The organism is Streptomyces sp. NPDC090442, assembly GCF_044769405.1.
Lineage (GTDB): Bacteria > Actinomycetota > Actinomycetes > Streptomycetales > Streptomycetaceae > Streptomyces.
In genome coordinates, this window is sequence record NZ_JBIVXW010000019.1 from 1 (window position 1) to 112,708 (window position 112,708).

Below are 112,708 nucleotides of genomic sequence, written 5' to 3' on the forward strand. Positions count from 1 at the left end.
CCCCATAGCTCCGCTATGAAGACATCCCGGCGCCTTGCGATCGCACGCACCAGACGCCGCTCCTTCCTCCACGGAGATCCGTCAGAAGCGCCCTAAGTCCCGGCCGGCGCCGGTGGGTTGGCCCGGACCTCATGGGTGATCCAGACGCAGGGTTCCCAGTACGCGCCGCGGTCGCGGGCGTGGTCGATGTCGAGCGGGGCGAGGCCGCCGGGGAAGACGTAGCGGCCGTCGTCGGGGAAGGACATCCCGGTCCACGCCTCCCACTCGGCGAGGGTGCCGGTGATGCGGGACGACTCGGCCACCGCCGCGGCGACGGTGCCGCCCTGGCGCACCTGGGCGCGGATCCACGGGTCGAACGGGGCGCCGTCGGCACGGGACCAGGTGGCGTAGCGGTCGATGGGGACGAGCGGGTAGCGGTCCTTCCAGGTGGGGCGGACCGGGACGATCACATGGGAGAGGCCGGCCGCGCGGGCCATGTCGGCCATGTGCGCCAGGAGCCGGGCGGAGTGCCCGCGGCCCTGGTGGGCGGGGGCGATCTCGATGCCCAGCGCGCACAGGGCGTCGGGCGCGGCCCCGGCGTCGTGGTCGCGGAAGGCCGCCTCGATGGAGGCGTCGAGGCCGGTGCCCAGCCCCTCGGGGGTGCCGTCCCAGGTGCGGGGCAGGGTGCGGCCGGTGCCCAGGACGGTGTCCGCGGCGGTGTCGTGGAGCAGGAACTGGTGGTCGGGGAAGTCGCTGAACAGCCGCTCCCAGAAACCGGCGTTGATGTCGCCGTGCAGGTTGTATTCGGGGACCACCCCGGCGAATTCCCCGGTGATCCGGTCCCACAGTTCCGGGCGCTCGGAATGGTGCACGAAACGCAGGGTCATACGGCGCTCCCCCGGTCGGTTCCGGCGGGCTTCTCGACGTCCCAGACGACCACCAAGGGCATTCCGCCCCAGGCCGCCCGGGCGGCGTCCGCGATGGACTCCTCGTAACCACCGGGCGCCAAACGGCCGTTGAAGACCGGTTCGCGGCATTGCCGCACGGTCAGCCCGGCGGCACGGAATCCGTCGAGATAACTGCCGGGCAGATGGACGTGATTGCGGACGAACGCCAGCCGCTCGCTGCCGTCGACGAACACGCATTGTCCCTGGAGGGCGATGACGAACGGGTGCAGGTCGGAGACGATGATCCGGCCGCCCGGTCGCACCACCCGGGCCAGTTCGGCAATCCCGCGGGAGACGTCCGGCAGATGGGTCAGGGCCAGCGAGCAGAGCGCCAGATCGACGCTTTCGTCGTCGAGCGGGAGGCTTTCCAGGCGGCCGCGCCGGAATTCCGCCCCGGGCACCTTGTCGGCGGCCCGGGCCAGCATTTCCGGCGACTGGTCGACGCCGACGGTGCGGTACCCGCGGGCGGCCAGCGCGCCGCTCTGCCGCCCGGTGCCGCAGGCCGCGTCCAGCGCGGTGCCCACCGGGCCGCGGTCCAACAGCCCGTGCACGATCGGCTCTTCGACCTCGATGTACGCGCTGGGCAGCGAGTCGTAGCGGGCCGCCCAGGAGGCGTAGCCGGCCGCCGGATCCAGCTCACCGACCGCCGTCCCGCCGTCCGGCAGGGAAATCCCCTCGCCGGTCACGAGGGCCGTGATCTCCTCCAAGCGGGCCTTGAGGAAATCCTCGTCGGCGTCCAGCGCATGGCGCAGCAGCGCCAATCCCTCGACGCCCAGCATGAGTTCGCGCACCCGGAATTCCCTGTCCATCTTTTCCCCTCTTCCGTGGCCACGCGGCCGGCGGCTGCGCGGCTATGTGGTTACCCGGCTACTTCCCTGCTCGGCTCCCTGCCCCCTTGGCCTCCTCGTCTCGTGGCCGGAAGATCGGTTGTCGGGTCCTCGTTCCGCTGCCTAGCCTGGCGCGGTGATCGAGGGATATCTGGATCGTGAGAGCGTGACAGCCGGTCGGCGCCTGACCTTTCATGTGTCGACGGACGCCGCGGAATTCCGGGTCCGTTTCTACCGTTTGGGACGGGAACTGTCGTTCATGGCGGAGACCGGCCCCTATCCGGGGGAACGGGCCGCCGCGCCACCGCACCCGGACGGCGTCCCGGACCATGCCTCCCCGGCCGTGGACTGGAGTTGGCCGCCCCACCACCACACCCTGCCCGACGACTGGCCGCCGGGAATCTACCTCGCCCATTTCGTCGAGGGCGACGGTCGGCACGTCCCCCTGCTGGACGACTCCGAAATCGAGGGTTTCGAGCGGGAGTTCTTCGTCGTCCGACCGGCCCGCCCGGGCGCGACCGGGGCCCGCATCCTCTACAAGAAGTCGACCTACACCCGGCACGCCTACAACCGCGCCGACCGAGCCGACGTCCAACGGGCCGGCAGTCTCTACGACAACCCCGTCTACCAGCAGGCCGGCCCCCAGGGCCCGCGCGGCCACCGCCTCAGCCTGCACCGCCCGGGCGGCGTCATCGACCTCGCCTACTGGGACGCCCCCTTCATCGCCTGGCTGGAACGCAGCGGCTACCACGTCGACTACTGCACCGACCTCGACCTCCACGAGGACCCCGAACTCCTCGCCCCCTACCGGCTGTTGCTCAGCGTCGGGCACGACGAATACTGGAGCGCGGCGATGCGCGACCACGTCGCCGAGTTCGTCGCCGGCGGCGGCAACGTGGCGTTCCTCAGCGCCAACACCTGCTGGTGGCGCGTCCACCCGGTGGACGGCAACGCCGCGTTCGTCTCCGACACCGACCACCACGTCGGCGCGGAGTACCCGCACCTCCCGGCGACCGACCAGTGGTGGCCCGCGCCGCCCGACGGCGTCGGGGAGCCCGAGAACGCCCTCACCGGCGTCAGCTTCCGCAACGGCGGCATGTGGCCGGGCGATTGGCCCGGCGACCGGCCGCGCGACGGCTACCGCGTCCAGCACGCCGACCACTGGGTGTACGAGGGCACCGGGCTGCGCGACGGCAGCGACGGCGGGCCGGCCGAAGCCCTGGGGGCCGGCACGCCGCTGATCGGCTACGAGTGCGATGGCGCGGCCTTCGCCCGGGACGCATCCGGCATGGCGCACGCCACCGGCGCGGACGGCACGCCGGAGTCCTTCCTCATCCTGGGGATCTACCTCCTCGATCCGGTGCACGACGACTTCCACCACCTGAAATGGGGGCACTGGAACTGCCCGGCGCGCGAGGCGGCGCTCACCAGCCCGCGCGCGGCGACCATGGGGCTCTACACCGCCGGCGGCACGGTCTTCACGGCCGGGACCACCGACTGGCCGGTGATCTGCGGCCGGGAACTGGACGCCGGCGTCGTCCGCGTCACCCGCAACGTCCTGGACCGGCTCTCCGCCGCCGGCCCCGTCGCCCCCGCTCCCGTCACAGCAGCTCGCTGAGCGCGGCCAGCGAGGGGACGCGCGCGGCCCCGTCCGGCAACGGCGGGGCCGCGCCCACCACGACCCGGTCCGGCCGCCACAGGTGCACCGCGCGCATCCCGTGGGCCAGCGGCCCCGCCACGTCCGGTTCCCACATGTCGCCGACGAACAGGGCCTGTTCGGGGCGGAGCCCGCAGCGTTCCAACACCGTCCGGTAGATCAGGGGGTGTGGTTTGCGGGCGCCGGCCCGGGCCGAGGTGACCGCGACGTCGACCAGCCCGGCCAGTCCGACGTCCGCGAGGGCGCGGTCCAGGTCCCAGTACCAGTTGGAACAGACCGCCACCGTCAGGCCCCGGGCGCGCAGCCCGGCCAGCGCCGCCGGGACGTCCCCGAACGGCGCCAGGCGCAGGTCCTTCATCGCCCGGTCCAGTTCGACGGCGAGCGGGCCGGCCTCGGACGCGGGGACGCCGCAGGACAGCGCCCGGCGCCGCAACCGGTCCAACTCCCAGGCATGATAGGTGTGTTGGCTGACGGAGTGGGCGGCGTGCTCCTCGCCCTCCCGGGGGCCGACGGCCCACTGGTCGCCCCACTTGTCGGCGGCCTCGGCCAGGCCCCGCCGGAGGAACAGCGACCGGTGACTGGGCGGCAGCGGTTCGATCAGCCGCACCAGCGTCCCGTAGAAGTCGAGGATCACACCCCGGACGGCGCTCCGCCCGGGGGGAGCCGGAGCCGGCACCGGGCCTCAGTACCGTCCGTGGCGGTGCGGGAAGTAGTCCTCCAGTTTCCCGTCCCGTTCGATGTCGAAGGTGGCGCAGTGCAGTCCGCCGCCGAACGGGCCCACCGCGCGGAACGGCACCGGCACGATCTCGAAGCCGTAGCCGGCCAGTTGGTCGGCGAGCGCGACCTCCTTCTCCTCGATGCACAGGGTGTTCTGGTCGAGGTTGAGCATGTTGCCGGCCAGCCACGGGCTGCAGAACGACAGCTTCGGCGGGTGGTCCCAACTGGCCGGCTGCACCGCCTCGATGATCTCCCAGTCGTTGCGCCGGAAGAACTCCATCAGCTCGGGGTCCGCGAGCCGCTCGCCGCAGTGCAGCACCAGCCCGGGACGGAGCGGGACCCAGGTGGCGTCGATGTGCAGCGGATGGGTGTTGGTGGAGGTCACCGCGTGCACCCGGTGGTCGGGGAAGTGGCGCCGGAGCCACTGGTAGCCGCTGCGGTTGGTGACGAACGACAGTTGGACGAAGAGGTCCTTGCCGAAGCGCGCGATGTCGGCCGCGTCGAACAGCGGCTCCTCCTCGGTCAGCACCAGGTCGTAGTCGCGCACCCGGGCCAACTGCACCTCGGTGGGCAGGGTGTTGTAGGTGTCCCAGAACCCGGCGTGGTAGGAGGCGTCGGTCAGCCGGGGCTTGGGGGCGGCCTCCCAGCGCATCCGCGGGTCGGCACGGAAGAGCTCCTGGAGGAGGGGCCGGTAGCAGAGGTACTCGAACCAGCGGCTGCGGTAGGACATGGTGGCTTCGAGGATCTCGTTGCCGACGGTCAGCAGCAGGTCCCGGGGCGGCATGCAGCCGGACATGGTCTCCTGGGTCCAGTCCGGGGTGCTCACGCGCTGGTTGAAGTCGACGGGTGCGGGCCGGTCCACGCGGATGCCGCGGCGCCGCAACAGCGCGGCGAAGCCGTCGAGTTGCTCGTTGGCCTCGGCGGTCATGTCGGCCGGCATCGGTCCGTAGGTGCCGAGCGGGAAGCCGTCCTCGGGGAAGTCCCGCCGGATCGCGGGCTCGGGAGCCTGCACCACCGCGCTGTCGGCGCGTCCGACGACGACGTGCCGCAGCGGATCCCAGCCGTTCCAGGAATTGACCTTCACCGGGCGGGTGGCCTGATCTGCGGTCGTCGTGCCGTACTCAGTCACGTGCAAACCCTTCGATAGGGGACGTGGGAGACACCCGAGCAAAACTGAGGCAGTGGGGGCGGCACCGTCAAGAGCCGATCATTGGCGGAGCGCGCCTTTTGCGTCAAACCGGCGACGGCTTTGCCGACGCCTAGTCAAGATCGGTATATGGTCCGGCCTGCCGGGTGGTCGTTCGCGGATTCCGCCATGACTCACTTCCGGCCGCCGGATTTTCTGGCCGGAAAGGATCCCCGGGGTGAAAGCCGAGGTGCCCCGGGTAGATACAGCCGGTTCCGACAACCCGACGGAGGAGATCATGGCCGAACGCATCTCCCGGATAACGGCGGGCCTGGGGGCGATAGCCGTGCTCGGCGCGGTGGCCGGCTGCGGCGCCGGCAAACCGGTCGCGGCCGCGAACCGGACGGGCGAGCTCACGGTCTGGCTGACCGTGGACGCCCAGGAGAGCTGGCCGGATCTGGTGTCCGAGGTCAACGCCCGCTTCCGGAAGACCTATCCGAAGATCAAGGTCACCGTGCAGTACCAGCAGTGGACGACCAAGAACCAGAAGATCGACGCCGCGCTGGCCGGCCGGAAAGTGCCCGATGTGGTCGAAATGGGCAACAGTGAGACCACCAATTACATTGTCAACGGGGCCTTCGGCACTGTGGATCCGGCGAAATTCGACCATTCCAAGGAATGGCTCCCGGCTCTCCGTGACGCCTGCCAGGACGGCGGGAAAACGTACTGCGTGCCCTATTACGTGGGCGCCCGCGTCGGAATCTACCGCACCGACCTCCTCGCTCAGGTCGGCGTGCACCAACCACCGCGCAGCTATCCCGAACTCCGCACCGACCTCGATAAATTGAAGGCCAAGTTCGGCAGCGCCGACAAGAATTTCTCCGCCTTCTACATGCCGGGCCGCTACTGGTACGCGGCGATGGCCTTCGTCAAGGACGCCGGCGGCGACATCGCGGTGCGCGGGGACGGCCGCTGGCACGGCGCGCTCTCCGACCCCCGCTCCGTCGCCGGGCTGACGCAGTGGAAGGACCTCCTGGACGCCTACTACACGGGCGACCGCTCCAAGGACAACGGCGACGAGCCGGCCGTCGTCGGCCAGGGCAAGGTCGGCATGTTCTACGGCAACACCTGGGAGGCCAAGGCCGCCACCGACAGCACCTCGGGCGGAAACCCCGCGCTGCGCGGGAAGTTCGCCACGTTCGCCTTCCCCGGCCCCTCCGGCAAACCGCTGCCGCCGTTCCTGGGCGGCTCCACCCTGGCCATCCCCGCCAAATCCGGCAACCAGGACCTGGCCCAGGAGTGGATCAGGCTCTTCACCGACCGCACCTCGCAGCGCCGCCTGATCGCCGCCGACACCCTGCCCAACAACACCGCCCAGCTCCACGAGGTGGCCGCCGGCGGCATCAACGGCCCGGCCGCACGGGCCGCCGAGCGCGGCTGGGTGACCCCAACCGCCCCCGGCTGGGGCGCCGTTGAGAAGTCCAACGTGCTGCCGGAGATGCTCCAGGACATCGCCACCGGCAAGCAGTCGGTGGCGGACGCCGCGCGGGCCGCGGACCGCCGCATCGACGCCGTGATCAACGAGCACTGACCGCCGTGCCGTCCGTGCAGAATGCGGGCCCACCGCGGCGCGGCCGGGCCGACCGGGCACCCCGCGCGCGGCGTGCCCTCCGGCGGCGGGCGCTGCCGTACCTGCTGATCGCCCCGACCGTGCTGGCCCTCGCCGCGGTCCTCGGCTACCCGCTCGTCGACCTGGTGCTGCTGTCCTTCCGGGACATGACCCGCCGCGAGCTGTTCTCCGGGGCCGCACCCCCCTGGGCCGGGCTCGCCAACTACCGCTCGATCCTCTCCGACGGCTTCTTCTGGACCGTCGTCGGCCGCACCGCCCTGTTCACCGTCGCCTGCGTGACCGCCACCATGGCGCTGTCGCTGCTGGTGGCGCTCCTGATGCGGCGGGTGGCGCCCTGGGTGCGGACGACGATGACCGGCGTCCTGGTGGCCGTGTGGGCGATGCCCGTCATGGTGGCCGCGTCCATCTTCCGCTGGCTGTCGGACGCCGACTACGGCGTCGTCAACTGGTTGCTCAGCCTGGTGCCGGGGCTGGACTTCAGCAAGCACAACTGGTTCGACGACCCCTGGCAGGGCTTCGCGGTGATCACCGGCGTGGTGGTGTGGGGCGCCGTCCCGTTCGCCGCCCTCACCCTGCACGCCGCGCTCAGCCAGGTCCCCGCCGAACTGGAGGAGGCGGCACTGGTCGACGGCGCCCGCCCCGGCCAGCTCTTCCGCCACGTCACCTGGCCGGTGATCAAACCGACCGCCGTCCTGGTCACCTCGCTCAGCGCCATCTGGGACTTCGGGGTCTTCAACCAGATCTGGCTGATGCGCGGCGGCCAACCCGAGAAGGACTACTACCTGTTGGGCGTCTACTCGTTCATCGAGTCCTTCGCCGTCAACCGCTACAGCGTCGGCGCCGCCATCGCCGTCCTCACCGTCCTGATGCTGCTGGTCGGTGCCGTCGTCTACGTCCGCCAACTCCTCCACCTGGGAGCGGCCGAATGACCAGGGCCCCCGGCACCGGGACCCCGCGCCGCCGCCGCGCGGCCGCCAACGCCCTCGGGCTCGTCGTCAGCGCACTGCTGGCCTTCCCGCTCTACTGGATGCTGCTCACCGCCTTCCGCCCGGCCACCGAGATCCACGCCGACCCCCCGCACTTCTGGCCCGACCACCTCACCCTCGAACACTTCCGCCGGGCCCTGGCCACCCCCACGTTCTGGGCCAACGTCCGCGCCAGCGTGCTGATCGGCGCCGGTACCGTGCTGATCTCCCTGCTCATCGGCACGCTCGCGGCGTTCGCGCTGGCCCGCTTCGCCTTCGCCGGCCGCAAGGCCCTGGTCCTGGTCATCCTCGGCGTCCAGATGATCCCGCTGGCCGGCCTGATCATCCCCGTCTACCTGCTGCTCAGCGACGCCGGCCTCACCGACAGCCTGGCCGGCGTGATCCTCACCTACCTCGTCTTCACGCTGCCGTTCACGGTCTGGCTGCTGCGCGGCTTCATCGCCGCCGTCCCGGCCGAGTTGGAGGAGGCCGCGATGACCGACGGCTGCACCCGCCTGGGCGCCTTCCGCCGGGTCGTGCTGCCGCTGCTCGCGCCCGGACTGGTGGCGACCTCCATCTACGCGCTGGTCCAGGCGTGGAACGAGTACGTCCTGGCCTACGTCCTGCTGTCCAGCAACGACAAACAGACCCTCAGCATCTGGCTGATGTCCTTCCAGACCAGCTTCGGCACGGACTACGGGGGCCTGATGGCCGGCGCCACCCTCACCGCGCTCCCGGTGGCGGTCTTCTTCGCCCTCGTCCAACGGCGCATCGCCGCCGGCCTGACCACCGGCGCGGTCAAGGGGTGAGCCGCCGAAGACCGGCGGCCGGCCGCCGCTGAGGCGCGCCCGGCCGCCGCCCGATCCCCCCTCCACGGGCCCGCCGCCCACAGCCACGTCGCACGCGCTCGACCCGCGGACCGACGTCCCGCGGGGATACGGAACCTCCGACCAAGCAGGAGAACACGTGACGTTCGACCGTCTCGACCTGGTGTCCAAGCTGTACCAGCCGTCCGGCTGGCCCCGGATCCTCGAAGCCGCCACCGGCACCCGCTCCAGCGGCCCCCTGGTCGTCGACCTGGACCCGACCACCTTCTGCGATCTGGCCTGCCCCGAGTGCATCAGCGGAAAGCTGCTCAACCAGGGCCGCTTCACCCCGGAACGGCTCGCCGAACTCGCCGCCGAACTGGTGGAGATGGAGGTCCGGGCGGTGGTCCTGATAGGCGGCGGGGAACCGCTCGCCCACCGGGGCACCCGCCAGGTCCTCCGCATCCTCGGCGAGGCCGGCATCGCGATCGGCGTGGTCACCAACGGCACCCTGATCAAGCAGAACCTGGCCGAACTCGCCGCCTACGCCTCCTGGGTACGGGTCTCCGTGGACGCCGGCACCAGCGCCACGTACCGCCGCTTCCGCCCCGACCGCAAGGGCCGCAGCGTCTTCGACAAGGTCATCGGCAACATGCGGCTGCTGGCCGAGGCCAAGCGCGGCGCGCTGGGCTACTCGTTCCTCGTCATGACCCGCCAGGAGCCGGACGGTACCGTCGTCAGCAACCACCACGAGGTCCTGCGGGCCGCCGAACTCGCCCACGACATCGGCTGCGACTACTTCGAGACCAAGGCGATGTTCGACGACGGACACCACGTCATCCAGGTGCCGGACGACCTCCTCGCCTCCGTGGAGGAGCAGCTCGGCCAGGCCGCCGCGCTCGCCGGCGACGGCTTCGAGATCGTCAACTCCTCGACGCTGACGTCCCTGCGCAACCGCGTCGGGCCCGTCCAGGAGAAGGACTACCACCGCTGCCGGGTCGCCGAGCTGCGCACCCTGGTGACCCCGTCGGGCGTGTACGTCTGCTCGTACCACCGGGGCAACGCCGGGGCCCGGATCGGCGACGCGGTGACCGAGCGCCTCCCGGAGATCTGGCGCACCTCCGACCGCGGCATCGTGGACCCGAGCCGGGACTGCCGCTTCCACTGCGCCCGCCACCGCTCCAACCTCGAACTCGACGGCATCGGGGCCGGAGCGGCGGCGGGCACCGTGTCCGCACCGGAGCCCGGCACGGACTACGACCCGTTCATCTAGGCGCGGGGGCGGGCCTCTTGGGGGTCGGTGCCGCGGCGAGCGCAGGAGCCAGGCCCGCCGCGGCCCGGGTCCCGATCACCCGGGCCCCGGGGTGCACCGGGCTGAGCGCCCGCCGCAACCGCGCGACCACCTCGGCCCGCTCGCCGGCCGCACAGACGCCGACCAGCGCCCCGCCCCCGCCGGCCCCGCTCAACTTCAGCGGCAGGCCGGCGGAGCGCAGCGCCAGCGACCGCAGCTCCTCCAACAGCGGCGTGGACATCCGCTGCAGATCCCGCATCGCGCTGTGCGCCTCGCTCATCGCCGCGCCGAGGGCGGCCAGGTCCCGGCCCCGCACCGCCTCCCACACGGCGCCGGACGCGGCGTCGGTCCGCTCCCGGTACGCGGCCAGGCGGGCGTCCCCGGCGGCGAGTTGGGCGCGAACGGACCGGATGTGGTCGCCGGTGTCCTTCCGGGTGCCCGAGTCGAGCACCACGACGGACCACTCCTCGGGGAAGTCGACCCGGTGCCGGATCTCCGGCAGGCCGGTGGTCCGCCCGTCGAGCAGCAGCAACCCGCCCGCGAGGACCGCGAGATGGTCCATGCCCCCGCCGTTGAAGATCGCGAACTCGAACTCGTACGCCCACTGCGCCAGCGTCCGCGGCGGGACCGGCCAGCCGCCGCCGTCCCCGCCGGCCGGCAGCGCGGCCTGGGTGAACGCCCGGAACAGCGCCACGATCAGCGCCGTCGACGAGGACAGGCCGCTGGCCGCCGGCGCCCGGCTGTCCGTGGACACCGTCGGCGGCTGAGAGCCCAGCCCGGGCAGCCGGCGGCGCAGGAACGCCCACACCTCGCCCGCCCAGTCCCCGGCACCGCCGCCGCCCGGCACGGCGGCGCCGGGCGGGCGGACACCGGGCGGGTGGACCGTCACCGACGTCGGCAGGTCCAGCGCGAGGCTGACCGACCGGCCGCCCAACCAGTCCAGGTCCTCCCCGGACAGACAGGCCCGGCACGGCACCACCGCCCGCCCCGCGGCCGGCGCCGCCGTGCCCTGTGCCCCCGACACCCTCGTCGCTCCGTTCATCGGGCCTGGAACCTTCCGGTCGAGCTGAACTCCCGGAACATCTCCAGGACCACAGCGGTGGGCGGATGCAGCGGCCGCGGCGGATCGCCGAGCGCCCGGAACCGCACCTCGGACACCTCGTCGCGGCCCGGCGAGAGCTCACCGGACCAGCGACGGGCCACGAAACACAGCGCGAAGCAGTGGGTCACGTCCCCGTTGGGATAGGTCAGGGTGTGCACCCCGGGGTCCGACAGCGAGCCGAACGCCTCCAGGGCGTCCCGGTCCACCCGCAACCCGGTCTCCTCCGCCACCTCCCGCCGCGCCGTCCCGACGAAGTCGTCGCCCTCCTCGCAGGCCCCGGCCGGCAGTTCCCACACCCCGGTGTCCGCGCGCCGCTGGAACAGCCCCCGGCCGGCCGCATCGAGCAGCAGCACCTGGGCACCGGGCACCAGCAACCGGCGGCTGCCCACCGTCCGCCGCACCTCCCAGAGGTACGAGCCGACATGACTCACCGGCACGTCACCCTTCGCTCAGCCAACCCGGCACCGCGTGCGGGGTCCTCGTCAGCCAGCGCACGTACCGCTCCACGCCCGCCCGCACGTCGATCCCCGGCGCCCAGCGCAGCAGTTCGCGGCACTGCCCGGTGTCCGCGTAGCCGCCCAGCGGGTCGCCCTCCGGCAGCGGAGTGGTGAGGAAGTGCACCCGTGGGAAGTGCCGGGCGATCAACTGCCCGACCTCGCGGACCGAAGTCGGCACGCCCGTACCGACGTTGACGGTCGCCCCCGCCATCCCCTCCTCCACCAGGGCCAGCGCGGTGGCCGTCGCCACGTCCTCGACGTGGACCAGGTCCCGCACCTGCACCCCGCCGCCGTTGAGCCGCATCGGACGCCCCAGCCGGGCCTGCATCGACAGCCAGGCGACCATCCACGAGTGGCTGCCCGGCTTGGGCACCTGCGGATCGCCGTAGACGGAGAAGTACCGCAACACCGCGTACTCCGGGGAGCCCGCGCCGCTCAGCAGCAACCGGGTCTGGTGCTCCGCCCACAGCTTGGAGTTGGCGTACACCGACACCGGCAGCAGCCGCTGGTCCTCCCGGAACACCTGCGGCCCCCGTACACCGGGATCGCCGTTCCCGTACACCGCCGCCGACGAGATCAGTACCAGCCGCCGCACGTCGGAGGCCGCGACCTCCTCCAACACCACCTGGGTGCCCTCGACGTTCGCCCGGAAGGCGATGTCGGGCCGGCGGGTGCAGGCGGCGACATCGGCATAGGCCGCGGCGTGCACCACGTAGTCGGCGCCGGTCAGCACCCGGCGCACCGCGGCGCGGTCGCAGATGTCCCCGACCACCAGATCCGCCCCGAGGCCGTCGACCCCGAACAGCGTGGCGTGCACGTCGTCCGGATAGGCGTCCAGCCGGTCCAGTATCGTCACCTCGGCCTCCGCCCGGCGCAACAGTCGCACCAGCCGGCTGCCGACGAGCCCGGCGCCGCCGGTCACCACCACCCGGGAATCCCGGAGTTTCTCCAGCCGCGCCGATACCGATTCCGTCAACACCCCGGGCACCGGACTCCCCGCGCCGGCATCTGCATTACCGCCCGCATTGCCGTTCCCCCCGACGTTCCTGTTTCCGTTCAGCGTTCCGGGCATCGATCCCTCTCTTCGCATAACGGAGCACGAGCCGACCGCACATGGGCCGGCGGTCAGCATGTCCGGCGCCAATCGGCATGGCCAGAGCGCCATTTCGGCAGTCTTGCGGGCCGTGTGCGGGCCGCCGTACTGTCCGGATTCACGTGGCCGGATCGACCGGCTGCGGCGTAAAAGACCGACGGGCCGGAAAAGCGGAGAACCGGAGGAATTGATGACGCGATATCGGCTGAGCGGGGCCGTGATGACCCATCCCAAACGCCGCGCGGCCGCGGAACGGCTCGCCCGTTCCGCCCCACCGGGCGCCCTGCGCGTCGTCATGGACCCCGACCCGGCCGGCAGGCCGTCCGTGTTGCGGACCGCGTTGTGCGCGTGGGAGGCGATCGAGGAGGGCGCCACCCACCAACTCGTCGTCCAGGACGACATGATCCTCTCGGACACCTTCTTCGCCCGCGCCCGGCAGGCGATTTCCGCGATGCCCGACGCCGCCCTCGCGCTCTTCGCGCTCTGGGACTCCCGGAACGGCGCCGCGGTGCGATTCGGCGCCATGGCCGGGGCCCGGTGGGTCGGCGCGGTCAATGAGTACTTTCCCTGTGTGGCCATCATTCTTCCCAGGGAAGTCGCCGCCGGATTCGCCGCTTTCGGCCGCCGTCATCTCGACGGCTGGCCCGACGACATCCTGATGAACCGCTACTTGCGGGCACAGAAAATCCCGGCGTACGTTTCGGTGCCCAGCCTCGCCGAACACGAGGACCACGGCAGCATCTCCGGCAATGCCTTCCGCGGGCCGCGCCGTTCGGTGTGCTTTCTGCCGCACGACGCCCCCGGCCGCGAGGCCGCCCGACTCACCGGGCTGAGGGTCCTCCCGTTCTTCAAGCAGGGCGTGGCGCAGTGCGCGGTACGCGCCGACGACCCGCCCAACGGGGCCGCGCCCCAAGGGACTCAGGGGGCCGGTTCCGGCCACTGGCTCCACCTCGACTGCGCGCAGTACCTGGAGGGCTCCGGCGTCCGTTGGGAAAGACGGCAACCGGCCATCGTGCGAATGGCCGAAGCCACCACCCCCGAGGCGGCCGAGGGCGCCTGGCTCACCGCCTTCACGATGGGCCTCGTCCACCGCAGGGACGGCCTCCGCTGCGATCCGGCCCCCGGGGACGACGCAGCCCCCGACCTCGCGCCGGACCCCACCGTGCTCGCCGAGGCGCTCGCCACCGTCGGCCCCGGAGGCATCAGTTACGCCCAAAGCGAGGACCGGATCGCCGCACAGCGGGACGAGTTGGCCCGGATCACCACGGCCGGGCTGGAGGCGGGCCACGAGGCGGCCGCACGCCTCCGCCGGCCCCGCCGGCCCGCCGCGCCCGCCACCGACCACCCCCACGTCGCCGTCCTGGGCGCCGACACCCCGCTCGGCGCACACCTGGTCCGCGGCCTGCGGGACGCCGGCCACCCCGTCACCCTCCTCGCCCACCTCCCGCCCGACCGCCCCACCACCGCCCTCCTGGACCTGACCGCCCTCGACCAACCCGCCACCCTCACCCTGCAACTCCCGGACAGTGCAACGGAGTTCACCCTCCGCCTGGGCGACCTCTACGGCCCCGGCTGCCCGCCCGACTCGCGCATCGGCCGCCTGGTCTGGGACGCCCTGCGCAGCCACCCGCTGACCCTCGACGACCCCACCGGGACGCTGCGCCCCCTGCACACCCGCGACCTGGTCACCGCCCTGTCCACGCTGCTCCGCACCCCGCCCACGGAGCCGGTGACCGGACTGGCGGACGCCCCCCTCACCGCCGCCGAACTGGCCGAGGCGGTCCGCACCGCCGTCCGCCCGGTCCCCCTCACCCCACCGGAACCGACCACCCCCCGCACCACGCCCGACCCCCTCGACTGGCCCGCGCCCCCGCCCGGTTGGAAACCCACCGTCGACCTCCGCTACGGGCTGCACACCCACGCCCAATGGCTCGCTTACGAGGGCATCCACTCCGCCCTGGAGGTGTGAAAGGCCGGGGCCGGTCCGGCGGCCGGCCCCGACCGCTCAGTCGAACGTCACCTCGCCGGTCGCGTGGCTCGCCTCGCGGTGGCTGGCGATACGCAGGCCGGCCCGCCCGCCCGAGGCGGTGCCGGCGGCCAGCAGGCGCTCGCCCGCGAACACCGGGCGCCGCAGCCGGTACGCCAGCGTGCGCACCCGGCGTTCGGGGGCGTTGCGGCGGACGAGTTCGAGCATCAGCAGGGCCAGCAGCGGGCCGTGCACGACCAGACCCGGATACCCCTCCGCGGCGCGGCAGTAGGGCGCGTCGTAGTGGATGCGATGGGTGTTGGCGGTCAGCGCGCTGAAGCGGAACAGCAGCGTCGGGTCGGGCTGGAGGGGAAGTTGCCAGGGGTCCTCGGCCGTGGGGACGGCCCGCTCGTCGAGCGTGGTGGGGAGCGCCGGGTCGGCGGTGCGGCCCGAGCGGTAGACGTAGTCCTGCTCCTCGACCAGGCAACGGCGCCCGTCCTGGTGGTACTCCCGGCGCTCGGTGACGAACAGCATCTCGCCGGTGCGGCCCCGCTTGGGCGCCACCGCGCCCAGACTGCCGACGCAGGTGGCGGGCCGGCCCAGGCGCAGCGGCTCGACGAACTCGCAGCGCCCGCCGGCGAACATCCGCTGCCGGTCCGGGACGGGCGGCAGGAAACGCTCGTCGTGCGGGTGCCCGTCGGCACTGAGCGCACGCTGGGCGGGCCAGTGCAGGAAGTAGAACCACTGCCACAGCGGCGGCAGCGGACCGCCGGTGGCGGCGGCCGGTTCGGGCAGGTCGAGGAGTGCCGACACGGCGTCGACCGGCCCGGGCGGCAGCGGGTCCCCGGTGGTGACGGGCTCCGGTCGCCAGGCGTCGAGGGCGGGGCCGAACGGGGACTGGGCAGTGGGCATCGTTGCGTCCTTCCACGGGGCACGGCACGCTGGTGATCAACCGGACGGGGCGGACCACCGACCCGACCACCACCCACCCTCCACCATCCGCCCCGTGCCCGGCGACGCCCCACCCGCCCCGTCCCCAACACCCGTTGCCCACCGCCCGTTGACGAGGAGCACCCCATGAGCACGCTCGACGCACTCCCCGAGGAGGAGCGGTCCGTCGTCCGCACGGTGCGCGACTTCGTCACCAAGGACGTCAGGCCCGTCGTCCGGCAACTGGAGCACGCCAACACCTACCCCGAGGCCCTGATCGAGCGGATGAAGCGGCTCGGCGCCTTCGGCCTGGCCATCCCCGAGGAGTACGGCGGCACCCGGGTCTCCACCCCCTGCTACGTCCTGGTCACTGAGGAACTCGCCCGCGGATGGATGAGTTTGGCCGGCGCGATGGGCGGCCACACCGTGGTCGCCAAGCTGCTGCTGCACCACGGCACCGAGCGGCAACGGCGGCACTATCTGCCGCGGATGGCCACCGGCGAGATCCGCGCGACCATGGCCCTGACCGAACCGGGCGGCGGCTCCGACCTCCAGGCCCTGCGCACCGTCGCCCGCAGGGACGGCGACGACTACCTGGTCAACGGAGTCAAGACCTGGATCACCAACTCCCGGCACTCCCAACTCATCGCCCTGCTCTGCAAGACCGACCCGCACGCCGAGCCCGCACACCGCGGCATCTCCGTCCTCCTCGTCGAACCCGGCCCCGGTCTCACCGTCTCCCGCGACCTGCCCAAACTGGGCTACAAGGGGGTGGAGAGCTGCGAGCTGGCCTTCGAGGACCACCGGGCGCCGGCCGACGCCGTGTTGGGCGGCGTCGAGGGGGAGGGGTTCGGACAGATGATGAAGGGCCTGGAGACCGGCCGGCTCCAGGTCGCCGCCCGCGCGCTCGGCGTCGGCCGGGCGGCCCTGGAGGACGCCCTCGCCTACGCCCAGCAGCGGGAGTCGTTCGGCAAGCCGATCTGGCAGCACCAGTCCATCGGCAACTACCTCGCCGACATGGCCACTTCGCTGACCGCCGCCCGCCAGCTCACCCTGTACGCGGCCCGCGAGGCCGATGCCGGCCGGCGGGTGGACATGGAGGCCGGGATGGCCAAGCTGTTCGCCTCCGAAACGGCCCTGGAGATCGCAGTCAACGCGGTGCGCATCCACGGAGGTTACGGCTACTCCACCGAGTTCGACGTGGAGCGCTACTTCCGCGACGCCCCCCTGATGATCGTGGGCGAGGGCACCAACGAGATCCAACGCAACGTCATCGCCCGCCAGTTGGTCCGCCGCGGCGGCCTGGACACCTGACCGCCGCGGCGGACCGCGTATCGACCTGCGACGGTCACCGAGGAAGTGGATGCGCTCTGCCGCGGACCGTGCTCGGCGTGGACGCGGACGCCTGACCGCACCGCACCGAACCCTCTAGGATCGCCAGGGCGTCGGAGCGCCGGCGCCGGACCGGGGAGAGGAGCCTGGGATGTCGTCGGCGATCGAAGCGCCTGCCGAGGTGTGGGTGTTGGTACGCGAGCACCCGGTGCCTTTGATGAAGGCCACCAGCGTGCTGGCCGCGGCGTTGGAGCAGGCGCACGGCCCGCGCTTCGCCGTCTGGCACTCCGACGAACTCCTCTTCGGCGTGCGGGACGGCCGGTTGGTGCTCCAGAACCTGGCGGGCCAGGACGTTCCGCCGCCCAAGGTCGTCCTGGTGCGACAGACACCGGGCACCATGACGCAGCACCGCGAGTTCACCCTGCTCCGGCACCTGGAACGGATGGGCGCGGTGCTGGCCAACTCGGCCGACTCCCACCAGCGGTGCGGCAACAAGATGTGGCAGTTGCAGGAACTGGCCGCGGCCGGACTGCCGGTGCCCGACTCGCTGTCGTACGCCACGGCGCCGTTCGCCGGCGTGGTGCGCAGCCCCGAGGTGGCGGCGCCGTGCGTGGTGAAGTCGGTCAACGGGCGCAACGGAAGAGGGGTGTTCCTGGCCCCGGACACCGCTCTGCTCCGGGCGGTGGCGGGCAGCCTGGCCGAGGAGGTGCCGCTGATCCTCCAGGAATACGTCGCCCCCTCCCACGGGCGGGACCTACGGGTGTTCGTCGTGGACGGCGAGCCGGTCGCGGCCCAGATCCGCAGCTCGCGCGACGGCTCCCTGGCCGCCAACCTCGCGCGGGGCGCCGCCGCGGAACTCTGCCTGGGCCGCTACCCGGAGGCGGAGGCCCTGGCGGTCCGCGCCGCCGCGGCGCTCGGCCTGAGCATCGCCGGGGTCGACCTGCTCTTCACCGCCGACGGCGGCCACACCCTCTGCGAGGTCAACGCCGTCCCGGGCTGGCGCCCCCGCATGACCACGGTGCTGCCCGCCCTCACCGCCTACGTCGACAGGCTGCTGACCGGCATCAACACCGGGGCGTAGGGCGGCGGCTCAGCAGCCTGGGACACCCGCGGCGGCACTCGGGCCGCCCGCCGCCCGCACCCTCACCGACGCCACACGTACCGCCCCAGGGCCCGCTTGAGCGGCGGTGGGGTGAAGGAGAGCAGCGCGCTGACGAGTTTGTAGGGGAACCCGGGCACACAGCGCCGACTGCCGGCCGCGACGGCCTTCAGGCCGGCGGCGGCGACCTGGTCCGCGCCCAACCACAGGAATTTCGGCACCGGCGCGGGCCTGAAGTCGTTCGAGGTGAAGTAGTCGGTCCTGGTCAGGCCCGGCACCAGCGCGGTGACATGGACCCCCGAGCCGCGGTTCTCGATGGCGAGGTCCTGCGAGAAGTGGGTGAGGAACGCCTTGGTCGCGGCGTGGGTGGCGAGCGAGGGCGAGGGCAACTGGCCGGTCATGGACGAGACGTTGAGGATGCCGCCGCGGCCCGCCATGCGCAGGCGTGGCAGGACGGCCCGGGTGAGCCGCACCGGAGCCTGGCTGTTGAGCCGCACCGTGGCCTCCTCGCCGTCGACCGGGAGGCCGGCGAAGACCCCGGCCGCGCCGGAACCGGCGTTGTTGACCAGGAGTTCGATCGGTTTGTCCGAGTCGGTGAGGCGGGCCTCCACCCGTTGGAGCTGCTTGTGGTCGGTCAGGTCCGCGGGCAACGCCTCCACTTCGACGCCGTGCGCGCGGTGCAGCTCCTCCGCGAGCTCCCGCAGACGCTCCGCCCGCCGGGCGACCAGCACCAGGGAGACGCCCTGGGCCGCCAGACGCCGGGCCAGGGCAGCGCCGATGCCGCTGGAAGCGCCGGTGATCAGCGCGGTCCGGTACGGATAGGGTCGGTCAGCCAAGGTGATCTCCCCTCATCTCCCCGTAGAAAACGCACAGTTGGTCGCCGCGGTCCGCCCCGCGACCCGTGTCGAGACCTGCGCGCGGCTCGGGCACACGGATCCGCCGCCCTCCTGGGACGGACTCCGGAGACGGAACTCCTGCGACCCCGCGAGTTGCCGTGCGTAACGGAACGTACCCGCCGCGCCGGCGCCCCTAAACGGGGCGCATGGACTCACAAGCCACCACCACCGTGCGCCCCACGACGAATCCGGAGGGCCTCCACCGTCCCCTCGGGCCCGTTGACTTAGGGTGACGCACGCTCGCTCGTGCGGGAGGGGTGACGGGGCAGGTCGGTCTCGGGGGCGGGGGAGTCGGTTGGTGGGGGTGTGGCTAGCCCCACCTCGGATGTGCCGGCTGGCCGGATGGGGCGGCGGGGCCGTGGCGGGGAGTCTGGGAGGGTCCGGATTTCCGCTGTGGTTGCCGCGCGCGCCAGGAGGGTTTGCCATGACCGAGCGTTCTCATCGGGCCGTGCGCCGTGGAGTTGCGCCCGTAACAGGGTGTCGGCTGGGGGTGATGGTCGCGGTGCTGGCCGCCTCTCTGGCCGTGAGTGCCGTGCGGCCCGCGACCGCGGTGCAGGAGCACGGCACCGGCGATGCCGTGCGGCAGGGGCTCCAACGCCTGGTGCACGACGACCGGTTCCCCGCCGCGCTGGCCGCCGGCACGGACCGGGACGGGCGTACCCACCACTACGCCGCCGGCGTCGCCGACCTGCGGACCGGGGCGAGGGTGCCCCTCGGCGGGCAGGTGCGGGTGGGCAGCAACACCAAGCCGTTCACCGCCACGGTCGTGCTCCAACTCGTCGGCGAGGGCAAGGTCGCACTGGACGCGCCCGTCGAGCGCTATCTGCCGGGACTGGTACGGGGCAAGGGCAACGACGGGCGCCGTATCACCGTGCGCCAGCTGCTCCAACACACCAGTGGACTGCCCGACTACGTCGAATTCCTGGGCGACTTCCCCGCCTACCGCCACCGCTACGTCCAACCCCGGGCGCTGCTCGACCTGGCACTGGCGCACAAGCCGCTCTTCGACCCCGGGACCGACTGGTCGTACAGCAACACCAACTACGTGCTGGCCGGCCTGCTCGTCGAGAGGGTCACCGGCCGCCCGCTGGCCGAGCAGATCACCCGGCGGGTCATCGACCGCATCGGGCTGCACCACACCTACTTCCCGGGCGTCGGAGACGAGCGGCTCCGCGCGCCCCATCCCGAGGGCTACTTCCCGGCCCGGCCCGGCGGGCCGTTGACGGACGTCACGGAGCTGGACCCCGGCTGGGCATGGGCCGCCGGGCAACTCGTCTCCACCCCGGGCGACTTGAACCGGTTCTTCCGCGCGCTGTTCGGCGGCGAACTGCTGGCTCCCGCGCAGCTCGCCCAGATGCGCACCACGGTCCCGGCCGCCTCCGGCCTGTGGCCCGGCGCCCGGTACGGACTCGGCGTGATCAGCACGCCGCTGAACTGCGGCGGCCGGATGTGGGGCCACGGCGGCGACATCCCCGGCTACCGCACCCGCTCGGGCGTCACCGACGACGGCCGCGCCCTCACCGTCGCGGTCACCGCCGACCCCACACCCACCGAGGACGCCCCCGACCACGCCCAGGCACTCCTGGACACCGCCTTGTGCCGGTGAGCTAGGGCGCGCCGGCGCCCTCGTCGTCGGACGCGTCGGGTGCGTCGGATGCGTCGGCCTCGGGCGGCAGCGGCTGTTCGGCCCAGATGACCTTGCCCTGGGGGGTGTAGCGGGTGCCCCAGCGCTCGGTGAGCTGGGCCACCAGGAACAGGCCGCGGCCGCCCTCGTCGGTGATCGCCGCGTAGCGCAGGTGCGGCGAGGTGTTGCTGCCGTCGGCCACCTCGCAGACCAGGCTGCGGTCCCGCAGCAGCCGCGCCGTCACCGGCGGCGAGCCGTAGCGGATCGCGTTGGTGATCAGTTCGCTGACCACCAACTCCATGGCGAAGACGGCCTCGGCGAGGTCCCACTCGGCCAGCTTGTCCGAGATGCGGGAGCGCATCTCCGCGACCGCCGCGGGGTCGAACGGCACCTCCCAGGCGGCGACCCGGTCCGGACCGAGGACCCGGGTGCGGGCGATCAGCAGCGCCACGTCGTCCCGCGGGCGGTGCGGGAGCAGACGGGCCAGCACCGCCCGGCAGTTCTCCTCCGGCGACCGGCCGGGGTGGGACAGCGCCCCGCGCAGCAGCTCCATCCCCTCGTCGAAGTCCCGGCTGCGCTCCTCGACCAGCCCGTCGGTGTAGAGCACGATCTGGGTGCCCTCGGGCAGCCGCAGCTCCGTGGTCTCGAAGGGCACGCCGCCCAGCCCCAGGGGCGGGCAGGCCGGCAGGTCCGGGAACTCCACGGTGCCGTCGGGGTGGACGAGCGCCGGCGGCGGGTGCCCGGCCCGGGCCATGTCGCAGCGCCGGGTGACCGGATCGTAGATCGCGTACAGGCAGGTGGCGCCGGTGATCCCGGTGTCGCCGCCGGTGTCCGCCTCCTCCTGGTCGATCTGCTCGACGAGGTCGTTGACGTGGCCCAGCAGCTCGTCCGGGGTGAGGTCGAGGGTGGAGAAGGTGTGCACCGCCGTGCGCAGCCGGCCCATGGTGGCCGCGGCGTGCAACCCGTGGCCGACGACATCGCCGACCACCAGCGCCACCCGGCTCCCGGACAGCGGGATCAGATCGAACCAGTCACCGCTCACCCCCGACTGGGCGGGCAGATAGCGGTGCGCCACCTCCATCGCACTCTGCTCGGGCAGGGTGCGCGGCAGCAGACTGCGTTGCAGGGTCACCGCCAGCGCGTGCTCCCTGGTGTACCGCCGGGCGTTGTCGATGCTCAGCGCGGCCCGCGCGACCAGCTCCTCGGCCAGCGACCGGTCCTCGTCGTCGAACGGCTCCGGCCGTTCCGAGCGCCAGAAATTGGCCACGCCCAGGATGTTGCCGCGGGCCTTGAGCGGCGTGGCGATCAGCGAGTGGACGCCGTACGCCACGATGCGGTCGCCCTGTTCCGGGTCCTGCAGATGCCAGTCGCGGGCCGGCGACAGGTCGGGCACGACCTCGGAGCGCCCGCCGACCATGCCGCGCGCCTGTGGGGTGCCGCCCACCAACGTGATCAGGGTGCCGGAGGGGAGGAAGGGGTGGTCCGCGCGGATGCCGTGCGTCGCGGCGCGGAGCATCTGGTGGGCGCCGCCGGCGGCCGGCTCCTCGCCGTGCAGGACGGGCGCCGCCAGGTCGACGGTGACGAAGTCGGCGAACCCCGGCACCGCGACCTCCGCCAGCTCCTCGGCGGTGCGCGCGACGTCCAGGGTGGTGCCGACGCTCACCCCGGCCTCGTACAGCAGCCGCAGCCGCTCGTGGGCGCTCTCGGCCCGGCCCGAGAGCAGCCGCAGCTCCGTGGAGTCGCGGATGGTGGCGACCGTCCCCGTGCCCGCGGCGTACCGGTCGGTGGGCCGCTGGTTCACCGCCAGGAGCCGGCCGCCGGCCTGGTGGATCTCGTCGGTGGCCGCCCGGCCCGAGGACAGCAGCTCGGCCAGCCCCGGGGCGAGGCCCGGCAGCCGTGCCACCTCCCGCCCCTCGGCGTCCTCGGGCAGCGCCAGCAGCCGTCTGGCCTCGTCGTTCGCCAGCAGCAGCCGCCCTTCTCCGCTGACGATGACCACGCCCTCCCGGACGGCGTGCAGCACCGCCTCGTGATGCTCGTACATGCGGCCCATCTCGACGGACCCCAGCCCACGGGTCTGGCGTCGCAGCCTGGTGGTGATCACCGTGGTGGCGACGGTGGCGAGCACCAGCGCCGCGGCGCTGATGCCGAAGATCGTCGGGAGGTGGGCGGCGATGGCGCGGCTGACGCTCGCCACCTTCATGCCCGCGGACACCAGCCCCACCACCGAGCCGTGGGCGTCGGTCACCGGGACCACGGCCTGCACCTCGTGCCCGAGCGGGCCGTTCACGCTCTCGACCGCCACCTTGCCGGCCAGCGAGGGCTTGATGTCGCCGACGAAGCGCTTGCCGATCTGCGCGGGGTCGGGGTGGGTGTAGCGGATGCCGTGGGTGTTCATCACGACGATGAAGTCGACCCCCGCGCGGTTCCGGGCGGTCTCGGTGAGGGGTTGCAGGGTCTTCGTCGGGTCGGGGGAGCGGAGCACGGCCGGCAACCCGGGGGAGTGCGCGAAGGTCTCCGCGACGGCCACCGAGCGGTTGCGCGCCTCCTGCTCGGCGTCGTGCCGCGAGGTCAGCAGCAGCGCCGCCAGCGCGCCCAGGACGATCAGGAGGCCGACGGTGAGTTGGAGCAGGAAGACCTGCCCCGCGACGCTCTGCGGGCGTCGTTCGGTCAGTGACCGTACCGTTGCGCGCCGATATCGGCCGGACCCTGCGGCCATGCTGCTATTTCTAACACTCCCGGGGCGGGGCTGCCCATGGATGCGCGGCGGTCTGTTACGGAACGTGATCGAGGGGCGGCTCGCGCACCTCACTCCTCGGTGCTGGTGCGGGGTGACCCCTCGGCCCAGGGCGCGGGTCCGGGCGGTCCGGCCTGAGGGGTGGGAGTCGCGGGAGGCACCGGCGGGGGTTGGTGCCTGGTTGGCACGGTCGAGGGCCCCGCCTGGGGCTTCCCGGTCGCGGAGTCCGAGGTGTGTCGTTCAACTCGGCCCGATCGGCGCGTGGTTGTCCCGCTCGTCACCCCAACCGCTGGGTGGTGGCGCCGGATTCGCCGACGTGTCCGCCGTCAAGGTTCGGTCAAGTAGTTGCGTCAATGTGCAAGTAGACCGGTATGCTGCTGGACGTTCGAGAAAATCGAAGGCACCTCGTTCGGTGAGGCGTCTGCACGGACACAGGCCACTGACCCCACGACGTCGAGAGACGCCCAGGTTCAGGACAGGTCTCCCCGGATTAAGGGGTGACCCCAAGTGGCTGCCCCGGCAAGGGGATTACGCCGTGGAGTGCCAAAGCTCTGACGAGTAGGGGTGAGCCGGCCCGCGCGCCGGTCCGCTCCTTGCCGTGTCCGTCATGGCGCCCCGGGCGCCCCGGCCGGGAGGAGGCGAGAGACATGGACGGCCATTGCAGTAGTCCGGGCCACAGTTGGCCCCGCATCCGTATGTCCTCGTTGACCTCCGGCACGCGGTAACACCCCTCGTCTCCACGCCCGCTTCCGCCCGCCCGCGGCCCCACCGGTACGGCTTCCCCGCCGTCCCGGTACCCGGGCTGCCCACCCGCGGAACGGTGCCGCCGCGTGCCCCCGAACCTCCCCCGGACGGGGGACCGGGAGGCCGTCATGACCGAACTGTCCACCACCGCACCGCCCACCCCGACGCCGTCCTCCGCGGTCCTCGACGAGGCGCACACCGGCGACATCCGGGGCGCGCTCGGCACCATCCGGCAGGGCGACACCGCCCCGCGCCGGGGCCTGTCGGCCAAGCTCAAGACGCTGTTGGCGATCGTCGGTCCGGGCCTGATCGTGATGGTCGGCGACAACGACGCCGGCGCCTTCGGCACCTACACGCAGGCCGGCCAGAACTACGGCACCAGCCTGCTGTGGACCCTGCTGCTGCTCGTCCCCGTGCTCTACGTCAACCAGGAGATGGTGCTCCGGCTCGGCGCCGTCACCGGGGTCGGGCACGCCCGGCTGATCCTGGAGCGGTTCGGGAAGTTCTGGGGCGCGTTCTCGGTCATCGACCTCTTCCTGCTCAACGCCCTCACCATCGTCACCGAGTTCATCGGCATCACCCTCGCGGTCGGCTACCTCGGGCTGCCGAAGGTGCCGAGCGTGCTGGTGGCGGCGGCGATCGTGGTGATGGCCGCCTCGACGGGCTCGTTCCGCCGGTTCGAGCGCACCGCGATAGCCCTGTGCGCGGGGTCGCTGCTGCTGGTGCCGATCTACTTCATCGTGCACCCGCCGGCGGCGCAGATGGCGCACGACTTCGTCGTCCCGGGCCTGCCGCACCACTCCCAACTGTCGGACGTGATGCTGCTGATCATCGCCATCGTGGGGACCACCGTCGCCCCCTGGCAGCTCTTCTTCCAGCAGTCCTACGTCATCGACAAGCGCATCACCCCGCGCTTCATGCGCTACGAGAAGGCCGACCTGTGGATCGGTATCGCCGTGGTGGTCGTCGGCGCCGCCGCGATGATGGGGTTCTGCGCCGCCGCGTTCGCAGGGCACGGCGAGTTCGGCAACTTCACCGACGCCGAGGACGTGGCCGCCGGCCTGACGAAGTACGCCGGTCGGACCGCCGGTGTGCTGTTCGCCATCGCCCTGCTGGACGCCTCCATCATCGGTGCCTCGGCCGTCTCGCTCTCCACCGCCTACGCCATCGGCGACGTGCTGGGCCTGAAGCACTCGCTGCACCGCGGCGTGCGCAGCGCCAAGGGCTTCTACGCGGTCTTCGCCGGGCTCATTCTGGCCGCCGCGATCATCGTGGTCATCCCCGGCTCCCCGCTCGGGCTGCTCACCGAGGGCGTGCAGACCCTCGCCGGGGTGCTGCTGCCCTCCGCCTCGGTCTTCCTGCTGCTGCTCTGCAACGACAAGGCCGTGCTCGGGCCGTGGGTCAACGGCCGGGCGATGAACGTCTTCACGTCCTTCGTCGTCGCCGTCCTGGTCACCCTCTCCATCATCCTGACCGCCGCCGTGCTGTTCCCACACATCAGCTCGGCCGCGATCCTCGACATCACGGGTGTCTGCGGCGTCGCCGGCGTCCTCGCCCTCGGCTACGCCGAGGCCCGCCGGCGCCGCAAGGGTTGGGCGCTGGCCGCGCGGGTGGACCGCACGGGCAAGGAGGACTGGCGGATGCCGCCGCTCGACCGGTTGCCCACGCCGATCATCTCCACCGGCCGCAAGGTGGGCCTCACCGCCCTGCGCACCTACCTGCTGGCCGCGATGGTCCTGGTCGCCGTCCGCATCGTGCAACTCGCCCTGGGGCACTGAGCGTTGTCACCCGGGTAGTCCGGGGTGGCGTGCCTGACGTCCGCCGCCCCGGAGGCCGGCCGGTCAGTCGCACCCGTACCGGCCGGCAAGTCCACACCTCCACCGAACAGTAGAGAGGGGAGGGCAGCAGTCATGCGCCTCCTGAACAACCAACGGAACCCGCTCCCGCGTCCCCGTACCGGTTCCGACCGGTGTCGCGATCGGCACGCCGTCCCCAGCCACCGCTGCCCGCGGGTCCGACTGGCCCTGCACGACGGGACCGAGCGCACCTACCTGTTGGAAACGCCGGACAACTGCACCGACTGCCCGGGTCCGCAGACGTCCTACGAGCCCCGGGTCCACCTGGCCTACCTCCTCGCCCGGCAGGGCCACGACGCCCACTGGCTGGCCGACTTCGCCGATCTTCCGCTCCCGGCGGCCGATCGCCTCACCGAGGCGGCGGCCACGCCGCGGGCGCGCGGCTGACGTTGCGGGAACCCGGGGCTGATCCCTGAGCCGGCCCCCGCGGGCTCGACTCACCGCTCCGGTCAACTCCCGTACGGCTTACCCGACTTGCCCCCTCCCCCTCCTCCTTCCCCTTCTCCTTTCCCTTCTCTTTCTCCTTCTCCGCCATCCGCACGGAGGTGAGTGCGCCATGTCCGTTCTGTCCGTGATCCACATCCGTCCGCCGCGATCGCCCGCGGCCCCGACCGCCCCGTCTGCCCCCGCCGTCAGGACCGTCCTGCGCGGTGTCGTCGAACGGCTCGCCCGGGGCGCCGTCGACAGCCCCGTCCTGCACGCGCTGGAGCCGCCGGCCACCCGGCGGCCGTCGGTGGACCGCACCCGCCGACGCCCGCGCGCCCACTGGCGCTCCGTCGTCGACCCGGACGGCCGGCGTCGACTGGAAGCCCACTGGCGGCCCGAGGCGTGAACGCGACCCGCCAGACACCCCCTCCCCAACCGCCGCCCGGAAGGTCAGGAACCGCCATGTCCCTGCGCTACGCACGCCTCCACCACGCCCACGGGAACCGCAGATTCGGGATACCGGACACCGTGCCCCCGCACGCCCCGCACGCCCCGCACGCCCCGCACGCCCCGCACGCCCCGGACCGCGGGTCCGCCACCGGCGACGCGGGGCCCGCCCCCAGCGGGCCGCGCCACCGGGTGGCCGGCCTGATGGTGGACACCGAACAGCGCACCGCCCGCGCGGGCGAGCGCGATCTCGTCCTGACCTTCATGGAGTTCGAGCTGCTGGCCCATCTCGTCGCGCACCCCCGCCGGGTGCACTCCCGGCGTCATCTGCTGACGACGCTGTGGGGTCACACGGCCGTCAGCGGCACCCGCACCGTCGACGTCCACGTGGCCCGGTTGCGGCGCAAGCTGGGGCCCGGCTACCAGGCGATCATCAGGACCGTGCGGCAGGTCGGCTACGCCCTCGACCCGGCGGCGATCGCCGCCACCCGCGGGGAAGTGCTCGGCCCGGGCGGCGCGGCATGAGGCTGCTGTCCGGGCGCCCGGTGCCCGCGCCCGGCCCGGAACGGCCCGGGCCGGCGCCGGGCCGCGCCCCCACCCCGGAACGCCCCGGTGGCCCGGCGGAGTTGCGCGGCCCGCTTCGGCCGGTGCGGGGCGCATTCGGTTCGTGCCGTCCGGCGCCGCCAGTCGTTAGACTCCCTTCATGGATGCGCAAGCCCCACCCGATGCCGACCCGAGATTCGAGCAGGCCGTTGCCGTGTTGAAGGCGGTGGCCGACACCACGCGTTTCCAGGTGCTCTGGGCGTTGACGCAACGCGAGCACGCCGTGGGGCAGTTGGCCGAGCTGGTCGGCGCGCACGTCGCGGCGGTGTCGCAGCATCTGGCGCGGTTGCGGGCGGCGGGGCTGGTGGTGTCGCGCCGGGAGGGCACCAGGATCTTCTACCGCGTCGCGGGCGACCATGTGCGCACGCTGCTGGAGGGCGCCGTGGTGGCGTCCCAGGCACCGCCGGCCGGCGCGACGGACCAGGCTCCGGCGGCGACGGGTGCCGTGGCGGCCGGTGAGGCGGTGGCGCGCGGCGCGGCGCGCGGCCGGCTCCGCCCACGGCCGGCGCCGGGAGCCTGAGGGCGCCGGTCAGCCGGTGGGTGTGTAGGTCCCGGGCGACCGGATGTCGAGGTCGGCGCCGCCCTCGTCGAGGGTGTACTGCTCCGGGCCGGCGTCGTAGCCGAACAGCGCGGCGTAGCGGCCCCAGTCGGTGGCGGTCTCCAACTGCCGGGTGATCTGCTCTCCGGTGAAGTGGTGGGCGAGCAGGTCGCGGAAGAACCCGGCGCGCAGGGTGCCGTCCCGGCGCTGGAGGCTGGTGACGATCAGCCGGACCAGGGGCGCCGAGTCGAGCACCGCGCGGGCGAAGATCTTCTTGGAGTCCTGGACGTCCGCGTCGGCGAAAGTGCTGCCCTCGGGGGTGAGTTGGAGCTCGCCGCCGTGGACGACGGCGAAGCCGAGCAGGTCCAGGGCGTCGACCATGGGCAGCAAGTCATCGACCTCCAGCCCGAGTTCGTCGGCGAGGTCGGCCAGATCGCAGCGGTCGCCGCGCCGGGCCAGGATCTCGGCGAGGCCGGCCAGCCCGTCGACACTGGCCTGCGGCAGCGGGGTGTTGGCCGGGGTGCGGCGCCCGGGGTCGCACGTCTCGGGCCGGCCGAGTCGGGCCGGCCCCGGTTCCTTGTCGCGGCCGGTCATCACCCGGTACAGCCGGTCGACCAGGGCGTCGAACTCGGGGGCGCCGCGGTCACGGGGGCGCGCCAGCGGTATGTCGAAGGCGGCCTTGAGGGTGCCGGGCCGGGCGTCGAGGACGACCACCCGGTCGGCCATCAGCACCGCCTCCTCGATGTTGTGGGTGACCAGCACGACGGCGCGGGTGGGGAACTGGCCCGACTCCCACAGCTCCAGCAGCTCGCCGCGGAGGTTCTCGGCGGTGAGCACGTCGAGGGCGGAGAACGGCTCGTCCATCATCAGCACATCCGGCTCGACGACCAGCGCGCGGGCGAAGCCGACCCGCTGCCGCATCCCGCCGGACAGCTCCTTGGGGTAGGCGGACGCGAAGCCGTCCAGCCCGATGAGGTCGATCGCCTGGAGGGCCGCTGCGGTCCGTTCGGCGCGCCGCAACCCCCGTGCCTCCAGGCCGAGTTCGACGTTCTGTTGCACCGTCAGCCAGGGCAGCAGCGCGAACGTCTGGAAGACCATGGCGCTGCCCGGGTTGGCGCCGGCCAGCGGCTCGCCCCGGTAGACCACACTGCCGGAGCTGGGCGGGATCAGGCCGGCCAGGCAGCGCAGCAGGGTCGACTTGCCGGAGCCGGAGCGGCCGAGCAGGGCGACGATCTCGCCGGTGCGGATCTGAAGGTCGATGCCGGCCAGGACGGGGAGTTCGCCGCCGGCGCCGGCGTAGGACTTGGTGAGGGCGCGGGCGGCGAGGAGGACCTCGTCGTCGGCCGGGCGGACGGGTGCGTCCCGGAGGGCGTTGGGGTCCACGGCGCGGCTCCTTTCGTCGGGCGGGTGTCGCGTAGGGCGGGGGTCAGAGCGCGTAGCGGGTCTCGGCGAGGCGGTAGAGCCTGTGCCACAGCAGCCGGTTGAGGGCGACGACATAGGCGGCCATCACCGCGACGCCGGCGAGCAGATGCGGGTAGTTGCCCTCGGCGGTGGCCCGGAAGACGTAGGCGCCCAGGCCGGTGGCGGAGAGCGAGGTGCCGCCGAAGGTGACGACCTCGGAGACGATCGAGGCGTTCCAGGCGCCGCCGGAGGCGGTGAGCGCGCCGGTGACGTACGAGGGGAAGATGCCCGGGATGATCAGGCGGCGCCAGCGCTGCCAGCCGCGGACGCCGAGGTCGTCCATGGCCTCGCGGAGGTCGGCGGGGATGGCGGCGGCGCCCGCGATGGTGTTGAAGAGGATGTACCACTGGGCGCCCAGCGCCATCAGCAGCACGCCGCCGACGTTCAGGGACAGCCCGGTCCGCAGGAAGAACCAGGTCGCCAGCGGGAAGAGGAAGTTGGCGGGGAAGCTGGCCAGGAGTTGCACCAGCGGCTGGGCGATCCGGGCCAGCCGTGGCGAGAAGCCGATCTTCACGCCGATCGGCACCCACACCACCGTGGCCACCGCGACCAGCAGCACCACGCGGGCCAGCGTGGCCAGCCCCAGCAACAGGGGCTCGACGAAGACGCCGAGGCCGGTGCGGTGGTGGAGGTAGCCCAGCAGATCGGCCAGCCCCCAGACGATCAGCCCGCCGGCGACCACCGCGAAGACCAGGTCGCCGGTGCGCCGTTGGGCCCGGCCGCCCGCCAGCGGCGGATCGTCGGTGCCCAGGATCCGCCCCGCCCGGCCCAGCAACTCGCCCAACGGGCGCAGCAGTCGGCCGCACCGGCGCGGCCAGGGCGAGCGGCGCAGCAAGTCCAGCACCAGCGAGCGGTGCACGTCGGTGGCCTCGGACTGCTCGTTCTTGAACCGCTCGGCCCAGGCGGTCAGCGGGCGCCAGAAGACGAAGTTCACCCCCGTCACCATGACCGCCATGGTGGCCACCGCCCAGCCGACCCTGCCCAGGTCCCCGTCGGCGATGGCGGTGCCGGCGAACGAGCCCACGCCGGGCAGCGGATAGCTGTGGCCGGCGACGCTGATGGCCTCGGAGGCGACCAGGAAGAACCAGCCGCCACCGAAGCTCATCATGCCGTTCCACACCAGGCCGATCGCGCCGGCCGGCAGCTCGATCCGCCAGAACCGCATCCAGCGGGTGAAGCGGAGCGAGCGGGAGACCTCGTCCAACTCACGCGGCAGCGTGATCAGCGCGTGGTAGAAGCCGAAGGCCATGTTCCACGCCTGCGACGTGAAGATCGCGAAGACCGAGGCGCACTCCAGGCCGAGGGTCGAGCCCGGGAAGAGCGAGACGAATCCGGTGACCGCCACCGTGAGGAAGCCGAGCACCGGTATGGACTGGAGGATGTCCAACGCCGGGATCAGCACCCGCTCCAGCCGCCGGCTGCGCGCCGCGGCATAGGCGTAGCCCACGGCGAAGGTGACCGCGGCCGCCAGCGCGGCGAACATCCGCACCAGGCTCCGCGCCGCGTAGTACGGCAGCTTCGCGGGATCGGTGTCCACCGCGACGACATGGGACGGGGCGAACGACACCGGCGTCCCCGTGCCGCCGGCCCGCAGCAGCAGGTACATCCCGACCAGCACCGCCGCGGCCACCGCCACGTCCATCCACGGCATGCGGACCAGCCGCCCGGCCACCCGGGCGGGCAACGAGGCGCGGGACACGGCGGACAACGACGGAAACGTCACGGGACACCCCCCGGTGCACGACGGTCTGCGGACCGACGATGGCACAGCCGGGCCACGGCGGAACGGTCACCGGCGCGCGCGAGCACGTCGGCACCGGCTGCGAGGACGAAGAGTTGGGGAAGGGGACAGGGAGGTCAGGCGCTGCCCGGAAGACAGCCGGGACTATGAGGTTCGCCGCTCACGGCCGCCTCCCTTCCTCGTGTGCGTGCCGCGGAAATACCGCGCAAAGTCTGCCGCTTGTTGCATTCGTATGCAAATAAACGCAGGGAGTTACCGGGAAACCAGCGGGGAGTCACCGTCGGGCGCCGCTCCGTGCACGCGGCGCCGGCCCGGCGTCGAGAGGTCTCGCGCCGGGCCCGGACACCTCGCAAGATGGAGGGGGAGGCGTCGTGGTGTGCCGTTGACGCGACGGCGGCGACGCCGGCCCGACCGCACCCCAGGGCAGGGCAGAACCATGGCCGTCAGCCCCCTTTCCCCCAGGCCGCCCGCCGAGCAACGGTCGGCGCCGCTGCGCCTCTCCGCGCTGGTGCGGCGCCCCGTCGCCGACCGTCAGGGGCGGACGCTCGGGCGGCTGGCCGATGTCATCGTGCGGCTGCGCGGCACGGACTACCCGGAGGTGACCGGGCTGGTGGTCCGGGTCGGCCGCCGCGAGCTGTTCGTCCCCGTCGAGCAGTTGACGTCGTTCGACGGGGACGGCCAGGTCCTGCTGGAGAGCGCCAAGTTGGACCTGCGGCCGTTCCGCCGCCGCGAGGGGGAGGTGTTGCTGCGCGCCGACGTGCTCGGCCACCGGCTGATCGACGTGGCCAAGGCCCGGCTGGTGCGTGCCTCGGACGTCGAACTGGCCCGCCGCAACGGCCGTTGGCTGCTCTCCGGGCTCGACACCCGCCGCCCCCGCGGCCCGTTGCGGCGGCTGGCCGGCCACCGCCGCGAACACCGCTGTCGGGACTGGAAGGGCTTCGAGCCGCTGATCGGACACCGCGGCAGCGTCCTGGTCCGCCGCCCGACGACGCGGATCCGCGGCCTGCGTCCCGCGGAGATCGCCGATCTGCTCGAAGACGCCTCCAAGGACGAGGAGCGCGAGATCCTCGGCCGCGTCCACCAGGACCCGGAGCTGGAGGCGGACGTCTTCGAGGAGTTGGAGGAGGAGCGCGCCACCCGGCTCCTCGGCACCCGCAGCGACCAGGAGATCGCCGCGGTGCTCGGCCGGATGCGGGCCGATGACGCCGCCGACGCGCTGGAGGACCTGCCGCAGCCCCGCCGGCGCCGCGTGTTGGACCTGCTGCCGCCGGCCCAGCGCACCAAGGTCAGGACCCTGCTCGGCTTCAACCCCGACACCGCGGGCGGGCTGATGGCGATGGACTTCCTGGCGCTGCCCGCCGACACCCGCGTCGCCGCGGCCGTCACCGCGCTGCGCAACTCCCGCCACCTCCAACCCGAGGCCCTCAGCAGTGCCTACGCGACCGACGACGAGGGGCGGCTGGTCGCCGCGGTGCGCCTGGTGGAGCTGCTCCAGGCCGATCCGCAGGCGGCGTTGGGCGAGGTGAGCGAGCCGGACCCGGTCCGGGTGCGGCCCGACACCGACCTGGTGGACGTCGCGCTGCTGATGGCCGACTACAACCTGACCACCCTGCCCGTCGTGGACGAGGACGAGGTCCTGCTGGGCCTGATCACCGTCGACGACGTACTGGAAGCGATGCTGCCGGAGGACTGGCGGCGTCGGGAGCCGGCGCCGGCCGTGCACCGCACCGCGATCGCGCCCCAGCAGCGGGAACGGCCGTGACGGGCGGAGCGCCGCGGCGGCCCGAGCGGCCACCGCGCCCCACGGGACCGGTCCCACGGCCCGGACCGCACACAACGCCCGAACCACCCCCGCCCCCCAAGCCGCAGGCCGCACCGCCCGAACGCGGCGCCGGCCCCGCCACCCCACCCCCGGGCCCGCCTCCCGGCCGCCCCACTCCCACTCCCGCGCCCGGCTCCTGCCCACCGCCGACCCGGACCAGGGCCGACGCGTCCCGACGACCGCGCCCGCCCACCGCCCCCGCGCCCGCCCGCGCCCCGCGCACCACCCGCGACGACGACATCGAAGGCGCCCTCGGTCGCATCCGCGTCGACGACGCCGACCTCGGGCGCAGCCTCAAGCGCCGCCTGCTCACCTTCCTGGCGATCGTCGGCCCCGGACTGGTGGTGATGGTCGGCGACAACGACGCGGGCGGCGTCGCCACCTACGCCCAGGCCGGCCAGAACCACGGGTACAGCCTGCTGTGGGTCCTGCTGCTGCTCGTCCCCGTGCTGATCGTCAACCAGGAGATGGTGGTGCGGCTCGGCGCCGTCACCGGGGTAGGTCACGCGCGGCTGATCCTGGAGCGGTTCGGCAGGTTCTGGGGCTGGTTCAGCGTCGTCGACCTGTTCGTGCTGAACGTCCTCACCATCGTCACCGAGTTCATCGGAGTCTCCCTGGCCCTCGGCTACTTCGGCATCAGCAAGTACGTCGCGGTGCCGGTCTCCGCCTGCCTCCTGGTCGGGATCACCGCGACCGGCAGCTTCCGCCGCTGGGAACGGGCCATGCTGGCCTTCGTCGCCGTCAGCCTGCTGCTGGTACCGCTGGCCCTGCTGTCCCACCCGCGCTACGGGGACGCCGCCTACCACCTGGTGGTGCCCGGCGTCCAAGGCGGCTTCACCCCGCTCGCGGTCCTGTTGATCATCGCGATCGTCGGCACCACGGTCGCCCCCTGGCAACTGTTCTTCCAGCAGTCCAACATCATCGACAAGCGCATCACGCCGCGGTTCATCGGCCACGAGCGCGCCGACACGGTCCTCGGCTCCCTCTTCGTGGTCGGCGGCGCCATCGCCATCGTCATCGTCGCCGACTACGCGGTCCGCGGCACCGGCGCGGCCGGCCACTTCACCGACGCGCTCGGCGTCGCCAACGCCCTGGGCGCGCACAGCCGCGTCCTGGGCGCGCTGTTCGCCGTCGTGCTGCTCGACGCCTCGATCATCGGCGCGGCCGCCGTCACGCTGGCCACCAGCTACGCCTTCGGCGACGTCTTCAACCGCAGCCACTCCCTGCACCGCAGCTTCCGCGAGGCCAAGGCGTTCTACGCCAGCTACACCGGCATGGTGCTGGTCGCCGCAGCCGTCGTGCTGCTGCCCGGCGCCCCCCTGGGACTGATCACCACCGCCGTCCAGGCCCTGGCCGGACTGCTGCTGCCCTCGGCCAGCACCTTCCTGCTGCTGCTCTGCAACGACCGCGCCGTGCTGGGCCCGTGGACCAACCCGCGCTGGCTCAACGCGGTGGCCGCCCTGATCATCGTGGTGCTGCTGGCGCTCTCCGGCATCCTCGTCGCCACCACCCTCTTCCCGTCCCTGAACGCCCTGGAGGTCGGCCTGTGGGCGACCGGCGCCCTGGTCGCCGGGCTCCTCGGCGCCACCGTCTGGCTCCGCCTCACCCGCGGGGGGCGGCCGCCCGCCGTCACGGTCTCCCGCGCCGACCGCGAGAGTTGGCGGATGCCGCCGCTCGCCCTCCTCGAACCCGTCGTCTGGTCGCCGGGCCTGAAGCTGGGCATGGGACTGCTCCGCGGCTATCTGGTGATCGCCGCCCTGCTGCTGTTGGTCAAGGCGATTCAGATCGGATGAGCGACATGCCCGCACCCCACCTCCGCCACCGCCCCGGCCACGCCGAGGGACAGCACCCCGCGCGTACCCCGCCGAACCAGCGGGAGGCGCCGCGCCGTTGGAGCCCCGAGCTCACCGCGGTGCTGGTCGTCATCGCCGGCGGAGCGGCCGTGGTCACCGTGCTGCGCGTGGCGCCGCCCCATGTGCAACCGGCCCTCAGCGGCGCGCTTGTCGCCGTCGTGGTCGGGGTGCTCGTGCTGTTCCGGGTGGTGTGGCAGCGGCGGCACGCCCCCCGCCACGAGGTCCACCACCCCGCGCCCCCGAGGGCGGGGCCCGAGGGCTGGTTCGACGCGAAGGCCCTGGAGGGCTTCCCGCTCCGGGAACTCCGCCCCCTGCTCGCCGCCCCCGGCGCCCCCGATCTGGAGCAACTGCACACCGCCTGGATCCTGTTGGGCCACGGCCGCGACCCCGCCTGGGTCGGCCACCACCTGGGCCTTCCCCCGGCCGTCCTCCGGACCCTCACCGAGGCCGCCCAACGGCGCGACGCCTGAGCCGGCGAACGGGCCCCGGGCGCAGGCCGGCTGGGCGCTCGCGCACCGAGGCCGTCGGGCGCCGCCTGCGACGTCGACGGTGCCGGTGCGCCTCGCGGCCGCTAGCCGGAGACCGTCGCGGCCCGTCCCGGGCGACCGCCCGCCAGCACCTCCGCCGCGGCGACGCCGGAGGCGGCCGTCGCGCCGTGCGTGAGGACCTGCACCGCCCCGGGAAGCGAGTCGCCCGGCAGGCCCATCTCGACCACGACGGCATCCGGGCGGGCCGCGGTGAGCTCGGCCAGCGCGCGGCCCATCCAGGCGTGCCGGGTGGCGTCCCGGACGACGACGACCAGCGGGCGCCCGGCGGCGGGCGCCAGCGCGTGGTCGGCCAACACCGCGGGCCGCTCGGCGAGTTGCTGATGCGGCACCCGGACGAAGGTGGTGCCGGGCAGCCGTTCCCGCAGCGGCGCGGCGACGCCCCAGGGCGTCTCCTTGCCGATGGCGAGGTTGGTCGAGGGCACCAGCTCCACCACGTGCGGGGGAGCGGCCAGGGGGAGGGTGGCGTCCGCGGCGCCGCGCAGCCGGACGGCGCGGCGGGCGGCGACGAAGCCGATGTCCCGGTTGACCGGATCCACCGGGGCCCCGCGGCCCAGCGCCCGGGACCACGCGGCGAACGCCCGGACCCGTTCGGCGGCCTCTTCGAGGCGCTCCGCGGCGCGTTCGTCGTCGGACGCGGCGGTGGTGAGCGCCTCGACCAGGCGGGCCACGGTGGCCTCGTCGGCGTTCTCCCCGCCGACGCAGACCGCATCGGCGCCGGCGGCGACGGCCCGGACCGCGGCGCCGCCGATGCCGTAGCGGTCCGCGACGGCGCCCATCTCGATGGCGTCGGTGACGATCAGCCCCTCGAAGCCGAGCTCCTTGCGGAGCAGGTCGTTGAGGAGTCGGGGGCTCAGGGTGGCCGGGAGGTGCGGGTCGTGGGCGGGCACCAGGAGGTGGCCGCTCATCACCGCACCCACGCCCGCCGCCACCGCCGCCCGGAAGGGCGGCAGCGCCTGCGCGGCGATCTCGTCCGGGCTCGCGTCGTAACTGGGCAGGCCGTGGTGGGAGTCGACGGCGACGTCCCCGTGCCCGGGGAAGTGCTTGGCGCAGGCGGCCACGCCGGCCGACTGCAGGCCCCGGATCCAGGCCGTGGCGTGGCGGGAGACCCGCGCGGGATCGGCGCCGAACGAGCGGACGCCGATGATGGGGTTGTCCGGGTTGGAGTTGACGTCGACGCTGGGCGCGTAGTCCAGGCTCACGCCGGCGGCGCGCAGTTGGTGCCCCAGGTCGCGGGCGACGGCCTCGGTCAGTTCCGGGTCGTCCACGGTGCCGAGGGCGAAGTTGCCGGGCCGGGTGGCGCCGGTCGCGGATTCCAGCCGGGTGACGTCCCCGGCCTCCTCGTCGATGGCGATGATCAATGCCGGGTTCTCGGCGCGGAGTTGGGCGGCCAGTCGGGCCACCTGCTCGACCGAGGCGATGTTCCGGGAGAAGAGCACGACGGACGACAGTCCGTCACCGATGGCGCGCAGGACCCAGTCCGGTGCCTCGGTGCCCACGAAGCCCGGTTGGAGGACGGAGAGAGCGAGTCGTCGCAACTCCTTGCTGTGCGGGGTGGAGGACATCGACGGGGCCTTCCGTTGTGGGGCGAGGCATCGATCAGGGGTTGTTGGTACAGACCAGCGGATATTGGCCTAGTCCAATCCGCACTGTCAAGGGATCGGGCAATCGCCCCCGACTCCTCGGCCATGAGCCCCGGTTGACGCGGAGGGCGTCGGTGGGGCGGGCGAGGGGTGCTCTGCGGCCGACCCCGCCCCCTCCCGAGTCCGCCGCGGCGGCACCCTCCTCAACTCCGCTATTGACAGCGCAAGTTGGTCTAGTCCACTTTGTTGGTGAGCGAGTGAAGCAAGGGACGTAAGTTGCGTACGGGGCGGGTCTGATCGCCCCCGGCGGACGAGCGAGCCCGCCGGCCCCTGCTGCGCACCCCGCTCACCTTCGGCAACGACATCCACCGCCGAGCGGATCGCCCTCCCCGCGACGTCCCGAGCAGCCCGACGGCCCAACGACGCGCCTCCCACGGCCCGGTGCCCCGTCCGAGAGGGATCCGCACGGCCCGCCAGTCATCGAAACCTTGGAGCGCTGCATGCCGGCGACCGACGCATACCTGTACCGAGCCGCCTCCGACGTCCCCTACTTCAGCGCGGACGGCGAGACCTACCTGGCCCGCACCGCGCTGCACGAACTGCGCAAGACGCACGGGCTGCGGGTGCTGTCCGAGGCGGACTTCGCCTTCTGGCAGACCTACGGCTTCGTCGTGGTCAAGGAGGCGATCGCGCCCTCCGCCGCCCGGCGCCTGCTGGACTTCGCCTGGGACTTCCAGGGCCTCGACCCGGCCCGCCCCGACACCTGGTACGAAGACCGGCCGTTCCGCTCGGACCTCGACCGGGAACTGCACGTCTACGGATTCGTGGAGGCGTACCACCACCAGTACCTCTGGGACAGCCGCCAGGCACAACGGGTCTACGACGCGTTCGTCGACGTCTGGGACTGCCCGGAACTGTGGGTCACCCTGGACCGGCTCAACCTCAACCCGCCCAACATCCACAACCGCGACCGCGCGCTCATCGCGCCGACCGCGCGCGGCTTCGACATCGAACTCCACTGGGACATCGACACCACGCTCGGCGTGCTGCCGCAGCGCGTCCAGGGCATCATCGCGCTGGACGACACCCGGCCGGACTGCGGCGGATTCCAGTGCGCGCCCGAACTGTTCCGCCGGTTCGACCAGTGGAAGGCGCGTCAACCGGCCGACCGGGACCCGCTCCGCCCCGCCTTCGACCGCGACGAACTCCCCGTCATCCGCCCTGAGTTGGCCGCCGGCGACCTGCTGATCTGGAACGGCCTGCTGGCGCACGGCGTCGCCGCCAACACCTCCCGGGACGGCGTGCGCGCCGTCCAGTACCTCTCCATGATGCCGGCCCTCGAAGAACACCACGCCCTGCGCGCCTCCCGGGTCGACTCCTGGCGGCACCGGCGGACGCCGGACTGGAACGCCACCCTGGTCGGCGACGCCCGGCGCCACGAATCGCTCCGCTACGGCCCGGCGGTCCTCGACGAACTGGGCGCCAGGCTCCTCGGCCTCGACTCCTGGACCGGGCAGGACGCCGCCGAACCCACGGGAGCGGGCGCATGCGCACAATCTGCCTGACCCTGCCCACCAACCGGCCCTGCGCCCCGGCGATCAGGGCCCTCGGCGAGGAGGCCGCGTACGCCGCCGAGCACTTCGACGTCGTGGTCCACCTGCTGGTCCTGGACTCCTGCGACGGCGCGGCGTTCGCCGCACACGCCCGGGCCGTGCGGGAGACCCCCCGCCCGCCGAACGTCATCGCGCACCACCTCGACGAACGCGCCCAACGCGGCTTCCTGCGGCGGGTGATCCGGGACTCCGGCGTCGCCAAGCCCGACCTGATGCTGGACCTCATGCTCCCGACGGAGCCCTCCTACGGTGCCTGCACCAACCGGGCGTTCCTGATCGCCGCCGCCCTCGGCTGCCAGTCCGTCCACCGCCGGGACTCGGACAGCCGCTACCAGAGCGGCAACGGCACCCCGGTCTTCCCCATCCACCACGAGCTCCGCTCCCTCGGCCGGCCCGCCGGCGACGCGGCGCGCCACGTCACCGAGACCACCCTGGACCCGCGGCACGCGTCCAAACCCGTGACGATGGTGGGCAGTTCCTTCATCGGCGAACTCTCCGTGGACATCGCCGAGATCCACCGCCTGGACCCGGACGTCTACGCCGACGTGGTCGGCCTGTGGGCACCCGGTCACTGGTCGGAGCAGGCCAAGCGGGAACTCGCCGCCGAGTCGTTCCGGGGCGCCGGCACGGAACCGTTCACCCGCGACCACTCGGTCCTGGGCCTGGTCGACCCCATGCGGGTGGACATGTGCAACATCAGCTTCCACCGCGTGCACGAGCGCGTCCCGCTGCCGCCCGCCACCAACACCATCGGCAGCGACTACTTCCTCATCCACCTGGTGCACGACGCCGGCCTGCCGGGCGTCCTGCACAACCGCAACATCGTGAACTTCTACACCGGCGAACGCCGCACCGGCCCCGGATTCCCCGCCTACCAGACCCGGTTCACCAAGTTCTTCCTCTCCATGCTCTACCTCAACTTCCTCTACGACCGGATGGCCGCCGAGGGCGACGCCCTCCTCGACGACCACCACCAGGTACGCGCCCCCGCCGTCGCCGCGCTGGTCCGCGAGAGCACCGCACTGGACCGGACCGAGAACGTCCGACGACTGGACGTCCTCGACGCCTCCTACCGCCAACTCGGCGGAAAGTACGCGACGTTCGCCGACACCCTTGCCCCACGCCGGGAGCACCTGCTCCACGAGGCCGGGCAGGACATGGCGGACTTCGCCCTGCTCATCGAGGCATGGGCGGCGCTGGTCGACGCGAGCCGCGCCACCGGCCCGCACCCGTTCCCCCAACAGCCGGACCGGTACCGCCGATGACCACCGACAACCCCGCCCTGCGCGCCGCCCTGGCAACCGCCGACCACGACCGGATCGTCTACGACCTGGCCGGCATCGCCGAGCACCACGCCACCCTGCAACGCGAACTGCCCGGCGCCGCCGTCCGCTTCGCCGTGAAGTCCTGCCCGATGGACGCCGTCCTCGGCTGCCTGGCCGGGCGGGGCGCGGGCGCCGACGCGGCCAGTCCCCGCGAGATCGCCCAGGCACTCCGCGCCGGCATCCCGCTCGACAGGATCCACTACGGCAACACCGTCAAGTCCGACCGGGACATCGCCGAGGCACACCGGCTCGGCGTGCGGGACTTCGCCACGGACAGCCTGGAGGACGTCGCGGCCCTCGCCGCCCACGCCCCCGGCGCCCGGGTGTTCTGCCGCCTGGCCACCGACGGCGCCGGCGCGCTGTGGGGACTGACCCACAAGCACGGCTGCTCCTCCGCCGACGCGGTCCGCGTGCTGGCCGCGGCCCGGGACGCCGGACTGACCCCGTCCGGGCTCTCCTTCCACGTCGGTTCCCAACAGATGACGGCCGATGCCTGGCGCCGCGCCCTCGACCTCGCCGCCGGGACCCTGGCCGCCCTGCACCGGCGCGGCATCCGCGTGGACCACGTCAACCTCGGCGGCGGCCTGCCGGCCCTCGGCTACGCCGACGCGCGCGGCGGCCCCCTCGACCCACCCGTGGACAAGATCTTCGCCGTCATCCGGGAGGGCATGGCGCGCCTCACCGACGCCTGCGGACACCCCCTGGACTTCCGCATCGAACCGGGTCGCTACCTCGTCGCGGACCACGGAGCCATCCGGGCCCACGTGACCCGCCTCACCACCCGCCGCCAACCCGACGGCGAGCGACAACGCTGGCTGTACCTCAGCATCGGCAAGTTCAACGGCCTCTACGAAATGGACCAGTTGACGTACCGGATGGTCTTCCCCACGCACCCCGCCGGCCCGACCCTCCCCGCCTTCGTGGCGGGCCCCACCTGCGACAGCGACGACGCCTTCGGGCCCGAACGCGGCCCCGTCCAGGTGCCCGCGGGCCTCGCCTCCGGCGACCCGGTCTGGGTGCTCTCCTGCGGCGCCTACGCCCTCAGCTATCTGACCCAGGGCTTCAACGGCTTCCGCCCGCCCCCGTACACCTGGATCCACGGCCCGGGCACCGGAGACCACGCGCCACCCCACCGCCAACGCCCGCAACCGGTCGCGGAGGTGTGCTGCGGATGTCGATGAATCGCGAGACCACCGAAGCCACCGACACCACCGACGCCGTCGACACCCCACGCATCCGCCCCGTCGCGTCGGACGACTGGGATGCCATCACCGCGCTGGAGTCCCGCGCCTACGCCGCCCTCGGACTGTCCGAGGAGCCGGCCGCCCTCGCCTCCCGCGCCCACGCCTCACCAGGCACCTGCTTCGCCCTCGACCTCCACCGGCGGCTGGCGGGCTACCTGTTGGCCCTGCCCTACCCGGCGTTCCACTACCCGGACCTGACCCGCCCGGAACGCCCCCCGCTCCCCTCCCGCAACCTCCACCTGCACGACCTGGTCATCGCCGAGCCGCTCCGCCGCCGGGGACTGGCCAGGCACCTCCTGCGCCACCTCACGACCACGGCGACGCTCACCGGCTACGAGCGGATCTCCCTGATCGCCGTCGCCGGCAGCGACCCCTTCTGGACGGCCAACGGATTCCACGCCCACCCCGGAGTGGTCGCCCCGGACGAGTACGGCCCGCACGCCGTCTACATGTCCCGACCGCTGCCGACACCAACAGCACCACACCGCAGACGCGTCAACGCGTTCGACGACGACAGACACGGCCACGAGGCCAACCTCCGAGAAGGGGCATGATGCTGGCGTTCCGCATACCCGATCCGTTCCCACGGGCGCTGCTGGCGATCGCGGCCCTGTTCTTCACCCTGGGATTCCAGTACGCCACCTGGGCGTCCCGGATCCCCGCCGTCAAGGCCCAACTCGGCCTGTCCGCGGCGGAAGTGGGCGTGCTGCTGATGGCCACCGGCGTCGGCGCGGCGGCCTCGTTCCCCCTGGTGACGCTGTTGATGAACCGGCTGGGCGCCAGGCGCCTGGCGCTGTGGTCCGCGCTCTGCCTGACCCTGCTGCTGTTCGCGCTGGCCGCGGCGCCCAACTACCCGACCGCGCTGGTGGTGATGTGCGTCGACGGCCTGCTGGTGGGCTGTCTGAACGTCGCCATGAACGCCCAGGGCGCCGCCCTGGAGTCCAGGCACAAGCGCAACGCCATGTCCAAGCTGCACGCGACGTTCAGCGCCGGGTCCCTGGCCGCGGCCGTGTTGGCCTCCGGCGTGACCGCGCTGACCGCGAGCGTCGTCGTGCACTTCGCGGCGGCCGCCGCGGTGCTGCTGCTGTTGCTCGGCTGCGCCCGGCCCGGCCTGCTCACCGACGAGCGACCCGCGACGAGTCGCGAACGGCAACGCACCGGCCGCCGCTGGGCGTTGCCCTCGCGCCTGACGCTGTGGATGTGCTGCGCCATGGCGTTCGGCACGGTGACCGAAGGCGCCATGAACGACTGGTCGGCCCTCTACCTCAGGGACGTTGCCAAGGCGTCCGCGGAACTGGCGCCCATGGGTATCGCCGTCGTCTCCGGCGTGATGGTGCTGTCCCGCCTGTTCGCCGACGGTTGGCGGAGCCGTTGGGGCGACGGGAGGATCGTCCGCGCCGGCAGCGCGCTGGCCGGAGTCGGCCTGGCGCTCGCCCTGTTGAGCGGTGGCGCGCTGCCGGCCCTGATCGGCTTCGCCTGCGTCGGCCTGGGCGTCGCGGCCGTCACCCCCTGCGTCTACGTGGCCGCGGCCGGGCAGGGCCCCCAGGCGCTCACGCTGGTCGCCGCCATGGGCACCACCGGCCTGCTCGCCGGTCCGCCCTTCATCGGCTTCATCGCCAACGCCACCGGACTGGTCTGGGGCATGGCCGCCGTCGCCGCCTCGGCGCTGGTGGTCTCGCTGTGCGCCACCCGCATCCGCTGGACACCACCGGCGGCCCCCGCCGGCGCCGACCAACCAGCGCACGACGGGGCCCGGACCGCGCCATAGGGACCGCCGGCACCACCGTCGCGGCCGCACACCCCCGGGCGTGCGGCCGCGACGGTCACCGGGAGGCCGTCGGCCCTACGGTCCCGCCGCCGGTGAACGGCGCGAAGACATGGGTGAAGTCCCAGGTCTGCTGCGGGATGCTGGAGCAGTTGTCGGCCGAAGCGCCGCCGGGGCAGCTCCCGTTGTCCCGTTGGAGGGCCCAGAACGACAGGGTGTTGATGCCCTTGTCCACCGCCCACTTGTAGACCTGGTGGGCGTTGTCGAGGCTGAACGTCTCGGCCGGCCCGAAGTCGTCGACGCCGGGCATCTCGATGATGCCGACCATCGCCCACAACTGGGCCGGCGTCTTGTCCGGGTAGAGCTGCTTGAGCTGGTCGTACAGCCCCTGGGCCGCGGTCTGGGTGTCGTTGGCCATGTTGTGGGTGGCGTTGTCGTAGTAGTCGAACGTCATGATGTTGACGACGTCCACCCGCGCGCCGTTGCTGACCGCGTTCTGCAACAGGGCGGTTCCGTTGTCGGCCGGGCCCTGCGTCGTCGTCGGGAGGGTGTAGGAGATCTCCACCTTCCGCCCGTTGGCCCCCGCCCAGTCCTCGACCAGCTTGATGGCCTTGTTCCGCCGGTCGACCGCGGCCGAGTCGTCCAGCGAGTCCGCCTCGATGTCCATGTCGAGCCGCGACACGTCGTAGGTCGTGATCACCTGCTCGTACGCGGCGGCGATCTTCTGGACGTCGGTACAACTGTCCGCGATCTCGGTGCCGGTGGTGTCCGCGGTGTAGCCGCCGAAGGAGGGGATGACGTCGCCCCCCTTGCCCTGGATGGTCTTGATGTCGTCGCCGAAGGAGGACGAGGAGACCGGGGTATGGGTACTCCCGTTCCAATAGGGCGTGCAGGAGCCCTTGGACTCGGTCTGCAGGAACGCCATCGTCAGGTGCTTGGCCCCGGACTGGGCGGAGAGCGCGGCGGGGCTGTCGCCCGTCCACGACTCGAAGTAGGGCGCGAACACCTGGGCCGGAAGCGGGGTCGCCGCGTGGGCGGCGCCACCGCCCAGGGCGGTCAGACCGGCCGTGGCGACGGCGGTGACGGTAGCGGTGAGGGCGGTGCGGAGGGAGCGCCTGCGTCTCATGTCAGTCCCAGATGTCGGAGGTGGACCGCCAATTCCCCTTGTACGCAGCGGTATTGACTCTGGGATAACCCTGATGTCAGGGGCATGTCAATGGACTGGACCAAGTCAGGACTAGACCAATTCGCGGTGCGGTCGACCATGCTGCTGTCCAGCGCGCCCGCGGCGCGATGGACCACTCGCCCGCCCTCCGGCGCGCCCGCCCGCGATCCGGGCCCCGACGCACTGTGGTGCCCGGACCGCTCGCCTGTCCGCGCGTCAGGACTTCTTGTCGCCCAGCTTCTCGACGAAGCCCTGGGCCTTGTCGACGGCGGTGTCGATCTTGTCGCTGTGCTTGTGCTCGGTCCGGTCGTCGATGAACCCGCCGACCTTCTCCAGCCCGTCGGAGATCTTGTCGCCGTGTGCCTCGGCGATCTCCTCGGCCTTCTCCTTGAGGTTCTTCAGGGCGTCAAACATCCGGGCTCGTCTCCTTCGGTGCCATGCCTTGCGGTGAAATCGCCTGGTCAGGACATGATCCCACGGACGACGAGGCGGCGGCGACGGCCTGTGGACGCGCACCCGACACACGGAACGCCACCGGCGCGCGCAACGGGGGCACTGGGAGCGGGGAGTGCGCCGCCGGCCGATGACGGGCGGCGGGCCACCCCCTCCCGACGCCCACGACGCAGGCCCTGGTTCACTCGACTGACCGCGGCCAATCCCGACGGCGCCGAACCGCACGTCGTAAAACTGACGGCATGTCACCCAACGCATGGTCCTACGGCCTGAGCGCACCGCCGTCACCGCCGTCACCGCGGCCACACCGGACTCCGCGCCCCACCACGCCACCCGCCCGGCACACGGACGGTGGCGCGTGAGGCGCCCGGTCGACCGGCCCACGGGCCGGACGGTACGGATGCCGCGCGCCGCGGCGGCGGCCGGCGTCGTCTCCGCGCTGCTGCTGGGCGCCGCCATCCTGCTGGTGCACCTGGCGGTACCCGAGCACCCCCAGGACGCCGTCGACTGGACCCGACAGACGTCCCAGCGCCACGCGCTGCAGGCGGCGCTGGCCCTGCTGCCGTTCGCCGGGATCTTCTTCCTGTGGTTCATGGGCGCCGTCCGGGACTACGTCGGCACGGCCGAGGACCGGTTCTTCGCCACGCTCTTCCTCGGCAGCGGGGTGCTCTTCGTGGCGATGCTGTTCGTCCTGGCGGCAACGGCCGGCAGCCTGCTGGCCGTTACGGACGTGACCGCCGCCGCCTCCGCGGGACAACGGGCGCTCTGGCAGTTCGGCCGCCATCTGGTCCTGGAGCTGCTGACCAACTACGCCACGCGGATGGCCGCGGTGTTCGTGGTGTCGACCACCACCATCGGGCGCCGGCTGGGTGTCTTCCCGCGCTGGCTGGCCTGGCTCGGCTATCTGGTGGGACTGGTACTGCTGTTCGCGGTCGGCTCCACGAGCCATCTCGAACTCGTCTTCCCGCTCTGGATGTTGGCCGTCAGCAGCCATGTCTTCGTGGTCACCCTGCGCCGCCGCGCGGACGAGGGGCAGAGCGGGACCGTGGGGGCGAGCCCCTGATCCGGCCCGCGGTGCCCGGAGGTGACGGGTACAGGTACGGATTCGGGTCCGGGATCGGATTCGGGTTCGGGTTCGGGTTCGGGTGAGAGCGTGCCTGTCCTCCTGCGTCGGTCGCATCTCCGCATCGCCACCGACCGGCGCGGACGAACGTACCCGTCAACTCCGGTCACCAGGGCCGACGGTGCCGCCGATGGTGGCCACGGTGCCCGCCGGAAGGCGGCCGAGGTGGACGAACGTGATGAGCGAATGGACGGCCAGCGCGACCACCACCGAGGGGACGAGCGTCCAGGACACCAGGCCGGCGATCGTCAACGCGGAGAGGATGACAAGTGCCGGCACGAGGGTGGGCAGGGCGGCGGACAGGGCGATGCGGAGCCGGACGGCGCGGGGCATGACGGGTCCTCGGGAAGGGGCGGAAGGAAACGGTGGAAACGGAGGGAAACGGTAGGACGGGTACGGGCGTTGGTCATGAGGAGGCGGCGCGGGCGCGGTCGAGGAAGGCGGCCAGGCCCTGCCAGGCGTCGGCCGGGGCGCCGGACATCGCGGCCGGCTCCTGCTGCCAGGCACTCTTGACCGCGGCCGAGAGGGTCTCCTCGCCGCCGCTGAACAGCGCACCGAGCTCGTCCATGCGGGCCACGATCCGCCGCACCTGCGGTGCACCCGGATCCGTCCCGGCCGCGCGGAGCGCCTCGGCACGGCGGTACAGCTCCGGCCACTCGATCTCCAACAGATAGTGGGCGGCGGGCCCGAGGGCCCGTGCCCGGTCCTCCAGGGCCCGGAGTTGGTCGTCGTCGACATGGCGGCGCAGGGCCTGGTCGGCGGCCGGACCGGTGCCCCGCATCGCCCGCAGCACGCAGATCAACGTGCCGGCCTCCGGCGCCCGGGCCGCGGTGAGTTCCCCGTGGATATGGGTCAACCGCTGCCGCAGCACATCCAGGGAAGCGAGGGCGGCCTCGACGTCGGACAGTTGCTCGGCCACCAACCGCACCGGATCCACGCCGACGTCCAGACAGGTGGCGATGGTCTCCAACGCCAACCCCAGGCGGCGCAGGGCGAGCACCTGGTAGAGGCGGACCACGTCCTGCTCGGTGTACTCGCGGTGCCCGGAGGCCGTACGGCGGGACGGGCTCAGCAGCCCGATCCGGTCCCAGTGGTGCAGGGTGCGGACGGTTACCCCGCTCGCCGAGGCGAGCGCCCCGACCTTCCAGGTCTGTTCGAAACTCATGTCCCCGCGATGCCCCCTGACGCCGCGTGAGGTTCAAGTCCGTCGGCCAGGGCCGCGCGCCGGCCGATCTCCGAGGATGCCGCTACCCGGCGGCCCGGACAGTCCCCAAATTTCCTTGCGCGCGGCGTACTGGCCGGGCCAAGGTCTGGACCCATGGGAATGATCTCTGTGCGACCCTTCGAAACCGGTGACTGGGCCCTCTACCGTGCCGTTCGCCTGGCGGCCCTGGCCGATGCGCCCGAGGCGTTCGGCTCCACACTGGAGCGGGAGCAGGTCTTCACGGAGGAGAAGTGGCGGGAACGCCTGGCCGAGCGCAACCAGTTCCTCGCCGAGGACGGCGGCCAGGCATGCGGACTGATCGGCATCGTCCCGACCGGCCCCCGCACCGCCGACCTGGTGTCCATGTGGGTCGCCCCCGCCGCCCGCGGCCGCGGGGCCGCTGACCTGCTGGTGGTGCGGGCCCTGCGGTGGGCGGACGCCGGCGGCATCGCCTACGTGGAACTCTGGGTCACCGAGGGCAACGACCGCGCGGAGCGCCTCTACGCCCGACACGGCTTCCACCGCACCGGACGCGTGCAACCCGTACGGGAGGGCGAGAGCAGACTGGAATTCGCCATGAAGCGCCGCGCACCCACGGACGGGAGCAAGGCAACAGCACAACTCCCCAACTGACTAACGCAATTGGGCGCCCCTCACCCCGCTTACCCGGCAGGTAATCGCCTCCGACCTCCTCGCCTGCCAGGATCACCGGCGTACGGGGAACTTCCTCTCTTCCCCCCGATCGACCGGAAGGGTGCGCCCATGCCCGCCTACGCCATAGCCCATCTCCGGGATGCCGCCCCGCACCCGGAGATCGCCGAGTACATCGAGCGCATCACCGGCACCTTCGAGCCCTACGGCGGCCGCTTCCTCGTCCACGCCACGCAACACGAGGTGAAGGAGGGCAGTTGGCCCGGGAACGTCGTGGTGATCGGCTTCCCCGACATCGCCCGGGCACGCACCTGGTGGGACTCGCCCGAGTACCAGAAGATCGCCCCGCTGCGCTCGCGCCACATTGCCGGCGACATCATCCTGGTGGCCGGCGTCCCCGACGCCTACGACCCGACCACCACCGCCCGCACCCTCCGCGCCGCCCTCCCCACCGAACAGGCCGACGACACCCCATCCGCCGAGGAACACGCACGACGAGCCCCCCGCGCCCGATGCCGGCGCACCGCGGCACGATTGGCGCAGCGCGGAGAGCAGTAACGCCGCCTCCCCGTACGCGAGGTGTCGGCGAAGATGGTGGTGCATTCCGCGACCGCGCACCGATGGAGCCGATGCATGCCGCGACCGGTCAGGTGCAGCGCGGTCCCGACCGAAATCAGCGCGAACAACACGGCCCCGAAGGGCTGTTGATCGTCGCGGTAGTGAAGGTGCCAGCCGTCGCAGGAGTGGGCGGTCAGTCGTGGATGGGAGGTGGCGGCCGCCAGCATCCGGTTGACCAACGCGACACGTTCGGCCCCGTCGGTGGCATCGACGACCGCCTCCCAGGCATCCAGGGCAACCAGCGCGCGGTCCACGTCATGCGAGGTGACCGGGCCCTCCAGTGCCAGCCCGGCGGCCGCGCACCGTTCCGCGAGCTCGTCGGCGCTCGTCGGGCGCCGGTTGGCCAGGTCCGCGGCCAGGTTCACGGCGTCCTCGCCGTAAGGGTTGAGGTGCATAAGGTCATTACAGCAGGGTGACCGGGGCGACAGCCAGAGTCTCTATCGGCGCCAACTAGGCCTACAGAGGCAGTAGTTGAGCCGAACCTGGCCGTCGACCACGTTGACCCCATTTCCCCTCCCACGACGGAGCGAGGACGCCATGCCTCACCTGCTGCCGGACAGCCGACCTCAACGCACCCTCGCCGCCGCCAACTTCGTCTACACGGTCGGCAGCGGCCTCTATCTCACCGCCGGGGTGCTGTACTTCACCCAGGCGGTGCACCTCCCGGCGGGCCAGGTCGGGCTCGGGCTCGGCGCGGCCGGACTGGTCTCGCTGGTCCTGGGCATCGCCGTCGGCCATCTCGCGGACAGACACGGTGCACGCGGCGTCTACGCCACCACTCTCATCGTCCAGGCGTTGGCGACGGCCGGATTCGTACTGGCGAACAGCTTCTTGCCGTTCGTGCTGGCGGTCTGTGCCGCCACCGGGGCCAAGGCGGCCGGAGTGGCCGCGCGCAGCCCGTTGATCCGGCGCTACGGAGGGGACCGGCCCCAGGCGTTCCGCGCCTACCTCCGCGCCGTGACCAACATCGGCATCTCTCTCGGCGCCCTACTGGCGGGGTGGGCCGTCCAGGCCGGCACCCTCACCGCCTACCACCTGATGATCGCCGGCAACGCCCTCGCCTTCGTCGCCTCCGCGGCGATCCTGGCCGTCCTGCCGCCGGTCCCGTCCGGCCCCACCCCTGAGGGCCCGCGCTGGATCGCCCTGCGCGACCGGCCCTACCTCCTGCTCACCACTCTCGACGGCCTCATGGCCATCCAGTTCAAGGTGCTCACCGTGGCCCTACCGCTCTGGTTGGTGCAAGTCACCACGGCACCACGTTGGTTGGTTTCGGGCACCATGCTTCTCAACACCGTCATCGTCATCGGGTGCCAAGTGCGCGTCAGCCGCGCCGTCGACTCCCCGGCCGCCGACGGAGTCGCCTACCGCCGCTCGGGCCTGGCCTTCCTCCTCTCCTGCGGGCTGCTCTCGCTGTCCGCCGGGATTCCGACATGGGCAGCCGCGATGCTGCTGCTGTCCGCCGTGGTCGTCCACACCATCGGTGAGTTGTGGCACTCCGCCGCCGGCTTCGAGGTGTCCTTCGGCCTCGCGCCGGCCCACGCCACCGGCCAGTACCTCGGAGTGTTCGGCCTCGGCGCCGGCCTGGCAGAAGCCTTCGGGCCCGGCCTGCTCATCGCCCTCTGCATCACCTGGGGCAGCCCCGGCTGGTACGTCGTCGGGGCGCTCTTCCTGCTGACAGGGCTGGCCGCACCACCGGCCGTTCGCCGGGCGCAACGCCAACAACAGCGCGCCGCCCGCCCCGTTCGCCCGCGCAAGCCCGTCAGTCCAACCACTGCACCACCTCCTGTCGGTCGGCGTTGTGGAGGACGCGTGCGTGGGCCCCGTTGACCAGGGGGAGGTGTGGGGGGACGTGGCCGCACTCGACGTCGGCGAGGAGGGGGACGCCGAGGGGGGCGAGGGCGTCGAGCACGGCCTCGTGCTGCGTCAGGGAGTCCCGGTCGGGCGCGGTGGTGCGGCCGACGAGTACGGCCTTGGCGGCGTCGAAGAAGCCGGCCAGGCGCATCCCGTGCAGATTGCGGCAGATGGTGAACGCGTTGTCCTCGCATGCCTCGACGTAGACGAGCAGCCCCTCGGGGGCGTGCGTGCGGGCGAAGGTCGCGACATCGCCGTAGGGCGTTCCCGCCACGTTGCAGAGCGTTTCGATGCAGCCGCCGATCAGGCGTCCCTCGACGTCCACGTCGCCGTCGGCATCCAGGCGGGTCCAGGTGCCGACACCGTCCAACTCGTAGGTGGTGACGTCCGGGAAGGTGCGGAAGTCGGCCCAGCCGCCGGCCCGATGGCGGCCCGGCGAGGTCTGGGCGAATCGGCTCCCCTCCGGCATGCCCACCACGTCCAGCCACGACAACAGGCCCTCGGGCACCTGGTAGGGCGTGTCCATCAGGTTGGTGCCGTGCAGGGTCGCGAGGCCCGTCAGGAGGGTGAGTGGGGTGAGGAGCGTGGACATGTCGGAGTACCCCACCAGCCAGGTCGGTTCGGCGGTGCGGAGCCGGTCCCAGTCGAGCAGCGGCAGCAGGTCGACGGCGGTCTCCCCGCCCCACGGCGGCACGATCGCCTTGACGGCGGGGTCCGTCAGCATCGCCGTCAGCTCGGCCGCGCGCTCCGCCGCGGGGGCGCTGAGGTGTCCCGTCCCGTCCATGCAACGACCGACCACCACCTCGTAGCCGCGGGCCCGCACCGACTCGATCGCCACTTCCAGGCGCGCTCGCATCTCCGGGCCGACGCCGCTCGAAGGGGATGTGACGGCCACGCGGTCACCCGGACGCAGGGGTTGCGGATAGCGGATCGGCATGGGGCGAGTGTGGCATGGGGTGAGGGCCAATGTCCCTGGAATTATGGCGTGTTGGGTGTTGTTGGGTGGTTGTGCGAGGGGGAGTGGAGGTCGGTGGACGGAGGATGGTCTTCGTGCAGCGTTCTGTGGTGGGTGTCCGGGCGCAGGGTCGCCAGGGCCAGGGCGCCCAGGCCGCAGGTGACCATGACGTAGTAGGCGGGGACATCCGGGTCGCCGGTGCGGCGGATCAACTCCGTGACGAGCAGGCCCGCGCAGCCGGAGAAGACCGCGTTCGCCAGCGCGTAGGCCAGGCCCAGGCCGGTGTGGCGCACCGCCGTGGGGAACATCTCGGCCAGCATCGCCGGCCCCGGGCCGGCCAACAGGCCCACCAGGGCACCCGCGAGCGCCACCGAGCCGTACGCCAACCACACCGGGGAGTGCCGGTCCTGCACCACGTGGAGCAGGGGCAGCGCGGACACCGCGATCAGGATCGCCCCGGTGACCATCACCGTTCGCCGGCCCAGCCGGTCGCTGAGCGCGCCGGCGGGAAGGATGGTGGCGGCGAAGCCCAGGTTGGCGATGACCGTGGCGAGCAGTGCCTGTTGCGGGCTGGCACCCACCGTGCTCTGGAGGTAGGACGGCAGGACCACGAGGAAGGTGTAGCCGGCCGCCGCCCAGGCCATCAGCCGTCCGCACCCGACGATGACGGCCCATGGTGTCTGTGTCTGTGGCTGCGCCGGTGTCCGTGGTTGCCTGGTCGTCGGCGGAGGCGGTGCGGCGTCCTTGCCTGGGGTGGCGGGCTCCTGTCGCCGTGGCTGCTGCGAGCGGCGGAACGCCGGGGACTCCTCCAGGCGTAGGCGTAGCCACAGGGCGGTCGCGCCCATGGGGAGCGCGGCCAGGAAGGGCAACCGCCAGCCCCATGAGGTGACGTGAGGTGTCGTCAGGAGGGTCGTCACCAGGGTTGCCGCGGCGGCACCGGCGAGCAGTCCGAAGGCCACGGTGAGAGACTGCCAGGCGCCGTACCGTCCCCGCTTGCCGGGCGGTGCGCTCTCCGTCATCAGGGCGACCGCACCGCCGAACTCCCCACCGGCGGACAGGCCCTGCACGATCCGCAGCGCCGTGAGCAACCACGGTGCGGCGGCACCCACCATGGCGTACGTCGGCAACACACCGATCAGCGCCGTCGCGCAACTCATCGTCGTCACCGCGGCCAACAACACCGGCCGCCGCCCGAAGCGGTCGCCCGCCCGGCCGAGGAGGAACGCGCCCACGGGTCGGAAGAAGAAGGCCAACGCGAACGACGCATACGTCTTGACCAGCGCCTCCGCGGCGCCGCCGCCGTGCGGGGTGAAGAAGTCGGCGGCGATGACGGTGGCGAAGTAGGCGTAGACGCCGAACTCGTACCACTCGATGAAGTTGCCGATCGCGCCCGCGGCCAGGGCCCGGGGCACGGAAGGGCGTCGGCGCGCGGCCTGGCGCGACTCGTCAGTGGAGGACGTCATGCCACTCAGCATTTCCCCGATCGCGCCCCGCGGAACGGCGTTTGAGGACCGTCATGCGCCCCACCCGGCATGCGCCGGTCCGGCCTCGGCGGGCGGCCTGCCGGGCCCCGGGGGCGAGGCGCCGTACGGCCGCAGGCAGGCGAAGTTGTGTCCGTACGACAGGCCGTGCAGCGGTATGCCGGAGGTCAGGCGGATGGGTTGGTACACCCGGTGCGCCAGGTCACCGTCCGGTCCCGGGAGCCAGAGGCCCCGGCCGTCGCCGTCGCCCTCGAAACGGATCGCCCGGCCCCTGCCCTGGAGTGCGCGACGGACCGGTCCCGTAGAGGCGTCCCACAACTCCGGGTATGCCTCGACCTCTTCCAGGAGGGCGGCGTGCTCGGCGTGCAGTCGATCGCGGTGCCGCAGCAGCGTGGCCCCGAATTCGACCATCCACGGAATCATCCACTCCTCGTACCAACCGGCGAGGGTTTCCCTGGCGTCCGGATGGAACATCACGTAGCGGAACCCGTTGGTGGTCGGGTGGTTGGGATCCGATTCCGGGAGATGGCCGAAGAGCCGTCGATATGCGTTGTTGCAGGCGATGACGTCCCAGGCGCCGTCCATGAGGGCGAGGGGCGACGGCTGCCGTCGATCGTCGACGTGTTCCCGCACCCATCGCCGGGAACGGGCGGCGATCGCCGGACCGCCTCGAATGCCGGAAGTCGGCGGATCGCCCTTGGTGATGAGGAAATGCAGGAGGCCCTTCACCGCATCGGGCATGTGCAGCGCGTCCGCCAGGGCCGGGAGGTATTTCTTGCGCGGCAGGCTCCGCCCGGTTTCCCAGTCCCGGTAGGTGCGCGGCGATACCGGAAAGGCCGGTCGGCGGGAGAGGACCTCCTGGGAAATACCGAGGCGGGACCGGTAGCGGAACAGTAGATCGCCGACGGTTTGGACGCGTTCCGCCGCCGGTTGGATGGCTTCCTCGACGGCGGTCGTCGGACCGGTGGCGCCGGGCGAACGGGGCGGTGGGGGTGTGTCGGCTGTGAAGTGTCCCCCGGAGGGCGGGTGACGCTCCTCCAGTTGCTGCGGCTCTCCGTGCCGATGGCGATGCCGATGCCGTAACTCTTCGTTGTGCACCGGGGTCAGGGAAGAGCTCCGCCCACGCGTCGTTGAAACGGACGGCGTTCCAGCCGCCGTCCAGCAATACCGCGGGGGCGTCCTGGACGGCGAGGTGGGAATCGCACCAGCTCGCGGTGGTGGGGTCCACGCCCGATGAGACGTTCAGGCCCTTGAGGGACGGCGCGTCGCCGGTCACCAGTCGAAAGAACTGCGCCCGCGCCTGCGGCCCCATCTGGAGGGCGTCCCGAAGGGCACGCATATGGCTCAGGCTGATCCTCCCGCCGTTCTCCATTTCGTTGTACGCGCGGATCGAGAAGCCGTGTCGGAGGGCGAACACCTCCTGGGTGTGGCCGAGGAGTTCACGGTGGTGACGCAGGAGGTCGGACGTCGTGATCGGCGCCGTGGCACTCCGACGTTCCGCGTCATGGGGTGCGGTCATGAGCCCCTTCGCTTTCTGTCATGACTGGCGGACTGTGAAATGCCCGGGCTGCTCGGGGAGAAGGAAATTGCGGCCCTTTGCCCCGTCGGAAGGTTGCTGAACCGTCGCTACCATGACCTTCGAGTCGTCGAGTGAAGTGAGCGTGGGTGCCGATGAGTTCGGCCGAAAAGGACCGCAGGAAGGCGTGCCGGTCCCTCTTTTCGACGCTACGGAAGTCGGTTGACGTCCGGCAGCTCAGCGCTCGGCGGCACGAGCTGAGGGACGGCCTTTGGACGGACTTCCTGCACGCCAAGAAGACCCTGAGCCAGTCCGACATGGCGTATCTGCTCGGCGTTTCGAGCGGTACCTACGAAGGGGTCGAACGGGGCCTGAAAGCACCGTCGACGGAGTTATTGCTGACGTTCGGGAAAATATGTGGCATTCGCGATGATGCCACCCTGGACCGGTTGTGGAAGGTCAGTCTGGGGCGCCCCTTTCCGCGCGTCTCGGACTTGGTCGGCCTGTGCCTCCCGGACGAGTTGCGCGCCCTCGCCCTCGCCGACGGGGGAGGGGGCGAATCGCCGGATGCGGTCCCCGGGGTGCAGGCCGCCGCGCTGCGCGCGATCAACGCCCTCCTGGCGGGCGACCCCGCCGCGGACGCCAATCCGCACACGGTCCGGCTCACCGCGCGCTGCCTGGCGTCGGCCTTCTCCGCCGTGTCCGTGGGGGCCGGAGCCGAGGAGATGGTGCGCGCGCTGAGCACGGTCGAGGCGGGACTGCGGGCACCCTGCCGGGACTGGTTGGTCTGGGAGCTCCGGCGACTGGGCCGTGCCGGGAGCGCGCGCCGGCTCGTCGAGCGGGGGCTCGGGGTAGATGACGGTACGTAGGGGATGGATAGCGATCCGTGAGGTGGCGAGGGGTCAAGTCGTGGCCGAGCGGGGAATGTTGGCGGCCCGCCCGGCCCGCCCGGCCCGCCCCGCCCGCCCCCTCGCGCCGGGTCGCCAACAGCACCGGCGGCGCCCCCCATCGCACGCCGGGCGCTCGCCGGTTCGACCGAAACCGGCGAGCTCACCTCCGCCCCCCGTCCGTCAGTGATCGTCCGTCAGCGACCGCACGTCAGCATCCGTGCGTCAGGGCGCCGCGATGCCCCCCAACGCGCCGCCGTCGACCGTGAGGACCGTGCCGTTGACGAAGCTGGCGTCCGACGAGCGGAGGAAGGCGACCGCGCCGGCGATCTCCTCGGGGGTTCCGGCGCGGCCGAGCGGCACCTTCGAGACCACGGCCGCGCGCTGTTCCTCGCTCAGCTCGTAGAACATGTCGGTGTGGATCGGGCCGGGCATCACGGCGTTGGCGCGGATGCCCCGGTCGGCGAACTCCCGCATCAGCGACCTGGTGAGCGAGACCAACGCGCCCTTGGAGGCCGCGTAGTTGGCCTGGCCGAAGGCGCCGAAGGGGGCGATGGCCGAGGAGATCACGATGATGGAGCCGTCGTTGGGCATGGTCCGGTGGGCCCGGCGCGCCGCCGCGAAGGCGCCGAAGACGTTGGTGTCCATGACCTGACGGAACTGATCGTCGGTCATGTCCAGCAGCAGGTTGTCGCTGGTCGTACCGGCGTTGGCGATCAGGACCTCGACCGGACCGAACTCCCGCTCCACCTCGTCGAAGGCCGCGTCGACCTGGTGACTGTCTGTCACATCGCACTGCACGGCGTAGGCGCCGGGTATCTCCGGGTCGTTCTTGCGGAAGGTGATCGCGACGCGGTCGCCCTCCTTCATCAGGCGTTCGGCTATGGCTCTGCCGATGCCTCGGTTCCCGCCGGTCACCAGAACGGTTCGGGACATGGGTGCGCTCCTTGGTGTGGATGTCTCAGTGGTGGTGCGGCCGGCGTGCGTCGCCGGTTGCCTGGCGGCACGACCGCTCGTGGTGCCGCCTGTTCGTGGCTGCCGACTGACTCGCGGGTCCCCGCCGTTGCGGCAACGTGACGGTGCGGACGGCGGCCCGTCGGCGGCGGTCACGGTAGATACTTTCAGGCCAACTATGGCGGATGCGTCGCGGGGCTGATTGTTCCCCGGATGCGGGGGAGGAGCGGGGGAAGGAATGAGTAAGGCGAGCGTGTGAGGGGTGGGGCCCCGGATGGGGCGCTGAGGCGAGGGGAGCGGGGCAACGGGAGGGTGGCTGGCCGGTTTTCCCCGGCCGTGCCTGGTCCTCGGCCATCGACCGGTGCGTGTCGCGTGGTGGCGCGGGTGCGGCGTGGGGCTGCGCCGTGCCCTTCGTCCTCCTCCTGTGCGTGGGCGTCCGGTGGCCTGCACGGCAAACCGACATACCCGATATCTCCGACACCGGGAGCCGCGAAGCCATCGGGCGGACAGCGCGGACGGATGGACAGCGCGGACGGATGGGCGGACGGACGTGCGCAGTGCACGGATGTGGAGGAGCGACAGATGACGGGTGTGCACCGGCCGGCCTTTGCACTCGATCCCACCGGGGCGGACCACCACGGGGAGGACGCCAGGCTGCGGGCCGCCGGGCCCGTCGTCCGGGTCCAACTCCCCGACGGCGTCGTCGGCTGGGTCGTCACCCACCAGGACCTCGTCACCGACCTCCTGGTCAACCAGGCCCAACAGCTCAGCAAGGACCCGGCGGACTGGCGGGTCGAACTCCCCGAAGGCTGGCCGCTGCGGGGCATGGTGGAGGTCACCAACATGGTGACGGCGGACGGCCCGGAGCATCAACGCCTGCGCCGCCCGGTCACGCGCTTCCTCACGCCGGGGCGCGTGCTGCGGATGCGGCCGCGCATCGTCGCGATCGTCGGCGCGTTGTTGGACGACCTGCCCGCGCACGCGGACTCCGCCGGCGCGGTCGATCTGCGGGCGCACCTGGCCGGCCCGCTGCCGCTCCGGGTGATCTGTGAACTGGTCGGCGCGCCCGAGGCGTTGCGCGGCCGCCTGACGGAGATGACCGGCAGCATCTTCGACCACACGGCGACGCCCGACGAGGTGCGGGCCACCCAGGACGCCATAGGTCCGCTGATGGGGGCCCTGGTCGCGCACCGCCGTGCCCACCCCGGCGAGGACCTCACCACCGCCCTGATCCACCGGCACCGGTGCGGGGAGCTCACCGAGGACGAGCTGCGGCACACCCTGTGGCTGCTGCTCACCGCGGGCTTCGAGACCACCTGCGGCCTGCTCGTCAACGCGGTCGGGGCGCTGCTCACGCACGACGCCCAACGCGCGCTGGCGGTCGGCGGCGACGCGGCGACCTGGCGGGCGGTGGTGGAGGAGACGCTGCGGTGGGACTCGCCGGTCGCGAAGTTCCTGGCGCGCTACGCCCGCACCGACCTGGTGATCGCGGGCACCACGGTCCCCGCCGGCGACGCCATCATCGTCCCCTACACCGCCCTGGGCCGATGCCCGTCCGCGCACGGTCCCGACGCCGGGCGGTTCGACATCGGGCGTACCACGCCCCACCGGTCCTTCGGGGCGGGACCGCATGCCTGTCCGGGGGCCGCGCTGGCGCGTCTACAGGCGTCCGTCGCGCTGCCCGCGCTGTTCCGCCGCTACCCCCGCCTGGCGCTGGCCGTGCCGGAGTCGGCGCTGCGACCCAACCCGTCCCTGGTCTCGAACTCCAAGCGTGAGCTGCCCGTCGTGCTCGGCCGCTGAGCCACCGTAAGGGCGCCTACGGCACGGCTGCCTTGGGTGGACGAGGCCGGCTGCCGCAGGCCGGGGCGCCCTGCCGATGAGCGGTTCGCCCCACCCGTAGCCCCAGCTCACCGCAGCCCCGTTCACCACCGGCGGCTCGACCTGGATACGATTCAAACTAGCCGGTATTTTTTCGGTTTCGTTCGATACGGGCTCGGTACGGAATGGGCGTATTTCGTGACCGTTTGTCCTTGTCGGCTCACGTAGCGCGACGGTTGGTAGTGAAGGGAGGTCGGCTGTGGGAGAACAAGAACGTGCGAAGCGGACCAAGTACAAGATCATTGAAGCGGCCGCCCAAGTCTTCTTCGAGCACGGCTACGACGGGGCGAAGATCGAGCAGATCCTGACGGCGGCGGGTGTCACCAAGGGCGCGCTGTACCACCACTACAAGTCCAAGCAGGAGATCGCCGACGCCCTGCTCCAACAGCACGTCGGCGACATCGCCGTCGAGACCCAGGACGTCAAGCTCCTCGAACTCGTCGTGAAGGGGCAGCGGCTGGTCGAGGGGTTGCAGCGCGACGCGGTGCAGCGCGCCGCGGCCCGCCTCACGCTGGAGGAGGGCTCCAACCAACTCGACCGCAAGCAGGCGATGTCCCTGTGGGCCGAGTACGTCGAGGCGCTGCTGGTCGAGGCCGGTCGACGGCACGAGCTGCTGGCGTCGGTCAACAACCCCGAGCGGATACGCAAGGTCGCCGAGATGTACGTCGGCGCGTTCGCCGGCATCCAGCTGCTCGCCGATGTCTCCTCGGAGGGGCACAACCGGGCAGGTTTGCAGCACCAGTTGACGGTCTTCTTCGAGCACACGCTGCCCACCATCGCGGCCCCGCACGTCCTCCCGCGCCTCCGCCTCCAGATGGCCGGCGGGTGAGGGGGCGGGGCGCCCCGTAGTGGCCGTTGAGGGGAGCGCGCGTCCGCGGTCAGGCGGCCCGGGTGAGGGCCCGGCGCGTGAGGTGGTTGCTCATGGCGCCGGCGGTCTCCGTGACCGCGCTCACAAAGCGCGCGCGCTTGCGCGGCGACCGCATCTGGGTGCGCAGCGGCATCAGTGCCACCGCGCCGGCCACCGCCGGTCCGCGCCAGACCGGGGCGGCGATCGTGTCGTACTGGTCCCCGCCGAACGCGGCGGGGCCGACGGCGTATCCGCGCTCACGGATGCGCCGCAGCTCGCCCGCCCGAGGGCCGCCCACCAGGCGGTCGTGCAGCGCCGCGGCGATCACCAGCCCCGGGCCGCCGGCGCCGAGCGGGGCGGGGCCCAGGGCCTCTTGGAGGGGGTCGTGGACGCCCCAGACCTGGTCCGTGCAGATGCGCTGCGGGGTTTCGCCGAGGTGGTAGGGCGCGTAGAGGAGCGCGATCTGTCCGGTGTGGCTGCCGAGCCCGACCAGGCGCGCCCGAACCCACGGCGAGGGGACGGTCGGCCGGCGGTCCGCCGGTGTGGGCGGCCGGTCCAGCCAGTAGGTACCGCGCGGACCGTCCGACGGCCGGCCCACGATGCCGGTCTTCTCCAGGGGCTGTAGAGAGCGACAGGCGGTGGCACTGGCCAGGCCGGTCTCCGCGGCGACCTCCCGCAGGTACACCGGGCGCCCCAACTCGCCCTGCAACCGCTCCAACGCCCGCAGCACGTCGACGACGCGACGCACGACCTTGCCGCTTTTGTCCGACGCTACGTCAGGACTGTTGTCGAGCACGTGGATCCCCCTTGAGGTTGCCGGACGGGCGCTCCCGCAGCGCTGCGCGTCCGGGCTCCGATTCTCGTGCGAAGGTCGGGCGATGACCATGCAGAGAAATTTCCCCTCGGGTATTTGGGGATGCGAAACGCATCGCTTACATTCGTCCGCGGCCAGTCGTCCAGCCCGCAGGGAAAGCCGTTCGCCATGGACCACAGAGACCGGATTGACCGCTCGGACCCGACGGAGCAGATAGACCGAAAGTCGTTGCTCAAGTCCCTACTTCGGGCCCATCGCGCGCGCGGGGACCGCACGGAATTCGGCTGGCGGCCGCAGGAGCGGAGCGACGGGAGAGGGCGACCCGTCACCGGGATCGACCAGGGGACCATGGCGCGACTCTTCGGTCGGGAGAGCCTGTGGTACCGGCAGCGCGAGAACGGGGTAAAACCCTTCACCACAGGCGAACTTGACCGCATAGCGGATCGGCTCGGAATGACCTGGCGGGCCCGTGTGGCCCTCTTCCGGCGGGCCTCGGGGTGCGACCCGCACCCCCTTGCCCGTCCGGTGTCCACCAACTCGCCCCGTACGGACGCCTGGTGGGCGAAGACGTTGAAGCCGCACGCCGCGTGTCTCACCGAAGCCGCGTTCAACCTCCTCGACCACAATGCGGAATTGGCCACGATGCTCGGTTCATTGACGGACCATCAGTCGTCCCGTGCGAACTTGATGCGACGGCTGCTGCTCGACGATTCCGTGCCAACCGGCCGCCCGGCCACGGAGGTATGGCGCGCTCCCCTGGCCGCGGAACTCATCGAGGCCGTCGCCCTGCACGCGAACGATCCCGACCTCCGGCAACTGCACGCGGACGCGCTGCGGAACCCGACCATCGGCCCCCTCTACCGCGGCTCCGCCTCCTATACATTTCCGGACCAAAACAGCAGAATCCTGGTCACCACCCTCCACCCCGGCGTCCGGCAGGTCGCGTTCCTCCGCTCCGGCGACGCTTCCTCCGGCTGAAGCGGGCGGCTCGCGCATTCCACCCTGCGAAACGCCCGGGGGCGCCATTCCGCGCTGTGCAATCCGCCTGATCCCCAGGCCGGTTCGGGGTTGCCTCGGACTGGTTCCTGGGCTGCACTTCCGTCGTCGGTGCGACGCACCCCGAGCGGAGCGCCGACCCGGACCGGGCCGGCAGCGTGCAACCGGAGCCCGGGTTCGAGCGGGGTACGACGGAGTGCCTCGCGGCTGACCGGGTGTGGGCATCCCCTTTTGCGGCACCCGGTCGGCGCTTTTTCGGCCAATCCGCGCCCGCTCCGACTCAACACAACCCCGAGAACGAAAAGGAACATTCGAGCACGGCAAGGAGCAACCGGGAACATACTGATCTCCTTCGTAGTTGTGTCAGCCGCGCGCGGCGCCGTGAGGATGCCGCTGTCGGAAACGGCAAAACGGCGAAACGGAGAGGGAAACGACGAAACGGTGATGCGTGTCGTTGCCCGGATGTCCGTGAGGATTCGATGGAGCGATGTGTGAGGGAGTGACGTGTGACGGAGTGGCATGTGACAGACGGATATGTGGTGGGGCGACTTGTGAGAGACGTCCGAATCCGCGGCCGGCGGCGAGTCCTGCAGCATATGTCGAGCGAGGGGTTCCGCCGCTCTCACGTGGATCTCAACGTGTGCCTGACAGAAGGGCGTTCGGGTGGACATTCGCCCCCCCCTCCGTCGAGGCGGGCGAGGCGCGGTCGCGGCGTCCCCTCCGACACGCTTCGCCCCGCTGTCGGAAATGGGCGGGTTCTTGCCCCCTTTCGCTCTAACGTCACGAGGAACTCACCCGCGTTCGGTAAATTCATCATTCAACTGCTCTGATTCGGGCCGTCGCAGCCCGCAGAGCACCGTCAACGTGGAACTGCTGGCGAGCAAGAAGGAAGCCACACCGGATGACACAGCTCAAGCAAGACCGTGCACGAAAAACCCGTCAGCAGGTCCTCGAAGCGGCTGCCGCGGCGTTCGACGAACGCGGCTACTCGGCCTCCATCGACGACGTCGTCAGCAAGTCACAACTCACCAAGGGCGGCGTCTACTACCACTTCGAGAACAAAGACGCACTTGTGCAAGGAGTTCTCGATGCGACCAAACCGGGCCTCACCGGGGCGGTCGAGCCCCAGGAGTTGAAGCTGCAGGAGTGGATCGACACCGGCATGGTCCTCGCCTACCGGTTACCCCGTGACACGCTGCTGCGCGCGGCGCTGCGCCTCTCCATGGAGCCCGTGGTGCAGCAGAGCCTCAGGACCCCCTGGCCGGCCTGGATCCAGCACACCACGCGACAACTGGCCGCCGCCCGTGCCCGGAAGGAACTCCTCCCCGGCGTCAAGATCGAGGACTACGGCAGAATGGTCGCCCAGGCATGGGCCGGCATCGCGGCGCTCAGCCCGGCACTGGACGAGGGCCACCCCCGCGACGGCGGCCGCGCCGACGACGAGAGCCAGGCCAACATGGAACGATGGACGGCGCACATGTACGCCTCCTGGCTGCCCTCGCTCGCCATCAGCGGCATCATCCCCCTGCTGAACACCCGGCCCGAGCGCGGACGCCAGGTCTGGGAGGCCCGGCAGTGCAGGCAATCGAAGCAGGTCGCGGTCCTCTCCGTGGTTCACCGACTGGCCGGTTGACCCGCCGGGCCGCTCGTCGGCGGCATCCAACAGGGCCCGGGGTGACTGACTGGGGCCATGACGCCCCGCGCGTTCGACACGGCCATACCCGACCGGGCCGGGCGGGCGGCTCGTGTCGGGCGAGCCCGACGGGGAGACCTGACCATCGGCCACCCGGACGGCGAACTGTCGCGCGCCTGCCCCCGCCACGTCGCCGACGAGGTGGTGCGCAACGCGGCCGTCGGCAGGCAGTTGCCGCGCCTGGCCACCAGTCCGGATTCACCGTTTCCACGGTCACCCCCGTCACCTCCGTCATCCGCGACGCCCACCTCGCGGACGAGATCCTCGGCCTGGCACGCACCACGCGCCGAGCGGTCGCCGTCGACTACCTCACCGAGGAGGCGGCGGACCGCTGGCCGGGCCACCTCTCCCGAGGGCCCTTCCTCGCGGCGGTGACTTTCTCTCTCGTCGTCGCCGAGGCGTGCACGCGGGGTGGATTTTCCTGGGGAGGGGATCTGGCGGGCCTTTCGGCACAACGAGGCGCATCCGTAAGGGCGTTGGCGTCGGGACCGGGGCGGTGTCGGCGTTCGGGCTGGTACGGCCCGGAGACCGCGGGGTGCCGCGACTGGCGCCCGTGGCCGGTGACCCGACAGGATGGCGAGGTGAATGCGCACACCCCCACAACAACTTCGTCCCTGCGGCCGGTCCGCACCGCGGCCCGCTGCGCCACCGTCACGCTCGCCCTCGCAGGCATCGCCTGGGGGGTCCGGGCGATATGGGAAGTCCGACTCGCGCTGGCCGGGGTGCCGGCCTCGGGGCCACCGGACCAAGGCAACGGCCAGCACCGCCCGTTGACCGCGCTGGAGGACTCGTACCACCTCGTCGGCAGCCTCGGCGACGTGGCTGTCGTGCTCTGCGCCATCGCGTTCCTGATGTGGCTGTTCCGGGTCCGGGACAACGCCCAGATCCGGTCCGGCCGGCCGCCACAACTTGCCTGGCCGTGGGTCTACCTGGGATGGATCATCCCCATCGTGAACCTGTGGATGCCCCGGGGCATCGTCGCCGACGTCCATCGCGCGATCGCGCCGGGGGAGCGGCTGCCGCGCGCCGTGAACTGGTGGTGGGGCCTGTGGCTCGTCGCGTTCTGGTGCGGGGCCGGGCTGGCGGTCAGCGAGTCCCGGGACGACACCATCAACCGCGCCTACACGGGCGTCAAGTGGCTGCTCGCCGGCGACGCGGCCACCGTGGCGGCCGCAGTGGCCGGCATCTTCGTCGTCCGCGCGATCACCGACGCGCAGCAACGGCGCGTCAACGGCTGAGCAGTTGACCCTTCCGCCGCCCCGCCTCGCGCCGGCGGGGCGCCGCGTACCAGGCCAGCAGCGGGGCGAGCAGCAGGCCGCCGAGCGCGAGGAAGCCGGCCTGCCGCAACGTGTCGGCCACCGGGTCGCCCTGTATGGCGATCGCCCCGGTGCTCACCGCGACCAGCACCAGTACCGTCGGCGGGAGGGTGCCGGGGAGCAGGACGTCGCGCGGGGGACTGTCCGGGGCGTGGCGGCGCGCCAGGCACCCAAACCACAGCAGGGCCGGCCCGCCGAAGGTGAGTCCCAACCCCCAGGCCAGCGGCAGCGCGTGGGCGGTGCGCGGGTTGGCGTCGGTGAAGAGCGTCCGGGTGGTGCCGGCGGTGTCGCGGGTCCCGGCGACGCGGTAGTTGATGTGCCTGACCTCGCCGCGCCAACTGACCAGTCGCACCCGGGTTCCGTTGGCCGGAGCGTCCGCGTACGTGCCCCGGTCCAGCCGCAACTCCTGGCGGGTGCCGTCCTCGCGTGCGAACTCCAGGTACTGACGGACGGGCCTGGAACCCCGCGTCCAGGAGCGCTGCACGGTCGCATCGACCCCGCTCAGGCAGTCGCCCGACGCGGCTTCGGCGGACTCGGCTTCGCTCGACCGGGCTTCGTCTGACGCCGCTTCGCCGGACGCCGCCCGGTGCGGGCAGCCGATCGCGGCGTCGTACGCTCGGGCCGCGGCCATGGCCTCGGGGAACGGGAACACCAGGAGCCAGACACCCACCACCATCGCCATGGCGCCCAGTCCGATGGGCAGCGTGGTCGATGCCCAGTTGGTGGCGTATCGGGCGGTCTTCTTGGCCTTCCCGGCCCTGATGGATCTCGCGGCGCTCACGCTCTCCAAGAATGCCCGATACGGGCGGGCTCCGTGGCTGTCGGCCTGGTTCGGCCCTTGCCCGCCCGGTGTGATCTACCTCTCCGGTGGGGTTGGAATGATGACTCGCCTCCCGGATGTGACCGGATTGACCGTAAAAGTGCCTCCCTTGCATTGCGGCAGTGTGAACGCCGCAACAATGCGGAAATTGTGACTGCATACGCCTGTAAGCCTTCGAATATTAGGCATTGCAGGGGATTGAATCTCTGTATCTAATGTCTTCCGTCCGGGGTGGTGATCCTGCCCCAGGGCGGTCTGGGCTGCTGCTCCTCGATCGAGGGTGCGGCCGAAGTGACTTGGGAGCAGAGCGAAATGGCAGCACCTTTGCCAGTGGAACCACCGGTGTCGAAGCCGGTTGCGGAGCCTGGGCTGGAGCCGGGGCAGGGATCGGAGCCGGAGCCCGCGCCGGAGTGGGACGGCGCGCGGCGTCGCGGCCCGCTCGCCGCGCCGTTGCGGGCGCTGTGCCGCGACCGGATCAGCCTGCTGGCGCTCGGCGTGGTCTGCCTGTACGCGCTGCTGGCGCTGGCCGCGCCCGTGCTGACGTTCCTCTACGGGAAGAACGCCACCGAGCACTACGGGCAGAACGCGCCCGGGCTACTGAGTCCGGAAGGGCTGCCGGTGCTGGCCAACGGCGGCATGTCCGCCGACCACTGGTTCGGCATCGAGCCCGGTCTCGGCCGGGACGTGCTGGCCCAACTGCTTTACGGCATGCGGACGTCGCTGCTGATCGCGTGCGCGTCGGCGGCCGTGATCGCGGTCCTGGGGGTGGTGGTCGGCGTCACCGTCGGGTACCTCAGCGGTGTCGTCGACCGGGCCTTCACCTTCGTCTGCAACGTCCTCCTGGCCTTCCCGACGCTGCTGTTGCTGCTGGCGCTGAGCCCGATCATCCAGACCCGCTTCGTGGGGCCGGGGCAGAACGAGCCCGCCTGGATGCAGTTCACGGTGCTCATCCTGGTGTTCTCGGCCTTCGGCTGGGTGCCGCTGGCCATGGTGCTGCGCACCGCCGTCCGTTCGCTGCGGGAGCGGGAGTTCGTCGAGGCGGCGCGGGCGATGGGCGCGAGCCGACGGCACATCGTCTTCCGGGAGTTGCTGCCCAACGTCTGGGCGCCCGTCCTGGTGCACCTCACCCTCGCCGTGCCGGGCATCGTCACCGCCGAGGCCGCGCTGTCGTTCCTGGGCGTCGGCATCAACGAGCCGATTCCGGACTGGGGCCGCATGATCTCCCGTGGCGCCGAGGTCTTCTACGACGACCCCACCTACATGGCCTTCCCCGGAGCGGCGATCCTCGTCTTCGTCCTCGCCTTCAACATCCTCGGCGACGGGGTGCGGGACGCCCTCGATCCCCGGGCCGTCCGCAACCTCCGCTGATCTGGCCCCACCCCTCTCCACTTCATTCCCCACCCCTCCCCACCCACGTTGGAGTTCGCCATGCCCGAGAGCACCCCGCGCGCCGCCGCCCTGCCCGTACTCGCCACCGTCACCGCCCTGTTGCTGTGCTCCTGCTCCGCGGGTGCGGGGGCCGGCGCGCGGGACGGGAAGGAGAGCACGGCGGCGAAGAGCGGCAAGCGCCTGACCGCCTCCCTGGGGACCGCGAAGGACAGTGCGGGGCCGGCGCCCGCGGTGCCCGGTGCCAGGACGGGCGGCACCGTGACCGTCGCCAATGCCACCGACTACCCGCATCTGGACCCCCAGAAGATCTACACGGGGGAGAGTTACAGCACCTCACTGCTCTGGGGCAGACAGTTGACGCAGTATCAAGTCATTGACGGCAAACCGACGTTGGTCGGCGACCTGGCCACCGACACCGGCACCGCCTCCGACGGCGGCCGCACCTGGACCTACCGCCTCAAGGACGGTATTGCCTGGGAAGACGGCAAGCCCATCACCGCCGCGCAGGTCAAGTACGGGATCGAGCGCACCTTCGCCCCGGGCTTCGAGGCCGGACCCACCTACTGGCCGGAGTGGCTCACCGGGTCGAAGGACCGCAGCGCGGCGGTGAGGAAGTACCGGGGGCCCGCGGACGGCGACCTCGACGCCATCGAGACGCCGGACGACAAGACCCTCGTCTTCCACTTCCCCGAGCCACAGGCCGATGTCCCGTACATGGCCGCCCAGTCGTCCTCCTCGCCGGTCCGCAAGGACAAGGACACCGGGACCGGGTACGACGTCACACCGTTCGCCAGCGGCCCGTACCGGATCGTCGAGCACAAGCAGAACCAACGCCTCACGCTGGAGCGCAACCCGCACTGGAAGGCGGAGACCGACCCGATCCGCCACCAGTACCCGGACCGCTTCGTGTTCACCTTCGGCAAGCAGGCCCTCAACACCGCCCAGGAGGTGTTCAACGGGCGCGGCGACGGCCCGACCACGGTCAGCACCAAGGGCGAGGTGCCGCCGGAACTGCTCGCGACGGCCGAACGCGAGCCGGCCAAGCGGAGCCTGATCGTCTCCGGCAGTCGCGGCGCGTACACCCAGGACCTCTACATCAAGAACAGCCGGGTCACCGATCCCGAGGTCCGCAAGGCCATCCACTACCTCTTCCCCCGGGCCCAGGCCCGCCAGGTCCTCGGCGGTTCCCACGTCGGGGACTTCGCCACCACCCTCTCCTCGCCGGCCGTCGTCGGCTGGCGGAAGTACGACCCGTACCCGGTCGCGCCCACCGGCGACCTCGCCAAGGCCAAGGAACACCTCGCCAGGGCCAAGACCAAGGTCACCCACCTCACCTACGCCTACGCGGCGGACAGTCCGCAGGACGACCGGCTCGCCCAGGTGCTCGGCGACGCCTTCGGCAAGGCCGGCATCACGCTCGTCGTCAAGCGCCTGGAGCCGGCCGCCTTCCACAGCGAGGTGTTCCGCGGCCCGGCCCCCTACGACCTGTGGCTGTCCACCAACTCCGTTGACTGGCCCACCCCTTCGACGCTGCTGCCGGACAGCTTCGACAGCAGACTGGACAGCCTCTCCAACTCCATCCGCTACGCCAACCCCGTCGTGGACCGGGAACTGGAGCGGATCGCCACGATCGGCGACGCCCAGCAGAAGGCCAAGGCACTGATCGACCTGGAGGAAGTGGTGATGAAGGACGTTCCCCTCGTGCCGTTCCTCTACAGCAGCGTCTCCCAGTTCCGCGGCGCACGCATCGGCGGCGCCGCGATCCACCCGATCTACGGCTCCGTCGCCGCCGCCGACCTGTTCGTCAAGACCCCCTGACCGAAGGCCATGACCAGCTACCTCCTCAGGCGCGCCCTGCAAGCCGCCGCCGTGCTGTTGGCGATCGCCGCCGCGGCCTTCGGGCTCTTCTACGCCGCCCCCTCCGACCCGGCCCTGATCGCCTGCGGCCCCAAGTGCGACACCGCGCAGGTCGAGGCCGTCCGCACCAGCATGGGACTCGACCAACCCCTGGTCGCCCAGTTCCTGGACTACCTCGGCGGCCTCGTCACCGGCCGCACCATCGCCGACGTCGACGGCACCCCGCTCCACTGCCCCGCACCCTGCCTGGGCTACTCCTACGCCCTCCACCAACCCGTCCTCGACGCCATCGGGGACCGCCTGCCGGTGACCGTCTCGCTCGCCGGCGGCGCCCTTGTGGTGATCCTCGTCCTCGGCGTCGGCGGGGGCCTGGTCGCCGCGCTGCGCCGCGGCACCGCGACCGACCGGCTGCTGTCGGGCTTCAACCTGATCGGCGCCAGCGTCCAGATCTACTTCCTCGGCTATCTGCTGCAACTCCTCCTGGTCTACGGCACCGGGCTGCTGCCCATGCCGCAGTACGTCCCGCCGGCCGACCACCCGGGCCGATGGGCCGCGGGCCTGCTGCTGCCCTGGCTGGTGCTCGGCTTCGTCAACGCCGCGGTCTTCGCCCGACTGACGCGCTCGCAAATGCTGGAGACCATGCCCGAGGGGTTCGTACGCACCGCCCGGGCCAAGGGACTTGGCGTCCTGCGCGCGCATCTGAAGTACACCGCGCGCGGGGCGGCCGGGCCGCTGGTCCAACTGCTCGGGCTGGAGATCGGCGCGCTGTTCGGCGGCGCGTTCATCACCGAGACCGTCTTCGGGCTCGGCGGCGTCGGCAAGCTGGCCGTCGACGCGGTCACCGGCAACGACCTGCCCACCGTCGTCGGCACAGTGTTGCTCGCCGCCTTCTTCGTCGTCGTCTTCGTGGCCCTCGCCGACCTGGTGGTGGCCTGGCTCGATCCCCGTGTGAGGCTGACATGAAAGCGGATTGGAAAGCGGACCCGGAGACCGAGGGGGAACGGGGCGCCGTGCTGAGCGTGCGCGATCTGAGCGTGGCGTTCGAGAGCCCGCGCGGCCCCGTCACCGCGGTCGCCGGCGTCTCCTTCGAGCTGGCGCCCGGCGAGACGTTGGGGCTGGTCGGCGAGTCCGGCTCGGGCAAGTCCAGCATCGGGCTGGCCACGATGGGGCTGCACGATCCGGGGCGCACCCGGATCGGCGGCAGCGTACGTATCGGCGGCGGCGTCCGGGGCGGCGGCAGTGGCCGGGGCCGTGACGTGGGCGGCCGGCCGGCCCGTGCGCAGGGCCCGGACACCGTGCCGGAAGCCGCCGTTGAGGTGGTGGGCGCACCCGAGGCCCGGCTCAGGACCCTGCGCGGCGCCCGCGTCGCCATGGTCTTCCAGGACGCGCTCGACGCCCTGTCCCCGTACCACTCCGTGGGCGCCCAACTCGCCGAGGCGTACCGCATCCACCACCGCCGGCCCGGTCGCCGCCAGGCACGCGAACGCGCGGCCGCCATGTTGGAACGGGTGGGCATCCCCGCCCGGCGCGCCGGGGACCATCCGCACCAGCTGTCGGGCGGGATGCGGCAACGCGTCGTGATCGCGATGGCGTTGATCAACGAACCGGACGTGCTGATCGCGGACGAGCCGACCACCGCACTCGACTCCCGGGTGCAGCGCCAGGTCCTCGACCTGCTGCGCGACCTCCAGGCCGAGGCGGGCACGGCGATGCTGCTCATCACGCACGACGTGGGCGTGGTCGCCGCGACCTGCGACCGGATGCTGGTCATGCGCTCCGGCCGGGTCGTCGAACAGGGCCCCACCGAGCGACTCCGCACCACCCCCGACCATCCGTACACCCGCGCCCTCATCGGTGCCGCACCCACCCTGGACACCGTTCCCGGGACCCGACTGCCCACCGTCGACGAGCCGGCACCGACACCGGAGCGGGAACGGCACGCTCTTCCGGCCTCGGTGCCGGCTCCGCGCCCCACCGCTCCACCCCACCGCCCCGCACTCGCCGAACTCGCCGACGTGCGGGTGGAGTTCCCCGCCCGGCGGGGGTCACTCCTGCGGCGCGGGCGGCCGGTCGCCGCGGTGCGCGGGGTGTCCCTGCACGTCGCGCGCGGCGAGACGTTGGGACTGGTCGGCGAGTCCGGCTCGGGCAAGTCCACCCTCGCCCGGGTCCTCGCCGGCCTGCGCCAACCCACCGCCGGGGCGGTCCGGTTCGACGGGCGGGACATCACCCGCGCGGCGAGTGACACCCGGCTGCGCCGCGAGCTGAGCCGCGAGGTGCAGCTGGTCTTCCAGGACCCGTACGCCTCCCTCAACCCGGGGCGCACGGTCGAGGAGATCGTCACCACGCCCCTGCGCATCCACACCACACTGGACGCCCGGTCCCGCCGGCTCCGGGCCGTCGAACTCCTCGACCAGGTCGGCCTGTCCTCCGCCCACCTTCCCCGCTATCCCCACGAGTTCTCCGGCGGGCAGCGGCAACGTATCGGCATCGCCCGTGCGTTGGCCCTGCGCCCCCGCCTGGTCATCGCCGACGAACCGGTGTCCGCGCTCGACGTGTCCGTCCAGGCACAGGTCCTCAACCTGCTGATGGACCTGCGCGCGGAACTGGGCCTGTCGCTGCTGTTCATCTCCCACGACCTGGCGGTGGTACGGCACTTCTGCGACCGCATCGCCGTACTGAGGGACGGCGAACTCGTCGAGACCGGAACCCGTGACGCCGTCTTCACGACGCCCCGCGCCCCCTACACCCGGGAGCTGCTCGACGCCGTCCTGTGATCCACCGCCCACCGCCGCAGTCGGCGTCCCGTCCTCAGTGGCACTTCAGCTCAGTCGGGCACCGTCTGCGTGATCCGCCACAGTCGGCGGGGGAGGTCCCCCTCCTCGAAGGCGTGGACGTCGGCGAGCCGCCAGCCCGCGGCGAGTTCCTCGACGAGGTGCCGGGGGAAGAAGTGGACGGCGAAGCCGCCGTGTTCGTGGATGTCGTCCCCGTGGGCGGTGCCGGTGCCGTAGTGGGCGTCGCCGGTGTGCCGGACCGTGTAGACGAAGACGCCTCCGGGGCGCAGCACCCGGCGGACCTCGTCGACCAGGGACCGGATCTCCGGTGTGGACAGGGCCATGCACAGCAGCATGTGCGCGAAGACCGCGTCGACCGAACCGTCCGCCAGTGGCAGCGGCTCGCGCACGTCGTGCACGGTGGTGGCGATGCGGTCGCCGAGGCCCTGTGCCCGCGCGGTGCCGGAGAGCTGGTCCAGGGCGGTGCGGCTGAAGTCGGTCGCGTGGACGGTGAACCCCTCGCGGGCGAAGTGCAGGGCGTCGCGGCCGTGGCCGGCGCCCAGCTCCAGGACCCGTGCGGCGCCGGCGGCACGGTACGCCTCCGCCGCGTAACGGGCCGGCGCGGACGGTTCGCCGCCGTACATGCCGGGGTGCGCGGAGTAGGTCTCCTGCCAGTGCCGCCGCTGCTCGGACGCCAGCTCCGGTCGGTCCTCGGCCATGGCTCGTTCCCCAGCTCGTTCGTAGGTGGTGCACCTACCACCCTAGTGCCGACGTTCGAACGGGGCGGGTCGGCCCCGATGGGCGCCCTCCGCCCGCCTACGGGTGCCCCGGCGGTCGCACCCGGCAACGCTGTCACCATCGGTAACCGAACGGGTGGGCCCGCGCGGGGGTTCGGGGTTCGCTACCGTGGCAGCACGCATCCGCGCCAGCAGTGTCGTGAGGAGGACCCGATGAGCAGCTCCGGTCGGTCGTGGACCGTCGACGGCATCGCGCACGCCCTTCCGCACTCGGAACTCCGGGCGACGTTCATGCAGGAGGTCGGCTTCAGCGACGTCCGCGAGCTGCCGGGCATTCTGGACCGTTGGATGAGGTTCATCGAGACGTTCGAGGCCGACCGCGAGCGGGTCGAGCGGCTGCGCACCACCCTGAGCGGGGCCGGGAACCTGCCGGCCAACTACCGTGCCGCCCTGGTCGATGTCACCACCGAGGAACTGCGCTCCGCCGCCGGCGATACGGGCCCCCGGGGACGAGGCGCCGCGTGACCTACCGGCTCCATCTCGACCCCGCCCTCCACGCCACCTACAAGTCCCTGCCCGATGAGGCCCGTAGGGATTTATCGGTGCTGATGCTGGACGCGCTGGTCGACCCCCTGGCCTACTCCGAGCCCTACGGCGCCGACGACCGGATGATGCGGACCATCGCCCGCAGCCATGTCGCCGGGGTCATCCTCATCGGCGACACCGAGATCACCCTCGTCCAGCTCACCTACGTGGGCTGAGGGTGCGGGGACCGGCGGAGATCGGTTATGATCTTGGCGCAACTCCGGTTCTCCGGACGGGAGTCGCGCGTCTGTGGTCCAAGGAAAGACGTCCACCAACCGGTGGGAGATGCAGGTGCAAGGCCGGCCGGGCGCTCCACATGAAGGGCCCCATCCGTCAGGGTGGGGCCCTTCGTCGTCCCGGCCCGCCGTCCGACGTCACCTCGTCGTCGAGGTCACCTCGGAGTCGAACGCGGACACCGACCGGTGGTGCAGGGAAGCGGTACGTCCGATACGGCGCGCCGCTCCACCTCTTGATCGACCGCCAGGAGTGCGCCGAGACGTTCTCCTCGGGACCAGGGCGGCTCGGCTACGCACGGACCGACGGCCCGCACCCCTGCGGCGCCGTCCTCCGTATCCCGGAGCCGTTCGGCATCGCCCTCGACCCCGGTGCGCCCTGAACTGTCGGAGTGCCGGGGCGGGGCGTGCGCGGAGGGGAGGGGCCAGCCGCCGGCCGTGCCCGCTCGTCGGCGGCGCGCTGGCCCGAGGGCCGGTCGGCTCAGGGGCGGCCCAGGAGTTGGGCGCCGGCCGTGGTGTCGGTGCGGGCGGTGAAGTAGTCGGTGAAGGCGCGGAGGAATTCGTCCTCGGTGATCTGGCCGTCGCCGTCGGCGTCGAGTTGTCGGAAGCCGTGGTTGAGCTCGGCGGGATGGACGCGGGAGCCGCCGAAGAGCACGCGGTACTCGTCGGCCGTCAGATACCCGCTGCCGTCCGTGTCCGCGGCCCGGAACAGCGCGCGCAGGGCGGCGTGCAGGCCGTTGTGGAGGTAGTCGGGGTCGCGGTCGACGCCGGCGAGCACGGCGGTGGTGAACTCGGCGCGGGAGACCCGGCCGTCGCCGTCGGTGTCCATGGTGGCGTGGATGTGCTGCCACCAGGTGTCGAAGCCGGCATACACCCGGGCTTCCTCCTCCTCGCTGAGCTCCAACTGCCAGCAGACGTTGTGCGCCATCGCCTGAAGGTCGGCGGCGGTGATGAATCCGTCGCCGGTCTGGTCCACCACCTGCCGGAAGAACGCCTCCACGCGTGCCTGGCGCGCACTGCGCCGCTCGGAACGGCGCGGCCGCGGCAACCGAAGGGCCCGCACGGCACCGAGGGGGCTCTTGCCGTTGCCGTTGCTGCCGGTGTTGGCGTTGGTGTTGGGGTTGCTGTGGGGTGTGGCGGTGGGATGCGCCGTGGCTGACGGGGGCGTCGCGCCGGTGCGGTAGCGCAGGTGGTCGGGGAGGAGGGCCATGACGTGGCGCATGCCGTGGTGCAGGGTCCAGGACAGCGCTGCGGCGCCGCGACTGCGGCGCAGGTCGAAGCGTTGGCGGAAGGCCGGGGGCAGATCCGCGACGGTCAGGGCCGTCATCAGGTGGGCGATGACCGGGCGCAGGAGCGGCCAGGCGGGGCGGAGCCGACCCAGGCGGCGCGGGGACGGGGCCTGCCGCAGCATCTGGAACAGCAGGTCGTGCGCGGCCTCGGTGTACTCCAGGCGCTCGCGGATGGTGCGGTCCATATAGGCGGGCACCTCTGCGGCGGTCGCCGGGAAGAGCTCCTCCGGCAGGTCGAAGGCGGCGCACACGGTGCGGAACTCGCCGTAGAGCAGGTCGCATTGGCCAGCGCTGAGCGGGGCACCGGACAGCTCGCACATCGCCGTCATCGACTCGTACAGCGTCACCAGCACCCACACCCGCACCGCCGGATCCAGCGCGGTGAACGCCCGGCCCTGGCCGTCGGTGCCCTGGATGCGGCGGTGCGTGCGCTCCAGGCGGGCGATTTCCCGTTGCAGCCCCTCGCGGTCCGAGAAGAACAGCCGCTGGCCGCTGTCCATGGTGTGTTCCACCCGCCGCCAGGGATGGGCCCGGTAGGTGGAGAAGTGGGCGAGGCCGGCGGCGACGGCCGGATCGGAGTTCTGAAGGACCAACAACCGCCAGGCGACCAGGGCGATGCGTCGCTCGCCGAGGGTACGGCGCAGCAGGGAACGAGAGTCGGGCAGGACAGTGGACAAGGGCGTCTCCCCACGGCGACACGGCGCGGTGCCGGGGCCGTTCGAGCCACCGGCGGTGACGTACAAGTAGCCGCTGCACAGGGGTACTTGGGAGGGATCCGGGGCGAAAACCACCCGACCGGGGGCGATCTCGATGCGCCGTGATGACGCGCCCCGGCCGGTTAGGGGATGCGGTAGCGCTCCCTCAGCAGGCCGCTGAACGCCCGGGCGGCGTTGGTCTCGTGGGCCGCCGTCCGGCGCAGCAGCGTGGCGGTGCGGGTGGGGAGGGCGGGGGTGAGCGGGACGGTGCGCAGGCCGGGGTACTCCCGGGCGACGCGGTCCGGCAACACGGTGACCAGGGTGGTGCGTTGGACGATGTCGATGAGGCCGACGATGGAGTTGATCTCCACCGTGAGGGGCGGTCGGGCGCCGTGGCTGACGAAGTGGTCGTCGATCTGGGCGCGGGTGGCGAAGCCCCCGGTGAACAGGGCGAGTCGGTGCCCGTCGAGGGCCCGGACGGGGAGCGGTCGGGGGCGTGCGGAGAGCGGATGGCCGGTGCCGACGACCAGCCCGAGGCGTTCGGCGAAGAGGGGGTCGCCGGTGATGCCCGGCAGGTGGTCGCCGTGGAACGCGATGCCCAGGTCGAGTTCGTCCGCGAGCAGTCCCGCTTCCATCGCCTCCTGCGTCAACTCCCTTATCTCCAGGGCGACTCCGGGCCAGCGGTCGTGGAAGTGCCGGACCAGCGGCCCGACCAGATACGTGGTGAACGTGGGGGTGACGGCCAGCCGCAGGCTGCCCTGCGTGAGGTCCTGCACGTCCCCTACGGCGCGTGCGCCGGCATCCAGTTCCTTGAGCGCGGTGCGGGCGTGCCGGAGGTACTCGGCGCCGGTGTCGGTCGGCCGCACGGTGCGGCCGGAGCGGTCGAGGAGTCGGGTGCCCAGGGCACGCTCCAGTTGCCTGATCTGTTGGGAGAGGGCCGGCTGGGAGAGGTGCAGGGCCTCCGCGGCGCGGGTGAAGCTGCCGTGTTCGGCGATGGCGAGCAGGGACCGCAGGTGACGGAGTTCGAGGGCCATGGGGCGACTATAGGGCCGCCATAAGCAGGACCAATGACGATCATGAGTCATCGGTCTTGGACGTTATCCCTCCACGTCACGCAAGGTGGAGGGCGATGCCGGTCGGTGTGCCCGATCCGGCCAGGCGACCCCACCCCGAGGAATCCCGTGTCCCCAAGCCCCTCCCCTTCCCCCTGCCCTGCTGAGCCCGCTCCCGGACCCGGACCCGCTGCCACGGTGTCGCCAACCGGGGCCCGGTGGTTGCTCGTTCTGGCCGTCTGCTGTTCGAGCCTGTTCCTGGTCAGCCTGGACAACACCGCCCTGAACGTGGCACTGCCGGCCATGCAGCGCGACCTGCGGACGTCGGTGACCGGCCTCCAGTGGACGATCGACGCCTATCTGATCGTGTTGGCCGCCCTGTTGCTGTTCTCCGGCGCGCTCGGCGACCGCCTCGGGCACCGCCGGGTCTTCCGCACCGGCCTGACCCTGTTCACGGCCTCCTCCCTGCTCTGCTCCCTGGCGCCGAACGCCGGTTGGCTGATCGTCTTCCGGACGGTGCAGGCGGTCGGCGGCTCGATGCTCAACCCGGCGGCGATGGCGCTGCTGACGAACGTGTTCACCGGGCGGCACGAACGGGCCCGGGCGATCGGGGTGTGGAGTACCGTCCAGGGCGTGACGATGGCGGTGGGTCCGCTGATCGGCGGGCTGCTCACGGACGTCGCCGGGTGGCGCTGGATCTTCCTGATGAACGTGCCGGTCGGGGCGCTGGCGCTCGCCCTCACCGGCCGGGTCCCGGAGGCCCGCGCCGGGCACGCGCGCCGGCCGGATCCGGTCGGGCAGCTGCTGGTGATCGTGCTCCTCGCCGCGCTGGTCTACGTCATCATCCAGGCACCGGTCAGCGGCTGGACCGCGACGCCCGTAGTGGCCTGCGCCGGCGCGGTATTGCTGGCCCTGCCCGCCCTGCTCCGGGTCGAGTGCAGCCGGCGCGAACCCCTCGTCGAACTCCGCTTCTTCCGCCAACCGGCGTTCACCGCCGCGGTGCTCAGCGCGATCCTGGCCTTCGCCGCGATGGGCGGATTCCTCTTCCTCGCCGCCCTGTACTGGCAGAACATCCGGCATCTGGCGGCCTGGGAGGCCGGGGTCCGGCTGCTCCCCATGGCGGTGATGACGATCGTCTGCCCGCCGCTCGCCGGCCGGCTCACCGCCACCCGCGGTCCACGCCTGCCACTGATCGCCTCCGGCGCCGCCACCGCCCTGAGCGGACTGCTCTGCGCCGTGCTGGACGCACCGCGCCACAGCGTCCTCCTCCTCGCCGCCTACGCCCTCTTCGGCATGGGATTCGGCCTGGTCAACGCGCCGATCACGGTCACCGCGGTCTCCGGCATGCCCCGCGCACAGGTCGGCGTCGCCTCGGCGATCACCGCCACCAGCCGTCAGATCGGCAACGCCCTCGGCGTCGCGGTCATCGGCGCCGTCCTCGCGGCGGACGCCCACGCCGACACGGCGGCGACGTTCCTCCGGGCCGCCCGTCCCGCCTGGTGGATCATCACCGTCTGCGGCGCGGGCGTGCTGGCCCTGGCGACGCTCCTGGTGCCGTCCCGACGACGCGACCGTCCCCGCCCCGCGTCCGGCCGTGCGTCGGGGACCGGTCGTCGGTCGCGCGCTGCCTGGATCGTCACCGCCGGCGGCGCGACGGTGGTCGGCACCACCGACGACCCCACGCCCCACGCCCGGTCGCCCCGTGACGACGCCACCCGGCCCGTCATCCGCGTCACGCCCCATTGACGCGCGCACACGCGGGGCGGCCCGGGCGCCGTCCTCCATTCAACTCCCTTGCCTGTGCTTCCTGTTGCTGTCCCCTCAGTCGTTCCGCCACACGAGCGTGTAACGCCAGAACAGCCGGCGTCGCAGGCGTGCGCCGGGCAGGGCGCGTCGGGCCTCGCGGACGAGGTCGGCGAAGCTCAGTTCCGCCGGGCGGGTCCGGGCCGTCATCGACACCGGGCGGGGCGCCGGGCGGCCCCCGTTCCTGAGCCAGCCGGTGGCGGCGTTGAGCGGGGCGGCGGCGAGATTGAGCAGATGGTCCGTGACGGTCCCCGCGCGGTACAGGCCGACGATCACCAGGGTCCCGCCGGGCGCCAGGTGTCGGCGGAAGACGGCGAGGGCTTCGGCGAACGGCAGGTGGTGGACGGTGGCGACGCAGGTGAGGACGTCGTAGGAGGCGGCGGGGATGCCGGTGAGGGCGTCCGCGGCGGTGAAGGTGATGGCCAAGTGTGCGCTGGCAGGGGTGAGTTGGCGTGCCCGTGCGGTGATCTCCGGGTCGGCGTCGACTCCGTGCACCGCCTCGGCGCGGGTGGCCAGCAGTCTGGCCAGATCGCCGCTGCCCGAGCCGACGTCGAGGGCCCGGGCGCAACGCGCGGGGAGCTGCCGCAGGATCCACCGGTGGTAGTGGGCGTTGTGGTCCCAGGGATGGGCGGCGTTGAACCGGTCGAGCGCCCGGAGGACGCGGTGCGTTGGTGCGGTCATTCCGCCAGTGCATCAAGTTCCCGAGGGCAGCGCATCCCGATGGGTGAACAGCGCGCTACGGCACGGGAGTTGAAGATCGCTCGGACGGGGAGGCGAGGGGGCGACGAGCGCGTACCGACCGGGGTGCTCGTCCGTGTGGTCTTCCGCTCACGTCGGCGTGTGGCCGCTCTCGGCGGGTATACGATCTCAAGATCGTGGCCGACCGATCGACGGGCCGGCTCGCGGGGCGTTGCGCCGCACCGCGGGCCGAACCCCCGCGGGTCTCAACTCGGGCCCCCATGACGGTATTTCTCGCATTCTTCGCGTATCGCCTGCCGGGGGCAGTTCTCGGCCATGAGTGAATCGGTTGTCCGAAGAGATTCTCCGGTCCGGCGCGGTCCGTTGATCGATTCCCGGGCCCGTGCTGCTGCGGTACGAACACCGGCCCCGCCCGACGGGTTGCACGGTCGTATTTCGCGATGGCTCCTTCCCTTCGAATTCGCCCGGTCGATGCCGAAGTGCACTTGCCTGCAGCACCATTGGTTGTCATGCTTCACAGAGCCGCACGTGGGGTAGACCAATGCGGTAGCGGTGACGGAGGCTGATGAGGTCTGCGTGTGGTCTGCGGCGTATTGATTTTCGGTTCCAGGGCGTATGTCGGTGGAGGTCTTGCCTGCCGGCGTTCCGTGTCCCTCAGCTATCCGTAGGTCCACCCCTGCTGCGACGGCGCCACGGTGACCCCGATCGCGTCGTATCGCTGAATCATGAATTCCCCGGAACGGCCGAAAGGGTGTACAGGAATCCATGACTACCGGAATCGCACATGCGCAGGAGAAGGTCGATCTGGCCGCCTTGCGCGACTCGACGGTGGTGGGGCCTGACGTCGCCTCAGGCGTGCGCCTGGCGATATCTGCCCTGCACGCCCAGGCGCAGGAGATCACCCGCCTCCTCGGTGAGACGGTCGCCACGCTGTCGAATTCCCAGGCCCTCTTCGAGCCGGAAATGCAGTCCGCTGTGCTCGCGCAGGCCGCCCGGAACACCATCCCCCGTTGGCACTTCGCGATGCTCAACGACGAGGCGCGGAACGCCGCGCTCAGTGCGGCGCTTGAGGCGTGCGTGCCGCCCGGCGCGGTGGTGCTCGACATCGGCACCGGGACCGGCCTGCTGGCGATGGGCGCCGTGAAGGCCGGCGCCTCGCACGTCTACACCTGCGAGGCGAACCCGCTGCTGGCGGAGATGGCCCGGCAGAACATCGCCGGACACGGCATGGCGGACCGCGTCACCGTGCTCAACTCCTGGTCGACGGGGCTGGAGGTGGGGCGGGAACTGCCGCACCGGGTCGACGTCCTGGTTTCCGAGATCGTCGACTGCGGGCTGATCGGGGAGGGCCTGCTGCCGTCCGTACGGCACGCCCGGGAGCGCCTGCTGGCCCCCGACGGCGTGATGATGCCGTTCGCCGCGCGACTGCGCGGGCAGTTGGTGAACAGCCAGGCGATGGCCAATCTCAACCATGTCCAGTACGCCAGCGGATTCGATGTGTCTTTGCTCAACAAGGCCGCCACACAAGGGCACTTCCCGGTGCGGCTGGAAACCTGGCCGCACCGGACGCTCTCCGATCCGGTGGAACTCGCCGCATTCGATCTGCACGCGGGCGAGTTGGGGCCCGGCACCCGCACCCTGACGGTGTCGACGACCGACAGCGGTGAGGCGCACGGACTCGTGGCGTGGTTCGAATTGGAGCTGAGCGACGGCATCGTGCTCAGCAATGCCCCGGCGAATGTCGGATCGCACTGGATGCAGGCGATGATTCCCTTGGAAAAGCCCGTTCCGGTGGTCGCGGGCGAAACCTGTCATATCGATTTCGGTTGGAGCGACTTCCGCCTCAGTGCGTCCTGAGAAGACATCGAGAGCCGGCCCGAAACCTCGTCAGAAAGGTCACCAGGTACATGAGCTACACACCCCCGCCGTACACCCCGTTCGAGCTGCATGGTGACGAACTGCGTCACGCGATCCTGCGGTACGCGAGCAATCCGCTCTTCCTCGACAACGAGGAGTGGGAGAACGACGACAACCCCTATCGCCGCCAATTGCGCCCACAGGTGTTACGGCACCTCGACTTCGACCGGGTGCCGGGGCGCGACCGGATCCTGGAGTACAGCAGCCTGGCCGCGCAGCGCCTGCTCACCACGGTCTACGAGGCCGACCTGGTCTTCCTGCCGAAGGGCGGCCTGAAGGGGCAGCGGGAGGACTTCCACCAGTTCTACAGCCCCACCAACCGGGCACTGGGGGAGGCGATTCGCCCCGCGCTGGAGCGGTTCGCGTTCGGGTTCCTGGACCAGGAGGTCGAGGTCTCCGGAAAGTGGACGCTGGAGAGCTTCCGGGAGTACGTCGAGTCCCTGGACGCCACGGCGGCCGGGCCGGTCTCGCAGTCGGAGCAGGCGATCCGGGCCTCGTCCGACCGCGAACGGGCGGCCCGCATGTGGCTGATCCAGTTCGCGCCGGACTTCCTGTCCGAGGCGTCGCCGATGATCCGCAACGTCCTCGGCCACTACGGCGCACCGCAGTCGGAGTGGTTCAAGATCATCATCGATGAGTACGGCTACGGCGTCCACGACACCAAGCACAGCCAACTCTTCGAGCAGACCCTGGAGTCCGCCGGACTGGCGTCGGACGTCCACCACTACTGGCAGTACTACCTCGTCAGCAGCCTGATGATGAACAACTACTTCCACTACCTCGGGAAGAACCACGAACTGTTCTTCCGCTACGTGGGAGCGCTGTACTACACCGAGGCCACCCTGGTGGACTTCTGCCGCCGGGCGACCGACCTGCTCACCGACGTCTTCGACGGCCGGGCCGACGTGCGGTACTTCACCGAGCACGTGCACATCGACCAACACCACGGCCGGATGGCGCTGGAGAAGCTGGTCTTCCCGCTCGTCGAGGCCCACGGCGAGGAGATCATCCCCGAGATCGTCCGCGGCATCGAGGAGTACCGCGTCGTCCAGGACCTCGCCGACCAGGACTTCGCCGCGCAGATCCGCTGGATGGACAAGGGCCCGGAGTACCGGAAGCTGCACGCCCCGGTCTGGGAAGCGATCACCAGCGGGCGGGTCACCGCACCGGTCGCGGACATCGTCGAGCCGTACGGCGAACTCTCCAACACCCACAGCCACGAGGGCGACGAGCTGTGCCACATCGTCTCCGGCACGATGAAGTTCGTCAGCGGCTTCGACTCCCACCAGATCCTGCGCGCGGGGGAGGGCACGGTCATCGAGCGGAACCGCCTGCACGGCGCGATCATCGAATCCGAGGAGTGCGTCTACCAGATCCACTCGATTGGGGACCACACGAAGTGCCTGTAGTGACGTTCCCGACGGCGGGCCGCGGCAACTGCGTCGTCGTGGCCGGTGTGCCCTACGTGTACGCGCGGACGCCCGACGGGGGGTTCGTGATGTCCGCGCAGTGCCCGCACCGCGGCGGGCCCCTGCACCTGGGCCGCCTCGCCCCCAACGGCAAGCGGCTGGTGTGCCCTTGGCACGGGGGCGGCATCTCGCTGACCCGGCTGCGCCACCAGGTCCCGGCGGTCCGCAGCGGCGACCGGGTCACCGCGGTCCTGACGGACCCGGACGGTGCCGCGGCGCGGGAGCCGCGCACGGAGTACCGGCCGCTCTCCGCGGACCTGTCCGCCTGACCGCGGCCGGAAGGGTTGGGGATGATCAGCGGCCTGTTCCTGGCCACGTCCCTGGTGGTGATCGCCACACCCGGCCCGGACGCCGCGCTGGCCGCGCAGTTGGTGTTCCGGACCGGGTCGTGGCGGCCGGCCGCGGCCGCCGCGGTGGGCATGATCGGCGCCGGCGCCTGCCACGCGGCGGCGGCGCTGAGCGGCGTCTCGCTGCTGCTGCACACCGTGCCCGCCGTCTTCACGGCGCTGGTCTGGGCCGGGGCGGCCGTCCTGGCGCTGCTCGGGGTCAGGGCGCTGTGCGCGGCCGCCCGCCGGCCGCGGACACCGGACGACGTCGGCCCGCCCGGCCCGCTCCGCCCGGACCCGCCCCGCTCGGCCTGGCGGTGCGTCGGCCTGGGGCTGCTGTCCACGGGCAGCAACCCCAAGGTCGGCCTGTTCTTCCTGGCCTACCTCCCGCAGTTCCTCCCCACCGGGAGCGCACCCGGCCCCGGCATCGTCGTCCTGGCCGCCGTCTACCTCGGACTCGCGGCGCTGTGGCTCTGCCTCCTCATCGCCGTCGCCTACCGCCTGCACGGCTGGCTGGCCGGGCGCGGCCCCGCGCGCTCCGCCCGCCGGGGGGCGGCGCGCGCGGCGGAGGCCCTGGCCGGCGCGGTGTTCATCGCGCTGGCCGTCCGCCTGGTGTGGCAGGGGTGAGCAGCAGCTCCTCCGGGGTCGCCGACACGGAGTTCTCCAGGTCCAGCAGGAACCGCTTGGCGGTCAGGCCACCCGCGTAACCGGTCAGCCCCCGGCTGCCGTTGACCCGGTGGCACGGCAGGATCAGGCAGAGCGGATTGGCCCCCAACGCCGTGCCGACCGCCCGGGCCGCCGTCGGCCGTTGCAGATCCCGCGCCAGGGCCGCGTACGTCGTGGTGCGCCCGTACGGCACCAACTCCTCCAAGGACAGCACCACTTCCTTGCAGAAGGGCGTCGCCAGCCGCAGGTCGAGCCGCACGGTGAAGAACGACCGCTCGCGCCGCAGATAGCTGTCGATCTCGGCCCGTGCCTGGGCGAGCAGCCGGGCCTGCGCGGCCGAGAACAGCGCGGGCTCCTCGACGCACGTGCGGGCGGCCCGGCCGATCCGCGCACGCGCGTCCTCCAGGGGAGCGGGCACGCAGTACAGCAGGGCCTCCTCGGACGCCCCGAGGACCAGCGGGCCGAAGGCGGTCCGGTGGACTGCCAGGGCCACCGAGTCGACCGGTGGCAGGTTCTTGGCGGTCAAGCGGTCACTTTCCTCTCACGATGGACGGGTGCACCGGCCCGCCTCATGCGACGGCCGGCCGGCAGCTCTTGCACGGCCGGAAACCGGCCCGACGGGCGGAGCCGGCGGAGCTGAAGGGAACTTGGTGCGGCGGGGTGATCCGGCGCGCGTGCGCACACGTCGGATGGCAGTAGATCCGGGTGGTGCCGCTGCCCAGATACCGGGTGTGCCGGCTCGCCAGGCCGTGCAGCAGGCCCCGTTGGAGCCCCTCAGCGGCCCGCAGCGCGTCGCCCGTCGCCGGGTCGTAGGCGGCGTCGCAGGGCAGGCCGTTGTCGTAGGCGACCCGGTGGCAGGGCACGAGCAGGTGCAGCGGGTTCGCGAGGACGGCGGCCACCACCACGGCGGGGTCGGTGAGTTCGGCCTCCCGCGCGATCCAGGAGACCGGGCGCACCTGGCCGCGCGGGATGCTGCGCACCGCGGTCAGCGCGGACCGCTCCGCCGCCCGGAGGGCCGACAGGTCCAGGCGCAGCCGCCGCGCCTGGCCGGTGCGCAGCGCCGTCCGCACGCCCGACGGCGGCACCGTCGTCCGCACCGCGGTACGCCCCGTGGCGGCCAGGTAGCGCGCCTCGAACTCCTCGGACGTGGGTGCCACGGCCCGCAGCACCGCGCACGTCAACGCCTCCGTGTGCCGGGCCACGTACAGTCCGCCGGCCGGGCCGTCCAACAGGGCGTAGGTGTCGTAGGCGCCCTGCGGCAGCCCGATGTGCCGCAGGATGCCGAGGGCCAGGTCCGCGGCGGGCCGCTCGGCCGGAGCGGGCTCCGCGACGGCGGCGAGGGCGCGTGCCAGGGACTCTTCGCCGCCCCCCACGGACCGGTCGTACTCCTCGCTCACATCGCCACCTCCTTCACCAGACGTCCCTCCGCCCCCAGCAGGCCGCGAAGGTGGCAAAGCCCCCGGGAAACCTGGGCCTTGACCGTGCCGACGGGGCAGCGCTGCACCTCGGCGATCTCCGCATAACTCATACCCACCACGTGCCGCAGCACGACGACCACGCGGTACTGCTCCGGCAGCACGGTGAGGGCGTCGATCAGCACCCGGCGATCGGCCGCGGTCAGCGCGCACTCGTCCGGCCCGGGCCGCTCGTCCGGCCAGGCGTCGCCGGTGTCCTCCACCCGCCCCACGGACACCGGGCGCCGACTCTTGGCGCGCACGTCGTTGCGCCACACGTTGGTGGCGATGCTCATCAACCAGGGCCGCGGACGCAGGGCCCGGCGGCGCGCCGTCGAGTACCCCTGGAGCGCGACGTAGGCGCGCAGGAAGGTGTCTTGGGTCAGGTCCTCCGCCTCGGTGGGCAGACCGGTCAGCCGGAGCAGGTAGAGGCGCAGCGGGGCGGCGTGGACCTGGACCAGGCCGGCGAAGCCCTGGTCCAGGTCCGCTGCGAGACGCTCGGGGAGCGACCTCTCCAGTCCGTCCATCGCTACTGGAACACCGGGGCCCCGTCATCGGTTGCCCTGGTCCGACGCGCCAGGGTGGCCGCCACGGCGGCGAACACCGACAGCGCCGCCGAAGCCCCCAACACCGCCTGCAACGCCAGGGCCGACGGCCCCGCCGTCCCGTCACCGGCCAGGAACAGATAGCCGCCGCCGAGCGCCGCGACGCCCAGGGCGCCGCACAGTTGCGCGTTGGTGCTGATGACCCCGGACAGGTCGGCGGCGTAGCGGTCCGGCAGCGTGAACGTCATCTGCCCTATCAGGGAGTTGGAGCTGAGGCCCAGGCCGAGACCGCCGATGCCCAGCAGGACGAAGAGCAGCGGTCCGGTGCGGTGCCCCGTGGCCAGGTAGAGCCAGACCGCGGCGTAGCCCGAGGCGAGGATCAGACAGCCCAGCGGGGGCATCGCCGCCCGGCGCCGCTCGGGCGCCCGCGCCAACAGCGGGCCGGCGACGCCGAACGCGGCCACCCAGGAGACCATCGCCAACCCCGCGTAGGCGGGCCCCCGGCCCAACCCCTCCTGGAGGTAGATGGCCAGGACGAAGAGCAGCGCGAAGTACGTCAGCGTGGTGACGCCGTGGGCCGCCAACAGCCAGCGGATGGCGGGCGTGCGCACCACCTCCTGGGCGATCAGCGGTCGGCCGCCGCCGGCCGCGCGCCGGCGCTGGCTGCGCACGAACGCCCCCGCCACCGGCACGCTCAACGCCAGGCTGACCCAGGTCCAGGCCGGCCAGCCGGCGTCGGTGCCCAACAGCAGCGGCACGATCACCAGCAGGACGGCGGCCGACAGCAGCAACATCCCGCGCAGGTCCACCTGTTGGACGTCCTCCGGCTCCCGGTCCGCGGGCATGGTTCGCCGGCCCGCCCACATCAGCAACAGTCCGACCGGGACGTTGATCAGGAAGATCGGGCGCCAACTGGTGCCGAACAGGTCCGCCGCGATCAGCACGCCCCCCAGTGCCTGGCCCGCCACGGCCCCGCCGGACAGGGCGATCGCGTAGTACCCCAGCGCCCTGAGCCGTTCCCGGCCGCTGAAGTGGAGTTGGATGCCGCTCAACACCTGCGGCACCATCAGCGCCGCCCCCGCACCCTGGAGGATCCGGGCCGCGATCAGCACGGACGGGTCCGGCGCCAGCGCACAGGCCAGCGAGGCGGCGGTGAAGACCGCCATGCCGATCAGGAAGACCCGGCGGTGGCCGTGGCTGGCGCCCAGCCGGGCCCCCGCGACCAACAGGACGGCGTAGGCCGCCACATAGCCGGAGATCACCAGTCCCGTCTCGCCGCCGGAGGCGCCCAGGTCGTGCTGGATGGCGGGCGCGGCGATGTTGGCGATCGCGGTGTCGACGTTGGCCATGAACTGGGCGGCCAACAGCACCGCGAGCAGCCGCCAGCGGTGCCCGACCTCGATCGTGGCCCCGCCCTCCTCGACGGCGGACGGCGGTGCGGTGGACCGCTTGGGACCGGAGGCGCTGCCCGGTTCGCGCGGGTGAGGGTGCATGGCGGGGTCCGTTCGCGAGGAGTGGTCAGAGGACGGTCGTGGGCAGCGGCGGCCAGCCGATCCCCGAGAGGTCGGCCGCGATCAGGTCCGCCGCCCCCAACTCCTCCGCCGCATGGGTCGTGGTCAGGGCCACGCACGCCAACCCCGCCGCCTTGGCCGCGGCGATCCCGGCCGGCGCGTCCTCGAACGCCACCGCCTGCTCCGGCTCCACGCCCAGCGCCGCACACCCAGCCAGGAAGCCCTCGGGGTCCGGCTTGCCCCGTTGCACGTCCTCGGCCGTGACCATCGTGGTGAACAGGCCCGCCCCGCCGACGTGGGCCAGCAGTGCCCCGGCGTGCTCGCGCAGACCGGAGGTGACCACCGCCATCGGCACCCCGTCTGCGTGCAGCTTCTTCACCAGCACCTCGGCGCCGGGCACCGGGTAAGGCGGCGGAATGTCGGGGCCGTTGAGGTAGCCGACCGCCTCGTCGAAGAGCTCCTCGACGGTGCGGCCGGGGAAGCGGTGCACATGGTCGGCCAGCGCCTCCTGGCCGCGCCGCCCGACGAAGGTGGCGAGCAGCGCGTCGTCCACCGCCAGCCCGTGGGTCCGGAACAACCGGGTCCAGGCGGCCCGGCTGCGGTGCTCGGTGGCGATCAACGTGCCGTCCAGGTCGAAGAGGGCGGCGCGGAAGGGCTCGGTGCGAACGGTGATGTCACGCATCGGGAAGTGGTCCTTGCTTGTGTGGGTGCGTTCTGTGCAGGGTGTTGCGGGTGAGGTGTGGTGCATGGCGTGCGGAGCGCTCCGGGTGTCGTGTCCGGTACGTCATGTTCTGTACCAGAGCGTGCGGTGCGGAGCGCTCCGCTGTGCGGGGGCGCGGGGTGCGCCCCCTCAAGCGGCGGCCGACTCAGCGCGCATCGAGCGCCGGATCGAGGCTCTGGTAGAGGTGCCGCCAGGGCAGGTGCTTCTGACAGGCGGTCGCACCGCGCACCACGGCCGCGTCGTTGTGCCGGCGCGCCGCGAGCTGCATGCCGATCGGCACGCCGTTGGCCGCCCGGCCGACCGGCACGGTGGCCGCGGGGCTGCCGATCAGGTTGAACGGGCTGGTCATCGACCACCCGACGAACCGGTCGACGCCCTGCCCGTCGACCCGATCGGGCCCGACGGTGGTCCGCGCGCTGTCGTTGGGAATCCCGGCTATGCAGTTCACCGGGCTGACGACGAGGTCGAAGCCGTCGAAGAGGTCCTCGAAGGCGTCCAGCACCTGCGTCCGCACCAGGTCACCGAGGCGGAAGTCCACCGCACTCAGGGCCGCGCCGGTCCGCACGCTGTCCAGGTACGCGGGGTCGACCACCCGGCCCTGCTCGCCCAGCAGATCGATGCCCTGCCGACGGCTGACCTCCGCGGACTCCGCGTGGCACAGCGACAGGTACCGGCGCCACATCGCGGTGAGCTCGGCGTGCGGCAGCGGCAGCTTGAAGTTCACCTCCACCACCTCCGCACCGGCCTCCTTCAGCGCCGGCAGCGCGGCCCGCACCACCGACTCGACCTCGCCCTCCACCGGATAGCCGCCGAGGTCGGGCGAGTAGGCGACCCGCATCCCGGCCAACGACGGCGTCATCGCGTCGGCCAACGCGTCGCTCACCGGGAAGGAATAGGGGTCCCGCGGGTGCGGCCCGGACATCAGGTCCAACCCCAGGACCGCGTCGCCCACGGTCCGGGCGAGCGGCGCGTAACAGACCATCGGGTTCAGCCGCCGGAAGGCGTTGGGCCGGGCCGGCACCGCGACCCGGCCGAACGTCGTCATCATCGTGAAGACGCCGCAGAAGGAGCCGGGCACCCGCAGCGAACCGCCGGCGTCCGACCCCTGCGCCAGCGGCACCATGCCGGTGGCGACCGCCGCCGCGCTCCCGCCGGACGAACCACCGGCGTTCATCGCCAGGTTGAACGGCGTGGAGGCCGGCCCGAACAGCGCGTTGTCCGTGGTGGCCTTGAACCCGAACTCCGGGGTGTTGGTCTTGCCCACCACGATCGCCCCGGCGTCCACGAGCCGTTGGACGCACAGGATCGTCTCCTGCGCGATGTCCTGGGCGAACACCAACGAGCCGCGGGTGGTCCGCACCCCCACCGCGGGATCGAGGTCCTTCACGCCGATCGGCACCCCGTGCAGCGGGCCCACCTCGGCCCCCGACATCACCGCCCGCTCGGCCTTCTTGGCCGCGTCCAACGCCTCGTCCGCACAGACCGTGACGAACGCGTTCACCGCCGGGTTGAGCCGCTCGATGCGCGCCAGGCTGTCCTGCACCGCCTCCACCGGCGAGACGGCCCGACTGCGGATCACCTGACTGAGCTGCACCGCCGTTAACGACGCGAGATCGTCCATGCCCCTCGTCCTCCTTGTGAAGACATCCTCGTGAAGACACCCGTGTGAAGACTTCGCATCCGCCGGGCATCGCGCCCGTCAGTCGCCGTCCAACCGCAACTGCCGCTCCATGCGCCGCACCTCCGCGTAGTCGGCCCACAGCTGCTCCCGGTCCTCGTGCGCCAGCACCACGAACCCGAGGGAGAGCGTGTGGAGCAGGTCCCGGGTGACCTCCAACACCTGGCCGTTGTGCACCTGGACGGCCGCATGGTGCAACGACGCCAGCTTCGCCAGGCCGTCGAAGACCTCGGCATTGCGCACCACGCCGGTGGACTGGCTGATCAGGAACACCACGAGCATGTTCCGCAGCAGCGTGTAGCTCTCCGGGACCGGTCGGGCGCCGCCGTGCTGGACGGCCCGCACCGTGCGGTCGATCTGGCTGTCGCCGGTGGCGTGCCGGCAGAACCGCGGCTGACCGCCGCCGTGCGGCCGCGCGTTGAGCTCGACCAGCCGCGGCCCGTCGGCCGTCAGCATGATCTCCACATGGGCCGCCCCGAAGCGCATGCCCACCGCGTCCAACACCCCGACGGTGTACTCCACCAACCCCGCCACCAGCGGGTCCTCGGGCGCCAACCACTCCATGGCGTCGTAGACCGCCATGTGCCGGCCGTTGTCGACCTTCTGATAGCGGGTGACGTCGGTGACGGTGTGCCGGCCGTGGGAACTGAAGGTGTCCACGACGAACTCCGTGCCGGTGGCGTACTCCATCACCAGCATCCGGTCGTTGACCACCCCCCATTGGTTGGGGTGCCCCAACTGGGCCGCGAACTCCTCGCGCCAGCCCGTCCCTTGGGGGATCCGGACCACCCCGTCCGTGCTGGCGCTCCGCGGCGGCTTGACCACCAGGTCCCGGCCGAGCAGGTCCTCCCGCACCAGCCAGGCGGCGACCTCCTCCGCCCGGTCCGTGCAGATCTGCCGGATGACCGGCAGGCCCGCGGCGGCCACCGCCGCCGCCATCTCGCCCTTGTCCCGACGGGCCGCGGTCAGGGCCGGCACGTTGGCCAACTCCGGGGTGAGCTCGGCCGCGAGCACATCGGCGAGCTCCACCCCCGGGTCCGACCCCGCGACCACACACCGCACGTCCAACGCCCGCAGGCGCTCCACGACGGGGACCGGATCGCCGTCGTAGTGGATCACCTCGTCGAAGTCCTCGGGGTGCCAACTGTCGGCGTAGGTCGTGAGCACCTCGGCCCGGGACAGCACGGCGACCGTCGGGATTCCGGCGGCCCGGAACGACGGTGCGAAGAACGTCCCGGAGGAGTACGGGTCAACGATCGCCGCGGGGCGACCGGCCGCCCGACGCGCCGCGGTCCGCGCGGCCGGCGGGGGCACGGAGGTGGCGGGCGTCCCCGCGTCCGTGCCCGGCGTACGGGCGTGGGTCATGACGGGGAAACACCGGAGCCGGCAGCGCGGTTGCCGGCGCGCGCACGCGCGGCGGCACCACTGACACGGGGACCAGTCATGCGGGAAAGCTCCTGCCTTCCGGGGGTGACGTTTCCCCTGATCACACCAGCCCGCGCCACCGCCTGTCTGGCGGGATTCGGTCATCAAGTTCGGGCCCCGCCCGGGTCCGCGCGGGCGCGGACGGCCCCGGCCTCAGACGTGGACGGCCCGCACGACGGTCACCGTCGCCACCGTGGCGCTGACGTAGTAGCGCACCACGACCCCGCTGGCGGCCGCCTCGCGCCGATCCGCGTCGGCCCGCACCGGCGTCGAGCCGTGACCGTACGGATCGGCCGCCAGCCGGGCCATCCCCGCGTCGAAGGCGCCCCGCAACGCGCGCGGCATCGCCCGCCGGATCTCGTCCGCCGGCGGGGCGTACTGCAACCGGTAGGGCACGCTACCTCCGCCCGTCCGCGCCCGGATCGGCGTCGACGGCGCCGATGTCCTCACCCCTGGCCAGGCGCTCGAAGAGGGCCTCGTCCTCGTCGTCGGCGCCGGCCCCGGCCAACGCCCAACGCACCAGCGCGGCCGGCAACTCGGCCGCCGGCAGGTGCTCGATCTCCCGGTCGAACGCGGCGGCCCGGTCCGCGGTCATGCTGGCGCGGAGCGCGGCGATGGTGCCCGGCAGCTCCACGAGCTCCCCGTCGATGACGGTCTTGAGGGTGGCGTCCATGGGGCCTCCTTCCGCCCGTACGCTACGCCCCGGAACGCGACGGTGTCCCGCCCCGGACGCGACCAACGCCCCACTCGGCGTCGGCCGCCGGGGCCACGTACCCGAGCCGGCCGACCGCGGGCCTCAGACCGGCCGCGGAACGTACGCCAGGCCGTGGGCGCCCGGCACGTCGCGCTTGGCGATCTCCAACCGGGCCAGGGGGCGCAGCGTCGCCAGGTCGACGACGTCGACGGTGGACGAGATGACGCAGGCCACGTACCCGAGCCGGCCGTCGGGCGACGAGGTGATCGTCAACGGCAGCCGTCCGACCTCCAGTTGACCCGACCGCCGGTGGGTCTCGGCGTCGAAAACGGTGAGGAGCCCCGGTACCGGGCGACCGATCGGCGACGACGGGTCGGGCTCGGTGCGCGTCTCTCCCACCAACAGCCTGCCGGTGGAGGTGAGATGGACCGCGAGGACGACATCGTCCGTGGGCAGGGTGCCCACGACGGACGCCGCCCGGCCGTCGAGGATCCGGATGCCGGTCTCCGACCGCCGGCCCGCGGCGGCGGAGAAGGAGTCGGCGTACGGCGCGGCGACGTAGGCGCGACCGTCGGCGGCGACCGCGAGTCCCTCACTGCCCGGCACCTCGATCTTCGCGGTGAGGACGTCCCGTTCGAGGTCGACGACCGACACGAACGGCGCCTCCTTGTTGGTGGCGTAACCCGTCCTGCCCGTCGGGTCGATGGCGAACCAGTGCGGGCCGGGCGCGTCCGTGTCGATGCGGCCCAGCGGCCGACGGGTGGCGGTGTCGACCACCACGACGCCGCCGGGACGGTCGTCCGAGCCCTCCACGCTGACGTACAGCCGCTGGCGCGCCGGGTCCAACGCCAGCCCGTGCGGGCCGTGTTCGGGGGCGAGGTCGAGGACGTCGACGACGCGGCGGGTGTCGGGGTCGATGACGGTCAGCTCGGTGCGCCGGCCGGTGTTCGCGTGGTAGTAGCCCGAGTAGTAGGTGTGGGTGCACCACAGCAGTCGCTGCGCGGGATCGAAGCACAACTCGTGGGGTTCGGCGGCCACTTCGACGGTGCCGACGTGCCGGTCGGAGGCGGCGTCGAAGAACGAGACGGTCGGCCCGCTCTGGCTGACCACGGCCAGCAGATCGCCCTCGCGGCCGGCACGGGGGGACGCGGAGGGCGACTCGGGGGATTGCGGCACGGATGACTTCGGCATGGGGACTCCTTGCGGACGTCTCTTCGTGGACGCCTTCACTCTCCGCCCGCGCGGCGGACACCAGCAATGCAAAGATTGGCATCCCCTTCTTGCCTCAGGCGTAAAAGTGCAGTTCAGGAGCGTCAGTTGATGGATCTCAATCTGCTGCGGGTGCTGGACGCCCTGCTCCAGGAGAACAGCGTGACCCGCGCCGCGGAGCGCCTCGGCACGTCGCCCGCGGCGGTCAGCCGCACGCTGGCCAGGCTCCGCCGGGCCGTCGGTGACCCGCTGCTGGTCCGCGCCGGCCAGGGCATGGTGCCCACCCCGCGGGCCCTGGAGCTCCGGGAAGAAGTGGGCGCGTTGCTGCGCCGCTTCGACGACGTCCTGCGGCCCGGGGCCGGTTTCGACGCCGTGCACCTCCAACGCACCTTCACCGTGCAGGCGTCCGACCTGCTGCTGACGGGACTGGCGGGCGCCCTGACCGAGCGGATCCATGCGGAGGCCCCGCACGTGGACGTGGTCTTCGTGCCGGAGGCGGTCGAGGGCGGCCCCGGTCTGCGGCAGGGTTGGGTGGACGTCGAACTGGGGGTGCTGGGACACCTGGACCCGGAGATCCGCACCCAACGGCTCGCCCGGATCCCGCTGCTCGGCGTCGCCCGCAGCGGCCATCCGCTCTTCCGGGGGCGGATCGACGCCCGCCGGTTCGCCGCGGCCGACCACATCGGCATCTCCCGGCTGGGCAAACGGCTCGGGCCCATCGACGAGGCGCTCGCCGCACACGGTCTGCGGCGCCGCGTCGCGGTCGTCGTGCCCAGTCACACCGCAGCGATGATGCTCGCCCGGAACAACGACCTGATCGCCCTCACCCTGTCCGGCTGGCTCCCCGACACCATCGCCGCGCTCGGCCTGCGGACCTTCCCCCTCCCCCTCGACCTGGCCCCGCTCGACCTCGGCATGGCCTGGCACCCCCGCAACGCGACCGACCCGGCGCACCGCTGGTTCCGCGACCGCCTGGCGGCCGCGGTCCTGGCGCCGTCGGGGGCCGAGGACGAGGGCTCCTGAAGGGGAGGGGCTCCCGGCCGGGCCCGGGTGGGCGACCGCCCTCGCCGATGGTGACGCCCAAGGCGGAGGAGACGCTGCGGAGATTGGCGCCGCAGACACGGTGGGGGGTGACCGGGGCCGCCGCCCAGGCACCCGTCTCCCGCCGTCGGGGATAGGGTCGCGTTCGGCGCCGCTGTGTGGAGCCCCGCCAACCAGTCAACCCGCCGACCGACCACCACGCCGAGGAACACCCTGATGCCCACGCCCACCGCCATGCGACTGCTGCTGCTCTCCAACTCCTCCGCGCCCGGCCACGGCTACCTCGAACACGCCCGCGAGGCGATCGCCCACCACCTGGACGGCGTGACGGAACTGCTCTTCGTCCCCTTCGCGCTGGCCGACCACGACGCCTACACCGCCAAGGCGGCCGCCTTCTTCACGAAGCTGGGCGTGCGGGTGCGCGGCGCGCACACCGCCGCCGATCCGCGCGAGCTCGTCGCCTCCGCGCAAGCGGTGTTCACCGGCGGCGGCAACAGCTTCCGGCTGCTCAAGACGCTGCACGAACGCGGCTTGGTGGACGCCCTCGCCGAGCGGGTCCGCGCGGGCATGCCCTACATGGGTTCCAGCGCCGGCACCAACATGGCCTGCCCGACGCTGCGCACCACGAACGACATGCCGATCGTCCAGCCGCCGTCCTTCACCACGCTCGGTCTGGTCCCCTTCCAGATCAACCCGCACTACCTGGACCCGGACCCGGCGAGCGCGCACATGGGCGAGACCCGCGAGGAGCGGATCACCCAGTTCCTGGAGGAGAACGACGTTCCGGTGCTGGGCCTGCGCGAGGGCACCTGGTTGCACCGCACCGGCGACCGCCTGACCCTGCACGGACTGCCCGCCGGCGCCCGCCTGTTCCGCCGTGGCGCCGCCCCCGTCGAACACGCCCCGGGCGCCGACCTCAGCGCCCTCCTCACGACCCGCGCGCGATTCGACCACCGGGCCGGCTAGGGCGGGTCAACGGTGGCCAACCGCGGCTCCCGTCGGCCCGGACGGCAGCCGACCGGGCAGGGCCGCCCACCACGGACAGGCCCAACCGGTTCCCCGTGGCGGGGGGCCGCCCACCCGGCGCGGCGGACCGGTGTTTCCGCGCCCGTCGAGGATCAGGCCAAAGGAGCACTGGCGCACCGGAGTTCGAGGCGCTTCACTCCTGACCCATGAGACGACTGTTCCTCACGTTGTGCGCCGCTGCCGCCGGCCTGGTGCTGGGCGTGAGCCCGGCGACCGCCGCGCCGCCCGCCGAGTTCGGCACCCACTGGCACGACCCGGTCACCGCCGGCCCACCGGTGCCCGTCCCGAACACCCCGTCCTGCCAGGTGACGCTCGCCGACACCGAGTTCCGCGACTTCACGCCGTACCGGGGCACCTACACGCCACCGGACAGGTGCGGCCGGGGACACCGTTGGAACAAGGTCGTCCTCCGGCTCCAAGGCTCCGTGGCCGGGCGGCAGTTCGACCGGCTCGGGTATCTGCACATCGGCGGCGTGGAGGTCCTGCGCACCTCGACGCCCGAGCCCTCGCCGCAGGGCATCACCTGGAAGGTGGAGAAGGACGTCACGCGGTACGCCCCCACGCTGCGCGCCCGGCAGCCCGTCGAGATGCTGATCGGCAACACCGTGGACGGCACCTACACCGGCGTCATCAAGGTCAAGGTGACGCTGACCTTCTACCTGGCGCAGGGCCGGGCGAAGCCGGCCAGCACCCCCGACCAGGTCCTCACCCTGCGCGGCGCGCACACCGAAGACGGCGTGTACCAGGGGCAGTTGACCACCCCGCGCAACAGCGAGCGCATCGTCGCCGAGGTGTACGCCACCGGATCGGGCGGCGGCTGCGAGGAGTTCTGGTACCTGACGGTGCCGGACGCGGCACCGTACTCGTGCAAGGCCAAGGGCGGCCCGTACCGCGAGGTGCAGGTGTCCGTGGACGGCAAACTGGCCGGCATCGCGGCGCCGTATCCGACCGTCTGGACGGGCGGCTGGTCCAACCCCTTCCTGTGGTACGTGATCCCCGGCCCGCGGGCCTTCGACGTCCGCCCGGTGGAGTACGACCTCACGCCCTTCGCCGGCCAGTTGAACGACGGGCGCCCGCACCGGATCGCCGTTTCGGTCGTCGGCGTGCCCGCGGGGCAGAGCGGCTGGAGCACCCCCACCAACGTCCTGGTCTGGCAGGACGCCAAGGCCGCCCGCGTGACCGGCGCGCTGCTCACGAGCCGGGCGGGCGACCTGGTCAACAAGACGGCGTACCGGCCGGGCACCGAGCGCCGGCTGACGGCTGACGGCGGGCACTCCCTCACGGTCTCCGGATACCTCGACACCTCGCACGGCCGGGTCACCACGACCATCACCCGCGAACTGTCCGGGAGTTCGACGCACCGCTGGAACGCCGACGAATCGCTCGACGCGCTCCGGGCACGCTGGCACGACGACGAGACGGTGACCGTCCGCGGCCGGGGGCCCGCGACCACCACCCGCAAGCAGCGCACCCACACCATGGACGGCGCCACCACCATCGACGGCAACAACCGGCTGCGCACCACCATGACGATGGGTGACCGCGCGGACGGCACGAGCCTGCGCGGCGGACGGCGCACCGACTGGTCGCGGCTGGACGACACCTACACCGGCGACGCCGCCTACACCCAGAACGTGCCCCGCGAGCAGCGCCACGCCACCGGCGTCTCCCGCGAGCGCTACCGCCTCCACGGCCCGGGCGCCTGCTACGACCACACCCTGGCCACGGCGCAGGGCGAGTTGACGGGGGACCGGTATGGCTGCTGAGCCGGGCGGCGGTCAGCCGTCGTCCGCTCCGCTCGCGAGGCGGCGCGCCGCGCGCCGGCCCGCGTAGCGCTCCCTGCGGTTGTCGATCCTGGCGAACTCCTGTCGCTCCCGGCGGCAGGAGCGCACCCGGCAGCCCGCGCAGCAGGTGAAGCCGAACAGCAGCGCGCCCGGTACCCATCGGCAGCGGGTGTCGGTCTCCTCCCGGGTGGGGCTCGGCGGCAGATCGCAGGCGCCGTGCCGGTGATCGTGGACCGGTCGGGGGTGGTGCTCCGCGTAGCGCACCCACAGCGGCTTGGTCCTGTCCGTACGGGACATCTCGTTCCTTCCGGAACCGCCGCCCGTGCTCCCGGACGTTCCGGGCGGGCGGCTAGGTTCGGGAGGTCGTCACTGGCGCGATGGCGCGCTCCTTCCTTCAGGGTGGAAAACTATTCACCGTATCGGTGGGTGGCCGCGCCGTGCAACGACATTTCAACGGCCGTTGCCGGCGGGCTCGTTGGCGCTCCAGGCGCTGGCGCTCAGGGAGCGTCGGTGTGGGTCAGGGTCTCCCAGCCGATGAAGTAGTTGGCACCGAACGGGCTGTGCGCGGCCACGTACTTCTGGGTCTGGGGCATCGGAAGGCCCTCCCGCACGTGGTACTCGTTGTAGGCGAGTTGGACCGTGGGCCCGAGGCCGGTCTTGAGCGTGCCGTGGCACAGCCAGCCCGGCACGCGCGCGCCGTTGGCGTACCCGGCGTGGAACTCCAGGGCCCGGACCAGGCGGTCGCGGCCCTCGGCCCACAGGTCCAGGCCCTGGAGCCGGGCGGTCTCGGCGGTCTGGGCGGCCGCCTCCAGCCCCCAGCCGGTGTGCCCGAAGTCGCGGCAGGTCTCCTGCGCGAGCCCGCTGCGGAAGGTGGACTGGCCCTGCCAGTACTTCACCAGTGCGGACTTCCCGCTGATGCCCGCGCGCGGCGGCGGCACCGGCAGCGCGCCGTCCGACGTCAAGTAGACGTAGGCGGGCAGGCGTTGGCGCCACATGGCCGCGGCCCGGTCGAAGGTGCTGTGGTCGTCGAGGAAGACCGCGATGCCCAGCAGCGCGTCGGTCTCGATGAGTTCCCAGTTGCCGTTCTTGCGCGGACTGCCCGGCAGCAGCTCGGGCAGGTACGCGGTGCGCAGCATCGTGGTGAAGCGTTCGACGGCGGCGGCCGGCCAGCCCGCCCCGGTGTGCCGGATCAGCTCGCCGGCCCGGGCCCAGTTGTTGCCCGACCAGCCGGTCTGGAGCGGGGCGTTGGAGTTGGTGTGCTCCTTGATGGTGGCCGACCAGGCATCCATGATCTCGATCGCCTTGTCGGCGTACCGCTGGTCGTGGCTGAGGGCCCACTGGAGCGCGTCGGTGTACGCGGCCATCGAGTCGTCGCGCTCGTCGGAACACCCGTTGTCGGGGTGTGAGCCGGAGCCGCACTCGACGGTGGCGCGGGGCTTGGGCCGCCAGTCGAGGGTGGCGTAGCGGCTGGTCCGTAGCTGCGCGTAGGCGGACTTCCACGGCTCGGCGCCGGCCGCCAGTCGCGAGCGGACGAAGGTCAACTGCCGGTCGCCGACCAGGACTCCGGGGTGCTGGAACGGCCTTGCCGCGGTGGCAGCCGTGGACGTGGTCGCGGTCGTGGTCGCGGTCGTGGACGTGGTGGTGCGGGCCGGGATGGCGCCGGCGGGCGCGGTGGTGAGCGGGAGGGACAGGGCGATCAGTGCGGCGCCGGCCAGGGAGGCCGTCACCGCCGTCGTGGTCCTTCGACCCATCGGGGACCGTCCTCTCGGAAGCGGATGCGGGCGAGCGGCGCCCAGAGCTGTTAGGAAACCTTCCTAACGCTCGCGACGAGGCGCATTGAAGCACCAACGTGGGGGCATGCCAAGGGGGTTGGGTGCATTCGTACCCAACCCCCTTTCCGGTGCGCCAGGTCGCCCGCCGCTGGTCGAAGGCCCCCTGCGCGAGGGGGTGTTGCTCAGGCGCCGACGTACGCGGCCAGATGCTCGCCCGTGAGGGTCTTGCGGGCGGTGACGAGGTCGGCCGGGGTGCCCTCGAAGACGATCCGGCCGCCGTCGTGACCGGCACCGGGGCCGAGGTCGATGATCCAGTCGGCGTGCGCCATCACCGCCTGGTGGTGTTCGACGACGATGACCGACTTGCCGGCGTCGACCAGGCGGTCGAGCAGGCCGAGCAGATGCTCTACATCGGCGAGGTGCAGGCCGGTCGTCGGCTCGTCCAGGACGTAGACGCCGCCCTTCTCGGCCATGTGCGTGGCCAGCTTCAGGCGTTGGCGTTCGCCGCCGGAGAGCGTGGTCAGCGGCTGGCCGAGGGTGAGGTAGCCGAGGCCGACGTCGGCCATCCGCTGGAGGATCCTGTGGGCGGCCGGGATGCGCGCCTCGCCCGCGCCGAAGAACTCCTCCGCCTCGGTCACCGACATCGCCAACACCTCGGCGATGTCCCGGCCGCCGAGGGTGTACTCCAGCACCGACGCGTCGAACCGCTTGCCCTCGCAGTCCTCGCAGGTGGTGGCGACGCCGGCCATCATCGCCAGGTCGGTGTAGAGGACGCCGGCGCCGTTGCAAGTGGGGCAGGCGCCCTCGGAGTTGGCGCTGAACAGCGCCGGCTTGACGCCGTTGGCCTTGGCGAACGCCTTGCGGATCGGCTCCAGCAGCCCGGTGTAGGTGGCCGGGTTGCTGCGCCGGGAGCCGCGGATCGGGCTCTGGTCGATCGACACGACATCGGCGCCGGCCGGCACCGAGCCGTGCACCAGCGAGCTCTTGCCGGAGCCCGCGACGCCGGTGACCACGCACAGCACGCCGAGCGGGATGTCGACGTCCACGTCCTGGAGGTTGTGCGTCGCCGCGCCGCGGATCGGCAGCCGGCCGGTCGGCTTGCGGACGGCGTCCCGCACGGCGGCCCGGTCGTCCAGATGGCGGCCGGTGAGGGTGCCGCTGGCGCGCAGCCCCTCCACCGTGCCCTCGAAGCAGACCGTGCCGCCCTCCGTGCCGGCACCGGGGCCGAGGTCCACGACGTGGTCGGCGATCGCGATGACCTCCGGCTTGTGCTCCACGACCAGGACGGTGTTGCCCTTGTCGCGCAGCCGCAACAGCAGGTCGTTCATGCGCTGGATGTCGTGCGGGTGCAGACCGGTGGTCGGCTCGTCGAAGACGTACGTCACGTCGGTCAGGGACGACCCCAGGTGGCGGATCATCTTCACGCGCTGCGCCTCGCCGCCGGACAGCGTGCCCGCGGGCCGGTCCAGCGAGAGGTAGCCGAGGCCGATCTCCACGAACGAGTCGAGGGTGTGCCGCAGCGAGCCCAGCAGCGGCGCCACCGAGGGCTCGTCCAACGAGCGCACCCAGTCGGCCAGATCGCTGATCTGCATCGCGCACGCGTCCGCGATGCTGACGCCCGCGATCTTCGAGGCGCGGGCCGCCGCGGTGAGCCGGGTGCCCTCGCACTCCGGACACACGGTGAAGGTGACCGCCCGGTCCACGAAGGCCCGGATGTGCGGCTGCATGCCCTCCTTGTCCTTGGCGAGCATCGACTTCTGGATCCGCGGGATCAGGCCCTCGTAGGTCATGTTGATGCCCGCGATCTTCATCCGGGTCGGCTCCCGGTACAGGAAGTCCTGGCGCTCCTTCTTGGTGTACGTGCGGATCGGCTTGTCGGGGTCGACCAGGCCGGACTCGGTGTAGAGGCGGTAGTTCCAGCCGCCGGACTTGTAGCCGGGGACGGTCAGCGCGCCCTCGTTGAGGGAGAGCGAGTCGTCGTAGAGCTGGGTGAGGTCGAGGTCGGAGACCGTGCCCCGGCCCTCGCAGCGCGGGCACATGCCGCCGGTGATGCTGAAGCTGCGCCGCTCCTTCACCTTCTGCCCGCCGCGCTCCACGGTGACCGCGCCGGCCCCGCTGATCGAGGCCACGTTGAAGGAGTACGCCTTGGGCGAGCCGAGGTGCGGCGTGCCGAGCCGGCTGAAGAGGATGCGCAGCATGGCGTTGGCGTCGGTGGCGGTGCCGACGGTGGACCGCGGGTCGGCGCCCATCCGTTGCTGGTCGACGGTGATCACGGTGGTCAGCCCGTCGAGGACGTCGACCTCGGGGCGCGCCAGGTTCGGCATGAAGCCCTGCACGAAGGCGCTGTAGGTCTCGTTGATCAGCCGCTGCGACTCGGCGGCGACCGTGTCGAAGACCAGCGAGCTCTTGCCCGAGCCGGAGACCCCGGTGAACACCGTCAGCCGGCGCTTGGGGATCTCGATGCTGACGTCCTTGAGGTTGTTCTCGCGCGCGCCGTGCACGCGGATCATGTCGTGGCTGTCGGCGGCGTGCGGCGCGGACGCCGGGGCGTCCGTCCTCAAGGACGTGCTCATGCGGTCTCCAGGTGTGGGCGGGCCGCCTCCGCGGCCTCCGTCGACGACGCCAGTAGTGGTCTGTTCTATTTCGGGCGCTATGTCGGATTCTGCTTGATTGGTGGGGTCTCGCGGCAACGGTAGCCGCGGTTCGGGCCCGCGGTGCCGGGTGGGGGGCGAGGTCGGCCCCGGCCCGGCACCGGTCGACGCCCGACGCGGGCCCCGCGCCGCGTCGTCCGCGCAGGTCGCGGCCGTGATCGCCGGACGGCTCAGCGGAGTTCGTCGACCTCGTTGATCCGGACCAGATTGCCCGCGGGGTCCCGGAAGGCGCAGTCGCGCACGCCGTACGGTTGCTCGATCGGCTCCTGGGCGACCTCGGCGCCGCTGGCCTGGACCCGGGTGAAGGTGCCGTCGAGGTCCGCGGTGGCCAGGATGATGCGGGCGTAGCTGCCCTTGGCCATCAGCGCCGCGATGGCGTGGCGCTCGTCGTCGGTGAGGCCGGGGTCGACGGCCGGCGGCTCCAGGACGACGGACGTGCCCGGCTGGCCGGTGGGGCCGACGGTGATCCAGCGCAGCGGGCCCTGCCCGACGTCCTTGCGGACCTCGAAGCCGAGGACGTCGCGGTAGAAGGCCAGGGAGGCGTCCGGATCGGTGTGCGGGAGGAAGGACGAGTGCAGCGTGATGTTCATGGTCGCCACGCTAGCCACGGCCCGGTCGGCGGGGCTTCTCGAAAACTGATCGGTGTACGGGGTCCCTCCTGGAAGCAGGAGATGGGTGGTTATGTGGCTTATGTCGGAGACATTCCATTTCGCGGCACGAGGACGACGACCCCCAACCCCCGGGAGCGGGACGCCGCGGCCAGCGCGCCCGCGGGGTCGTCCAGGCCGACCGTCGTGACGTCGAGCACCGAGAGGTCGAGGACGCCGCTGCGGATCATCGACCAGAGCGCGAGCACCGTCGCCTCGCGGTACGCCCACGACCCCCGCAGCGTCAGCCGTCGGTGCATGAAGTCGCCGTACGGGACGGGCAGTTCCTGCCGCACCCCGCCGACCAGGACCCAGGTTCCGTCGGGGCGCACCGCGTCGTACCCGGCCATCGTCGGATCCGGGCTCGACACCGCGCCCAACGTGTCGACGACCGCGTCGACCGGCCCGGCGGCGGCCGCGATCGCCCGCCCGTCGGCCCCGCGGTCGCCGGTGAGCGGCACGGTCACCACGCGCCGGTCGAGGGCCGCCAGCGCGTCCAGCGCGCCACGGTTGCGACCGACCGCGACCACCGCCGCGGCGCCGCGGGCGAGCGCCACCAGCACCGCCGCGGACCCGAGTTGACCGGTCGCCCCGACCACGGCGACGACCTGCCCGGCGCCCACTCCCGCCCGTTCCACGGCCTCGCCCGCGATCCCGAGCCACGGCAGGAACGCGAGCCGCTCCGGCGCCGGATACGCCTCCGCCCCGGGCAGCGCGACCAGGGTCCGCTCCGGCAGCATCGCCCGTTCGGCATACACGCCGTCGCGCCACACCGCGCGGATGCGGTCGATGGTCGCGGTGGCGCGCCCCTCGCCGCCGATCCCGGTCCACCCCAGCAGCGCCTCCTCCGGCTGCGCCGTCCGCCCGGACCGGAACAGCCCGTTGGCGACGACGACATCGCCGGTCCGCACCCCGAACACGTCGTCCGCCGTCGCCGTCACCCGCCCGATCCCGCCGGGTCCCAACACGATCGGGGTCGGGAACCCGCCGCGGCCGCCGGCCACCAGGGCCTCGGTGTACGCGGGGAGCTGCGCGGCGAGTACGTCGAGCGTGGCACCGCCGCCGCGCAGCACGGGATCGGGCAACTCCGCGAGCCGCAGCCCGCTGTCGGGTGTGGTCATCTGCCATGCCTTCATGGCCAGTAGTGCACCGGACCCGGCGCGCGCCATCCAGAGGCGCCCGATCCTGGGACCGGGAGCACCAGGAGTAGCGGGACGGGCCGACTCCTCACCAGGGCACGGGTGTTCCGTCCCAGGAGAAGAACCCGCCCGTGGGCCCGTCGTCCGCCAGCAGCGCCAGACGGACGGCGCCCCGGGCGGCCTCCGCCGGGTCCCCGTCGGACGCGGCGGCCCGTGGATTGAGGTCGGTGGCCCGAAGGCCGGGCGCGAGCGCGTTGACCTTGAAGCCCTCCGCCGCCAGCGTCTGCGCGTAGGAGACGGTCAGCGCGTTGAGGGCGGTCTTGGACGAGCGGTAGGCGGCGGCCCCGCCACTGCCGGGCGCGAACTGCGGGTTGGGGTGCGTGCTCCAGGTCAACGAGCCGGTCCCGCTGGAGACGTTGACGATCCGCGGGCGCGGGGAGCGGCGCAGCGCGGGCAGGAACGCGTTGGTGACCTCGACGACGGCGAACACGTTGGTCTCGTAGGTGCGCCGGAAGTCCTCGACGGTGGCACCGGTCGGCGGGGCCAGCGTGGGGGCGATGCCCGCGTTGTTGACCAGTACGTCCAGCCGTTCCACCCGCGCCGCGGCCCGGGCGACGCTGTCGGGGTCCGTCACGTCGAGGACCAACAGGCGGGCGCCGCCGCCGATTTCCTCGACGGCCCGTTGCCCGCGTGCGGCGTCCCGGGACCCGACGTACACGGTGAGGCCCTCCGCGGCGAGTTGGCCGGCAATGTGGTGGCCGATGCCCTTGTTGGCTCCGGTGATCAGTGCGGTGCGTGCGTCCATGCCCGCTACGCTCCTCTGGCGCGGACCGCCCTGCCAGGGACAACCTGTACCAGGCAGGAGGAGCGACCGCGGACGGTGATCGGCAGGCAGGAGGCGCGGTATGGCGCGAGAGGAACTGGCCCGCTTCCTACGGGGCCGCCGGGCGGACCTGCAGCCGCACGCGCTCGGCCTGCCGACCGACGCCCGTCGCCGGACACCGGGCCTGCGGCGCGAGGAGGTCGCGGAGCTGGCCCAGCTCTCCGTCGACTACTACACGCGGTTGGAACAGGCCCGCGGCCCCAGGCCGTCGCCCCGGATCCTGGACGGACTGGCCCGGGCGCTGCGGCTGACCCCGGCCGAGCGCAGTCATCTGTTCCGCCTGGCCGGCACGCCCGCCCCGCCGGGCACCAGCGCGCAGCGGCGGGTCCGCCCGCACGTGGCCGACATGCTCCGCCGCCTGCCGGAGACCGCCGCCCTGGTCACCGACGCGACCTACGGCGTCGTCGCCTGGAACCCGTTGGCCCAGGCACTGTTCGGAAACGACCTGGGGCGCGGCACCACGAACCTGGCCCGGCGCCGCTTCCTCGGTCGGGGGCACGGCGTCGAGAGCTCCGGTGCCGAGGAGTTCGGGCACATCGTCGTGGCGCGGTTGCGCCGGGCCGCGGACCGCTATCCACAGGACGCCCACCTCGCCACGCTGCTCGCCGAACTCCGGTCCGGCAGCGAGGAGTTCCGCCAGGTCTGGGAAACCCGACCGATCCACGCACCCGGGCACCGCACCAAGACCCTCGCCCATCCCGCCGCGGGCACCCTGCGGTTGAACTGTGACGTCCTGTTCGTACCGGAGGACGACCAGGAAGTCGTCCTCGTCACGGCCGACCCCGGATCACCGTCCGCACGGGCGCTGCGCGGGCTCGCCAGGCATCTGCCGGTGCGCTGACCGGACGCCGGCAGCGCGAGCGGCGTGCCAGGCACGGGCGGCCACGCGGCCGGGCAACGGGCCGTGCCGTCAGGGCCGGCGGCCGAGGTCGGGGCCGCGGTCGCCGCGGCCGCGCGCGCTGAAGCGGGACGGCGGCAGCCCGAAGGCGCGGGTGAACGCGGCGGTGAACGCGGCGGGCGAGGCGTAGCCGAGGCGGCCGGCGACCTCGCTGACGGTGCCGTCGCGCAGCCAGGGCACGGCCGCCAACAGGCGGGCGCGGGCCCGCCAGACGGCCGGACTGTCGCCGGTCTCCGAGCGGAAGTGCCGGGTGAAGGCCCGTTCGCTCAGGGCCGTCCGCGCGGCCCAGGCGGCGTTGGTGACGGCGACGTCCGGTGCGGCCAGGTACTCGCGGCAGAGCTGTGCCAGGTCGGGGGAGGGCGGAAGGGCGACGTGGAAGGGCAGGGGAGCGCGCGCCGCGATCTCGTGCAGCAGGAGCGCGGCGATGCACCCCTCCCGTCCGGAGGGGCCGTAGTCGACCTCGAACTCCACGGCGCTCAGCAGGAGTTCGCGGAGCAGCGGCGGCACGTCCACCACCGTGCAGGTGGCCGGCCACCACGGCACGGCGCCCGGCTCGACGTAGAGGCTCCGGGTGCTCACCCCCAGCATCCGGACCCGGTGTCGGGTCGCCGCCGGAATCAGCACGGCCCGCTCGGGCGGGACGGTCCAGGTGCCCTCGGCGGTGTCGACCACCATCACCCCGGTGGCGCCGTAGAGGAATTGGGCGCGGCGGTGTTGGTGCCAGTCCAGGAGGTGACCGGGTGGGTAGTCGGTGCCGATCGGCAGGACGACCCGGTCGACGTGGTCGATGTCGTCCAGGGAGACGTTCTTCACCGGGCAACCGTACTGGCCGCGTACGGAGGTGCGGGCCGGTTCGCGCGCTGGCCGAGATACGAAAGAACCGTGCCGATCTTCGCATGCGGGCACGGGGGTGGGACTGGTGAGGTGGGTTCCGTGGACGTTGTGGCATTGATAGGGATCGGGCTCCTCACCGGAGTCACGACGGTGTTGTTCGGGTTCGGCGGCGGGTTCGTCGCGGTCCCGGTCGTGGTGTGGGCGGACGCCGCACTCGGCGGGGACGCGATGCGGGTGGCGACGGCCACCTCGGCGCTGGTGATGGTGGTCAACGCGGGCTTCGCGACGGCCGTCACACCGCGGCGGGTGCTCGCCACCCTCCGCGGCAGTCGGGCGCTGCTCCTGCTGCTGGCGGTCGGCGCCGCGGTCGGCTCCCTCGCCACCCGCCTCGCCCCGGCCGAGCTGGTCCGTTGGGCGTTCGTCGGGTACGTCGCCCTTACCGTCGTCGACCTGCTCCTGCGCCCGGGGTTCCTGCGCCCGCCCGCCCGGGGCGAGGCGGCCGACGACGCGCCGCGACCGTTGCCGGCCGTCCTCGGCGCGCCGGTCGGAGCGGTCGCCGCGTTCCTGGGCGTCGGCGGCAGCGTCATGACCGTGCCCGCCCTGCGGCGGGCCGGGCACCCGATGCGGGTGGCGACCGCGTTGGCCAACCCCCTCACGCTCACCATCGCGCTCCCGGCCACCGTGGTCTCGCTCGCCGGCGCCACGGTTACCACCGCCGCCGCTGCGCACCGGCACCTGGTGGGCCTCGTCGACCCGCTCTCCGCCGCGGCGTTGCTGCTGGGGGCGCTACCGGTGATCGCGGTGCTGCGCCGCCGCCCGCCGCGGATCCCGGACCGCCTCTATGCCTGGGCGTACATCTGCCTGTTGGTCGTGGTGGCGGTGGCGATGCTGCTGTCGGGCTGACGTGGACCGGCCGGGCGGTGGGGTGCTGTCGTTGCCTGGCGGTCCGGCCGTCGAGCCGCCTCGGCGAATACCCGCCAATTCCCTGATTCCGCACGACTTCTCCGGTTTTTTGACGCACTGCTGACGTTCTTTTATCGGCAACCGGGCATGGAGGCGCCGGGAAGGCTGCCGAGAACCGGAAATGACGGGTTGCGGCCCGCGCGACGATGATGGTGCCCAGGGGGATGCGGAGGACGGTCCCGGTGCCGGATGTCGGCAGGCATGCCGCGCACCGGGGTCGTCTCCACAACTGCCGTGTCGCCACGGCGGGATGGGAAGCGCACGGTACGACGGGGGAAGGTCGACTTGGGAACGTTGATGTCGGCCGCCGCCGCCTTCCCCACCCTCTTCCTCACCTCGGCCCTCCTGGTGGCGGTGGTGTTCTGGCTGCTGGTCGCCGTGGGGTTGGCGGACTCCGGCAGCTTCGACGCGGACCTGGACGCCGTGGCCTGGGGCGTGGGCGGGGTTCCGGTCGCGGCCGCTTGCACGGTGCTTGCCGTGCTGGCCTGGGGCGTATGCCTGGCCGGGACGGTGCTGTTGGTGCCGCGGGTCCCGCCGGGGGCCGGTCAGATGCTGGTGCGCCTGGGCGTGTTGGTCGTCGCGGTGCTCGCTGCCTGGCCCGGAACCCGGCTGCTGCTACGGCCGTTCCGCGCGCCCGTGCCCGGTCGGTCCGGTGCCGAGCCCGCCGCCCGGACAGTCACCGGTTCGCGTCGCCGGTAGTCGCGTGCCTGGCGGGCCGCGGGCCGTCCGTCCCGGTCGACAGGGCCGGCCGAGCGTCACCCAGCACAGTCGCACTCTCACTCTCCGTGAACGTGATGTCCGAATAACGGGCGTTCACGTCGTGTCTGTACCGCACACCGCACACTCGGGAGGCTCAATGATCGTCAAGCAATGAACAGGCACGTCCATGACCCGGACCCTCGCCCAGTCACCCCAGGGCTCCCCACCGGCTGTGCAGGACGACGCTGCGCCCGTGCTGTCGCACGGCCTCAAGCAGCGCCATCTGTCGATGATCGCGCTCGGTGGCGTCATCGGAGCCGGACTCTTCGTCGGCTCCGGCGTAGGCATCGCGGCGGCCGGTCCGGCCATCGTCCTGCTCTTCGCGGGGACCGGCGCGCTGGTCATGCTGATCATGCGGATGCTCGGCGAGATGTCCGCGGCCCGGCCCTCCACCGGGTCGTTCTCCGTGCACGCCGACGAGGAGCTCGGCTCCTGGGCCGGGACCACCTCCGGCTGGATGTACTGGCTGATGCTGACCGCCGGCGTGGCGGCCGAGGCCACCGCGGCCGGTTCGATCATGCACAACTGGGTGCCGTTCATCCCGGCCTACGGCTGGGTGGCGATCTTCATGGTGTTCTTCTGCGCCAGCAATCTGACCGCGGTCAAGAACTTCGGCGAGTTCGAGTTCTGGTTCTCCGCGATCAAGGTCACCGTGATCGTCGCCTTCCTGGTGCTGGGCGTGCTCGCCATCCTCGGGGTGTTCGGCACCCCGCCCGGCACCCAACACCTCGTCGGCCACGGCGGCTTCTTCCCGACCGGCGCCGCCGGCCTCGCCGCCGGCCTGCTGACCACCATCTCCGGCTTCGCCGGCCTGGAGACCGTCACCATCGCGGCCGCGGAGTCCGACAACCCGAGCCGGAACGTGGCCCGCGCCGTCCGCACGGCCGTCTGGCGCATCGCCGTCTTCTACATCGGCTCCATGGCCGTGGTCGTCACCCTGGTGCCCTGGAACGACCCGAAGGTCGCCGCCGACGGCCCCTACGTCACCGTGCTCGACCGGCTCGGCATCCCGGCGGCCGGCACGATCATGCAGATCGTGGTGCTGATCGCGCTGCTCTCGGCGATGAACGCCAACATCTACGGCTCGTCGCGGATGGCGTACTCCCTGGTCAGCCGGGGGAAGGGGCCGCGGTTCCTGAACCGGGTCACCCGGGGCGTGCCGGCGGCAGCGGTAGTGGCGTCCTGCCTGTTCGGCTTCGTGGCCGTGATCGCCGGGATCATCTGGCCGAGCACCGTGTTCGCCTGGCTGCTGAACATCGCCGGCTGCTCGGTGCTGGTCGTCTGGACCATCGTCTGCCTCACCCAGCTCAAGATGCGCCGCCGCCTGGAGCGCGAGCAGCCCGAGCTGCTGATGGTGCGGATGTGGGCCTTCCCCTACCTGACCTGGGTGGCACTGGCCGCCATCCTCGGCATCTTCGCGGTGATGGCCGCCGGCTCGGACGGCCGACACCAACTGGTCGGCACGGCCGTCGTGGTGGCCGCGTTGATCACCGCGGACCGCCTCAAGCGGCGCCGCCGGCAGCGGGCCGTCGACGGCGCGCAGGTCTGAGCCGTTCGCGCGCCAGGCACCCGTGCCCGGCACGCGGGAGACGTGGCCGGGGCCCGGACGGAAATCCGTCCGGGCCCCGGCCACATCGCGTTTCCCGCCGGGCCGCTCGATCAGGGCGCCGTGGCGCGCGTCTCCACCGGATACGGCACATACGTCCGCCGGTCGGGATCGATGGCCAGGCGCCCGCCGGCCGGGGGCCGGGCCCGTTGCGCGCAGTCGCGGCGCTCGCAGATCCGGCACCCCAGGCCGATGGGGGTGGCGGCCCGGGGGTCGTCCAGGGCGACGCCCCCGGCGTAGACCAGCCGGTGGGCGTGGCGCAGCTCGCAGCCGAGCGCGATGGCGAACTCGGCGCGCGGGGCGTGGTGGCCGAAGCCGCCCCGGGTCAGGGTGCGGGCGATCCAGAAGTACCGCTTGCCGTCCGGCATCTCGGCGACCTGGGTCAGTATCCGGCCGGGCGCGGAGAACGCCTCGTACACCGTCCACAGCGGGCAGGTGCCGCCCAGGCGGGAGAAGTGGAAATCGGTCGCGGACTGGCGCTTGGAGATGTTGCCGGCCCGGTCGACCCGCAGGAACGAGAAGGGGACGCCGCGGCGACCGGTGCGCTGGAGGGTGCTCAGGCGGTGGCAGACGGTCTCGAAGCCGACGCCGAAGCGCGCGGACAGCAGCTCGATGTCGTAGCGCACCTCCTCGGCCGTGGCCAGGAAGGCGGCGTACGGCATGAGCAGGGCGCCGGCGAAGTAGTTGGCCAGGCCGATGCGGGCCAGCGCCACCGACTCCGGTGAGGTCAACTCGTGTGCGCTGCCGGAGAGTTGGTCGAGCAGCGGGCCGTGCTCCAGGAGCGCCAACTGGGTGGCGAGTTGGAAGGCGCGCTGGCCGTCGCTGAGCCAGGGGGACAGGAACAGCACCCCGGCGGCCGGGTCGAAGCGGCGGGCGTCGGCGGAGCGGCCCGGCGCTGCCTGGACCACGGTGACGCCGTGCTGCTCGGCGAGCCGGGCGGTGAGCGGGTCGGCGGCCCGGCCCGGCCGCAGCGCCATCGCCGCGGCGCTCCGCTCCGCCGCGGAGTCCAGCGGCTCGAAGTGGTTGTGGTGGGCGTAGAAGAAGTCCCGGACCTCGTCGTGCGGTTCGCCCGGGGGCAGCAGGGAGCCGCCGGAGCCCGGTGCGGCGAGGGCCGCGGCCTGTTCGGCGGTGTCGCGGTAGCGGCGGTGGAGGGCGACCAGGGCGCGGGCCACCTCCGGGTGGTCGCGGGCGGCCTCGGCGATCTCCTCGGCGGCGGGCGGCGTCACCCCGCACGCCTCGTCGGCGAGCGCGGTCCGCAGGTCGGCGGCGAGCCGGTCCTCCTCGGCGTCGGAGAAGAACTCCGCGTCCACGCCGAAGACCTCCGCGATGCGCAGCAGTACGGGGGCGGTCAGCGGGCGTTGGCTCTGCTCGATCTGGTTGGCGTAGCTGGTGGAGAGGCCCAGGGCGCGGGCCATGTCGACCTGGTTCATGCCGTGCTCGCGGCGCAGTCGGCGCAGCTTCGCATGGGCGTAGACCTTGCGGTCGGCCGGTCGTCCGGCCATGGCACACCTCCTCGTGGCGGCCCTTCGCCGGCCCGTGCACCGCGCGCGGCGGGCGCCGAGCTGTTGCGAACATAGCATCCGCAAGATTCGCAGAATCCGCAGATTCGCAGCTCGGGACGGTAGGGAATCCGCACCGTGGAGCGGTGGCCCGGCGGGCGTCCAGCGGGCAGTCTCCTCACATCAGCACCATCAGGACCGACCCGCCGCGAGGAGCCCCGTGATCGAGCACCACGTCCGTGTCCACCCCAGCGCCGACCGCCTGCCGCGCGAGGACCAACTCGCCTGGAAACTGGCGACGGTGGCGACCGGCACCGAGGAGTTGGACGCCGACAGCGCCGCCATGGCCGTCAACCGCGTCATCGACAACGCCGCGGTCGCCGTCGCCTCCCTGCTGCGCCGCCCCGTCGCCGTCGCCCGCGCCCAGGCCACCGCGCACCGCGGCAGCACCCCCGGCGCCTCGGTCTTCGGCACCGCCGCCAGGGTCTCCCCGGAGTGGGCCGCCTGGGCCAACGGCACCGCGGTGCGCGAGCTGGACTTCCACGACACCTACCTCGCCGCCGACTACTCCCACCCCGGCGACAACCTCCCGCCCCTGCTCGCCGTCGCCCAGCACACCGGCCGCACCGGCGCCGACCTGCTGCGCGCCACCGTCGCCGCCTACGAGATCCACGTCGCCCTGGTCAAGGGCATCTGCCTGCACGCCCATCGCATCGACCACGTCGCCCACCTCAGCGCGGCCACCGCCGGCGGCCTGGGCGCGCTGCTGCGACTGCCGACGGAGACGGTATACCAAGCGATTCAGCAGGCGGTGCACACCACCACCGCGACCCGCCAGTCCCGCAAGGGCGAGATCTCCAGTTGGAAGGCGTACGCGCCGGCCTTCGCCGGCAAGGCCGCCATCGAGGCCGTCGACCGGGCGATGCGCGGCGAGACCTCCCCGTCCCCGGTCTACGAGGGCGAAGACGGCTTCCTGGCCTGGATGTTGGACGGCCCCGAGTCCGACTACACCGTCGCGCTCCCCGTGGCGGGCGAGCCGCGCCGCGCGATCCTCGACACCTACACCAAGGAGCACTCCGCCGAGTACCAGGCCCAGGCGATCATCGACCTGGCCCGCCGACTGCGGGAGAAGGCCGGCCCGTTGGACCGCGTGCGCACGATCGTCCTGCACACCAGTCACCACACCCACCACGTCATCGGCTCCGGCGCCAACGACCCGCAGAAGTACGACCCCACGGCCAGCCGCGAGACCCTCGACCACTCCGTGCCGTACATCTTCGCCGTCGCCCTGGAGGACGGCACCTGGCACCACGTCCGCTCCTACGCCCCCGAGCGCGCCCGCCGCCCGGAGACCGTCGAGCTGTGGCGGAAGATCAGCACGGTCGAGGACCCGCAGTGGACCCGCCGCTACCACGACCCCGACCCGCAGCGCCGCGCCTTCGGCGGCCGCGCCGTGCTCACCCTGGACGACGGCTCGGTCATCGAGGACGAACTGGCCGTCGCCGACGCCCATCCGGCCGGCGCCCGCCCCTTCGACCGCCCCGCCTACGCCCGCAAGTTCCGCACCCTCGCCGACGGCATCGTCACCCCGGCCGCCCAGGACCGCTTCCTGACCGCCGCGGAGCACCTCGCCGCACTGCGCGCCCCCGACCTCGACGGCCTCTTCCCGGCCGTCGACCCGGAGACCGTGGCCGCCTACGACGCGAGCCTGCCGAAGGGCCTGTTCTGATGTTGCTGCACACCCGCACCACCCCCGCCGAACGCCGCCGCGCCTTCCGCGAACGACTGGCCACCGGCCGCCTGTTGCGCATGCCCGGCGCCGTGAACCCGCTCTCCGCCCGCCTCATCCAGGAGCACGGCTTCGAGGCCGCCTACCTCTCCGGCGCCGTCCTCGCCGCCGACCTGGGCCTGCCCGACATCGGTCTGACCACCGCCACCGAGATCGCCGCCCGCGCCCAGCAGACCACCCGGGTCACCGACCTGCCCGTCCTGATCGACGCCGACACCGGCTTCGGCGAACCGCTGAACGCCGCCCGCACCGTGCAGTTGATGGAGGACGCCGGCCTGGCCGGCCTCCACCTGGAGGACCAGGTCAACCCCAAGCGCTGCGGCCACCTCGACGGCAAGTCCGTCGTCCCCCGCGAGGAGATGACCCGCCGCATCCGGGCCGCCGTCGACGCCCGCCGCGACCCCGACTTCCTGCTGATGGCCCGCACCGACGCCCGCTCCGTCGAGGGACTGGACGCGGCCATCGACCGCGCCAAGGCATACGTCGACGCGGGCGCCGACGCGCTCTTCCCCGAAGCCCTCGCCGACGAGGCCGAGTTCGCGGCGTTCCGCGCGGCCGTCGACGTCCCCCTCCTCGCCAACATGACCGAGTTCGGCAAGTCCCGCCTCCTCGACGCGCGGACGCTGGCGGACCTCGGCTACAACATCGCGCTCTACCCCGTCACCCTGCTGCGCCTGGCCATGGGCGCCGTCGAGGACGGCCTGCGCACCCTGGCCGCCGAGGGCACCCAGGAGTCGCTGCTGCCCCGCATGCAGACCCGCTCCCGCCTCTACGAACTCCTCGGCTACCAGGACTACACGGCCTTCGACGCGGCCGTCTTCGACTTCACCCTCCCGCCCGGGACCTGACGCACCGGAGGAACCCATGCCCGCCACCACGCCCGACATCCACCGCGGCCTCGCCGGTGTCGTCGTCGACACCACCGAGATCTCCACCGTCATCCAGGAGACCAACTCCCTGACGTACTGCGGCTATCCGGTACAGGACCTGGCCGCGCACCGCTCCTTCGAGGAGGTCGCCCACCTGCTCTGGCACGGCGAGCTCCCCGACGCCGGCCAACTCCGCGAATTCCGCGCCCGCGAGCGCGCGCTGCGCCCCGTGGACCGCACCACGTCCGAACTGCTGACCCGACTCCCCGAGACCTGCCACCCGATGGACGTGCTGCGCACCGCCGTCAGCTTCATCGGCGCCGAGGACTCCACCGAGGACGACGGCAGCCCGGCCGCCAACCGCGCCAAGTCCCTGACCCTGCTGGCCAAACTGCCCACCATCGTCGCCGCCGACCAGCGCCGCCGGCGCGGCCTGGACCCGATCCCGCCCGACCCCGAGCTGGGCTACGCGGAGAACTTCTTCCACATGTGCTTCGGCGCCGTGCCCGAGCCGGAGGTGGTCCGCTGCTTCGAGGTCTCCCTGATCCTCTACGCCGAACACAGCTTCAACGCCTCGACGTTCACCGCCCGCGTGGTCACCTCCACCCTCTCCGACCTCTACAGCGCGGTCACCGCCGCCATCGGCGCCCTCAAGGGTCCCCTGCACGGCGGCGCCAACGAGGCCGTGATGCACATGCTGGAGGAGATCGGCGACCCGCAACGCGCCGAGCGGTGGCTCGACGAGGCCCTGGCCACCCGGCGGAAGATCATGGGCTTCGGCCACCGTGTCTACAAGCACGGCGACTCCCGCGTCCCGCTCATGCAGGCCGCGCTCGACCGCCTGGTGGCCCGCGCCGCCGACCCCGAAACGACCCGCCTGGCCACGCTCCACGAGGCCCTGCGCCAGGCCATGTTCACCCGCAAGGGCATCCACCCCAACCTGGACTACCCCGCCGGCCTCGCCTACCACCTGATGGGCTTCGACACCCCCACCTTCACCCCCATCTTCGTGATGAGTCGCCTCACCGGCTGGACCGCCCACATCACCGAACAGCTCGCCCACAACGCCCTCATCAGGCCGCTGGCCTCGTACGCGGGTCCGGAACAGCGGGCGGTGCCGGCGTAGGGGGGCGGTAGGGGGATTGGGGCGGGCCGTCGAACGGTGAGAGGCTGGGGCGCATGGCATTGGAAATGCGTGAGCTGTGCGAGCGGTGCACCACCGCCGTCCTGGCGCCCGACGGCCCGGCCCGGATCTGCTCCTACGAATGCAGCTTCTGCGTCGCGTGCAGTCAGGAGATGGGACACGCGTGCCCGAACTGCGGCGGGGAGTTGGTGCCCCGCCCGCGCCGTCGGGCACGTCCCTGAAACGGCCGGTCCCCCAAAGGGGGGACGGGTCAGGCCCGGCCGGCGGTGGCGTGGATCTCGTCCACGAGCCGGGTGAGGTGCGGCACGGCCACCCCGGCCGTACGCGCGGCGCGGAGCACCGCACCGCCGATCGCGTCGAGCTCCAACTCCCGGCCGGCCTCGGCGTCGCGCTGCATGGAGGAGCGCGACGCGGGCGGCGCACCGGTCAGAAAGCCCACCACGGCCCCCGCGTCGATCGGTGCGCCCACGGCGCCCGCCACGGCCGCCACCTCGTCGACGGTGGCCCGGAGTTGGTGCGGGTGACGGCCGCAGACCTCGCCGAGGGGCACGCCGTAGCGGGTGGTGAGCAGCGCCATCGGGGCGAGGAAGGCGATCTTCTCCCACATCATGGCGTTCTCGTCCGTGCGCACCCGGGTCGCGAACCCGGCGTCTCCCAACACGGCCGCCAGGTC

The 112,708-nt window shown here is 72.3% G+C and carries 100 protein-coding genes, 2 pseudogenes and 1 riboswitch (1 of these 103 cut by a window edge); of the genes and pseudogenes, 55 read left to right on the plus strand and 47 right to left on the minus strand.

Annotated features, from left to right (window positions below; all coding sequences use genetic code 11):
• Positions 1-92: 92 nt before the first annotated feature.
• Positions 93-866, minus strand: coding sequence for an N-acetyltransferase (locus tag ACIQU6_RS15630; protein WP_403482157.1), 774 nt, complete (start codon positions 864-866; stop codon positions 93-95).
• Positions 863-1,735 (minus strand): class I SAM-dependent methyltransferase, encoded by an 873-nt coding sequence (locus ACIQU6_RS15635; RefSeq protein WP_403482158.1) that lies wholly within the window; start codon positions 1,733-1,735, stop codon positions 863-865. Before ACIQU6_RS15635 ends, ACIQU6_RS15630 begins: the two co-directional genes overlap by 4 nt.
• Before the next feature lie 154 nt (positions 1,736-1,889).
• Here ACIQU6_RS15635 and ACIQU6_RS15640 point away from each other — a divergent pair, with 154 nt between their 5' ends.
• The gene (locus ACIQU6_RS15640; RefSeq protein ID WP_403482159.1) at positions 1,890-3,371 is read left to right on the plus strand and encodes a N,N-dimethylformamidase beta subunit family domain-containing protein; all 1,482 of its coding nucleotides are present in this window, start codon (positions 1,890-1,892) and stop codon (positions 3,369-3,371) included.
• Here ACIQU6_RS15640 and ACIQU6_RS15645 read toward each other — a convergent pair.
• Positions 3,355-4,044 carry an HAD family hydrolase gene (locus ACIQU6_RS15645; protein WP_403482160.1) on the minus strand — a complete coding sequence of 230 codons (690 nt, stop codon included), beginning with the start codon at positions 4,042-4,044 and terminating at the stop codon, positions 3,355-3,357. The genes ACIQU6_RS15640 and ACIQU6_RS15645 overlap by 17 nt on opposite strands.
• Before the next feature lie 48 nt (positions 4,045-4,092).
• A complete protein-coding gene (locus ACIQU6_RS15650) occupies positions 4,093-5,256 on the minus strand; it encodes a serine/threonine protein kinase (protein WP_403482161.1) in 1,164 nt (387 codons plus the stop codon).
• Between the two features lie 295 nt (positions 5,257-5,551).
• Here ACIQU6_RS15650 and ACIQU6_RS15655 point away from each other — a divergent pair, with 295 nt between their 5' ends.
• The 4 genes from ACIQU6_RS15655 to ACIQU6_RS15670 all read left to right on the plus strand — a co-directional run bounded on the left by ACIQU6_RS15655 (position 5,552) and on the right by ACIQU6_RS15670 (position 9,927).
• Positions 5,552-6,844 carry an extracellular solute-binding protein gene (locus tag ACIQU6_RS15655; RefSeq protein WP_403482162.1) on the plus strand — a complete coding sequence of 431 codons (1,293 nt, stop codon included), beginning with the start codon at positions 5,552-5,554 and terminating at the stop codon, positions 6,842-6,844.
• Complete coding sequence (locus ACIQU6_RS15660; RefSeq protein ID WP_403482265.1) at positions 6,841-7,812, plus strand: carbohydrate ABC transporter permease; 972 nt, start codon at positions 6,841-6,843, stop codon at positions 7,810-7,812. The genes ACIQU6_RS15655 and ACIQU6_RS15660 overlap by 4 nt, the downstream gene beginning before the upstream one ends.
• Positions 7,809-8,657, plus strand: a complete 849-nt coding sequence (locus ACIQU6_RS15665; protein ID WP_403482163.1) for a carbohydrate ABC transporter permease — start codon at positions 7,809-7,811, stop codon at positions 8,655-8,657. The genes ACIQU6_RS15660 and ACIQU6_RS15665 overlap by 4 nt, the downstream gene beginning before the upstream one ends.
• A 157-nt stretch (positions 8,658-8,814) precedes the next feature.
• The gene (locus ACIQU6_RS15670) at positions 8,815-9,927 is read left to right on the plus strand and encodes a radical SAM protein (protein ID WP_403482164.1); all 1,113 of its coding nucleotides are present in this window, start codon (positions 8,815-8,817) and stop codon (positions 9,925-9,927) included.
• Here the strand turns inward: ACIQU6_RS15670 and ACIQU6_RS15675 are convergent.
• From ACIQU6_RS15675 to ACIQU6_RS15685, 3 genes are read right to left on the minus strand one after another with little or no spacing between them, the layout of a single operon-like run.
• Positions 9,920-10,987: a galactokinase gene (locus ACIQU6_RS15675; protein WP_403482165.1), complete on the minus strand. Its 1,068-nt coding sequence runs from the start codon at positions 10,985-10,987 to the stop codon at positions 9,920-9,922. The genes ACIQU6_RS15670 and ACIQU6_RS15675 overlap by 8 nt on opposite strands.
• A complete protein-coding gene (locus ACIQU6_RS15680) occupies positions 10,984-11,478 on the minus strand; it encodes an NUDIX domain-containing protein (RefSeq protein WP_403482166.1) in 495 nt (164 codons plus the stop codon). Before ACIQU6_RS15680 ends, ACIQU6_RS15675 begins: the two co-directional genes overlap by 4 nt.
• 7 nt (positions 11,479-11,485) lie before the next feature.
• On the minus strand, positions 11,486-12,523 hold the full coding sequence (locus tag ACIQU6_RS15685) for an NAD-dependent epimerase/dehydratase family protein (RefSeq protein ID WP_403482167.1): 1,038 nt from the start codon (positions 12,521-12,523) through the stop codon (positions 11,486-11,488).
• A gap of 334 nt (positions 12,524-12,857) precedes the next feature.
• On the opposite strand from ACIQU6_RS15685, the gene ACIQU6_RS15690 reads away from it, so the two are divergent.
• Positions 12,858-14,606: a hypothetical protein gene (locus tag ACIQU6_RS15690; protein WP_403482168.1), complete on the plus strand. Its 1,749-nt coding sequence runs from the start codon at positions 12,858-12,860 to the stop codon at positions 14,604-14,606.
• Positions 14,607-14,642: 36 nt separating this feature from the next.
• Here the strand turns inward: ACIQU6_RS15690 and ACIQU6_RS15695 are convergent, their stop codons facing one another.
• Positions 14,643-15,515, minus strand: coding sequence for a hypothetical protein (locus tag ACIQU6_RS15695; RefSeq protein WP_403482169.1), 873 nt, complete (start codon positions 15,513-15,515; stop codon positions 14,643-14,645).
• A gap of 165 nt (positions 15,516-15,680) precedes the next feature.
• Between ACIQU6_RS15695 and ACIQU6_RS15700 the strand changes: the two genes are divergently transcribed.
• Both ACIQU6_RS15700 and ACIQU6_RS15705 read left to right on the plus strand, forming a co-directional pair.
• The gene (locus tag ACIQU6_RS15700; RefSeq protein WP_403482170.1) at positions 15,681-16,847 is read left to right on the plus strand and encodes an acyl-CoA dehydrogenase family protein; all 1,167 of its coding nucleotides are present in this window, start codon (positions 15,681-15,683) and stop codon (positions 16,845-16,847) included.
• 169 nt (positions 16,848-17,016) lie between these two features.
• Entirely contained in the window at positions 17,017-17,946 is a 930-nt protein-coding gene (locus tag ACIQU6_RS15705) for a RimK family alpha-L-glutamate ligase (protein WP_403482171.1), read from the plus strand.
• A 62-nt stretch (positions 17,947-18,008) separates the two neighbouring features.
• On the opposite strand, the gene ACIQU6_RS15710 is transcribed toward ACIQU6_RS15705, so the two are convergent.
• Positions 18,009-18,800, minus strand: a complete 792-nt coding sequence (locus tag ACIQU6_RS15710; protein ID WP_403482172.1) for an SDR family NAD(P)-dependent oxidoreductase — start codon at positions 18,798-18,800, stop codon at positions 18,009-18,011.
• Between the two features lie 484 nt (positions 18,801-19,284).
• On the opposite strand from ACIQU6_RS15710, the gene ACIQU6_RS15715 reads away from it, so the two are divergent.
• Entirely contained in the window at positions 19,285-20,466 is a 1,182-nt protein-coding gene (locus tag ACIQU6_RS15715; protein WP_403482173.1) for a serine hydrolase domain-containing protein, read from the plus strand.
• 1 nt (position 20,467) lies between these two features.
• Here ACIQU6_RS15715 and ACIQU6_RS15720 read toward each other — a convergent pair whose 3' ends face one another.
• A complete protein-coding gene (locus ACIQU6_RS15720; RefSeq protein WP_403482174.1) occupies positions 20,468-23,200 on the minus strand; it encodes a SpoIIE family protein phosphatase in 2,733 nt (910 codons plus the stop codon).
• A 415-nt stretch (positions 23,201-23,615) separates the two neighbouring features.
• A riboswitch (M-box (ykoK) riboswitch) is annotated at positions 23,616-23,789 on the plus strand.
• A gap of 301 nt (positions 23,790-24,090) precedes the next feature.
• Between ACIQU6_RS15720 and ACIQU6_RS15725 the strand changes: the two genes are divergently transcribed.
• The 5 genes from ACIQU6_RS15725 to ACIQU6_RS15745 all read left to right on the plus strand — a co-directional run bounded on the left by ACIQU6_RS15725 (position 24,091) and on the right by ACIQU6_RS15745 (position 27,814).
• Positions 24,091-25,740 (plus strand): NRAMP family divalent metal transporter, encoded by a 1,650-nt coding sequence (locus ACIQU6_RS15725; RefSeq protein ID WP_403482175.1) that lies wholly within the window; start codon positions 24,091-24,093, stop codon positions 25,738-25,740.
• Positions 25,741-25,872: 132 nt separating this feature from the next.
• Complete coding sequence (locus ACIQU6_RS15730; protein WP_403482176.1) at positions 25,873-26,205, plus strand: hypothetical protein; 333 nt, start codon at positions 25,873-25,875, stop codon at positions 26,203-26,205.
• A gap of 169 nt (positions 26,206-26,374) precedes the next feature.
• Positions 26,375-26,650: a hypothetical protein gene (locus ACIQU6_RS15735; protein ID WP_403482177.1), complete on the plus strand. Its 276-nt coding sequence runs from the start codon at positions 26,375-26,377 to the stop codon at positions 26,648-26,650.
• Between the two features lie 56 nt (positions 26,651-26,706).
• The gene (locus ACIQU6_RS15740) at positions 26,707-27,216 is read left to right on the plus strand and encodes a winged helix-turn-helix domain-containing protein (protein ID WP_403482178.1); all 510 of its coding nucleotides are present in this window, start codon (positions 26,707-26,709) and stop codon (positions 27,214-27,216) included.
• 178 nt (positions 27,217-27,394) lie between these two features.
• Positions 27,395-27,814, plus strand: coding sequence for an ArsR/SmtB family transcription factor (locus ACIQU6_RS15745; RefSeq protein ID WP_403482179.1), 420 nt, complete (start codon positions 27,395-27,397; stop codon positions 27,812-27,814).
• A gap of 9 nt (positions 27,815-27,823) precedes the next feature.
• On the opposite strand, the gene ACIQU6_RS15750 is transcribed toward ACIQU6_RS15745, so the two are convergent.
• Positions 27,824-29,215 carry a nitrate/sulfonate/bicarbonate ABC transporter ATP-binding protein gene (locus ACIQU6_RS15750; protein ID WP_403482180.1) on the minus strand — a complete coding sequence of 464 codons (1,392 nt, stop codon included), beginning with the start codon at positions 29,213-29,215 and terminating at the stop codon, positions 27,824-27,826.
• A 43-nt stretch (positions 29,216-29,258) separates the two neighbouring features.
• A complete protein-coding gene (locus ACIQU6_RS15755) occupies positions 29,259-30,944 on the minus strand; it encodes an ABC transporter permease (protein ID WP_403482266.1) in 1,686 nt (561 codons plus the stop codon).
• Positions 30,945-31,470: 526 nt separating this feature from the next.
• On the opposite strand from ACIQU6_RS15755, the gene ACIQU6_RS15760 reads away from it, so the two are divergent.
• The 3 genes from ACIQU6_RS15760 to ACIQU6_RS15770 all read left to right on the plus strand — a co-directional run bounded on the left by ACIQU6_RS15760 (position 31,471) and on the right by ACIQU6_RS15770 (position 35,179).
• Positions 31,471-32,796, plus strand: a complete 1,326-nt coding sequence (locus tag ACIQU6_RS15760) for a magnesium transporter MgtE N-terminal domain-containing protein (RefSeq protein ID WP_403482181.1) — start codon at positions 31,471-31,473, stop codon at positions 32,794-32,796.
• Positions 32,797-33,095: 299 nt separating this feature from the next.
• A complete protein-coding gene (locus ACIQU6_RS15765; RefSeq protein WP_403482267.1) occupies positions 33,096-34,649 on the plus strand; it encodes a divalent metal cation transporter in 1,554 nt (517 codons plus the stop codon).
• Positions 34,646-35,179 carry a hypothetical protein gene (locus ACIQU6_RS15770; protein ID WP_403482182.1) on the plus strand — a complete coding sequence of 178 codons (534 nt, stop codon included), beginning with the start codon at positions 34,646-34,648 and terminating at the stop codon, positions 35,177-35,179. Before ACIQU6_RS15765 ends, ACIQU6_RS15770 begins: the two co-directional genes overlap by 4 nt.
• A gap of 101 nt (positions 35,180-35,280) precedes the next feature.
• On the opposite strand, the gene ACIQU6_RS15775 is transcribed toward ACIQU6_RS15770, so the two are convergent.
• Positions 35,281-36,819 (minus strand): glycoside hydrolase family 3 N-terminal domain-containing protein, encoded by a 1,539-nt coding sequence (locus ACIQU6_RS15775; protein ID WP_403482183.1) that lies wholly within the window; start codon positions 36,817-36,819, stop codon positions 35,281-35,283.
• A gap of 518 nt (positions 36,820-37,337) precedes the next feature.
• On the opposite strand from ACIQU6_RS15775, the gene ACIQU6_RS15780 reads away from it, so the two are divergent.
• From ACIQU6_RS15780 to ACIQU6_RS15800, 5 genes are read left to right on the plus strand one after another with little or no spacing between them, the layout of a single operon-like run.
• A complete protein-coding gene (locus tag ACIQU6_RS15780; protein ID WP_403482184.1) occupies positions 37,338-38,402 on the plus strand; it encodes a phytanoyl-CoA dioxygenase family protein in 1,065 nt (354 codons plus the stop codon).
• Positions 38,384-39,715, plus strand: coding sequence for a DUF6271 family protein (locus ACIQU6_RS15785; RefSeq protein WP_403482185.1), 1,332 nt, complete (start codon positions 38,384-38,386; stop codon positions 39,713-39,715). Before ACIQU6_RS15780 ends, ACIQU6_RS15785 begins: the two co-directional genes overlap by 19 nt.
• Positions 39,712-40,956, plus strand: a complete 1,245-nt coding sequence (locus ACIQU6_RS15790; RefSeq protein ID WP_403482186.1) for a type III PLP-dependent enzyme — start codon at positions 39,712-39,714, stop codon at positions 40,954-40,956. The genes ACIQU6_RS15785 and ACIQU6_RS15790 overlap by 4 nt, the downstream gene beginning before the upstream one ends.
• Positions 40,953-41,573 (plus strand): GNAT family N-acetyltransferase, encoded by a 621-nt coding sequence (locus tag ACIQU6_RS15795; RefSeq protein ID WP_403482268.1) that lies wholly within the window; start codon positions 40,953-40,955, stop codon positions 41,571-41,573. Before ACIQU6_RS15790 ends, ACIQU6_RS15795 begins: the two co-directional genes overlap by 4 nt.
• Entirely contained in the window at positions 41,573-42,787 is a 1,215-nt protein-coding gene (locus tag ACIQU6_RS15800; protein WP_403482269.1) for an MFS transporter, read from the plus strand. Before ACIQU6_RS15795 ends, ACIQU6_RS15800 begins: the two co-directional genes overlap by 1 nt.
• A gap of 79 nt (positions 42,788-42,866) precedes the next feature.
• Here ACIQU6_RS15800 and ACIQU6_RS15805 read toward each other — a convergent pair.
• A pseudogene (locus ACIQU6_RS15805) lies at positions 42,867-43,910 on the minus strand (chitinase); the annotation flags it as partial.
• 255 nt (positions 43,911-44,165) lie between these two features.
• On the minus strand, positions 44,166-44,363 hold the full coding sequence (locus ACIQU6_RS15810; protein ID WP_274911567.1) for an antitoxin: 198 nt from the start codon (positions 44,361-44,363) through the stop codon (positions 44,166-44,168).
• Positions 44,364-44,658: 295 nt separating this feature from the next.
• Here ACIQU6_RS15810 and ACIQU6_RS15815 point away from each other — a divergent pair, with 295 nt between their 5' ends.
• Positions 44,659-45,465, plus strand: a complete 807-nt coding sequence (locus ACIQU6_RS15815) for a hypothetical protein (protein ID WP_403482187.1) — start codon at positions 44,659-44,661, stop codon at positions 45,463-45,465.
• A gap of 156 nt (positions 45,466-45,621) precedes the next feature.
• On the opposite strand, the gene ACIQU6_RS15820 is transcribed toward ACIQU6_RS15815, so the two are convergent.
• A complete protein-coding gene (locus tag ACIQU6_RS15820) occupies positions 45,622-45,858 on the minus strand; it encodes a hypothetical protein (protein ID WP_403482188.1) in 237 nt (78 codons plus the stop codon).
• 73 nt (positions 45,859-45,931) lie between these two features.
• Positions 45,932-46,690: a MerR family transcriptional regulator gene (locus ACIQU6_RS15825; RefSeq protein ID WP_403482189.1), complete on the minus strand. Its 759-nt coding sequence runs from the start codon at positions 46,688-46,690 to the stop codon at positions 45,932-45,934.
• A gap of 153 nt (positions 46,691-46,843) precedes the next feature.
• On the opposite strand from ACIQU6_RS15825, the gene ACIQU6_RS15830 reads away from it, so the two are divergent.
• Together ACIQU6_RS15830 and ACIQU6_RS15835 are read left to right on the plus strand one after the other, a co-directional pair.
• Positions 46,844-47,362 (plus strand): GNAT family N-acetyltransferase, encoded by a 519-nt coding sequence (locus tag ACIQU6_RS15830; RefSeq protein ID WP_403482190.1) that lies wholly within the window; start codon positions 46,844-46,846, stop codon positions 47,360-47,362.
• 129 nt (positions 47,363-47,491) lie between these two features.
• A pseudogene (locus ACIQU6_RS15835) lies at positions 47,492-47,836 on the plus strand (DUF1330 domain-containing protein); the annotation flags it as partial.
• On the opposite strand, the gene ACIQU6_RS15840 reads toward ACIQU6_RS15835, so the two are convergent.
• A complete protein-coding gene (locus tag ACIQU6_RS15840) occupies positions 47,785-48,393 on the minus strand; it encodes a CGNR zinc finger domain-containing protein (protein WP_403482191.1) in 609 nt (202 codons plus the stop codon). The pseudogene ACIQU6_RS15835 and the gene ACIQU6_RS15840 overlap by 52 nt on opposite strands.
• 142 nt (positions 48,394-48,535) lie before the next feature.
• Between ACIQU6_RS15840 and ACIQU6_RS15845 the strand changes: the two genes are divergently transcribed.
• Positions 48,536-49,825, plus strand: coding sequence for an MFS transporter (locus ACIQU6_RS15845; protein WP_403482192.1), 1,290 nt, complete (start codon positions 48,536-48,538; stop codon positions 49,823-49,825).
• On the opposite strand, the gene ACIQU6_RS15850 is transcribed toward ACIQU6_RS15845, so the two are convergent.
• Genes ACIQU6_RS15850 through ACIQU6_RS15860 form a run of 3 tightly spaced genes read right to left on the minus strand, consistent with a single transcriptional unit; the run spans position 49,758 to position 53,383 of the window.
• Complete coding sequence (locus tag ACIQU6_RS15850) at positions 49,758-50,786, minus strand: S66 peptidase family protein (RefSeq protein WP_403482193.1); 1,029 nt, start codon at positions 50,784-50,786, stop codon at positions 49,758-49,760. The two genes, ACIQU6_RS15845 and ACIQU6_RS15850, sit on opposite strands and share 68 nt — an antisense overlap.
• Before the next feature lie 41 nt (positions 50,787-50,827).
• Positions 50,828-52,267: an MFS transporter gene (locus tag ACIQU6_RS15855; protein WP_403482194.1), complete on the minus strand. Its 1,440-nt coding sequence runs from the start codon at positions 52,265-52,267 to the stop codon at positions 50,828-50,830.
• Between the two features lie 51 nt (positions 52,268-52,318).
• Positions 52,319-53,383 carry a helix-turn-helix domain-containing protein gene (locus ACIQU6_RS15860; RefSeq protein ID WP_403482195.1) on the minus strand — a complete coding sequence of 355 codons (1,065 nt, stop codon included), beginning with the start codon at positions 53,381-53,383 and terminating at the stop codon, positions 52,319-52,321.
• Positions 53,384-53,956: 573 nt separating this feature from the next.
• Between ACIQU6_RS15860 and ACIQU6_RS15865 the strand changes: the two genes are divergently transcribed.
• Positions 53,957-54,670 carry a hypothetical protein gene (locus tag ACIQU6_RS15865; protein ID WP_403482196.1) on the plus strand — a complete coding sequence of 238 codons (714 nt, stop codon included), beginning with the start codon at positions 53,957-53,959 and terminating at the stop codon, positions 54,668-54,670.
• A gap of 243 nt (positions 54,671-54,913) precedes the next feature.
• Here ACIQU6_RS15865 and ACIQU6_RS15870 read toward each other — a convergent pair whose 3' ends face one another.
• Positions 54,914-55,624: an SDR family oxidoreductase gene (locus tag ACIQU6_RS15870; protein ID WP_403482197.1), complete on the minus strand. Its 711-nt coding sequence runs from the start codon at positions 55,622-55,624 to the stop codon at positions 54,914-54,916.
• A gap of 600 nt (positions 55,625-56,224) precedes the next feature.
• On the opposite strand from ACIQU6_RS15870, the gene ACIQU6_RS15875 reads away from it, so the two are divergent.
• Positions 56,225-57,442 carry a cytochrome P450 gene (locus ACIQU6_RS15875; RefSeq protein ID WP_403482198.1) on the plus strand — a complete coding sequence of 406 codons (1,218 nt, stop codon included), beginning with the start codon at positions 56,225-56,227 and terminating at the stop codon, positions 57,440-57,442.
• Positions 57,443-57,719: 277 nt separating this feature from the next.
• Complete coding sequence (locus ACIQU6_RS15880; RefSeq protein WP_403482199.1) at positions 57,720-58,349, plus strand: ScbR family autoregulator-binding transcription factor; 630 nt, start codon at positions 57,720-57,722, stop codon at positions 58,347-58,349.
• Between the two features lie 49 nt (positions 58,350-58,398).
• Here the strand turns inward: ACIQU6_RS15880 and ACIQU6_RS15885 are convergent, their stop codons facing one another.
• Positions 58,399-59,163: a helix-turn-helix domain-containing protein gene (locus ACIQU6_RS15885; RefSeq protein WP_403482200.1), complete on the minus strand. Its 765-nt coding sequence runs from the start codon at positions 59,161-59,163 to the stop codon at positions 58,399-58,401.
• Positions 59,164-59,529: 366 nt separating this feature from the next.
• Between ACIQU6_RS15885 and ACIQU6_RS15890 the strand changes: the two genes are divergently transcribed.
• From ACIQU6_RS15890 to ACIQU6_RS15900, 3 genes are all read left to right on the plus strand, one after another.
• Positions 59,530-60,159: a hypothetical protein gene (locus ACIQU6_RS15890; RefSeq protein WP_403482201.1), complete on the plus strand. Its 630-nt coding sequence runs from the start codon at positions 59,530-59,532 to the stop codon at positions 60,157-60,159.
• A gap of 919 nt (positions 60,160-61,078) precedes the next feature.
• Positions 61,079-61,810, plus strand: coding sequence for a ScbR family autoregulator-binding transcription factor (locus ACIQU6_RS15895; RefSeq protein WP_403482202.1), 732 nt, complete (start codon positions 61,079-61,081; stop codon positions 61,808-61,810).
• Between the two features lie 641 nt (positions 61,811-62,451).
• Positions 62,452-63,108: a DUF4328 domain-containing protein gene (locus ACIQU6_RS15900; RefSeq protein WP_403482203.1), complete on the plus strand. Its 657-nt coding sequence runs from the start codon at positions 62,452-62,454 to the stop codon at positions 63,106-63,108.
• Here the strand turns inward: ACIQU6_RS15900 and ACIQU6_RS15905 are convergent.
• Complete coding sequence (locus ACIQU6_RS15905; protein ID WP_403482204.1) at positions 63,098-63,967, minus strand: hypothetical protein; 870 nt, start codon at positions 63,965-63,967, stop codon at positions 63,098-63,100. The two genes, ACIQU6_RS15900 and ACIQU6_RS15905, sit on opposite strands and share 11 nt — an antisense overlap.
• Before the next feature lie 381 nt (positions 63,968-64,348).
• Between ACIQU6_RS15905 and ACIQU6_RS15910 the strand changes: the two genes are divergently transcribed.
• The 4 genes from ACIQU6_RS15910 to ACIQU6_RS15925 are packed head-to-tail and all read left to right on the plus strand — an operon-like array spanning position 64,349 to position 70,026.
• Positions 64,349-65,374, plus strand: coding sequence for an ABC transporter permease (locus tag ACIQU6_RS15910; protein WP_403482205.1), 1,026 nt, complete (start codon positions 64,349-64,351; stop codon positions 65,372-65,374).
• Positions 65,375-65,434: 60 nt separating this feature from the next.
• A complete protein-coding gene (locus ACIQU6_RS15915) occupies positions 65,435-67,213 on the plus strand; it encodes an ABC transporter substrate-binding protein (RefSeq protein WP_403482206.1) in 1,779 nt (592 codons plus the stop codon).
• A 9-nt stretch (positions 67,214-67,222) separates the two neighbouring features.
• Positions 67,223-68,215, plus strand: coding sequence for an ABC transporter permease (locus tag ACIQU6_RS15920; RefSeq protein ID WP_403482207.1), 993 nt, complete (start codon positions 67,223-67,225; stop codon positions 68,213-68,215).
• Positions 68,212-70,026, plus strand: a complete 1,815-nt coding sequence (locus ACIQU6_RS15925) for a dipeptide ABC transporter ATP-binding protein (protein ID WP_403482208.1) — start codon at positions 68,212-68,214, stop codon at positions 70,024-70,026. The genes ACIQU6_RS15920 and ACIQU6_RS15925 overlap by 4 nt, the downstream gene beginning before the upstream one ends.
• 50 nt (positions 70,027-70,076) lie before the next feature.
• On the opposite strand, the gene ACIQU6_RS15930 is transcribed toward ACIQU6_RS15925, so the two are convergent.
• Positions 70,077-70,742 carry a class I SAM-dependent methyltransferase gene (locus tag ACIQU6_RS15930; RefSeq protein WP_403482209.1) on the minus strand — a complete coding sequence of 222 codons (666 nt, stop codon included), beginning with the start codon at positions 70,740-70,742 and terminating at the stop codon, positions 70,077-70,079.
• A 231-nt stretch (positions 70,743-70,973) separates the two neighbouring features.
• On the opposite strand from ACIQU6_RS15930, the gene ACIQU6_RS15935 reads away from it, so the two are divergent.
• From ACIQU6_RS15935 to ACIQU6_RS15945, 3 genes are all read left to right on the plus strand, one after another.
• Entirely contained in the window at positions 70,974-71,285 is a 312-nt protein-coding gene (locus tag ACIQU6_RS15935; RefSeq protein WP_403482210.1) for a hypothetical protein, read from the plus strand.
• Positions 71,286-71,362: 77 nt separating this feature from the next.
• Positions 71,363-71,521, plus strand: coding sequence for a hypothetical protein (locus ACIQU6_RS15940; RefSeq protein ID WP_274911538.1), 159 nt, complete (start codon positions 71,363-71,365; stop codon positions 71,519-71,521).
• A 293-nt stretch (positions 71,522-71,814) separates the two neighbouring features.
• Positions 71,815-71,961 carry a hypothetical protein gene (locus ACIQU6_RS15945; protein WP_403482211.1) on the plus strand — a complete coding sequence of 49 codons (147 nt, stop codon included), beginning with the start codon at positions 71,815-71,817 and terminating at the stop codon, positions 71,959-71,961.
• A 98-nt stretch (positions 71,962-72,059) separates the two neighbouring features.
• Here ACIQU6_RS15945 and ACIQU6_RS15950 read toward each other — a convergent pair whose 3' ends face one another.
• Entirely contained in the window at positions 72,060-73,544 is a 1,485-nt protein-coding gene (locus ACIQU6_RS15950) for an oxygenase MpaB family protein (protein ID WP_403482212.1), read from the minus strand.
• A gap of 161 nt (positions 73,545-73,705) precedes the next feature.
• Positions 73,706-74,596 (minus strand): transcriptional regulator CynR, encoded by an 891-nt coding sequence (cynR, locus tag ACIQU6_RS15955; protein WP_403482213.1) that lies wholly within the window; start codon positions 74,594-74,596, stop codon positions 73,706-73,708.
• 240 nt (positions 74,597-74,836) lie between these two features.
• Between cynR and ACIQU6_RS15960 the strand changes: the two genes are divergently transcribed.
• Positions 74,837-76,360: an MFS transporter gene (locus ACIQU6_RS15960; RefSeq protein ID WP_403482214.1), complete on the plus strand. Its 1,524-nt coding sequence runs from the start codon at positions 74,837-74,839 to the stop codon at positions 76,358-76,360.
• Positions 76,361-76,435: 75 nt separating this feature from the next.
• Here ACIQU6_RS15960 and ACIQU6_RS15965 read toward each other — a convergent pair whose 3' ends face one another.
• Positions 76,436-77,098 (minus strand): class I SAM-dependent methyltransferase, encoded by a 663-nt coding sequence (locus tag ACIQU6_RS15965; RefSeq protein ID WP_403482215.1) that lies wholly within the window; start codon positions 77,096-77,098, stop codon positions 76,436-76,438.
• Between the two features lie 783 nt (positions 77,099-77,881).
• Here ACIQU6_RS15965 and ACIQU6_RS15970 point away from each other — a divergent pair.
• The 4 genes from ACIQU6_RS15970 to ACIQU6_RS15985 are packed head-to-tail and all read left to right on the plus strand — an operon-like array spanning position 77,882 to position 81,455.
• On the plus strand, positions 77,882-78,973 hold the full coding sequence (locus ACIQU6_RS15970) for a 50S ribosomal protein L11 methyltransferase (protein WP_403482216.1): 1,092 nt from the start codon (positions 77,882-77,884) through the stop codon (positions 78,971-78,973).
• Positions 78,974-79,023: 50 nt separating this feature from the next.
• The gene (locus ACIQU6_RS15975; protein ID WP_403482217.1) at positions 79,024-80,442 is read left to right on the plus strand and encodes an iron-containing redox enzyme family protein; all 1,419 of its coding nucleotides are present in this window, start codon (positions 79,024-79,026) and stop codon (positions 80,440-80,442) included.
• A complete protein-coding gene (locus ACIQU6_RS15980) occupies positions 80,442-80,771 on the plus strand; it encodes a Rieske (2Fe-2S) protein (RefSeq protein ID WP_403482218.1) in 330 nt (109 codons plus the stop codon). Before ACIQU6_RS15975 ends, ACIQU6_RS15980 begins: the two co-directional genes overlap by 1 nt.
• 21 nt (positions 80,772-80,792) lie before the next feature.
• On the plus strand, positions 80,793-81,455 hold the full coding sequence (locus ACIQU6_RS15985; protein WP_403482219.1) for a LysE family translocator: 663 nt from the start codon (positions 80,793-80,795) through the stop codon (positions 81,453-81,455).
• Here the strand turns inward: ACIQU6_RS15985 and ACIQU6_RS15990 are convergent.
• From ACIQU6_RS15990 to ACIQU6_RS16035, 10 genes are all read right to left on the minus strand, one after another.
• Positions 81,418-82,020, minus strand: a complete 603-nt coding sequence (locus ACIQU6_RS15990) for a methylated-DNA--[protein]-cysteine S-methyltransferase (protein WP_403482220.1) — start codon at positions 82,018-82,020, stop codon at positions 81,418-81,420. The genes ACIQU6_RS15985 and ACIQU6_RS15990 overlap by 38 nt on opposite strands.
• Positions 82,021-82,063: 43 nt before the next feature.
• Complete coding sequence (locus ACIQU6_RS15995; RefSeq protein WP_403482221.1) at positions 82,064-82,891, minus strand: MGMT family protein; 828 nt, start codon at positions 82,889-82,891, stop codon at positions 82,064-82,066.
• Entirely contained in the window at positions 82,888-83,475 is a 588-nt protein-coding gene (locus tag ACIQU6_RS16000; RefSeq protein ID WP_403482222.1) for an RNA polymerase sigma factor, read from the minus strand. The genes ACIQU6_RS15995 and ACIQU6_RS16000 overlap by 4 nt, the downstream gene beginning before the upstream one ends.
• Positions 83,476-83,477: 2 nt before the next feature.
• The gene (locus tag ACIQU6_RS16005; protein ID WP_403482223.1) at positions 83,478-84,986 is read right to left on the minus strand and encodes an MFS transporter; all 1,509 of its coding nucleotides are present in this window, start codon (positions 84,984-84,986) and stop codon (positions 83,478-83,480) included.
• Between the two features lie 25 nt (positions 84,987-85,011).
• The gene (locus ACIQU6_RS16010) at positions 85,012-85,686 is read right to left on the minus strand and encodes an HAD family hydrolase (RefSeq protein ID WP_403482224.1); all 675 of its coding nucleotides are present in this window, start codon (positions 85,684-85,686) and stop codon (positions 85,012-85,014) included.
• 184 nt (positions 85,687-85,870) lie between these two features.
• Positions 85,871-87,346, minus strand: coding sequence for an amidase (locus tag ACIQU6_RS16015; RefSeq protein ID WP_403482225.1), 1,476 nt, complete (start codon positions 87,344-87,346; stop codon positions 85,871-85,873).
• A 78-nt stretch (positions 87,347-87,424) separates the two neighbouring features.
• Entirely contained in the window at positions 87,425-88,768 is a 1,344-nt protein-coding gene (locus tag ACIQU6_RS16020) for an ATP-grasp domain-containing protein (protein WP_403482226.1), read from the minus strand.
• A 213-nt stretch (positions 88,769-88,981) separates the two neighbouring features.
• On the minus strand, positions 88,982-89,224 hold the full coding sequence (locus tag ACIQU6_RS16025) for a hypothetical protein (RefSeq protein WP_274911516.1): 243 nt from the start codon (positions 89,222-89,224) through the stop codon (positions 88,982-88,984).
• 1 nt (position 89,225) lies between these two features.
• On the minus strand, positions 89,226-89,501 hold the full coding sequence (locus tag ACIQU6_RS16030; protein WP_403482227.1) for a hypothetical protein: 276 nt from the start codon (positions 89,499-89,501) through the stop codon (positions 89,226-89,228).
• A gap of 123 nt (positions 89,502-89,624) precedes the next feature.
• Positions 89,625-90,713, minus strand: coding sequence for a YncE family protein (locus tag ACIQU6_RS16035; protein WP_403482228.1), 1,089 nt, complete (start codon positions 90,711-90,713; stop codon positions 89,625-89,627).
• Positions 90,714-90,842: 129 nt separating this feature from the next.
• Between ACIQU6_RS16035 and ACIQU6_RS16040 the strand changes: the two genes are divergently transcribed.
• The 3 genes from ACIQU6_RS16040 (at position 90,843) to ACIQU6_RS16050 (ending at position 94,564) form a co-directional block, all read left to right on the plus strand.
• Positions 90,843-91,754, plus strand: coding sequence for a LysR substrate-binding domain-containing protein (locus ACIQU6_RS16040; protein WP_403482229.1), 912 nt, complete (start codon positions 90,843-90,845; stop codon positions 91,752-91,754).
• A 252-nt stretch (positions 91,755-92,006) separates the two neighbouring features.
• The gene (pepE, locus tag ACIQU6_RS16045; protein ID WP_403482270.1) at positions 92,007-92,738 is read left to right on the plus strand and encodes a dipeptidase PepE; all 732 of its coding nucleotides are present in this window, start codon (positions 92,007-92,009) and stop codon (positions 92,736-92,738) included.
• A 206-nt stretch (positions 92,739-92,944) separates the two neighbouring features.
• The gene (locus ACIQU6_RS16050; protein WP_403482230.1) at positions 92,945-94,564 is read left to right on the plus strand and encodes a peptide-N4-asparagine amidase; all 1,620 of its coding nucleotides are present in this window, start codon (positions 92,945-92,947) and stop codon (positions 94,562-94,564) included.
• Between the two features lie 12 nt (positions 94,565-94,576).
• Here ACIQU6_RS16050 and ACIQU6_RS16055 read toward each other — a convergent pair whose 3' ends face one another.
• The 6 genes from ACIQU6_RS16055 to ACIQU6_RS16080 form a co-directional block, all read right to left on the minus strand.
• On the minus strand, positions 94,577-94,879 hold the full coding sequence (locus ACIQU6_RS16055) for a hypothetical protein (protein WP_403482231.1): 303 nt from the start codon (positions 94,877-94,879) through the stop codon (positions 94,577-94,579).
• A 200-nt stretch (positions 94,880-95,079) separates the two neighbouring features.
• The gene (locus tag ACIQU6_RS16060) at positions 95,080-96,333 is read right to left on the minus strand and encodes an alginate lyase family protein (RefSeq protein WP_403482232.1); all 1,254 of its coding nucleotides are present in this window, start codon (positions 96,331-96,333) and stop codon (positions 95,080-95,082) included.
• A 203-nt stretch (positions 96,334-96,536) separates the two neighbouring features.
• Positions 96,537-98,927 carry an ATP-binding cassette domain-containing protein gene (locus tag ACIQU6_RS16065; RefSeq protein ID WP_403482233.1) on the minus strand — a complete coding sequence of 797 codons (2,391 nt, stop codon included), beginning with the start codon at positions 98,925-98,927 and terminating at the stop codon, positions 96,537-96,539.
• 248 nt (positions 98,928-99,175) lie between these two features.
• Complete coding sequence (locus ACIQU6_RS16070; RefSeq protein ID WP_403482234.1) at positions 99,176-99,595, minus strand: VOC family protein; 420 nt, start codon at positions 99,593-99,595, stop codon at positions 99,176-99,178.
• Positions 99,596-99,693: 98 nt separating this feature from the next.
• Positions 99,694-100,773 (minus strand): zinc-binding dehydrogenase, encoded by a 1,080-nt coding sequence (locus tag ACIQU6_RS16075; protein ID WP_403482235.1) that lies wholly within the window; start codon positions 100,771-100,773, stop codon positions 99,694-99,696.
• A 106-nt stretch (positions 100,774-100,879) separates the two neighbouring features.
• Positions 100,880-101,596 carry an SDR family oxidoreductase gene (locus ACIQU6_RS16080; protein ID WP_403482236.1) on the minus strand — a complete coding sequence of 239 codons (717 nt, stop codon included), beginning with the start codon at positions 101,594-101,596 and terminating at the stop codon, positions 100,880-100,882.
• A gap of 100 nt (positions 101,597-101,696) precedes the next feature.
• On the opposite strand from ACIQU6_RS16080, the gene ACIQU6_RS16085 reads away from it, so the two are divergent.
• Positions 101,697-102,515 (plus strand): helix-turn-helix transcriptional regulator, encoded by an 819-nt coding sequence (locus tag ACIQU6_RS16085; protein WP_403482237.1) that lies wholly within the window; start codon positions 101,697-101,699, stop codon positions 102,513-102,515.
• Between the two features lie 69 nt (positions 102,516-102,584).
• Here the strand turns inward: ACIQU6_RS16085 and ACIQU6_RS16090 are convergent, their stop codons facing one another.
• Positions 102,585-103,385 (minus strand): AraC family transcriptional regulator, encoded by an 801-nt coding sequence (locus ACIQU6_RS16090; RefSeq protein WP_403482238.1) that lies wholly within the window; start codon positions 103,383-103,385, stop codon positions 102,585-102,587.
• A gap of 120 nt (positions 103,386-103,505) precedes the next feature.
• On the opposite strand from ACIQU6_RS16090, the gene ACIQU6_RS16095 reads away from it, so the two are divergent.
• From ACIQU6_RS16095 to ACIQU6_RS16105, 3 genes are all read left to right on the plus strand, one after another.
• Complete coding sequence (locus ACIQU6_RS16095) at positions 103,506-104,309, plus strand: sulfite exporter TauE/SafE family protein (RefSeq protein WP_403482239.1); 804 nt, start codon at positions 103,506-103,508, stop codon at positions 104,307-104,309.
• 357 nt (positions 104,310-104,666) lie between these two features.
• Positions 104,667-105,068 (plus strand): hypothetical protein, encoded by a 402-nt coding sequence (locus ACIQU6_RS16100; RefSeq protein ID WP_403482240.1) that lies wholly within the window; start codon positions 104,667-104,669, stop codon positions 105,066-105,068.
• Positions 105,069-105,255: 187 nt separating this feature from the next.
• Positions 105,256-106,677: an amino acid permease gene (locus tag ACIQU6_RS16105; protein WP_403482241.1), complete on the plus strand. Its 1,422-nt coding sequence runs from the start codon at positions 105,256-105,258 to the stop codon at positions 106,675-106,677.
• Between the two features lie 110 nt (positions 106,678-106,787).
• On the opposite strand, the gene ACIQU6_RS16110 is transcribed toward ACIQU6_RS16105, so the two are convergent.
• Positions 106,788-108,236: a short-chain fatty acyl-CoA regulator family protein gene (locus tag ACIQU6_RS16110; protein ID WP_403482242.1), complete on the minus strand. Its 1,449-nt coding sequence runs from the start codon at positions 108,234-108,236 to the stop codon at positions 106,788-106,790.
• Positions 108,237-108,453: 217 nt separating this feature from the next.
• Here ACIQU6_RS16110 and ACIQU6_RS16115 point away from each other — a divergent pair, with 217 nt between their 5' ends.
• The 4 genes from ACIQU6_RS16115 to ACIQU6_RS16130 are packed head-to-tail and all read left to right on the plus strand — an operon-like array spanning position 108,454 to position 112,256.
• Positions 108,454-109,962 (plus strand): MmgE/PrpD family protein, encoded by a 1,509-nt coding sequence (locus tag ACIQU6_RS16115; RefSeq protein WP_403482243.1) that lies wholly within the window; start codon positions 108,454-108,456, stop codon positions 109,960-109,962.
• Positions 109,962-110,870, plus strand: a complete 909-nt coding sequence (gene prpB, locus ACIQU6_RS16120; RefSeq protein ID WP_403482244.1) for a methylisocitrate lyase — start codon at positions 109,962-109,964, stop codon at positions 110,868-110,870. The genes ACIQU6_RS16115 and prpB overlap by 1 nt, the downstream gene beginning before the upstream one ends.
• Before the next feature lie 16 nt (positions 110,871-110,886).
• The gene (locus ACIQU6_RS16125) at positions 110,887-112,017 is read left to right on the plus strand and encodes a bifunctional 2-methylcitrate synthase/citrate synthase (protein WP_403482245.1); all 1,131 of its coding nucleotides are present in this window, start codon (positions 110,887-110,889) and stop codon (positions 112,015-112,017) included.
• Positions 112,018-112,070: 53 nt separating this feature from the next.
• Complete coding sequence (locus ACIQU6_RS16130) at positions 112,071-112,256, plus strand: DUF1272 domain-containing protein (protein WP_403482246.1); 186 nt, start codon at positions 112,071-112,073, stop codon at positions 112,254-112,256.
• Positions 112,257-112,285: 29 nt separating this feature from the next.
• Here the strand turns inward: ACIQU6_RS16130 and ACIQU6_RS16135 are convergent, their stop codons facing one another.
• Positions 112,286-112,708 carry the end of a ketopantoate reductase family protein gene (locus ACIQU6_RS16135; protein WP_403482247.1) on the minus strand. 495 nt of this gene lie beyond the right edge of the window, so the window shows 423 of its 918 coding nt (coding positions 496-918); the start codon falls outside the window, past its right edge; the stop codon is at positions 112,286-112,288.

Excerpts from the sequence above, each read along its gene's own strand:
- ACIQU6_RS15820 (WP_403482188.1), bottom strand. The coding sequence starts at position 45,858 with ATGCCCCGCGCCGTCCGGCTCCGCATCGCCCTGTCCGCCGCCCTGCCC.
- ACIQU6_RS15775 (WP_403482183.1), bottom strand. The coding sequence starts at position 36,819 with ATGTCCTCCACCCCGCACAGCAAGGAGTTGCGACGACTCGCTCTCTCC.
- ACIQU6_RS15815 (WP_403482187.1), top strand. The coding sequence starts at position 44,659 with ATGGTCCTACGGCCTGAGCGCACCGCCGTCACCGCCGTCACCGCGGCC.
- ACIQU6_RS15865 (WP_403482196.1), top strand. The coding sequence starts at position 53,957 with ATGAGTTCGGCCGAAAAGGACCGCAGGAAGGCGTGCCGGTCCCTCTTT.
- ACIQU6_RS15760 (WP_403482181.1), top strand. The coding sequence starts at position 31,471 with ATGGCCGTCAGCCCCCTTTCCCCCAGGCCGCCCGCCGAGCAACGGTCG.
- ACIQU6_RS15825 (WP_403482189.1), bottom strand. The coding sequence starts at position 46,690 with ATGAGTTTCGAACAGACCTGGAAGGTCGGGGCGCTCGCCTCGGCGAGC.
- ACIQU6_RS15740 (WP_403482178.1), top strand. The coding sequence starts at position 26,707 with ATGTCCCTGCGCTACGCACGCCTCCACCACGCCCACGGGAACCGCAGA.
- ACIQU6_RS16060 (WP_403482232.1), bottom strand. The coding sequence starts at position 96,333 with ATGGGTCGAAGGACCACGACGGCGGTGACGGCCTCCCTGGCCGGCGCC.
- ACIQU6_RS15800 (WP_403482269.1), top strand. The coding sequence starts at position 41,573 with ATGCTGGCGTTCCGCATACCCGATCCGTTCCCACGGGCGCTGCTGGCG.
- ACIQU6_RS15895 (WP_403482202.1), top strand. The coding sequence starts at position 61,079 with ATGACACAGCTCAAGCAAGACCGTGCACGAAAAACCCGTCAGCAGGTC.
- ACIQU6_RS15975 (WP_403482217.1), top strand. The coding sequence starts at position 79,024 with ATGAGCTACACACCCCCGCCGTACACCCCGTTCGAGCTGCATGGTGAC.
- ACIQU6_RS15790 (WP_403482186.1), top strand. The coding sequence starts at position 39,712 with ATGACCACCGACAACCCCGCCCTGCGCGCCGCCCTGGCAACCGCCGAC.
- ACIQU6_RS16005 (WP_403482223.1), bottom strand. The coding sequence starts at position 84,986 with ATGCACCCTCACCCGCGCGAACCGGGCAGCGCCTCCGGTCCCAAGCGG.
- ACIQU6_RS16065 (WP_403482233.1), bottom strand. The coding sequence starts at position 98,927 with ATGAGCACGTCCTTGAGGACGGACGCCCCGGCGTCCGCGCCGCACGCC.
- ACIQU6_RS16010 (WP_403482224.1), bottom strand. The coding sequence starts at position 85,686 with ATGCGTGACATCACCGTTCGCACCGAGCCCTTCCGCGCCGCCCTCTTC.
- ACIQU6_RS15695 (WP_403482169.1), bottom strand. The coding sequence starts at position 15,515 with ATGCCCACTGCCCAGTCCCCGTTCGGCCCCGCCCTCGACGCCTGGCGA.
- ACIQU6_RS15720 (WP_403482174.1), bottom strand. The coding sequence starts at position 23,200 with ATGGCCGCAGGGTCCGGCCGATATCGGCGCGCAACGGTACGGTCACTG.
- ACIQU6_RS16075 (WP_403482235.1), bottom strand. The coding sequence starts at position 100,773 with ATGACCACACCCGACAGCGGGCTGCGGCTCGCGGAGTTGCCCGATCCC.
- ACIQU6_RS16040 (WP_403482229.1), top strand. The coding sequence starts at position 90,843 with ATGGATCTCAATCTGCTGCGGGTGCTGGACGCCCTGCTCCAGGAGAAC.
- ACIQU6_RS16070 (WP_403482234.1), bottom strand. The coding sequence starts at position 99,595 with ATGAACATCACGCTGCACTCGTCCTTCCTCCCGCACACCGATCCGGAC.
- ACIQU6_RS15770 (WP_403482182.1), top strand. The coding sequence starts at position 34,646 with ATGAGCGACATGCCCGCACCCCACCTCCGCCACCGCCCCGGCCACGCC.
- ACIQU6_RS15985 (WP_403482219.1), top strand. The coding sequence starts at position 80,793 with ATGATCAGCGGCCTGTTCCTGGCCACGTCCCTGGTGGTGATCGCCACA.
- ACIQU6_RS16080 (WP_403482236.1), bottom strand. The coding sequence starts at position 101,596 with ATGGACGCACGCACCGCACTGATCACCGGAGCCAACAAGGGCATCGGC.
- ACIQU6_RS16015 (WP_403482225.1), bottom strand. The coding sequence starts at position 87,346 with ATGGACGATCTCGCGTCGTTAACGGCGGTGCAGCTCAGTCAGGTGATC.
- ACIQU6_RS15875 (WP_403482198.1), top strand. The coding sequence starts at position 56,225 with ATGACGGGTGTGCACCGGCCGGCCTTTGCACTCGATCCCACCGGGGCG.
- ACIQU6_RS15890 (WP_403482201.1), top strand. The coding sequence starts at position 59,530 with ATGGCGCGACTCTTCGGTCGGGAGAGCCTGTGGTACCGGCAGCGCGAG.
- ACIQU6_RS15920 (WP_403482207.1), top strand. The coding sequence starts at position 67,223 with ATGACCAGCTACCTCCTCAGGCGCGCCCTGCAAGCCGCCGCCGTGCTG.
- ACIQU6_RS15810 (WP_274911567.1), bottom strand. The coding sequence starts at position 44,363 with ATGTTTGACGCCCTGAAGAACCTCAAGGAGAAGGCCGAGGAGATCGCC.
- ACIQU6_RS16000 (WP_403482222.1), bottom strand. The coding sequence starts at position 83,475 with ATGGACGGACTGGAGAGGTCGCTCCCCGAGCGTCTCGCAGCGGACCTG.
- ACIQU6_RS16035 (WP_403482228.1), bottom strand. The coding sequence starts at position 90,713 with ATGCCGAAGTCATCCGTGCCGCAATCCCCCGAGTCGCCCTCCGCGTCC.
- ACIQU6_RS15855 (WP_403482194.1), bottom strand. The coding sequence starts at position 52,267 with ATGACGTCCTCCACTGACGAGTCGCGCCAGGCCGCGCGCCGACGCCCT.
- ACIQU6_RS15785 (WP_403482185.1), top strand. The coding sequence starts at position 38,384 with ATGCGCACAATCTGCCTGACCCTGCCCACCAACCGGCCCTGCGCCCCG.
- ACIQU6_RS15850 (WP_403482193.1), bottom strand. The coding sequence starts at position 50,786 with ATGCCGATCCGCTATCCGCAACCCCTGCGTCCGGGTGACCGCGTGGCC.
- ACIQU6_RS15840 (WP_403482191.1), bottom strand. The coding sequence starts at position 48,393 with ATGCACCTCAACCCTTACGGCGAGGACGCCGTGAACCTGGCCGCGGAC.
- prpB (WP_403482244.1), top strand. The coding sequence starts at position 109,962 with ATGTTGCTGCACACCCGCACCACCCCCGCCGAACGCCGCCGCGCCTTC.
- ACIQU6_RS15730 (WP_403482176.1), top strand. The coding sequence starts at position 25,873 with ATGCGCCTCCTGAACAACCAACGGAACCCGCTCCCGCGTCCCCGTACC.
- ACIQU6_RS16050 (WP_403482230.1), top strand. The coding sequence starts at position 92,945 with ATGAGACGACTGTTCCTCACGTTGTGCGCCGCTGCCGCCGGCCTGGTG.
- ACIQU6_RS15795 (WP_403482268.1), top strand. The coding sequence starts at position 40,953 with ATGAATCGCGAGACCACCGAAGCCACCGACACCACCGACGCCGTCGAC.
- ACIQU6_RS15705 (WP_403482171.1), top strand. The coding sequence starts at position 17,017 with ATGTCGTCGGCGATCGAAGCGCCTGCCGAGGTGTGGGTGTTGGTACGC.
- ACIQU6_RS16125 (WP_403482245.1), top strand. The coding sequence starts at position 110,887 with ATGCCCGCCACCACGCCCGACATCCACCGCGGCCTCGCCGGTGTCGTC.
- ACIQU6_RS15755 (WP_403482266.1), bottom strand. The coding sequence starts at position 30,944 with ATGCCGTGGATGGACGTGGCGGTGGCCGCGGCGGTGCTGGTCGGGATG.
- ACIQU6_RS15965 (WP_403482215.1), bottom strand. The coding sequence starts at position 77,098 with ATGACCGCACCAACGCACCGCGTCCTCCGGGCGCTCGACCGGTTCAAC.
- ACIQU6_RS15735 (WP_403482177.1), top strand. The coding sequence starts at position 26,375 with ATGTCCGTTCTGTCCGTGATCCACATCCGTCCGCCGCGATCGCCCGCG.
- ACIQU6_RS15935 (WP_403482210.1), top strand. The coding sequence starts at position 70,974 with ATGAGCAGCTCCGGTCGGTCGTGGACCGTCGACGGCATCGCGCACGCC.
- ACIQU6_RS15930 (WP_403482209.1), bottom strand. The coding sequence starts at position 70,742 with ATGGCCGAGGACCGACCGGAGCTGGCGTCCGAGCAGCGGCGGCACTGG.
- ACIQU6_RS15970 (WP_403482216.1), top strand. The coding sequence starts at position 77,882 with ATGACTACCGGAATCGCACATGCGCAGGAGAAGGTCGATCTGGCCGCC.
- ACIQU6_RS16055 (WP_403482231.1), bottom strand. The coding sequence starts at position 94,879 with ATGTCCCGTACGGACAGGACCAAGCCGCTGTGGGTGCGCTACGCGGAG.
- ACIQU6_RS16100 (WP_403482240.1), top strand. The coding sequence starts at position 104,667 with ATGTCGGCCGCCGCCGCCTTCCCCACCCTCTTCCTCACCTCGGCCCTC.
- ACIQU6_RS15630 (WP_403482157.1), bottom strand. The coding sequence starts at position 866 with ATGACCCTGCGTTTCGTGCACCATTCCGAGCGCCCGGAACTGTGGGAC.
- ACIQU6_RS15780 (WP_403482184.1), top strand. The coding sequence starts at position 37,338 with ATGCCGGCGACCGACGCATACCTGTACCGAGCCGCCTCCGACGTCCCC.
- ACIQU6_RS15725 (WP_403482175.1), top strand. The coding sequence starts at position 24,091 with ATGACCGAACTGTCCACCACCGCACCGCCCACCCCGACGCCGTCCTCC.
- ACIQU6_RS15665 (WP_403482163.1), top strand. The coding sequence starts at position 7,809 with ATGACCAGGGCCCCCGGCACCGGGACCCCGCGCCGCCGCCGCGCGGCC.
- ACIQU6_RS15690 (WP_403482168.1), top strand. The coding sequence starts at position 12,858 with ATGACCCATCCCAAACGCCGCGCGGCCGCGGAACGGCTCGCCCGTTCC.
- ACIQU6_RS16020 (WP_403482226.1), bottom strand. The coding sequence starts at position 88,768 with ATGACCCACGCCCGTACGCCGGGCACGGACGCGGGGACGCCCGCCACC.
- ACIQU6_RS16130 (WP_403482246.1), top strand. The coding sequence starts at position 112,071 with ATGGCATTGGAAATGCGTGAGCTGTGCGAGCGGTGCACCACCGCCGTC.
- ACIQU6_RS16085 (WP_403482237.1), top strand. The coding sequence starts at position 101,697 with ATGGCGCGAGAGGAACTGGCCCGCTTCCTACGGGGCCGCCGGGCGGAC.
- ACIQU6_RS15655 (WP_403482162.1), top strand. The coding sequence starts at position 5,552 with ATGGCCGAACGCATCTCCCGGATAACGGCGGGCCTGGGGGCGATAGCC.
- pepE (WP_403482270.1), top strand. The coding sequence starts at position 92,007 with ATGCGACTGCTGCTGCTCTCCAACTCCTCCGCGCCCGGCCACGGCTAC.
- cynR (WP_403482213.1), bottom strand. The coding sequence starts at position 74,596 with ATGGCCCTCGAACTCCGTCACCTGCGGTCCCTGCTCGCCATCGCCGAA.
- ACIQU6_RS16030 (WP_403482227.1), bottom strand. The coding sequence starts at position 89,501 with ATGGACGCCACCCTCAAGACCGTCATCGACGGGGAGCTCGTGGAGCTG.
- ACIQU6_RS15635 (WP_403482158.1), bottom strand. The coding sequence starts at position 1,735 with ATGGACAGGGAATTCCGGGTGCGCGAACTCATGCTGGGCGTCGAGGGA.
- ACIQU6_RS15745 (WP_403482179.1), top strand. The coding sequence starts at position 27,395 with ATGGATGCGCAAGCCCCACCCGATGCCGACCCGAGATTCGAGCAGGCC.
- ACIQU6_RS15925 (WP_403482208.1), top strand. The coding sequence starts at position 68,212 with ATGAAAGCGGATTGGAAAGCGGACCCGGAGACCGAGGGGGAACGGGGC.
- ACIQU6_RS15675 (WP_403482165.1), bottom strand. The coding sequence starts at position 10,987 with ATGAACGGAGCGACGAGGGTGTCGGGGGCACAGGGCACGGCGGCGCCG.
- ACIQU6_RS15915 (WP_403482206.1), top strand. The coding sequence starts at position 65,435 with ATGCCCGAGAGCACCCCGCGCGCCGCCGCCCTGCCCGTACTCGCCACC.
- ACIQU6_RS15830 (WP_403482190.1), top strand. The coding sequence starts at position 46,844 with ATGGGAATGATCTCTGTGCGACCCTTCGAAACCGGTGACTGGGCCCTC.
- ACIQU6_RS15700 (WP_403482170.1), top strand. The coding sequence starts at position 15,681 with ATGAGCACGCTCGACGCACTCCCCGAGGAGGAGCGGTCCGTCGTCCGC.
- ACIQU6_RS15870 (WP_403482197.1), bottom strand. The coding sequence starts at position 55,624 with ATGTCCCGAACCGTTCTGGTGACCGGCGGGAACCGAGGCATCGGCAGA.
- ACIQU6_RS15715 (WP_403482173.1), top strand. The coding sequence starts at position 19,285 with ATGACCGAGCGTTCTCATCGGGCCGTGCGCCGTGGAGTTGCGCCCGTA.
- ACIQU6_RS16105 (WP_403482241.1), top strand. The coding sequence starts at position 105,256 with ATGACCCGGACCCTCGCCCAGTCACCCCAGGGCTCCCCACCGGCTGTG.
- ACIQU6_RS15845 (WP_403482192.1), top strand. The coding sequence starts at position 48,536 with ATGCCTCACCTGCTGCCGGACAGCCGACCTCAACGCACCCTCGCCGCC.
- ACIQU6_RS16110 (WP_403482242.1), bottom strand. The coding sequence starts at position 108,236 with ATGGCCGGACGACCGGCCGACCGCAAGGTCTACGCCCATGCGAAGCTG.